Genomic DNA, 115,343 nt, shown 5'->3' with positions numbered 1-115,343 from the left:
ACAGTGGCCGGCCAGCGCTTCGTCGATGGAGTTGTCGACCACCTCGAATACCATGTGGTGCAGACCGGTGCCATCATCGGTATCGCCGATATACATTCCGGGGCGCTTGCGCACCGCATCCAGGCCTTTCAATACCTTGATACTGCTTGAGTCATAGCTTTGCTGCTCTGACATTTATTCGCTCCATTCAACTTATTGTGCGGCCGAAGCTTCGGCGCTGATCTTCCCATGTTCCACGTGGAACACTTGTGGGCAATTCCAAGGGGCATCTAGTTGCCGCCAGGGGCGGCTCGTAGTGCCCTCCTCAATTCCGGTTACAAGCACTTGGCTGGCACAACGCCCCACCCAGTGTGCAAATAGATGCTGATTACTGTCATCCAGTTCTGCCGGCAAGTCATCTACCAGGAATACTGGCATATCCCCCTGCCTACAGACTACCTCCGCCATGGCGGTGCGCATCGCACACACCAACATCTTCTGCTGGCCGCGAGATAGGATATTGTGGGCCGACTCACCGGCTACGGTAAAACGAATATCCGCTCGATGGGGGCCAATACGTGTGTGCCCCTGGGAGACATCTGACTCCCGCGATTCAGACAGAGCACTGCGCAGGTCCGCCTCTTTGCGCCAGCCCCGGCGATAACTCATATCGACACGGCTCAAGAGACTCTGCGGCAACTCTTCAAGGAGTCGCGCCACGGCGGCCTGCAATTGGCTGAACTGGGCCAGGCGCAAGTGGTTAACACGCTCGCCACTGAGCGCCAACTGCTCTTCCCAGATCCCCATACTGGCGTCATCGATTTTACCACGACGCAGGAGTGCATTTCGCTGCCGCAGTGCGATTTGGTAATTTTTCCACTCCTGGGAGAATAAAGGTTCCACGTGGAACACTGTCCAATCCAGTAAGCGGCGCCGTACCCCGGGACCGCCATCCAGCGCCGAAAAGCTTTCGCTGTTGATTAATTGCAGGGGCAGGCAGCTGGCCAGCTGTGAACTGGATTCAGCCGGGGACTGGTTAACCCTAATCCGCCCGGAGCCATCCACAAGCCGTTCAACGCCTAAATTGAATCCCGTATCCAGCTGGGCAAACACCGTCAGTCCACCCGTGTCGTGCTGAATAACTGACTTGTGCTGACGAGAGCGAAACGAGCGCCCGGTTGCCAGCATATGTACCGCTTCCAGCAGGGAGGTCTTGCCGCTGCCGTTGGCACCACAAAAAACATTAACACCCGGTCCCAGCTGGAGGTCGGCGGCGTGGATATTTCGAAAGTTTGATAAGAGAAGGCGGGTCAGCGCCACAGACACTTCCCCCTAATTGAAGGGCGCGATGCAGTGGCATCGCTGAGCTTAACGGCTACCCCGCGCAGCGGCGGGGTAGCCCCAATCCATTCAGAAAAGAGCAATGGGAGGATAGCCTTACAGGCGCATGGGCATAATCACGTATAGCGCGTCGCCATCTTCGGGCTGCTGTAGCAGCGCACTGCTATTGGCATCGGCTAGACTGATACGAATCTGGTCGCTGTGGATAGCGCCAGTCACATCCAGCAGGTAGGAAACGTTAAAGCCAATTTCCATCGGCTCTCCCACGTAATCCACCATCATCTGCTCTTCCGCCTCTTCCTGCTCCGGGTTGTTGGCAACAATCTGCAGCAGCCCCTCAGAAACCTGTAGGCGCACCCCGCGGTACTTCTCGTTGGAGAGAATAGCGGCGCGGGAGAAGGCCTGGCGCAAGCCCTGGCGATCCGCATAGACCACATTGCCCGCACCACGCGGCAGCACGCGTTCGTAGTCCGGGAACTTGCCATCCACCAACTTGGAAGTGAAAGTAAACTGGCCGCTAACCACTCGAATATGGTTGTTGCCCAGTACCACCTGTGCTTGGACATCGCTGTCTTCGAGCAGGCGACCCAGCTCCAGGACACCCTTGCGGGGTACGATAGCCTGAATCGGAGTGGCGACATCCAAACCCGGGGCGTCGCGGTCGCACAGGGCCAGGCGGTGGCCGTCAGTGGCAACCGCTCGCAGTTGTTGCGGACGGCACTCAAGCAGCAGGCCATTTAGGTAATAGCGTACATCCTGTTGCGCCATCGCAAAGCTGGTGGCCTCAATCAGGCGGCGGATTTCGCGCTGGGAGATATCAAAGCGAGTTTGCGCATTGGTCTCCTCCTGATTGGGAAAGTCCGCAGCGGGCAGTGTCGACAGCTGAAAACGGCTGCGGCCACTGCGCAATATCAAGCGCTCGCCATCGCGCTCAAACTTCAGTTCGGCACCATCCGGTAGAGAGCGACAGATATCCAACAGCTTGCGTGCGGGAACGGTCACCTCACCTTCCATCTCTACACCGTCTACACCGAGACGGCCGACAATTTCCACTTCCAGATCAGTACCGGTCAGGGACAGTTCCTGCCCGTGTAACTGCATCAACACGTTGGCCAGGACGGGCAGTGTTTGGCGTTTCTCAACAACACCGGCCACCAGCTGTAACGGCTTCAGTAGGGCGTCCCGGCTCACATTGAATTTCATCGGTAGTTTCGCCTTGTTTTGTCAGTTATTCGATTAAGTGGTCAGCGACCGCGTCAGCAGCTTAACGTCCTCGCGGATATCCGCATCGGACTCCTGCAACTCGCGAATTTTGCGGCAGGCATGTAGCACTGTTGTATGGTCGCGGCCACCGAAGGCATCGCCGATCTCCGGCAAGCTGTGATTGGTCAGCTCCTTGGCCAGGGACATGGCGACTTGGCGGGGGCGGGCCACCGAGCGGCTGCGCCGCTTGGAGAGCAAATCCGCCACCTTAATTTTGTAGTATTCAGCGACAACCCGCTGAATATTATCCACACTGACCAGCCGATCCTGTAGGGCCAGCAGGTCTTTTAGCGCTTCGCGCACCAGGACGTCGTCAATAGCGCGACCGGTAAATTGCGCATTGGCGATTACGCGGCGCAGTGCGCCCTCAAGTTCACGTACATTGGAGCGAATACGCTGGGCGATAAAGAAAGCGGAGTCGTGCGGTAAGTCCACACCGACCTGCTCGGCTTTCTTCATCAAAATGGCTACCCGGGTCTCGAGTTCCGGCGGCTCTACCGCCACCGTCAATCCCCAGCCGAAGCGGGATTTCAAGCGCTCTTCCAAGCCGTCGATCTCTTTCGGGTAGCGGTCACAGGTCAAAATAATCTGTTGACCCCCCTCCAACAGAGCATTAAAGGTGTGGAAAAACTCCTCCTGAGAGCGCTCCTTACCGGCAAAGAACTGGATATCGTCAATCAACAGGGCATCTACAGAGCGGTAATAGCGCTTAAAGTCGCTAATTGCATTGAGCTGCAATGCCTTAACCATATCCGCCACAAAGCGCTCGGAGTGCAAATACACCACCTTGGCGTTGGGGTTGCGCTCCAGTAGCGCATTGCCCACGGCGTGCATCAAGTGAGTTTTCCCCAGTCCCACGCCCCCGTATATAAAGAGGGGGTTATAGGCACCGCCGGGATTGTCAGAAATTTGCTGTGCCGCAGCGAGGCCCAGCTGGTTGGATTTACCCTCGACAAAGGACTTGAAGGTAAAGTTCCGATTGAGGGAGCTGCCGTGCTTGATCGCCCCCTCTACCTCGACTTGCCTGGCCGGTTGCTCCGGTATAGAGCGCGCCATACCATTCATCGCCGGTGGGCGCAGCTCTGTAAGCGCCAGTTCACCCGTGGTCATCTGCTCAGCGGTTACCTCCTCCGCCACAGCGGGGTGCGGCACCGCCCTGGCAGCACCAAATCCGCCCCCCACCGACGCAGTCACTGGAGGCGCTGTACTGGCAACCGGCGGCACAGATACCGGCGGCGGCGTCACTGCTGGCTGCACCGGCGGTGGTGACGGGGGCGGCGCTGCAGCTGCAGTTGGCGCCGAATGCACATGCGACGTTACTGGCGGAGCTTCATTCATTACCCGGCTGCGCTGAAAGCGGGCCGGTCGGCGAGCAGTGATTTCTAGCGCCACTTGCAGCGGTCGCCCCGGTGCAAACTGTTGCACCAACTCGCGAATACGGTGCAGGAATTTATCGCCAACCCAGTCCAACACAAAGCGGTTCGGCGCGATCAGGCGCAGCTCGCCCTCCGCACTGACGGGATTGACGCGCAACGGCCTGATCCAGGTATTAAACTGCTGAGATGGCAGTTCGTCCTGTAAACAGCTCGCGCATTGCTTCCATACGGATTCAGTCAAGAAACCCCCCAAAAACCCCAAAACGGTAAGACCAAGGAGAAACGGCAGAACCGGGTGGGAATCACCCGAGGCCGTCAAATAAGATCGGCGCAGTATACCTTTCCATTATCAGGTTATCCACAAGAAAGGCCGCATCTGTTGAAAAAACTCAGTGAAAAAGTCCATGTAGTCGAGTTTTTGCACAATAATTAGACAGAATCAAGGGGAAGATCGCCATAGATATCCACAGGAGGCTGTGGATATCTTGGGGCCAATAGGTGGGCATCCAGAGATACCCCTGATGGCTCAAAGACTTGTTGAGTTGATCCCATAGATACCAGCTCGTGCATCGACAAAGAGAATTTCACTCCTCTGTCCGTTGCTTTCACTGCTGGCTTTCTATACAATCCGCCGCCTTCGCAGCGCGTAGCTCCGTCTGCACCGGCTCTGTGCCGGACCGGAGTCCAGGCCGCGGCCGGGAAAGGTCCCGAGAAATTTTGAACACAAAGTCTCAGGTAGCAAGACTATGAAACGCACATTTCAACCAAGCAACTTGAAGCGCAAGCGCACTCACGGTTTCCGCGCTCGCATGGCAACTAAAAACGGCCGCAAGATCCTGGCCCGCCGTCGCGCTAAAGGCCGCAAAGTACTGTCTGCATAAGATCTCTTTTCTTTTAGAGATATCTCTTTATGCAGCAGGTGCGCAGCAGCTTCGGATTTGCCAAGACGCTGCGCCTGCTCAATGCGGCGCAGTATCGCTTGGTATTCAATGAAAACCAGGTGCGTGCCGCACACCCTCATCTGTTGATCCTCGCCCGTCCCAACTCCTTGGAACACCCGCGACTCGGTCTCGTTATTGCCAAAAAGCATGTACGCAACGCCTCCGACCGCAATCAAATCAAGCGTATAACCCGGGAAACCTTCCGCCTGCAGCAATACGATTTGCCGCCGCTGGATGCCGTGGTTCTGGCGCGCCCCGGGGTCGCAGATCTGGATAAGGCCGAGCTGGCAAAAATACTGAATAAACTCTGGCGCAAACTGGCCAAGCGGGCGCGACAGCCGCAACCTCGATCATGAAGTGGATACTGATCAAACTGATCCATGTATACCGCTACCTGGCCAGCCCCTGGGTAGGCAACCAATGTCGCTTCTACCCCACCTGTTCCCGCTACTCCGAAGAGGCTATTAAAACCCACGGAGTGGTAAAAGGGGGTTATTTAACTCTGCGCCGCCTTATAAAATGCCACCCCTGGCACCCTGGTGGACTGGACCCTGTCCCCCCCAGCAGACACAAGAACACGCTCTAGGTATTAAGATGGATTGGCAACGCTACACGCTGCTCGGTGGAATTCTCGCAGTTCTCCTGGCACTTATCTTCCAGTGGAATGCATTTCAAGAGCAGCACGCTCCTGTGCTCGACCGCGAAACCGTCGTGCAAACGGGCGGCGCAACAAGCAGCCAAATTCCCACCGAAATCACTGCTAGCAGCGGCGACAGTGATGTTCCCCAGCTTCACTCCCAAGTGCCCGCGTCCAGCGAAGCAAGTGTCCTTGAGAACAAGCTGATCAGTGTTACCACCGATGTCTTTGACCTGTTAATCAATCCTCGCGGCGGTGACATCGTCAAAGTGGCACTGCGCAACTACCAGGAAAAGCTGGATACCCCGGATCAGCCCCTGATTCTGTTGAATCAGACCCGCAACCACACCTATATCGCCCAGAGTGGTCTTATCGGTAAAAACGGTACCGACAGCGCCGCCGGCCGCCCCCTATTCAAGGTGGAAAAAACCGAGTACGCGATGGTTGAGGGCGACGAGACCCTGATAGTGGACCTGACTCTGCACCAGAACGGCGCCAATATCACCAAGCGCTTCACCTTCACGCGCGGAGACTACCTGATCCAGGTGGCCTACCTGGTGGATAACACCAGTGATAAACCCTGGTCTGCCGCCATGTTTGGACAGATTAAGCGCGATACCAGCGAGCCCATCACCGACACGGGTTTCGGCATGTCGCCCTTCCTCGGCGCCGCCATACGCACCAACGAGAAGAATTACTTCAAGCAGGATTTCGACGAGATCGCCGAGAACCCCACCCGCGAAACCCTCCAGGGTGGCTGGGTAGCCATGGTGCAGCACTACTTTATCAGTGCCTGGGTGCCGTCTCAGGATGAGCGCAATACCTTTGAATTAAGAGAGCTGTCCAACGATCTCTTCCGCATGGGCTTTACCGCACCGCCGGTACAAATTCCCGCAGCCACCCAGGGCGAGCTGAGCGCTTCTTTCTACGCCGGCCCCAAGGACGTCTACCGACTGGAAGAGATCTCTCCCGGCCTCGACCTGACCGTGGATTACGGCTGGCTCTGGTGGATCGCCAAGCCCCTGTTCGGTGTCCTGCACTTTATCCAGGAGCATATTGTCAGCAACTGGGGCTGGGCGATTATCCTGCTCACCGTATTTATCAAGACCCTACTGCTGCCCCTGTCCGCTGCCGGCACCAAGTCCATGGCGCGCATGCGCAAATTTGCACCGCAGATGAAGAAACTGCAGGAGCAGTACAAGGGTAACCGGCAGAAGCTGGCGGAAGAGACTATGAAGCTCTACCGCCGCGAGAAGATCAATCCGATGGGCGGCTGCCTGCCGATCCTATTGCAGATGCCGGTGTTTATCGCGCTCTACTGGATGCTTACCGAAACCGTGGAACTGCGCCACGCGCCGTGGATTTTCTGGATTCAAGACCTGTCGGCGAAGGACCCCTTCTTTATCCTGCCGGTACTGATGGGCCTGTCTATGTGGTTTATGCAAAAGCTGAACCCGACTCCCCCCGATCCGACCCAGGCCCGCATCATGCAGTTGATGCCGGTAATGATGACCGTATTCTTCCTGTGGTTCCCGGCGGGTCTGGTTCTGTACTGGATTGCCAACAACCTGATCACCATTGCGCAAACCTGGTATATCAATAAGCAGGTGGACGCCGGTAAGTACTAATCCGTACTGATCAGTTCACAGCAAAATAAACAAGGGCCGCAAATGCGGCCCTTTTCCGTTCTGTCGAGTAAACTCAGCCGATGACACAACAAAGCCTCAATCGCGACACTATTGCCGCTGTTGCCACCGCGCCCGGACGCGGCGGTATCGGCGTTATCCGCCTATCGGGCACAAGCGCCCTGCAAATTGCCCAACAAATCTGTGGGGACAAACCTCTGCAGCCCCGCTCTGCCCACTACCGAAATTTTACCCACCGAGAACAGTTGATCGACCAGGGACTCGCACTCTATTTTCCCGGTCCCAACTCCTTTACCGGAGAGGATGTGGTGGAGCTTCAGGGGCACGGCGGCCCGGTGATCCTCGATCAATTACTGCAAGCCACGATCGAATTAGGCGCTCGCCAAGCCCGGCCCGGTGAATTTTCCGAGCGGGCTTTCCTCAACGATAAAATGGATTTGACCCAGGCCGAAGCAATCGCCGATTTGATCGACGCCGGCAGTGCCCAGGCAGCGCGCAATGCCATGCGTTCACTTCAGGGCGCTTTTTCCGAGAAAATCGAAGACCTGGTGGAGAGCCTCACCCACCTGCGCATCTATGTAGAAGCGGCTATCGACTTCCCCGAGGAAGAGATCGACTTTTTGGCGGACGGTAAAGTGGCGGCCGATATAGAGACCCTACTGGCACAGATGGTCGGTGTGGAAGCACAGGCGCGCCAGGGCGCCATAATGCGCGAGGGAATGCGGGTGGCAATCGCTGGCCGCCCCAATGCGGGCAAGTCCAGCCTGCTAAACACACTGGCTGGTCACGATGCCGCCATTGTCACCGATATTGCCGGTACCACTCGGGATATTTTGCGCGAACATATTCATATCGACGGCATGCCACTTCAATTTGCCGATACCGCCGGGTTGAGAGACGCCCCGGATAAAGTCGAGCAAATCGGTATTGAGCGTGCCTGGGAAGAAATCCACAGCGCTGACCGCGTATTGCTGGTTATGGATGCGGAACAGCTCCACTCCCTGGACCCCACACAAGTTTGGCCAGAATTTACCCGTCAGCTGAGAGATCTCAACAAGCTAACCCTGGTTCTGAACAAGATCGACCTCACCGACTACAGCGCCGGACTTCAGGCACATACCGAAGGCGTACCGGTCATTGCCATCAGTGCAAAAACTGGCGCCGGACTCGATGCTTTAAAAGAGCATTTAAAACAGAGTATGGGCTTCAGTGGTGCCGGCGAGGGAACATTCAGTGCCAGGCGCCGACACCTGGATGCACTCGGCCGCGCGCAAGCCTTTATACAGCAGGGTCAGCAACAACTTCACGCCAGTGGCGCAGGTGAGTTACTCGCCGAAGACTTGCGCCAGGCCCAACAGGCCCTGGGAGAAATTACCGGTACCGTTAGCGCCGATGAGTTACTCGGCAAAATCTTCGGCAGCTTTTGTATCGGCAAATAAATCCCCGCCCAGCCACTAAAGTTATCCCAAGGGGGAGGCCACTTTATCCTCCCTCACCTCTCCATTCCCCCCTTCCCAACATATTTCCCACGCCTTGTGCACAGGCTTAACCCCGATTTTCAGTGTTTGAAAATTTAGTCCCCATCCTTTCCCCTACTTATTAAAAAAAACCGCTAAAAACTTGCTGGAAAACCCGGCGCCATAAAATTTCCCTCCCCTAAAGTTATACATGTCCACGGGGATTTCCCGTGGATATCTTTTCACAGGCTTCTATCACCGATAACCCACATAAATTGAGTGGAGAAATTCACAGACTTATACAATATCCACGTTTACTCACAGCTAGCCCCCAGCTGTTATTACCAACTGCACACAAACGAGGACTTGAAATTACCAAGTGTGGGTAAAAGAGGGGATAAGCACCTGTGTAAACAACGAATGCTATGATGATAACTTTGCCGCCACAGCTAGGCGCGCAAAGTTGTCCCGGCTGTCCACAGCGCTCTACCAGGGTTGCTCCCCCTCGGGCCAAGGGGTTATTGCCCCCTTTTTCATTGCTGTAACTTATTGATTTGTAAAGGTTTTTTGTTTTTATACAGGATTCGGGGCGCCCTAATAGAAATAACTAAAGTAAATACTCTCTATAAGACATAATTTAATTTATCTATATAAACTTAAGACTGATCACAAAATTGCTTTCATCCAAAAGGTCACTTAGCAAGTCATTAACCTGATAAAGATAAAACTGGTCAGTTCAAATCCTTACTACAGGCGAGTGTTCAGGAATATGCAGACTGCTAATTGCTGACAGCTACCCACTGCCTATAAAATGTGCGCCCTCAGTTGTAACCAGTAGCAGCCATTATGGAATTCCCTAAAACCTATGATGTAATCGTGATCGGCGGAGGCCACGCAGGTACCGAAGCCTCATTGGCAGCCGCGCGTATGGGGGCTTCCACACTACTGCTGACTCACAATATCGAGACGCTCGGACAAATGTCCTGTAATCCGGCCATCGGTGGCATCGGTAAGAGTCACCTGGTGAAGGAAGTCGATGCCCTCGGTGGTGCCATGGCCACCGCCACTGATTTGGGCGGCATCCAGTTTCGCGTTCTCAATGCCCGCAAAGGCCCGGCTGTTAGGGCAACTCGCGCCCAGGCCGATAGAGCCCTGTATCGCGCTGCGATCCGCTCCATTCTGGAGGGGCAGGAAAACCTGCAGATCTTCCAGCAAGCGGCAGATGATCTGATTGTTGAAGGCGAACGGGTTGTCGGCGTTGTCACCAATGCCGGAGTGCGCTTTCGCGCCAAGACCGTAGTGCTGACCGCCGGGACTTTCCTCGGTGGCCGCATCCATATTGGCCTGGATAACCATGCCGGCGGCCGCGCGGGAGATCCGCCCTCGATTGCCCTGGCGGATCGTCTGCGCGAACTGCCTTTCCGCGTCGACCGTCTGAAAACCGGCACCCCTCCCCGTATTGATGCCCGCTCAGTAGATTTCAGCGAGCTGGAGGAACAGTGGGGAGATAGCCCCACACCGGTGATGTCCTACCTAGGCAGCCGCGATCAACACCCGCGCCAGGTCTGCTGTTGGATTACCCACACCAATGCCCGCACCCACGAAATTATCCAGGGCGGGCTCGACCGCTCGCCCATGTACTCCGGCGTGATTGAGGGCATAGGCCCGCGCTACTGTCCCTCCATCGAGGACAAGGTGCACCGCTTTGCGGACAAAGACAGCCACCAGGTGTTTATCGAGCCGGAAGGGCTGACCACCAACGAGCTGTACCCCAATGGTATTTCCACCAGTCTGCCCTTCGACGTGCAGATTGAGCTGGTGCACTCCATCAAGGGCTTTGAAAAGGCGCATATCACCCGCCCGGGCTATGCGATTGAGTACGATTTCTTCGACCCGCGCGATCTCCTGCCCTCCCTGCAAACCAAATTTATCCAGGGGCTCTACTTTGCCGGCCAGATCAATGGCACCACCGGCTACGAGGAAGCAGCCGCCCAGGGGCTCCTGGCCGGCGCCAATGCCGCCCTACAGGCCCAGGAGCGCGAAGCCTGGTCCCCACGTCGGGATGAGGCCTACCTGGGTGTGCTTGTGGATGATTTGATCACCAGTGGTACCAAAGAGCCCTACCGCATGTTTACCAGCCGCGCGGAATATCGCCTGCTGCTCCGAGAGGACAATGCTGACCTGCGCCTGACCGAAAAAGGTCGCGAATTGGGCCTGGTCGACGATACCCGCTGGGCCGCGTTCAGTGAAAAGCGCGAGGCGATCGCCCGGGAAACCCAGCGACTGCAAGATACCTGGGTGCACCCAAAGACGCCCCAGGCCGCCTGTGTAGAAAGCAAATTGCCGCAGCCGTTGGCGCGGGAGTACAGCCTGATGGACCTATTGCGCCGCCCGGAACTGGGCTATCGGGATGTGGCGGGCCTCAAAGGGGAAGCGGTAACCGACGAGCAGGTTGCCGAACAAGTGGAAATTTCGGCCAAGTACGCCGGCTATATCGATCGCCAGCGCGAGGAAATCGAGCGCTTGCAGGCCTACGAAGATACCCCGATCCCGGCGGACTTCGACTACAGCGATATTTCTGGTCTGTCCAATGAGGTTAAGCAAAAACTGGGAGAGACCCGCCCGGATACCCTGGCGCGGGCCTCGCGGATACCGGGGGTCACGCCCGCGTCCATATCCCTGCTGTTGATCCAGTTGAAAAAGCGCGGGCTGCTCAAGCGCAAAAAAGCGGTATAAATCGGTTTTCCACAGGGTATCCCGCGAGGCCCTGCGGGGATGTGAATTTCGCGGGACTACCGGGGGATAGACCCATTTCTCACTCAATGGAACAGTTTCGTCCGCGCCTGTTAGAGGCGGCGGCACAGATGTCGGTGGCACAGATGTCGGTGGCACTCAGCGAGCGCCAGCAGGATCAGTTACTGGAATACCTGGCGCTTTTCGCCCGCTGGAACAGTGCTTACAACTTGTCGGCCATCCGCGACCCAGAGCAGATGCTGGAGCGCCATATTATCGACAGCCTCAGTGTGGTAAATCTCTGTGGCGAGGGGTCGTTAATCGATGTGGGCAGCGGTGGTGGCCTGCCGGGGATTCCCCTGGCGATTGTGCACCCGGAGCGCGCCATCACCCTGCTCGACAGCAATGGCAAGAAGACCCGCTTCCTGTTCCAGGTGGCCAGTAGCCTGCCCCTGCCCAATATCACTGTCATCAATAAGCGGGTGGAAGCCTTTGTGCCGGAGCAGCCTTTTGCCGGCGTAGTGTCCCGCGCTTTTGCCTCTATCGAGGATATGGTCAATGGCAGTGAGCATATGTTGGCACCCGGCGGTCGTTTTTATGCCATGAAGGGCAAGTTGCCAGAGGATGAGTTGAGCGCTCTGCCAAAAGGCATTAAGGTCGAGCAGGTGCACCGTTTGTCGGTGCCCGGCTGCGACGGTGAACGCCATATGATTCAGCTCTGTCGCACAGCATAAGATGACAGTTGTGCGGGCCTGCCGCCCGCACAATTCAGCCCCATATCCAGGGGCACAACAGCCGCCGCCCGAAGCCGAGCCGGCGTCGGGGCAACGCACCCGGAAACAACAAAGGACAAGAACCTTGAGCAAGATATTTGCTGTGGCCAACCAGAAAGGCGGGGTGGGCAAGACCACTACCTGCGTCAACCTGGCCGCATCTTTGGTTGCCAACAAGCGGCGCGTATTGCTGATTGACCTGGACCCCCAGGGCAATGCCACCATGGGCAGCGGTGTGGATAAAAGTGACCTGGAGGTGTCCGGTTACGATGTGCTCGCCGCTGAACTGCCGGTGGAGCAGGCCATTGTATCCACAGACAGCGGTTTTGATTTGATTCCCGGCAACGGTGACCTGTCTGCGGCCGAGGTGGAATTGCTAAACCTGGAGGGGCGCGAATCCCGTCTGCACCGCGCCCTGGCGGCGGTGAGCAATCGCTACGACTACGTGATTATCGACTGCCCGCCATCGCTGAATATGCTGACGGTAAACGCCCTCTGCGCGGCGAATGGCGTATTGATTCCCATGCAGTGCGAGTACTACGCCCTGGAGGGGCTGTCGGCTCTGGTGGACACCATCACTCAGATCCAGCAGGCCGCCAATCCGGATCTGAAAATCGAAGGCATACTGCGCACTATGTACGATCCGCGCAACAGCCTCACCAGCGAAGTGTCGGCGCAGTTGCAGGAGTATTTTGGCGAGCGCCTGTACCGCACTTGTATTCCGCGCAATGTGCGCCTGGCGGAGGCCCCCAGTTTCGGCAAGCCGGCACTGGACTACGACCGCCACTCGAAAGGGGCAATTGCCTACCTGGCCCTGGCTTGTGAAATCAATCGCCGCCATCCCGCCAGCCAATCTTCCAACAAGAAAAACCGCCCTCTGGCGGAAGCCGTATAAGGGGGAATTACGATGGCCACAAAACGCAAAGGACTGGGCCGGGGGCTATCCCACCTGATCAGCAATAATGCCAGCACCGCGATCGCCGAGGTCACCGCTGAGGCTGAAACCCGCACAGTCGACGGCGAGCTAAAAGAATTGCCGATCGAGTTTTTACAGCGCGGCCGCTACCAGCCGCGCCGGGATTTTCCACAGGAATCCCTACAGGAGCTGGCGGACTCAATTCGCGCCCAGGGCATTATGCAACCGATCGTGGTGCGCCCTGTTGGCGAACAGAGCTATGAAATTATCGCCGGTGAGCGGCGCTGGCGCGCCGCCCAGCTGGCGGGACTGGATAAAGTGCCGACACTGGTGCGCAGCGTCTCCGATGAAGCCGCCATCGCCATGGCGCTGATCGAAAATATTCAGCGCGAAGACCTGAATCCGGTAGAGGAAGCTGTAGCCCTCAAGCGTTTACAGGATGAATTCAAGCTGACCCAGCAGGAAGTGGCCGACGCGGTGGGCAAATCCCGCACCGCAGTAACCAACCTGCTGCGCCTTTTGAATCTCAGCGAAGAGGTGCGCACCTTTCTCGAGCGCGGTGATCTGGAGCTGGGACACGCCAAGGCCCTGCTGGGTCTCTCCGGTGCCACCCAGCGCTCTGCCGCGCGCCAGGTGGTCGAGCGCAGTCTCACCGTACGCCAGACTGAGGCGCTGGTGCGTCGCCTGCAACAACCGGCGGCTCCCGCCCCGGAAAAACCCAAGCCCGACCCCAATATTCGCCGCCTAACTGAGCGCCTGGCAGAGAAAGTCGGTGTGCCCGTGTCTATCGATCACAACGACAAGGGCAGCGGCCGCCTGGTGCTCAAATACACCACCCTGGAAGAGTTGGATGGAATTCTCGCCCACCTCGGTTACGCCGAAGACTGAGCCCACAGAGAAATGCGCGTCCTAGTGGCGCGCGCAATAACTGTTGGCGAAGACTCACTGCGCGGAGTAATTCCGTGCAAAATCTCCTGAAAATCAAATAGGTTGACGACATTTGCCGGTTGAATCGGCGATGCTGTTGCCGCATAATTCGCACGCCCAAATTTTGGGCGGACAGCGCAAAAAAAGTCGGCTTATCCCGTCTATGACAAAACCCCCGGTATTACGAATCGCCGCGGTACAGCTTCTGCTGGTATCGGTGGCCAGTGCGGTACTGCACTTGAATGGCAAACCGGTGACGGCGCTCTCCGTACTGATCGGCGGCGCCCTGTGTGCGCTGCCCGGAGCATATTTTGGCAGGCGCGCCTTTCGCAACGGCGGTGCGCGCGCGGCCCATCGCGTGGTAGGCAACTTCTACCGCGCGGAAACCGGCAAATTTATATTGACCATGGCAGGTTTTGCGACGGTGTTTGCCACCGTCAAACCACTGAATGCCGCAGCGCTTTTTATCAGCTACGTCCTCTGTGTAATCGTGCAGTGGATTTTGGTAGCGCGTATGGTCCGCTAGCCGGTGGATAAGAAAAAAGAATTCTTACTTTTACGATTGTTGAGGAACTATGGCAGGCGAAGCTCAAACCGCGACGGGGTATATCCAACACCACCTGCAAAACATGACTTACGGCAAGCTGCCGGCCGGGTATACCCGCGCCGATGGCTCTGTGCTGAATGAGTCTACTTGGACTATGGCGCATTCCTCTCAGGAAGCTGCGGACATGGGCTTTTGGGCCCTGCACGTAGATACCCTGGGCTGGTCTATCGGCCTCGGTCTGATTTTCTGTTTTCTGTTTGCCCGCGCAGCCAAAAAGGCCAGTGTCGGTAAACCCACAGGCTTTCAGAGCTTTGTGGAGCTGGTTGTCGACTTTATCGACAAGTTGGTTAAGGAAACCTTCCCCCACCGCAACACCATGGTTGCCCCGATGGCCCTGACCATCTTTGTGTGGGTATTCCTGATGAACCTGATGGATCTGGTACCGGTGGACTGGTTGCCGATGGCGGCCGCGAAGATCTCCGGCAACGATCACCTCTTCTTTAAAGTGGTTCCGACCACCGACCCCAACGCGACCCTGGGTATGGCGTTGGCGGTGTTCGCGCTGATGATTTTCTTCAGTATTCGCGAAAAAGGTGCCATCGGCTTCCTTAAAGAGCTGACTTTGCACCCTTTCCATACCGGCAAACTGTACTTTGACATCCTGCTGATCCCGGTCAACTTCCTGCTGGAAGCGGTATCCCTGATCGCCAAGCCGATCTCCCTGGGCCTGCGTCTGTTCGGAAACCTCTACGCCGGTGAAATGATCTTTATCCTGATCGCGATTGTCTTTGGCGTTGGCGTTCTCGGCTTTATCGGTGCGGGCCTCCTGCACATGGGCTGGGCGATCTTCCACGTACTGGTTATCGTGCTGCAGGCGTTCGTATTTATGGTATTGAGCACTGTGTACATGGCGATGGCGCACCATCGCGACGATGAACACGAGCACGATCAATAAGTTTTTAACCCTTTTTTCAACCTTTACAACAACTCTTTAACTTTGATTTGGAGAACACAATGGAAGCATTAGGTCTGGTTTACATCGCAAGTGCACTGCTGATCGGTCTGGGCGCCCTGGGCACCGCTATCGGTTTCGGTACTCTGGGTGGCAAGCTGCTGGAAGGTTCCGCTCGTCAGCCTGAACAGGCTCCGGCTCTGCAGGGCAAAATGTTCCTGATGGCTGGTCTGCTTGACGCGGTTCCGATGATCGGTGTTGGTATCGCTATGTACCTGATCTTCGCCGTAGCTCCTGGTATGGCTTAATTACGTCGTTCCAATTGCCCTTAACCCTATTTAAAGAGCAAGAGGTGTCGGTGTGAATATCAACCTGACTCTAATCGGCCAGTCGATTACTTTCCTGTTTTTCGTCTGGTTTTGCTGGAAGTTTGTTTGGCCGCCGCTTTTGGGCGTGATGAAAGAGCGTGAGCAGAAGATCGCAGATGGTCTCGCTGACGCCGAACACGCGCAGAAAGATCTGGAACTGGCCAAGCGTAAAGCTGCCGAGCAGTTGAAAGAAGCCAAAGATCAGGCGAGCGAGATTATCGATGGTGCCAACAAGCGCGCCAATCAGATTCTCGACGAAGCCAAGCAAGCGGCACAGTCTGAAGGCGATCGCCTGAAAGCTGCGGCCAAAGCTGAGATCGACCAGGAAGTGAATCGCGCTAAAGAGCAACTGCGCAGCCGTGTGGCAGACCTGTCTGTCCTGGGTGCGGAGAAGATTCTCGCGGTCAATATCGACGCTAAGGCGCACGACGACCTGATCGATAAACTGGCAGCCGAGCTGTAAGCGAGGAACCCCATGGCGGAACTCAGCACACTGGCCCGGCCCTACGCTAAAGCCGCATTCTCCTATGCGCAGGATGCCAACCACTTAAGTGGTTGGAGCACTGCGCTGGATACTGCGGCAGCGGTCAGCCAGAACGAAAAAGTGCGTGAGCTGCTGGATAACCCCCAGCTCACCAGTGAAGAGCGCGCAGATAAATTCCTGTCGATCTGTTCAGACGAGCTCGGCGAGCACGGAAGGAACTTCATCCGGTTGCTGGCGGAAAACAACCGCCTGCAGCTGCTGCCGGAAATTTCCGAATTGTTCGAAGAGCTGAAAGCGCAAGCGGAAGCCACCCTCGAGGTGGAAGTTGTTTCCGCGCACGCCTTGAGCGATGCACAGGCGCAAGCGCTGGGTGAGAAGCTCAGCGCGAAGTTTGAACGCGAAATACATCTGCACAGCTCGGTGGACGAGAGCCTGCTGGGCGGCGCGATCATCCGCGCCGGTGATACAGTCATCGACGGTACCGTACGCGGCCGTCTGGCCAAGCTCGCCGAGGCGATGAACTCCTAAATTACTCTCCCCATCGGCGTTAGTCGGCGGGGACTTGAGGAACAGAGCATGCAGCAACTGAATCCCTCTGAGATCAGTGAAATCATCAAGAGCCGCATCGAAAATCTCGATGTGAGCACTGAAGCCCAAAATGAGGGCACCATTGTTTCCGTATCCGACGGTATCATCCGCATTCACGGCCTGGCCGATGTGATGTACGGCGAGATGATCGAGTTCGAAGGCGGCGTTTACGGTATGGCGCTGAACCTGGAGCGCGACTCCGTTGGTGCTGTAATCCTGGGCGACTACAAGACTCTGGCAGAAGGCCAGAAATGTCGTTGCACCGGCCGTATCCTGGAAACCCCGGTTGGTCCGGAACTGCTCGGCCGCGTTGTAGACGCGCTGGGTAATCCGATCGACGGCAAGGGCCCGCTGAACAACAAACTGACCGACGCGGTAGAAAAGGTAGCGCCCGGCGTTATCGCCCGTCAGTCCGTTGACCAGCCTGTACAAACTGGTTTGAAAGCGGTTGATACCATGATCCCGATCGGCCGTGGCCAGCGTGAGCTGATCATCGGCGACCGTCAGATCGGTAAGACTGCTGTGGCGATCGACGCCATCATCAACCAGAAAGGCACCGGCGTTAAGTGTGTCTACGTTGCCGTGGGCCAGAAGCAGTCCTCTATTGCCAACGTAGTGCGCAAGCTCGAAGAGCACGGCGCTATGGAGCACACCATCGTAGTCGCCGCTGGCGCCGCCGATCCGGCAGCGATGCAGTTCCTGGCTCCCTACGTCGGCTGTACCATGGGTGAGTACTTCCGCGACCGCGGTGAAGACGCCCTGATCGTATACGATGACCTGACCAAGCAGGCTTGGGCCTACCGTCAGATCTCCCTGCTGCTGAAGCGTCCGCCTGGACGTGAAGCCTACCCCGGTGACGTTTTCTACTTGCACTCCCGTCTGCTGGAGCGCGCCGCGCGTGTAAACGCCGACTACGTAGAGAAGTTCACCAACGGTGAAGTGAAAGGCAAGACCGGCTCTCTGACCGCCCTGCCGATCATCGAAACCCAGGCCGGTGACGTATCCGCGTTCGTACCGACCAACGTGATTTCCATTACCGATGGCCAGATCTTCCTCGAGACCGATCTGTTCAACTCCGGTATCCGCCCTGCGATCAACCCGGGTATCTCCGTATCCCGTGTAGGTGGTGCAGCGCAGACCAAGGTGATCAAGAAGCTGTCCGGTGGTATTCGTACCGCACTGGCTCAGTACCGCGAGCTGGCGGCATTCTCCCAGTTTGCCTCTGACCTGGACGAAGCTACCAAGGCCCAGCTGGACCACGGTGAGCGCGTAACCGAGCTGATGAAGCAGAAGCAGTACTCTCCGCTGTCTATCGCGGACATGGCTGTTTCCGTTTACGCCGCCGACAAGGGTTACCTGAAAGAAGTAGAAGTTGCCAAGGTTCTCGATTTCGAAGCCGCCCTGCTCGCTTATATGAACAGCGAACACGCAGAGCTGATGGAGAAAGTGAACGCGACTGGTAACTACAACGACGAAATCGACGCAGCTTTCAAAGCCGCTATCGAGAAGTTCGTCGCTACTAGCAGCTGGTAAGAACTCCCTGGAGAGCGCGAGAGAGCGGCGTGTCCGCTCTTTCGGAATCTAACTTCCAGCGAACAAGGTAAATCACTATGGCAGGCGGAAAAGAAGTACGCACAAAAATTGCCAGCATCAAGAGCACGCAGAAAATTACTGCCGCAATGGAAATGGTTGCAGCCAGTAAGATGCGCAGGGCTCAGGATCGCATGGCACTGGGGCGTCCCTACGCCCAGCGCATACGCGCAGTGATCGGCCACGTCGCCAACGCTTCGGCCGAGTACCAGCATATTTACCTGCAAGAGCGCGAGGCCAAGCGGGTCGGTTTTATCCTGGTATCCACTGACCGCGGACTCTGTGGTGGCCTGAACGTCAATATGTTCAAAGCCGCTATTCGCGAGATGCAGGCGTGGTCCGAGAAAGGGGTCGACGTCGAAGTCTGCGCGGTAGGTAACAAGGCGGCCAGTTTCTTTAATGCCATCGGCAGCAAGGTTGTCGCAGCGGTGCGCGATCTGGGCGATGCGCCCCAGGCCAACCAGCTGATTGGCTCAGTAAAAGTAATGCTGGACCGTTACGCACAAGGCGATATCGATCGCCTGTTCCTGGTATCCAATGAGTTTATCAACACCATGTCCCAGAAGCCGCAGGTTGAGCAACTGCTGCCGCTGCCAAAGGACGAAGATGAAAAACTCATGCACGAGTGGGACTACCTCTACGAGCCGGATCCGGTTGAATTGCTGGATGGATTGCTGGCTCGCTATATCGAGTCCCAGGTATACCAGGCAGTAGTTGAAAACAAAGCCTGTGAACAGGCAGCGCGTATGATCGCGATGAAGAGCGCCACCGATAACGCCGGTGAGCTGATCGATCAGTTGCAGCTTGTCTACAACAAGGCGCGCCAGGCGGCCATTACCCAGGAACTGTCCGAAATTGTCGGCGGTGCGGCGGCGGTTTAATCCGCTGCCCCTACCAGTAATGGTCAGCCTAGAAAGAATTTAAAGCTGAGGATCCGGAAATGAGTAACGGGCAAATTGTGCAAGTGATCGGAGCGGTCATCGACGTGGAATTCCCACGCGATTCTGTTCCGAATGTATACGACGCACTGGTGGTTGAGGACAAGAACCTCACCATGGAAGTGCAGCAGCAGTTGGGTGACGGCGTGGTACGCGCTATTGCCATGGGTTCATCCGAAGGTATCAGCCGCGGTCTGCCCGTGCGCAATACTGGCGCTCCGGTTTCCGTACCGGTTGGCCTGGAAACCCTCGGTCGCATCATGGACGTACTCGGCAACCCGATTGACGAGTGTGGCCCTATCGGTGAGAAAGAGCGCTCCTCTATCCACCGCGCTGCGCCGACCTACGAAGAGCAGTCCAGCTCTACCGAACTGCTGGAAACCGGCATTAAGGTAATCGACCTGGTTTGCCCGTTCGCCAAGGGTGGTAAGGTTGGTCTGTTCGGTGGTGCCGGTGTAGGTAAAACCGTAAACATGATGGAACTGATCAACAACATCGCAACCGAGCACTCCGGTCTGTCCGTGTTCGCAGGTGTTGGTGAGCGTACCCGTGAAGGTAACGACTTCTACTACGAGATGGCTGAATCCAAAGTTGTAGACTTGGAAAACAAAGCCAACTCCAAAGTGGCGATGGTTTACGGTCAGATGAATGAGCCGCCCGGCAACCGTCTGCGTGTAGCCCTGACCGGCCTGACCATGGCGGAGAAATTCCGTGATGAAGGCAAAGACGTACTGCTGTTCGTCGACAACATCTACCGCTACACCCTGGCCGGTACCGAAGTATCCGCACTGTTGGGCCGTATGCCTTCTGCGGTAGGTTACCAGCCGACCCTGGCGGAAGAGATGGGCGTTCTGCAGGAGCGTATTACCTCCACCAAGACCGGTTCTATCACCTCTATCCAGGCGGTATACGTACCGGCGGATGACTTGACTGACCCGTCTCCGGCGACCACCTTCGCGCACTTGGACTCCACCGTAGTACTGAGCCGTGATATCGCCGCTAAAGGTATCTACCCGGCTGTTGACCCGCTGGACTCCACCTCTCGTCAGCTGGACCCGCAGGTAATCGGTCAGGAGCACTACGAAGTGGCTCGCGGCGTACAGTCTGTACTGCAGCGCTACAAAGAGCTGAAGGACATCATCGCGATTCTGGGTATGGACGAACTGTCTGAAGAAGACAAGCAGACCGTAGCCCGCGCGCGTAAGATCGAGCGTTTCCTGTCCCAGCCGTTCCACGTTGCGGAAATCTTCACCGGTGCACCAGGTAAATACGTTTCCCTGAAAGAAACCATCCGTGGCTTCCAGGGCATCCTGGGCGGTGAATATGACCACATGCCGGAACAGGCCTTCTACATGGTGGGAACCATCGACGAAGCTGTGGAAAAAGCCAACAAAGCCAAGGGCTAATCGAGAGAGGCATATACTATGGCCATGACAGTACATTGTGACATTGTCAGCGCCGAGCAGTCTCTCTTCTCCGGACTGGTAGAGATGGTGATTGTGAGTGGTATCGAGGGTGAGCTGGGTCTCTCCTACGGTCACGCTCAGTTGCTCACCGCTCTGAAAGCCGGTCCGGTGCGCATCATCAAGCCCGGTGGTGAAGAGGAAGTACTGTTCGTCAGCGGTGGCTACGCCGAGGTACAGCCTAATATGGTGACTATCCTCGCCGATGTAGCCGAACGTGAGATCGACGAAGAAGCTGCGCAGAAGGCCCGCGAAGAAGCGGAACACGCCCTGCACAAGGCGCCGTCTGACGTCGACTACGCGCGCATCTCAGCCCAGCTGGCCGAAGCCGAAGCGCGTCTGCGTACCATGCAGGCAATCCGCAAGGCGGCCGGTAAGTAAGCAGTTCTTACCTTCTCGTAAGGCCTGTTTCCAGGCGATAAAAAAAGCAGCTTCGGCTGCTTTTTTTATATCTATTTTTCGTGTGCCTCCTTAAAGCCTCCCTGTTTATATATGAGCCGCTACTCCTCTAGGTCAAAGAGCATTGATATTGAAAACCTCTATTAAAAACTACTTATTAATAACTTTCCTGCTGTGTTTAATGGTTGGATGCGGAGGCGGTTCCTCTTCAGGGAACAGCGTGGGAGAGGAAACCGATAGTGAATACCCCAGCGCAAGTATTGCCTTCCCCGCTAGCGACGGTCTGTGGAGTGATAAAGAGCAGCTTGTTGTGCGTGGTAGTGCAAATGATAATGTTGGTGTTGCCAAGGTATCAGTAAATGGCGTTGACGCAACATCAGATGATGATTTTGCAACCTGGCAGGCTGAGATAACACTTGAGGAAGGCACTACGACTAGCATTAACATTGAGGTAACAGATGTTAATGGGAATACCTCCCCAGCTGCTGCCTCAGTGAGTGTTAATAGCTATGATGGATTTAATAGCTACAGATTTTGCGGTCCGTTGGCGTTCGATAGCGATAGAAACCTCGCATATACCTTTAACCCCACTAGGGTATTAAATCTGGAAAGTATGCGGGAAGATTATATTTCCTCAGAGTTCTCCGATGTGGTCGGAGCTGAATTTGACCAGGCTACGGGTAATTTCTTAATCATCCAAAATGACCAGTTAATTTCTGTCGATCGTGAGTTTAATAGCTTAAATATCATTTCCGAGTCAGGGGATGATTCCCTGTCATTCGGGAGTAGACCACAAATTTCTATTGATGTTAGTTCTGGGGATATCTATGTACAAAATTATTTTCCGAGCTATCTAATAAAAGTAGATCCCACCACCGGGGAGCGTGAAAAAATATCTTCTTTTAATTATGAAGATGGAAGCTCTGTAGGTTATTTCAATCAGGGATTCGAAATTGTCGATGGGCGATTTTTTGTCGTGAGCGAGGATGGATTACTGGAGTTAAATCCTGTCACCTGGCAGGCAACCGAATTATCAGGAACGAGTGTAGGCTCGGGTGAGTCTCTACAAAGCTTGACAGGTTTAACTATCGATTTGGAAGCTAATTTAGCTTATGCCACCGATTTTCACGGTAAAGTACTTGAAATCGACCTAGTTAGTGGTAATCGAAAGTTATTATCATCAGTATTTGATACAGGTAGTGACAACCTGGATTTTGACTACGCGAGAAACGGAATCATTGATACAGGAAAATCAATCTTAGTTAACTCGTGCTCAACAGGGCATACTTTTTTGGTTAGCAAGGAAGATGGAAGTCGAATATTAGTATCAGAAAAAATAAGAGGAGAAGGTCCTCTTCTCTCGACTAACACTGACTTGGTGTATGATGAGTACAATGAAAGACTTCTTCTGCTTAATGACAACTATGCAGAATCTCGCTACTCTAATTTTGAATATAAAAAAATTGATCAAATAATTGCGATATATCCACAGAGTGGTAATAGGGAGATTATATCCGGCCCTAATAAAGGAGAGGGGCTGATAGAGGAATACTTCCACGATTTGGCAGTTGATAAACGCAACGGAGATATCTATGTAATAGAGCCAGATTCCCAAAGTATAGTTAAAGTAGACCCTATAACCGGAAATAGATCGATCGCTTCTGGGGGGGATATCGGCTCTGGTGATGCATTTAATGGCGTTAGTGGTATAGCTATAGATACCCTCAAGGATAGAATACTGACAGTTTCTGGGAATTATTTAACTTCTGTAGATTTACAGTCTGGTAATCGTACCCCTATTATATCGTTCTCCACATTGGATATTTGGTATCCAAATCATCTGTCAATAAATGAATCATCTACAAAAATTTATATTTCAGATACTCTTGGAAGTGTTGTTGAATATGATTTGGAAAATGAAGTCTATGGAATCATATCGAGTAATGAAATTGGTACTGGAGAGAGTATTCACGAATTAAGCTATATAGCCTATAGCAGTGAAGATGATCTAATATTTGTAGAAGATTACAATCACACAGAAAGCGATGATGAAACAATTAACATGGAACTTTTGGCTATAGATAGAGAAACCGGAAATAGGACCCTACTTTTAAATGCCGTACAACAAGAGTGGGAGGATATGTTACTTACTCCAGCAGTAGATCAAGCTAATAATATTCTGTATATATCTATGCCAAATCGAGGTGTTGCTGTTTTTGATGTAGAAACAAAACAATATTTAATGATATCGCAGTGATATATCTAGTCAGTATCGGCTTTATAGTCGCTACCGGACTATAAAAAAGGAGCCTTTGAATCGCTATTCAGAGGCTCCCTAGATCAAGTATAGGAAGACTATAAAAAATAGACTATTTTTTATCGCCCATAATATAAGTGCTGTGTATGGCGCGATCATCACCAAGTACCTGAAGGGCAAATAGTTTTTCTTCAATGGTTTTCACAGATTTCATTCTAAATTTCATTAAATCCGTAGCTTCTAAATCAATTACGATAAAATCTGCTTCTTTACCCTCTTCAAAATTGCCGACCTTATCATCGATATCCAGTGCCTTGGCTGATCCTAAAGTGGCTAGATAGAATGCTTTAAACGGAGAGAGGGTTTTCACTCCAGTGTTATTGCCGATAGATTTTTGCAATTGAATGACTTTATAGGCCTCATCCATAGTGTCTAGCATGGAAAAGCTGGTGCCAGCTCCAACATCCGTCCCCAGGCCCACATCAACTTTGATTTCTTCCGCTCTATTTAGAGGGAATAAACCACTGCCTAAAAACAGATTAGAAGTTGGACAAAAAGCGATGGCACTGCCAACTGCTGCCATACTCTTCATTTCCTGATTATCGAGATAGATACCGTGGGCGAATACTGAATGATCGCGATTCAATCCATACAAGTTATAAACGTCCAGATAGCTTTTGGCTTCTGGGAATAGCGATTTTACCCAGTTGATTTCGTCTTTATTCTCGGAAACATGAGTGTGCATATACACATCAGGATATTCATCCAGAAGTTTAGCGGCTTGCCTGAGTTGATCTGGCGTACTGGTCGGAGCAAATCTAGGGGTGATGGCATAGCTCAGGCGGCCCTTGCTATGCCATTTCTCGATAAGTGCCTTGCTGTCCCTATAAGCGCTTTCTGGTGTGTCCTGTAAGTATTCCGGTGCATTGCGATCCATCAGGACCTTGCCGGCGATTAGGCGCATATTCTCCCGCTGAGCGACTTCAAATAGTGCGTCTACAGATTCCGGATGAACCGTACCAAATACCAAAGCGGAAGTTGTGCCATTTTTTTGTAACTGATCAACAAAGAACTCGGCAACTTCTTTTGCATGGCGCTTTTTAGAAAACCGTCTTTCAGTTGGAAATGTGTATTCTTTGAGCCACTCCAGTAACTGTTCGCCGTGGGCGGCAATCATACCGGTTTGCGGATAGTGAATATGAGAGTCGATAAAGCCGGGCAGTATTAATTTTCCACGATAATCTATAACTTTAGCGTGTTTACTCGCAATGTCTTCCGCAGAAATAATTCCAGCGAATTTTCCATCTCTAACTATTAGCCCACCATTTTCAGTGTATTCATACGCTTGATTCGTTTCCTCCGGATCGGCTGTAAAATGCAGTATGTCGCCTTGATAGATCGTAGTCTCTGCATAGACTGAGACACTAGAGCTAAAAATTAATAAAAATAATTTGGTTATACTTGATTTTATGTTGATATTTGAGAGAAAAAATCTGACCACCTGTTTACTCCATTAGAATAATAAGCAAACCTACATATTTAGCATTTGATAACTAACGTGACAAATTTATTTCAAGTGGTTACAAAAATCTCCGGAATACAAAAAAACAAATTGATTTATTAATTTAGTAAGAATCTTTTTAAAAATAGTATTATTTGATTCTTCTATCTTTCTTTTAGATAAAATTTAATATATCTCTGCTAAACTTATACCTATGCGTAGGTGGAAGGATCTCAATCCATGTTCAGATATCCAGATCATGTAACAGTTGTTGTTACTAACCTAGAGGAGGCTGTCAGTTTTTTTGAGCTTTTGATCAAAAGTTTTCTCAGCGGGGAAAAAGCGTCACGATATCTACAAGTTGATAATGTAGAAGCAGATCATTTTACCATGATACTAAAGCAGTCTTCTCCAAAGTTCGAGATACAGCTACTTCGCTATCGAAATCCAATACTCAAAACTAATCCGCTAATAATTTATTTGGCGAGACCGGGTTATAATCATTGTGTTTAAAAGTGGATAACTTGAATGAAACTTTGGAGCATTTATCAGAGCATGGAATTAGTACGAGAAGCGGGATACTGGAATATCAAAATAAAAAATTAGCCTTTCTCTTGGGGCCAGAAAATATAACGGTTGAACTGGCCGAATGAATACTCTTGCTGAATAGCCTATACTGATGGGAATACTTCTATTGCTTAAATTGCAGTTAGTATACATAGCTTAGAGTTATCATCAGGGCAAATGCACTATAGCTCAAACTGTTTAAATACAGTTACCTCTTATACAAACTGTGCCTTTGGAGATTATTAACTGCATAGCTCGTTAACTATGATCTGTGTAGCGAAAGAGCCTACTAACGTTGATCATGCGGTACATTTGCAATGAACGAGTATAACTTTGCCAGGAACCGGATTCATTTTTAGTTATCGATTTTTCCATTAATATACCTCGCTATAATTTTTTTTGCCTGTTATTTGGCATAAGCTACACAAAAAACCACATTTGTTTTTAACTCATCTAAGGTAATGTCAGGAATTGTTTTTCTTACCCGGGATTCGATTTCTGGAGTTAAACGCATTAAGGTTTTTTTGTCAGAAGAGAGGTTTTCCCAGGTGTCAATATTGAAGTACTTACTAGTTAGCGAACACAAGTCATTCAGACGAATACAATTTAGATTTGTTTTTATATAGTGATCTTGTGGTAGCTGATCGACAATACCAATATGATTCCAATCGTAAAACTTAAGGTGTGCAGGATTATTTTCATTCAATACGGAAGGGTTGTGCGGGGGCATGTGGTGCCCACTCCAACCATAAAAATTGTGGTGCAGATAGACTATTTTTCCACCTTTGTTCAGTAGTTCGGCGATATCCTTAAACACCTCCTCTATTTCCAGTAAATGCTCAGTAACATTATGTAGGCATACGGTATCAAAGGTCTTTTTCCCTACAAGGTCCCGGGTTGTCCCCTGATACAGCTCAATACTCGGGACTAAATCCATAATTTCCCGCCCGGACATTGGCGCATTTACCCATTTTCTAATGCGCTTGTTGCGAACTCTCCTGGAGTCTAAATTCATAGTGGGATCTATACCGGTATAACTATTGGCGCCTGCACATAGGTACCCCATGGCATAGCCGCCAAAGCCACAGCCTATATCCAATACATTGCAGCCCTTTACATATTTATGAAGTTTTCTTGGCCATGCACAGTAGCCAAACTCAACAGCACTGGAGACAAGATCTGAATTAAAATTCTTGAGGGCATGACGTATATTGGTGCAGTTATAGAAAAATGCTATTTTGGCTTGCAGTTCATCTTTGTCCCATTCTTCTACGGGTTCAATCTTATTAAGTTGCTTTGCCGCTCTTGATCTGGAAAACCTTGAGAAGGCTGGATGCAATCGGGAGGTCCCTAGCGTGTCAATCGCCTTCTTGGCATTATTTTCTATTCGCAATATTTTTAGTTGCTCAATAACTCCCAAGGCGCGTTTATGTTCAGGATTACATTTCAATACAATCTTTATATATTTCTCAGCCTGATTTAAATCCCCCTTGGCAATATTAAGCATGGCAATGACTATTCCCATGCCTATATGGTGAGGGTGTCTGGAAATAAATGTCATGGCGTATTTGTCACAATTTAGAATTGATCCACTCTTGGATTCCGCATAACACAGAAAATAGGTTGCCGGGTGGTATGGATTGAGGTCAGCAATGGGGCGCAATAACTCTCTTGCCAAGTCTATGTCCCCAGTTAATGCAGCTTTTTTTCCTTGTTCGAAATTGTCCAGATGATCGATTTCTAGAGTAGACATTTAATTTCCTAAGTAATAAAAAGCAGATGTATTTGACGTAGATATTAACTGGTATAACGCAATTAGCTACAGTTGCATCTATTTTAATTCAGAAACACAAATTTTCTTATTCTGGAAAAGCTACCTTCCGCCAGTATTAATAAAATAATGCGCGAAAAATTATTCATGATATGAAAATTGAAAGTATAAAAAATAAATATATTTACTAATTTGGATCTCTTCAAGTTTTATTCAAAAAAAATGGCACAGATGTTAACTGGCATAACCGGTAAAAACTGTTCGGCTGTGTTATACATTTTACTTTGTAGAGTTAACGTTTTCACTATTTGAAATGGCTGTTAATGCAACTCTTAAAAAAGGATTTAAATGTTATTTAGGTAGCTATAAGAATACTATGGAGGTGCTCTTTGAAACTATTAATAGTCGGCGGGGACGGGTTTTGTGGGTGGCCAACATCATTGCATTTGAGCAATTTAGGCCATGAAATTATTATTATAGATGACTTGTCTAGGAGAAAAATTGACACTGAATTAAAGGTGGAATCACTAACACCAATTTGTGAATTAAAAGAACGTATTGATGCCTGGTTTGAAATAACCGGAAAAAACATCGATTTTGTTGAAATGGATGTTTCTAACAGTTTTGGCGACCTCTTAAATCTTATAAGAAATGAAAAGCCAGACAGTGTGATTCATTTTGGTGAGCAGCGTGCGGCACCTTATTCAATGAAAAACTTTGCCACGAAAAACTACACAATCGTTAATAATATTTGTGGCACCCACAACATTCTCAATGCGATTGTAGAATCTCAGCTTGATATTCATCTTATACACCTGGGCACAATGGGGGTTTATGGCTACGGCCACGAAGAGCCTATCCCCATACCCGAAGGCTATCTGGATGTAAAAATAGATACGACTGATGATCGGCAGATTTTAGACTCGATTGTCTATCCGCCTAACCCAGGCTCTATTTATCATATGACCAAAACAATGGACGCCCAGATGTTTCAGTATTATGCGAAGAATGACAAGCTTCGTATAACTGATTTGCATCAGGGGATTGTATGGGGAACACAGACCGAACTCTCAAGTATGGATGAGAGGTTGATCAATCGTTTTGACTACGATGGAGATTACGGCACGGTTTTGAATCGATTCCTTATGCAGGCTGCCGTAGGATTTCCCCTTACCGTACACGGGACTGGCGGACAGACGCGAGCTTTTATCCATATCTCCGATACTTGTAAATGTATTGAGCAGGCGCTTTCGCATCCACCTTCCTCAGGTGAGAGACCGATGATTCTCAACCAGATGGCGGAGACACAAACCGTCTACGATCTGGCGGAATTAGTTCAGTCACTCACAGGTTGCGAAATAAGTTATCAGCCAAACCCAAGAAAAGAAGCGGAAAGCAATGAATTAAATGTAAAAAATGATCTGCTGCGATCTTTTGGTTGGGAGCCAGTTCTTATTAAAGATAGTCTGCTGCAAGAAATAACCGACATAACAATGCACTATCGGGATAGAGCCGACTATTCAAAAATACCCTGTGTCTCTTACTGGACGAGAAACCATGAATTCGCCGATGCTTCTTATCGAACAAATAATGGTGAAATTATTGAAACGACTTCTTAGCGGGTGATTCACCTATGTCTAATCGCATCCTTATTACAGGTGGCTGTGGATTCATTGGTTCGAACTTGATTAGAATCCTCAGCGGCCTGAATTATTATAATGAAATATATGTCTTGGATAATGAGGCAACCGGGAGCACAGCAATGCTATCTGGTATTCCTCATCAATTTATTCGGGGGGACGTCAGAAATAAGAGCGATGTGGAAAGGGCAGTAAGAGAGGTTGATAGTGTAATTCATTTGGCCGCAGATACACGTGTTATTAATTCCATTGAAAAACCTGTTTATAACTTTGAAGTCAATGTACTTGGTACTGTTAATATTCTAGAGGCAATGCGTAAGTACAAGGTGGGGCATCTTGTTAACGCCTCTACTGGCGGGGCAATAATTGGAGAGGTCGATCCTCCTGTACATGAACTGATGCCTGTAAATCCGGCATCAGCCTACGGTGCTTCTAAAGCTGCCGCTGAGGCATACTGTTCTGCATATGCTCAAAGTTATGGATTATGCATAGCCTCGTTGCGCTTCTCCAATGTGTATGGACCCCTTTCTGTACATAAAGGGAGTGTTATAGCTGCTTTTATAAAGAAAATATTAAAAGGAGAAACCTGCGATATCTATGGGGACGGTTGGCAAACAAGAGATTTTATCTTTGTGAGTGACCTTTGTCTGGGGATAATTAAAGCTCTGGAAAAGAAAGCAACAGGTGTTTTTCAACTCGGTAGTGGCCGACCGACCTCTGTTAATGAAGTAGTGAATCTGCTTAAAGATGTTTCCGGTTTTGATAGTAATCTTGCAGTAGCTTATCACGATTTTCGGGCTGGTGAGGTTCGCCATAATCATACCGATATTTCTAAAGCAAAAAATTATTTGGAGTTTAACCCAGAAACTTCTTTGCGAGACGGAATTAAAGCTACTTGGGATTACTTTATCGATAGGGAAAACATTCTGATGGACAGTTCCAATCAGAGGGCCCTACAGGATGCAGATTGACAATTTTCAAGTAGAATCATTTCCTAATCTTAATAAGTATGTCGGTATTGAGTCTACACAGAAACTCCGGGTTTGTATTGCTACGGAAGAAATTCTGGGTCCGGTTAGGAATGGTGGAATTGCCTCAACTTACTATCATCTCGCCAAGGGATTGGCAGCACATGGCCATGAGGTCCATGTGCTCTACCTGAAAGGTGAGATGGTAGAAAATGAAACGCCAGAATACTGGGTAGAAAAATTTTCAAATTTTGGTGTATCCCTTCATTACTTACAACATGCAACTGAGTTAATTATTGGGCCTTCAAAAATCTGGCAGTGCCGATATAGTGCAGCCTATTGCTGGTTGAGGGAGAAGGGCCCGTTTGATGTTATCCATGCCTCTGAGTGGCGGGGAGGAGTAATCTATGCGCTGATGGCCAAGAAACTGGGTTTGGCATTTCAGAATAGCCTATTTATTATAAAAACTTCTTCTCCGCATCTCTGGAATCGACACTATCAGATGCAGCCCTTTGTAAAGAGGGAGCTTTTGCCCGCGAGCTTTGCCGAGCAGAAGTGTGTAGAGTTTGCAGATATAGTGATAGGCGGTAGTGCGCATTTATTGTGCTTTATGCGCTATGTTGGTTATCGCCTACCCGCTACCACCTATGTACAGCCAAATATACTCGACTTTTCTGATGTTCCGGTTGAAGACCGACGCGCCAAGCGCAAACCGGGCGATACTATTCATACAAAAGAGCTAACTTTTTTTGGTCGTCTAGAAATGCGTAAAGGCATTGAGATTTTTTGTGCTGCTCTCGATCTTTTACAGCGTACGGGAAATTCTCCGAGTCGAGTAAATTTTTTGGGTAAGTACGGTGAGGGACTTCCAAATCAGAATAATGAAAAGGTTTCTGAGTATATTAAACGTAAATCTTCCACTTGGAATTTTGATGTTGAGTGTATAACAGACTACAACCAGTCAGAGGCGCTATCCTTCTTATGCTCTCGAGATATGATTGCAGTGATGCCATCTCTGATTGAAAACTCCACTATGGCGGTTTATGAAGCACTGGAAAATAATATTCCTTTTATCGCAACCCGGGTTGGGGGCACACCAGAGCTGATCGCAGAAGAGGATCACGATAGCTGCCTGATTAGTCCCTATGCTTATGAACTTGCAGAGCGTTTACAAGATGTGCTTAGTAATGGTCATAGAATTGCTCACCCTAGCTTTGATAATAATCAAAATCTGAAAGTTTGGTATGGCTTTCATGCATATTTGGCTGATTTATTGCCGCAAATTAATACAACTGAGATTCTCGGTAAGCTGCATGGGACAGATTCGACTCAGAAAGATACAGAGGAAGAGATAGCAATAGCGCAGCTTGAGGTTATTGTATTACTGCGTGAGAGTAATAGTGCAATGAAATTTGCAGAAGCGTTAGTTCACGATAAACCTGACGCTGTAAAAATTTTACTTATAGATCCGGATTTGGAAAAAGTCGCGCAAGAAGCTAATCAATACCTGGTTGAATCTGGAGTGATATCTAGCGTTGTTGATTTTATTGGCTTTCCAGCGGGAATTGCACTAGCTCGCAGCCTATCCGAAAGTGTGATGGATGCCTGTATTTTATGTGATGGCACTACAGTCAGATTTGGTGGGGAATTTTGTAGCAAATTGCGTATAGCCTTACAAAAAACCAGTGAATATATTATTACCAGTTTTCTTTCATTGCCCGATGATAAAATTTTAATGCCAATGGGGAGTGATATTGTTTCAGAAGTTGCCTGCGGAAACTCCATAGGAACAAATGTTTTTTGTATTCCAAGTAAAATATCTAAACAAGTAGGCCCCTTACTCCCCTATGATATTCGTTATGGTTTACTCCAAGAGTATGTGCTTAGGGCATATAAAGAGTTTTCCTGTGAATTAATGGTGATTCCTGAAACGTATTTGAAAAGTGATTGTTATTTAGATGAGCTGGAGGAGGCTAAGAGTAACGCGAATTCACTATATTTACGCTCAATGTCCCTGGTAGAAAACAGTGATATTGCATATCGGAAGCTTGCACTGCTTCCAGCGGTAGACAATAAACTTAATCCGGCTCTTTATCGCGATAAAAACCGTCATGAGGAGGAGCCGGTATGGTTGGCACACTCCGATAGACCAAGAAAAATGAGAAATCGCAATGCGAGAGTTGTTATTGGTTTGGATGAAAAAAAATCGCATATTCTATGTGTGGCCAAGGGTAAAGGGACACGAAAATTAATCGCCAATGGTGAGCCCCAGCCTATTTCTTTGGTGATTCAAGATAATGAGATCACTTTACATCGATTTTCTATCCCAGATAGATGGGATGAGGGTGATAAATTTAATATAAAATTTTTATTAGAAGACGAGGAAAATATTTATACCCGTTTTATACGTGTTATTAAGTTATCGAAGAATGTGTTTGCGGCTATTTCTGGTAGTCCAATTTTAAATCAAATGGCGATTGAAGAGATATTTAAACAGAAAGATGGGCGTAGTTTATTTCCGGCAGCAGTTAGAGGTTTTAAATCCACTACTCTTACTGAGGATAAAGTTGCAGGGGAGGCGGCAAAAAATAAATTAAAATCTACACAGGAGCAAACTGAGGCTGCTGAATCAGAGGTGCAATATGAGTATGATATTGCCCAGGTTATTTATGAGCAAAATCATAAAAATAATCAGGAAATTAAACCCCGCTTTAATTTTCCAGAAGCAGTGAAAAGATCAGGTAGCACTTTCAAAAGAATATTTAAAGGGTATACAGGATCCCCAATTAAGGGATCTATTCCTCCACGGGAACTTTTTGCAATAGATCCTCACTTTTTAGAAGGATGGGCTTGGGATCGAAGTAATATTTCTCGCAATCTTGTTGTGGTTTTGGAGCTGAATGGATATATGGTAGCTGAAACTACAGCGAACCAATATATCGAACGTTTTGGCAGTAGAAATCCAAAGCTTGCCTGGTATGGATTTCGATTTGCATTAACAGAGGAAATTAAACAAGAATATTCAGAAATTACGATTCGAATAAAAGAAAATGGGTTAATTTTACGAAATGGACGTTTGCGCTATCTTAAGCAAATGTTAGTAGCGATGTAGGATAACTAAAACAATGAAAGAGCTTTATCAGGATAGTACGCTTGGACCCTCTTCGCGAAAAAAACATATTTGTATTCTTACCGAAGATATTTTTGGCCCGATTAAAAATGGAGGTATAGGTACAGCTTACTTTCATTTGGCTGTATTTTTACAGAGGTCTGGTCATAAAGTAACTATTTGCTTTATAAATGGGTTGGCCAAAAATCCGGTAAAGATGAAAATAACAAAACAATTTTTTTTAAGACTTGGAATTAATTTTTTTAGTGTGGCACCTCAGGCGCTGGCAAAAACTACCATGGCTCGCACCATGGCCATACCTTATGCGGCCTATGAATGGCTTAGGCAGCATGAGAAAAAATTTGACATTGTGCATGTTTCAGAGTGGCGTGGCACCGGATATATAGCGCTGCTAGCCAAAAGTCTGGGTATTGCCTTTGGAAATATACACTTTGTTGTAAAGGGCTCCTCCCCAACGCTTTGGTCGGCAGAGGGGAACCAGCAGTTTCTAAAGGAAGACCGTCAGTTGGGCTGGGTGTTTATGGAGCGGAAAAGTGCCGAAATGGCGGATACGCTTATTTGCGGCAGTAAATACCTTATTGAGTGGATGGATAAAAATAAATATAAACTTCCCGAACGCAGTTTTTTTTGGCCAAATGTTTTTTTAGATGACTTGTTGCCAGATAAAAGAATAAGGATAAATGGCTCTGGCCTCGCAACCAGGGAGTGGGTTTTTTTTGGGAGACTTGAACCGCGTAAAGGCGTTATTCTTTTTGTTAATGCATTAAATAGTCTGGCTAAAAAAGGTGTGCAACTTCCTGCAATTACTTTTTTAGGTGGTGATTCCTATCGATTTGATGCGCAAAAATTTATTGAAGAGAATCAGGAAAATTGGCAAGCTGAAATTACCTTTAAAAATAACTTTGATGCTATGGAGGCCATAGAGTATTTACGGGGTGAGGGGCGTCTGGCAGTTATTCCGGCATTATTAGAGAACTCTCCAATATCGGTATATGAATGTCTCGCAACGAAAATACCATTTATTGCCGCAGATACGGGTGGAACGCGAGAGCTACTTGATCCTGATACTTGTGAGCAGGTGCTTTTTGAACCCAACCATATCGCTCTGGGGAAAAAACTGGAACTCCATATCAAAGAACTGCCTGCACCGGGGGTTAAGCATCCACGGGTAAAGAAATCCTTGGAGGTATGGAAGTGTTGGCATGAACAGGAACATAACACTCCTCAATGCAAATCTCCAGTGGACATGCAGTCTCCTTTGATTACTATTTGCATAACCCACTTTGAGCGCCCGGGTCTTTTGTATCAAGCACTTAAAAGTATTGAGCAGCAAACTTATCAAAATATTGAAGTGATTGTGGTTGATGATGGAAGTCATTCGAAAGAAGTCCATCACGCGCTAAAAATTTTGGAAAATCACTATGCCAACAAAGGTTGGCAATTTATTTACCAGGAAAATTGTTATGTAGGCGCTGCGCGAAATACTGCGGCAAAAAGAGCCGGTGGAGAGTATTTACTCTTTTTTGATGACGATAATGTCATGATGCCTGAAATGGTGGAAAAAATGCTTCGTGCGGCTATGTTTGCCGGTGTTGACTGTTTGACATGCAGTTCTATACGCTTTAGCGGCGAAGGAGAACCAAATACACCAGAGAGTAAATTGGGGACTCAAATTCGTTTTATGGGGCCAGCAAGGGCCTGGGCGACGAAAGTGAATATTGTCGGTGATGCAACCTGTTTGATAAAAACCACTACCTTTAGAAATCATGGAGGTTATACCGAGAGATATAGAACAGGTAAAGACGATATAGAGTTTTATAGTAAGCTTATTTCAGCAAATGAAAAAATATCCTACTACCCCGACGCACTTTACTATTATCGTATTGGTAATAATTCAATGAAGGCGAGAAATCTTCTTCAGGAAGAGGAGGATTTTCGCCAAATAAGTCCCTATTTGCATACATTGGATGCAGAAGAAAAAAGTCTTCTGCTGCTTAGAACGCAACAGAAAGGGAGAGGCAAGCAGCAGGGCAACAAATATAAACCGGGAGTGGTGCGGAGAACAATGCGCAGGTTGCGCAAGTTTATCCGTCTTGATTATGGACAGTAGATATTATTGCTTGGGGAAAAGCTACTGATATAGCACCGAAATCTCTCGCAGAGAAATAAATCTTAATACTAGGGATGATAGTAGACTTGCAATAGGAAAAAGCCGGAATTTAACTATGATTATTTACCGGGTAGCGACGCTTACAATGTAATAGATATGTAACTTTAATTTGTTATGGATAAGCTTTAGGAGAAAGACAAGAAAAGACAAGACAGAGGTGGGAGGTGGCCAGATTAATGATTGAGTGGGTGGTAAGTTTATCTGGTTACTATAGCAGTAAATATCAGCAGTTGCTTAAAACCAAGAGGGTGAAAGTTTGAAGGTGCTCAGATATATCGATGGAGCAAATGACAAGACTTTTCCTTTAATTTGTGTATTTCGCGACGAGATAGATATTTTCCCTGCTTTTTTACACCATTATCGCTCTATCGGGGTAACTTGCTTCCACTTAATTGATACTGGCAGTCGCGATGGTTCTGTCACCTATCTTTTAAACCAGGCTGATGTACAGCTTTACGCTGTTAAGGGTGGTTATCCACAGGCAAATGCTGGAATTGATTGGGTTAATCGTATCGCTCACGAGTATTGCCGGGGTAAATGGACTATTGTTGTCGATGCGGATGAATTTCTTCAGTTACCCGAGGTGGGTGGTCGCGTATGCCTGTCCCGGGTAACCAAGCTGATGAAAAATGAGTTGGCTTTTGCTCTATATACTCCACTGATCGATTTTTTTTGTGATAACTTAAAAGAAAGGCCTTACTCAGCAAAAAATCTTACTGAATTAATGGCTAAAACCCCCAATTACGTGCCCTATAAGAACTTTAAGAAAAAACGTATACAGGCCTTTCCATTTTTTGAGATTCGCTCAAAAGTGCGGGCACAGATTTCGGGTGTGCCCAACTACTTTGTCAAATCCTATAAAATACCACTGGTATACTGGCGTCAGGATTTTCAATATATACGCTCTACTCATGTCTGTACGCCAATACCCTTAAGTGAAAACTGTGGATGTCTTTTACACTTTAAGTTTCGTGCTGGTTTTCAGCAGCGACTGATGCGGGAATTAGAAAACCCGGATCGAATGAATTCCGATGTTTACCGAATTTCAAAAGCCATCATTAAAAATCAGAGCGCTATTCCCCGCTACACCGATGATCTGCGGGAGAGCGGTGGTTTTTCCGGGAGTGAATGGCTGAAGCAGGGAAAGTTTGTCGAGGACTGGAAAAGTGAAAACTGCTCAAAAGCCCAGTATTTTGAACTGCTGACTCAGCAGAAGGGCGCCTCGGAAAGCTATCTTGCCGAAAATCTCACACGTTTAACAAAATCATTTAGCTGGCGTTTCAGTAGGCCATTGCGGCAATTTCTATTTTATCGGGGCATGTTGCGACACGATCACTACCCCGAGCGGCTGGAGAAGGATCACCCTTTGGCCGATCAGACTATTGCTATCTATGAGTCATTCTGGTGGCTGGTCACTGGAATTTTTAGGCTGCCGGTGGCGATTTACCGGGCCATTCTATGGCATAAACTGGCTGGGCGCCGGCGGGCGAAACAGCAATAAAAAAGGCCGGGGAATCGCTTCCCCGGCCTTTTACCTATCGCCTTTCAGCTTAGCGCTGAGGTCGTCAGTGTACCCAGTGGTGGCGCTCCATCTTCTCCTGTACCGCTTCTGCCGTAGGTGCGGGCATAGCGCTGATGGGCAGGCGCTCGTGGAAGAATGCCAGGCGCTCACCTGCGCCCATCTCGTTCATGGTTTCCGCCTCAAACATGCGTCCGTTGATGACCGTATAGGTAATATTTTCGGACTGGCGCAGGTTGTCCAGAGGGTTGCCGTCGATCACGATCAGGTCAGCCAGTTTACCCGCCTCGATACTGCCGATATCGCCGTCCATACCCAGGTAGCGGGCACCGTCGATGGTGCCGGCGCGGAAGGCTTCCCAGGGGGTAAAGCCGCCCTGCTCCATCATCCACATCTCCCAGTGCGCACCCAGCCCCTCACGCTGGCCGTGGGCGCCAATATGTACGGTGACACCTTCGTCGCGCAGCTGCTTGGCCTGACGGGCCACGTTAAAGTGGTTGTAGTGGGCATCCGGCGCAGTGGGGCGACGGATAGAACGGGGATTGACGATAAAGTCGGGGGTAAAGCGGGTCAGGCGCGTGTTCTTCCACACCTCGGTGCGGTCATACCAGTACTCCTCACCCCAGAGGCCGCCGTAGGCCACGACGAAGGTCGGTGTATAACCCACCTGGGTTTGGCTCCACAGTTGCTCCACATCGCCGTAGACATTGGCGATCGGCAGTGAGTGCTCGATACCGGTGTGCCCATCCACAATCATATTCATATTGTGCTGGTACTTACCGCCGCCCTCGGGCACCACCATAATGCCGGCTTCGCGGGCTGCCTGTAGCACTTGCTGGCGCTGGTCGCGGCGGGGCTGGTTGTAGCTCTTCACCGAGATGGCACCCATTTCCTTGAGGCGGTTGACGTGGAACTGGGCGTCCTCCAGGGAGTTGATCTTGGCTTTGTAGCCCGGACCTTTGGCGCCATAAAGGATGGTACCGGTGGAGAAAATACGCGGTCCGGTAATCAGGCCGGCCTTTTGCATTTCAGCGGCGGAGAAGATCTCGCTGCTGTCATTGGAGGGGTCGTGAATAGTAGTCACGCCAAATGCCAGGCTGGAGAACAGGTTCCAGTTCTGCTGCGGGATAATCTCCTCGCGACCCTGGGCACCGTGGGCATGGGCGTCAATCAGCCCGGGCAATACGGTTTTGCCGGTGATATCGATACGCTTCGCGTCGGCGGGAATGTCCACTTCCGCAGCGGGACCCACGGCGACAATGCGGTTGCCCCGGAACAGCACTACACCATTGTTGATAATTTCACGGGTATTTTCCGCATCGCGCATAGTGACAACCTTGCCGCCGGTGAGGGCAACGAGACCGGCGCGATTGTCAAAGGACTGTTCAAAGCTCAGGTCGATGCCTTCGGAGACCGGCTCTGGCAGCTCCTCCGGAGCGCCGGCGACAAATTCGAAGGCGTCTTTCAGTTCGCGCTCGAACAGTTTGGGGCCGTGGGCCCAGCCCAAGGTGTCGCTATCGGCAGACCAGTGCAGGTTTTCACCGGCGCGCTTGGATACCTGGGTAACTTTAACCGCTTTGCTATCGGGGCCGATTACCTCGGATTTGCCGGTGTGCATAAATGGCGCGACAAAGGCTTTGAAGTCCTGGGTAAAGGCAACCCAGTTGCCGTCCGGAGATAGGCGGAAGGAGGTAATCTCAGCGCCGTGCAGGTGCTCGCGCTCATCTTTGCCTTGCAGGTTGGTGCTCTTCAGCACGCGCTTGCCGCCGTCAGCGTGTTGGTACTCGGAGAAGTAGATACGCTCTTCGCTGGCACCGAAATGCGGCTCATAGCCGGACTTTACGACCCGGCGCTGCCAGTCGCCGTCGGCGTCAGCCAGGTAGATACCCGGCTCTAAAGAGTACTCGGGGCTCAGTAGGTAGCCGCCGGTAAAGCGGCGGTAGGCCACGGTGTCACCGCTGGGGGAGAAGCTGGGTTCAACGTACAGGCCCGGCTGCTTGGTGATGTTTTTGCCGCGACCGCTGCGGGCGGAAACCACCCGTACATGGCCCAGGTTTTGATCGTCCCAAGTGACATAGGTGATCTCGCGACCATCGCGGGACCAGCTGGGGTAGAACTCAAAGTGGTCGTCCTGGCGGGTCAGGCGACGGCGCTCACCGCTGTCGATATCCTGGATATAAATCTTGCCCAGAGCCTGGAACGCGACCTGTTTGCCGTTGGGGGATTTCTGCGCCCAGCGGATCATCTTCACATCGAAGGTTTCCGGCGCCACGTCCACCGGGAAGCGCACCGCATCGGCTACCTGTTTTTCGACTTTCACATGGGCTTCAATCGGGGCGACGCTGTCGCCGTTGGTGGAAATACGCAGGAATTTACCGCCGGTCCACACGATCAGCGACTCGCCATCGGGCATCCAGTCGTACTGTACATAGTTGCCGTGCGGGCCGAAGATTTCCTGCAGGTCGCGCTCAAGGCCGGCGTAAACCGGTGTTTCCAGCCCTGTATCCAGATCTTTCAGGAACAGGGAGGTCTGATTGTCCTGGCGACGAATAAAGGCCAGTTTGCGACCATCTGGAGAGGGCACCGGTGCCACTGCACCGCCGGGACCGGAGACAAAGGTCTCCTCTTCACCGTCCTGGAGGTCGTAGCGGTTGATGGCAAAAATCTCCTGGGTGGAGTTTTTGTTGTATTTCCATACAGTGCCGGGGGTGGTGTCGATAGAGTAATAGACATAGCGACCATCCGGGGAGAAAGCCGGATCGGCAATGTTTTTCTGGGCGATATCGCCGCCGATGCGCTCTTTCAGCTGGCGACCTTCACCCCCACCGTAGTGGTACATCCAGATTTCACCGGCGGGGATACTGCGCCCAGACATAAAGCCTTTGCGCGCCACCAGGTACTGGCCATCGGGGCTCCAGTTGGGCGAGTGCAGCAGGTTTTCCTTCTCTGTGGTGAGCTGGCGAAGGTTGTCGCCATTGCGGTCCATCAACCAGATGTTGTCGGCGCCATCGCGGTCGCTGATAAATACGATGTTCTCGCCATCCGGGCTGAAGCGCGGCTGCATATTCCAGGCGATTTCATTGGTCAGGGCTACTGCCTCGCCACCGGCTACCGGCACTGTGTAGATATCGCCGAGCATATCGAACAGGATGGTTTTACCATCCGGGCTGATGTCCAGGTTGCTCCAGGTGGTTTCGCGGGTATCCAGCTGGATCGGTTTGAATTCGTAGGGCGGCTGGTTGATATCCCAGGCCTCCGCCTTCTCCTCTTCTTTGGCATCGGCTTCTGCCACTGCCACTGCCCCCAGGGGCAGGGTCAACGCCAGAGCCGCCAGGGCCAGAAAGTGGCGGCGCGGCTTGTTTTGCTTAGTGGTGTTCATTGAAGTATTCCTCCGCCTGATTCTGTTCTCGGCGGTTATCTTTGTTTTGTTGGATGGGCAACTGGTTGATTTTTCAGGGGCTAAATTACCGGGATTAAAGAGGCGCGGCAATCTCAATGGGGCGAGGCGCAGGCCCCTGGGACGAGTGGTTGCCCGCTTGAGTAAAGCGGGGCGAATGGCCACAATGCACTCAGGTTTTACAAACGCTTGGAATATCGACCCTTTATGACTATCGATGTTGTGATTTTAGCTGCCGGAAAAGGCACCCGTATGCACTCTGACCTGCCCAAAGTGCTGCATCCCATTGGCGGTATCCCCATGCTCGAGCGGGTTATTGATACCGCTATGTCGCTGGGTGAAGTGCAGATTACTGTAGTAATCGGGCACGGTGCCGAGCTGGTTCGCGAGCGCTTCGCCGATCGCGGCGTCAGGTTTGTAGAGCAGGCGCAGCAGTTGGGTACCGGGCACGCAGTGGCCCAGGCCGCACCCTATTTCCGCGCGGGAGCCAACGTTCTGGTGCTCTACGGAGATGTTCCCCTGGTCAAGGCCGGCAGTTTGCAATCGCTGCTGTCGGCGGCGGACTGCGGTCCCGCCCTGATGTCAGTGGAGATGGCCAACCCTGCGGGCTATGGGCGTATTGTGAGAGATAGCAGTGGCCGCGTGCAGTCGATTGTTGAAGAGAAGGACGCCGATGCCGATACCCTGGCTATCAGTGAGGTCAATACCGGTATTTTAGCGGCGTCTGGGGACCTGCTGGCCCGCTGGCTGCCGGAGCTGTCCTGCGACAACGCCCAGGGCGAATACTACCTGACCGATATTGTCGGGCGCTCCGTGAGTGAGGGTATCGCTGTCGCCGGTGTGCTGGCCAGCGACCCGCTGGAAGTGGCCGGTGTGAACAGTCGTGCACAGCAGGCGCAGATGGAGCGCGCCCTACAGCACCAGCAGGCGATAAGCCTGATGAATGCGGGCGTGACTTTATTGGACCCGGCGCGTATCGATATTCGCGGCAGCCTGACCTGTGATACCGATGTCTCTATCGATATCAACTGTATCTTTGAGGGCTCGGTATCACTGGGTAAAGGAGTCAAAATCGGCCCCAATTGCCTGCTGAAGAACTGTCACCTGGCGGATGGCACCAGGGTGGAGGCCAACTCTATTATCGAGGGGGCCGAAGTCGGTGAGGCCTGCACTATCGGTCCATTCGCGCGCCTGCGCCCGGGCACAGAGCTGTCTACCGGCGCCAAGGTGGGTAACTTTGTCGAGACCAAAAAAGCCAAAATCGGAGCCGGCAGTAAGATCAACCACCTCTCCTATGTGGGCGATGCCCTGGTGGGGGAAGCGGTCAATATCGGTGCCGGCACCATCACCTGTAACTACGATGGGGTGAACAAATCTCTGACCGAGATTGGCGATCAAGCGTTTATTGGTTCCAACACTGCCTTGGTAGCCCCGGTAACCGTGGGAGCTGGCGCAACAATTGCTGCCGGCTCCACCATTACCCGGGCAGTGGACCCGGAGGCGCTGGCGGTAGCGCGGGGTAAGCAGCGCAATATCAGCGGCTGGCAGCGCCCGGCCAAGAAACAGAAGTAACCTCGCTATCACTGGGGGAGTCCCTGCGGGAGCGATAATTCCGGCGGGCCTTCCCACCCAGCCCCTGTTGCTAGCCGCCCTTTCGATTAAACTTGCGCTTCGGGAATAAAAGGAATGGCCCGATGCACAAGCCCAGATTAAAACTGCTTGCCAGTTTTGATATTGCCTCACTGCAATATCTGGACGAGCGCGGACAGACGACCCAAGCCCTACCGGACTTCGCCACTGCCGATACCCTGATCGACTTCTACCGCCAGATGACCCTGACTCGTATGGTGGATGATCGCGCGGTCAAAATGCAGCGCACCGGCCAGCTTGGCACCTACCCTTCCAGTCTCGGCCAGGAGGCGATAGGCGTTGGCCTCGCCGCAGCGATGGCCGCAGAGGATGTCTATTGCCCCAATTACCGGGAGAGCGGCGCCCTGCTGGGGCGCGGTGTTGCGATTGAGGAAATCTACGCGATCTGGGGGGGCGATGAGCGCGGGCAGAACTTTCGCCACGCCCGCCAAGATTTGCCTCTGAGCGTACCTATTGCCACCCAGATGCTACACGGTGCCGGTATTGCCTTCGCCCTGAAATACAAGCACGAACATCTCGGCGAACCCCTGCGTGTCGCTGTGTCGACCGGGGGCGACGGCTCCACTTCGCGGGGCGACTTCTACGAGGCGATCAATTTGGCCGGCGATTGGAAGCTGCCCCTGGTAATCGTGATCAACAATAACCAGTGGGCCATCTCCCTGCCGCGCGAAGAGCAAACTGCCTGCAAAACCCTGGCGCAGAAGGCTATCGCCGCCGGTATACCCGGCTTGCAGGTGGACGGCAACGATGTCATTGCCGTGCGCGAAGCGGTGGGAGATGCGCTGGCGCAGGCGCGCAGCGGGGCCGGCCCGGCACTGATCGAAGCGATCAGCTATCGCCTGTGCGACCACACCACCGCCGATGATGCCAGCCGCTATCAACCGAAAAACAACCTCAATGAAGCCTGGGCAAAGGAGCCCTTGCGGCGCCTGCGCGCCTATCTAGAAAACGGCGGGGCCTGGGATGATACGCGGGAGCAAGAGTTGCAGCGGGCGTTAACCCGGCAAGTGGACAGGGCGGTGCAAACCTACCGGGAAACCCCCAGGGATTCCGCCACGGCAATATTCGACCACCTCTACGCAAAGCTGCCGGAGGCATTTCTGGAGCAGTATCAACAGTTGCAGGGGGATAGCTGATGGCGGAGATCACTCTGGTAGAGGCGATTGCCCAGGCCTTGGCTTACGAGATGCAAGCGGACCCCAGGGTGGTCGTTTTTGGTGAAGATGTGGGCCTCAATGGTGGCGTATTTCGCGCGACCGAGGGGCTGCAAGCCAAGTTCGGCCGCGACCGGGTACTGGATACCCCCCTGGCCGAGACCATGATTGCCGGTATGGCGGTGGGCATGGCGGTACAGGGATTGCGACCGGTGGCTGAATTTCAATTTATGGGGTTTATCTATCCCGGTCTCGATCAGATTCTCAGCCACGCCTCGCGCTTTCGCAATCGCACCCGCGGCCGCCTCTCCTGCCCGGCGGTCTACCGCGCCCCCTACGGTGGTGGTATTCATGCACCGGAGCATCACTCCGAGAGCACCGAGGCCCTGTTCGCGCATATTCCGGGCCTGCGCCTGGTAGTGCCCTCCTCCCCGGCCCGCGCCTACGGTTTACTGCTGGCGGCAATTCGCGACCCGGACCCGGTGATCTTTCTAGAGCCCAAGCGCATCTACCGGGCGGTGCGCCAGGAGGTGCCGGACACCGGCGCAGCGCTGCCGCTGGATCGCGCCTTTGTATTGCGCGAGGGCCGCGATATCACACTGATCGCCTGGGGCGCCTGTCTCAAAGAGACCCTGCAAGCCGCAGAGCAGCTGGCAGAGGAAGGCATAGAGGCCGAGGTCATAGACCCGGCCACCCTGAAACCCCTGGATATCCACACGGTGATCGACTCCCTGGAGAAAACCGGGCGCTGTGTTGTGATACACGAGGCGGCCAGATTCTGTGGTGTGGGCGCTGAGCTGGTCGCGCAGATCAATGAATATGCCTTCGACCTGTTGCAGGCACCGGTACAGCGGGTGACCGGCTTCGATACGGTGATGCCCTACTACCAATTGGAGCACGAGTATCTGCCGGGAGTGGCGCAGATTTTGGCCGCCGTGCGGGAGGTATTGGATTATGCCAACGGAGGGGCACAATGAAGATTTTTACCCTGCCGGACCTCGGCGAAGGTCTGCCCGATGCGGTGGTGCGGGAGTGGCATATCAGTGAGGGAGAGACGATCGCCATCCACGATACCCTGGTGACGGTTGAAACTGCCAAGGCCCTGGTGGATGTACCGGCTCCCTGGGGCGGCACGATTGAAAAACTGTTTGCAGTGGTGGATGAAACCGTGAATGTCGGCGAGCCCCTGGTGGGATTTGTCGCCGAGGGGGAAGTGGCGCTTGAAAGCCCCTCCACAGCCACTGTTAAAACGGAAGAAGCAGATCAAGGGGATGCGCGGGCCGACAGCGGCACGGTGGTGGGAAAATTGGAACAGGGGCAGGCTGTATTGGGGGTTGAGCGGGGGCCCGAGGCGGGCCCGAAGCGCCCGGCAACCCCGAGGGTGCGGGCCCTGGCCCGGCGTTTGGGCGTCGATTTGCACTCACTATCCGCTGCTGCCCCGGTGACAGCAGCCCAGGTGCGTGCTGCGGCGGGATCGGGGGCCAAAGCACAAGCCCCGGCAAAGAGCCGCCGCCCATCGCCCCCTCCTACCCCGACTGTGCAAACGACTGCCGTCGAATCCGACCCCGAGATTATGTCGCCGGCGCGGCGGGCCATGGGGCTGTCCATGAGTCGCGCGCGGGATGAAGTGCAACAGATAACCCTGTGTGACGACGCGGATATTTCCAACTGGTGGGGCAGTGCCCCGGCGCTGCTGCGCTTGATCCGCGCGGTACAGGAGGCCTGTACCGCAGAGCCCACACTCAATGCCTGGTATCGGGATAATCAGCTGCTGCCGCAGGGCAGTATCAATATTGGCCTGGCCGTGGACTCGCCCAGAGGGCTGTTTGTACCGGTACTTCGAGAGGTGGCCGAGCGCTCCGACGGGGAGCTGCTCCAGCAGGTAGCGGACTTCAAAAACCAGGCCCACGAGACCGGCATTGCCCAGCGGGATTTACAGGGGGCGAGCATACTCCTGTCCAACTTTGGCTCTATTGCCGGTCGCTACGCCACCCCAGTGGTTATGCCACCCACTGTCGCCATTGTCGGTGCCGGGCGGGTGGGCCAGGGGGTGGTGGTGGTCAATCGCTGGCCGGCGATGCGCCCCCTGTTGCCCCTCTCCATCAGTGCCGATCACCGCGCCGTTACCGGTGGCGAGCTGGCGCGCTTTCTCCAGGTGATGTTGAAAACCCTATCGCTATAGCTATTTCTGCCCACACTCTGCCACTAGCCGACCCGCTGGCGATAAAACTGTGGGAATTATAGTTTCGTTTTGCTATCTTTAAGTTTCGAAACGAAACTTTTATGCTTATGTCCAAGCGCAACACCCAGCAGCGTCGCCACGGCATCCTCCACTTGTTGAATGAAGTGGGTGAGGCCAGTGTCGAGCAATTAGCGCGGCAGTTCGGTACCTCGGAGGTCACGATTCGAAAGGATCTGACTGCGATGGAAAACCACGGCTTGCTGCTGCGCCGTCACGGCGGGGCTATCCCAGTGCCGAGGGAGCTGGTCAGCGAGGAGGGCCCCTCCGAAATCAAGCGGGCCATCGGCCGCGCCGCCGCAGCCCTGATACCGGATCACCACCGGATTGTGATCGACTATGGGCGCACCACTGCGGCGATGATTCCGCAGCTTGAAAGCAAGCGCGGGCTGGTTGTGATGACTAACTCACTGCATGTGGCTAATGCACTGCGGGAGCTGGAAAACGAACCGACCTTGCTGATGACTGGCGGTACCTGGGACCCGCATTTCGAGGCCTTCCAGGGGCAGGTGGCGGAACAGGTACTGAGGGGCTACGACTTCGATCGCGCTTTTATCGGTGCCGATGGCATCGACTTGCAGCGCGGCACCTGTACTTTTAATGAGCAGATAGGCCTGTCCCGTGTTATGGCGGAAGTGGCGCGAGAGGTCGTTGTGCTGGCGGAGTCCAGTAAAGTGGGGAAGCGGATTCCCAATTTGGAATTGTCCTGGGAGCAGGTCGATACCCTGGTCACAGACGATGGTCTGGAGGACTCTGTAGGTCAAAAATTGGAGCAGCTGGGCATTCAGCTGCTCTGTGCCCCGGTAGATAGGGGCAGAAACTCCCCGCCCGAACGGGTAATGGGTGGCGAGTTTTCCGGGTTAATGAGGAAATAATTATGTGCGGAATTGTGGGCGCGCTGGCACAGCGCAATGTGATGGGTATTCTTCTGGAGGGGCTGCGCCGTTTGGAGTATCGCGGTTATGACTCCGCCGGTGTCTGCCTGAGTGATGGCAGTGGCCAGCTACAACTGCGCAAGAGCCTGGGCAAGGTCGCGGACCTCGAAGCTAAATTAAGAGAGGAGAGTGCCGAGGGCCATATAGGGATAGCCCATACCCGCTGGGCAACCCACGGTGTGCCATCGAATGAAAACGCCCATCCCCACCTATCCGGCCATATTGCCCTGGTGCACAACGGCATTATCGAGAATCACCAGGAACTGCGCGCAGAGCTACAGGACAAGGGTTACGAGTTCCAGTCAGAGACCGATACCGAAGTGGTGGTACACCTGATTCACTCTCTGAGTATCGAGGGCCGCAACCTGATCGATTCGGTGACCGAAGCTACCCAGATACTGGAGGGCGCCTACGCCCTGGCGGTTGTCAGCCGCGATGAGCCGGATGTTCTGGCCTGCGCCCGTTCCGGCAGTCCCCTGGTACTGGGGGTGGGGATCGAAGAAAACTTTATCGCCTCAGACCCAATGGCCCTGCGCCAGGTGACCGACCGCTTTATTTTCCTTGAAGAGGGCGACGTGGCGGAAGTGCGCCGCAGCGGTATCGCAGTGCGGGACAAACTGGGCAAAGAGGTCAGCCGCCCGGTGCACAAATTGACCGGTGGCCACGAAGCCAGTAATAAAGGGCACTATCGCCACTATATGCAGAAAGAGATTTTCGAGCAGCCCCAGGTAGTTGCGGCCACCCTGGCGGGTCGTATCGACGAGCACTCGGTGTTGACCCAGGCACTCGGTGCCCGCGCTCAGGAAATTCTGCCCAAGGTGCAGCAGGTGCAGATAGTGGCCTGCGGTACCAGCTATCACGCGGGGATGGTGGCGCGCTACTGGTTGGAGGACTGGGCCGGTATTCCCTGTTCGGTAGAAGTGGCCAGCGAACTGCGCTATCGCAAGACGGTGGTGCGGCCGGGAACTCTGTTTGTGAGTATTTCCCAGTCTGGGGAAACGGCGGATACCCTCGCCGCCTTGCGCCAGGGTAAAGGCCTGGGCTACCTGGCCTCTATGGCCATCTGCAATGTACCCAACAGCTCACTGGTACGGGAATCCGAATTATCGCTGATGACCGAGGCGGGCCCGGAGATTGGGGTGGCCTCGACCAAGGCCTTTACGACTCAACTGGTGGCTTTACAGCTGTTCTGTATCGCGCTGGCCAAGGCCAACGGCCTGCCGGCGGAGCGCGAGGCCGAGTTAGTCAGCGCTCTGCACCAGCTGCCCCAGTTGATGGAGAGCTTCACCGGCCTGGATAAAATTGTTAAATATACCGGTGAGGCCTTTGCCGAGAAAAAACACGCGCTCTTTCTCGGTCGCGGTGTCGAGTTTCCCATTGCCCTCGAAGGCGCCTTAAAGCTGAAGGAAATCTCCTATATCCACGCCGAGGCCTACCCCGCCGGGGAGTTAAAACACGGGCCCCTGGCCCTGGTCGACGGCGATATGCCGGTGGTGGTGGTGGCCCCCAATGATGAGCTGCTGGAAAAACTCAAATCCAATTTACAGGAAGTGCGCGCGCGCGGCGGTCAGCTGTTTGTTTTTGCCAGCCCCAAAGCCGGGTTTACCAGTGAAGAGGGCGTGACCGTGGTGGAAGTACCGGACTCCCCCGAGAGCCTGGCGCCGATTCTCTACACCGTGCCGCTACAGCTGCTGAGCTACCATGTGGCAGTGCTCAAGGGCACGGATGTGGACCAGCCGAGAAATCTGGCCAAATCGGTAACGGTTGAGTAATGGTGCCACCCTGTCGGGGTTAGGCTGACAATAAAGTCCCCCACTTTCACAGTTATCTGAGCTATGCCGAATAAAATAGGTGTAGCTTGGATGCTTTGGATGTATAGAGGGTTTTATTTCTGCAGACATTACACCGAGGGTGTCAGTGGACTCCCTGAGTCTCCCCCTTTTTAGTAGCCCTTGAATAAGCTCGCCTCCTAAATAAAGTAAACTTAATCACATGGCTAACTCTTTCAGCCTATCCGCTATGACGACGAATGCGTTGGAGGCCGTATACCGGCAGCTCTGCAAGTTAACCAAGGGCGGTTTCAGCCAGTGAGAATAACTTGCTGGAGCTTTTTACTGCGGTATACGGAAGGCCTCCGAGAGTTGGCTGTGTCCGCTTAAATCATTGGAATCTAATCCTGTCACAGTCGGTAATTTGAGGTAGGTTAAATAGAGAAGTCCCTTACTAAGATTTTTTCTCTGCCCAGGATTTATTATCGCCATTTCCCTTAGTGGGATGCAGTGCACCTTGTGTATTACGAATGTAGGCGCTAAGTTTTTTAACACAGGCAAATGCTGTTATGCAGAATGCAGTAACACCCGCTACTGAACGTGGTGATAAATGAGAAGCATCCCCAGTATATGCCGCTGTAGCAAAGTCCTGAGTCATTTCAAAAGCACTTTTAACCTTGGTAAAACCTGCTTCGCTCGTTATGCCTGTAGCAGCAGTTCCTGCTGCTATAGTTGCCGCTGTAGTGAGCCCTTCCATTCGGGCATCGCGGTTATGAAAAACATCGAGTGGATTAATATTTGTACCTGACATATGCATACCAGCTTGCTCACAGAGATTCCGCAGTTTTTTTTCAGTGATTCCACGTCCCCCATTAGGTCCCCGTGGGTTGGAGAAAAAGACCTGCTGATTTCCCATTGTATTCTGGTTTGCGATTTTACCATTCTCATTACCATTATCACCCTTAAATGGATGAATACCTGGCTGCTTGATTAGAAGCTTCAACGCCTGTGCAAAAGTATCCGTTCCCTCGCCGTGTACTAGCCAATTAATTGGCATACAATGGCCTTGTCCATGTGCAATCCATGCCGCAAGTGATTGCGCATTTTTCGAATCATAATATTGATCGTTTTGCCAGAATAAGGCGTAGTGACTTTCGTCAGAGAGCTGGTTTCTTAGGTACCTATATACTGAGCTATCATAGGCTTTACGAATATGTTTTATCAATTCCCAGCCGGCCTCTTCTTTATCAGTAAACTTACCGCTGACCGCGACGTAATGGATTCCATCCCAATGGTGATTGTAAGGCAATTGGTCTTGTGATGAGTTTGAGGTTTTAAATGAATCACTTATCTGGTCATAGTATACATAATACAAACCAGTATCTTGATTTTCCTCTGGAGTGGAAATTGAGTCGTCACTTATAACTTTGTCTACTACGACATCTCCGCATTCCAGAATAGAATAGTGGATCTGGGCACCATTGAGTGTTAGGGTTTTTTTGTTCGAAAAACTACGGGGTCCAGGTTTTATTGCTATATCATAGATCGCTCTCGTTAACTTACACATGTAGTAATTTGATTGGTGTCCTCTTTTTATTGATTTCCACCAATCAAAATCCGAACTGGGTACCCAAACATTGCGATTAATATTTGGAGTTTCTCCATTTTCAACAATTTTTAAATAATCTGACATTGTTAGTCCTTTACGTTTTTTAGAATTTAATAGTTTTTTAGTGTAATTATTTGTTTGATTCTTTTAAGCCTGTCAGGCCATTGATGAATTATCCAATTTTTTCCGGTAAAAATATCGCGTTTTACCTAGCTTAGGGTGGCCAGATCAGAGTAGAATTGGTATTGTCGCAGTACTGCGACAATAAAAAGTATTGATACTCTGCGGTGCCCCCAGTCCGGGCCCTACCAAACTGTTACTGTATACGCTGGATAGCAGCCTGAAGGTTGGCCTCCTTTTGGAGCTATCCATAGTGATAGTTTTACTCTCGTGGCTCTGATTTGATAAGAGCGGAGGAAATAACATATGCAGATCAGTCCTTTGATCATTGGTGAGCCAGTGTTATAAGTTTTTCTGTAAATATATTTATTTTGTCTGTGCCTGACCTCTATAAGTTTGATCTTGCATAAATCTGAACTCTTTTAAAGAATTAGATTAAATTCTATAAAAAATATTAACTTGCCATTTTTAGCGAAGTTAATTTCTGTTTGGCCTGTTTATATGCGGCCGGATTCAAGGTGTATATATTTTCATGCTCCTCAGGATAATTTTTATAACAATATTTATCACAGTCTCAAAGTCTTGGAAAGATTTGCTCGGTTAATATTTTATCTTTTCATTGAGGGTATCAGTTTATTTGCTTCTTATTTTCGAAATTTATTTACTTTCAAAAAGCTTTAAAGAAATAAATATTGAAAAGAAAATGTGTATAAGCCCGGAGAGGAAAGGTTTGTTTGTCATATGTATGAAATATGCTTCAGTAAAACCAATCAGTTATACGATTTTACTCTCGGCTTACACTGGCTATATGCAGCTGCGTTTAACGCGCTGTAAATTAAGCAGGTATCGATAGTGGATTTCTTTTATTGATATTGCACGGTCGGATTCAGTGACTGGTGCTAGGAGAATACCAGTGCGGCACAGCAGCTGATTATACATAGCCAGTCCCAGTTACTTATTTGCGATAGAGCCAGTGGTTGGGCGAGACGTCAAGCCGCTGGAGAACAGGGTGGGTTTTTCGGCAATACAGTCGCGTTTTTTCTGGCTAAATGTTGACCACTCTAGTCCAATAGCTCCAAATAGTGATCCAGCTGAAAGGGCTGCCCTTTAGGTATATTCAGGCGCCCGCCGTCTTACTGCCGGGCTTACCCCGCCAGTTGAGTACTAGGGAGCTTCCCGAAGTTATTTGGCTGAGAGCGGATTGCTGTCCTCTTGCTTATAATGAACTTTCCCCGCCCATTGCTCGATCCCGCTTGGTACGAAACAGAGAAGTTGACCACCGGGGGTATATAGACCCCAGCGCACTCCTACAGATTGTGGATAACTTAGTGGAGAGAAAAAGGCGGGGCCACAGGGAAAATATTGATCTCTATCGCTAGACGGTTGGAAGGGGGGCGGCAGTGGATTGGATAAGTGGGCTGCGCTCGACCCCTTGCGCCCGCGACGCCGGGCAACAAGGCTTTATGTGGATAAGGTGAATAGGGATTGCGGGATTTATCCCCAGGACCGAAAAACTGAGACTCAAGGTTTTGGTCTCGTCTGCCTGCGGCCTGAGCTGTGCCAGCAGTGGGCTGATTACTAGGAAATCTTGTCTGTGTATAAGATTTTGCCTTCAGGCTGCTGGAGCAAGATCAAGGCGCTTGTCAGTGAATAATCTCCTGAGTTTTCCACAGAGGACGACTCACCGGTGCCACCACCTCGATTTGTGGATAACTGTGTATAGAGTTATCGACAGCAATTGGAATTTAAAAAAATAATTGAAACAGCTTCTGTGAGAAGGCGGTTTTTCTTGTGGATAATCCTGCTTAGGATACCCCGAATCCCTGTTATCCCAATGAAAAAGGATCAAGCTGATGATGAAAGCGGTCGGTTATCAACAGTCCCTGCCAAGCACCGATCAAGCGGCGCTACAGGATATAACGCTACCAGTGCCCCAAGCCTCCGCCCGGGACCTGTTGGTGGAGGTGCAGGCCGTTTCCGTGAACCCTGTGGACACCAAAGTCAGAAAGCGGGCCAGCCCCGATGCGGGTCAGTGGAAGGTATTGGGCTGGGATGCGGTTGGCATCGTGAAGGCCGTGGGCTCGGAGGTGACTTACTTCGAAGTCGGTGACCGGGTCTGGTATGCGGGAGATATCTCCCGCCCCGGCAGTAATGCCCAGTATCAGCTGGTGGATGAGCGCATTGTCGGCCGGGCCCCGAAGACGATCGACAATGCCGAGGCGGCAGCCCTGCCCCTCACCGCGATTACCGCCTGGGAAATGCTGTTCGATCGCCTGCAAGTGGAGGTGGGTAAAGGCGCAAACAACAAGTCACTGCTGATTATTGGTGCCGCCGGTGGTGTGGGCTCCATTATGGTCCAGTTGGCTCGGCGCCTGACCAATCTGACCGTAATCGGCACTGCCTCGCGACCCGAGACGCAAAGTTGGCTTGAGGCGCTTGGGAGTCACTATGTGATCAATCATCAACAGTCGCTCAGTGAGCAGTTGAGCCGTGCGGGCATCGATAGCGTCGACTATGTGGTTAGCCTCACCAATACCGAAGAGCACTTGGCGGAAATCATTAAAAGTATTAAACCCCAGGGGAAATTTGGCTTGATTGATGACCCCGATTCCCTCGATGTGATGGCACTGAAACACAAGAGTATATCCCTGCACTGGGAATTTATGTTTACCCGCTCCCTGTTTACTACCGAGGATATGATTGCCCAACATGTCCTGTTAAATGAGCTGGCAGAATTAATCGATCAGGGATTAATTAAAACCACAATGGGGCAGCATTTTGGCAAGATTAATGCGGATAACCTGCGTAAAGCCCATCAGCTTATCGAATCCCAGTCCGCTAAAGGAAAAGTTGTTTTGGAAGGTTATTGAAAAAGCAATTTTTATCTATCCAGCCACCGCTCAGTGTGGTTGGATAGAAGATAAATTTTCTATATTTTTATTTGACTTCTGCCCTGTACAAATAAATATAAAAAATAGACATAGAAGTCATTTTTATATTTCTCTAGGAATTAAAAATTAAATTTTTATTACTTTTTTTCCTGTCGCACAGCAAATAAAACTCGTGCTATAACCATACCCTGACATTTCTTAGGGATTAATAGGGGTGCTCGATGGTTGCGATAGCAAAAAATAGAAAAAAAACCGGTATCGATGCTGCTGTTATGAATGGCGACATCCATATGTTATTGGATGAGCCCATCCAGCCGCCGGAACAGGTGCGTGAAGAGCGCAAGAAAAAACTCACAGCGGCTTTGCGTCTGTTTGGCAAATATGGCTTCGATGAGGGCGTTGCCGGCCATATTAGCGTTCGCGATCCGGAGTACGACGACTATTTTTGGGTTAACCCCATGGGGGTCTCGTTTAAGCAAATAACCCTGTCGCAGCTATTGCTGGTTAACCATCAAGGTGAGGTGGTTGAGGGCAGCGGTTACCTGAATGGGGCCGCGTTCACGATTCACTCCCATATCCATAAAACCCGCCCGGATATTGTCGCCGCTGCCCACGCCCATTCGATCTATGGAAAAAGCTGGTCTAGCCTCGGACGCCTTTTAGACCCTATTACTCAGGATGCCTGTGCTTTTTACCGGGACCACGGTTTACTGGATACTTTTTCCGGGGTGGTATTGGAAATGGGAGAAGGCGAGGCCCTGGCCAGGGCGTTGGGATCGCACAAGGCCCTTATTCTTCAGAACCACGGTTTACTTACCGTCGGCAAATCTGTGGATGAGGCCGCCTGGTGGTATATCACTATGGAAAAGTGCTGCCGGGCGCAATTACTGGCGGAGGCGGCGGGACAACCTATACTGATTGATCCCGAGGTGGCGATACGCACCCGCGCAGTTGTGGGCACCGAGCTGGCAGGATTGTTTAGCTTTCAGTCTCTCTATCAGGTTATCTGTGCGGAGCAGCCGGATATGTTTGCGTAAGGGGCCTGAAAATTTACGCCCCGTAAAAAGCCGCCTCTCTACCCTGTTTCTGTACTCGCTTAAACGGCCGGATATTGACTGAACAGCAGTTGCTACTGCACAGGGGTCTGTGCCGATAAGAGGTGAGTGGGAATATTAGTGACTAATGCACTACCTGGTTCTAGCGCTGGTGCTGTTATTAGCGGTGGCCATTACCCTGATGATTGCCCGCCTGTCGCCCCTGCCTATTCCTCTGCCCCTACTGCAAATTGCTGCGGGCACCCTGCTGGGAAGTTGCTTCGGGGTAGAAATCTCCCTGGAGCCGGAAGTGTTTTTCCTGCTGTTTGTCCCGCCGCTGTTATTTATTGCCGGTTGGCGAATACCCAAGGGCGCCCTATTTCGGGATATCGGCGTTATTGCCACCCTGGCTATTGGCCTGGTGCTTTTTACCGTTGTGGGTATGGGTTACTTTATCGCCTGGTTAGTGCCGATAATGCCACTGGCGGTAGCTTTTGCCGTGGCTGCGATTTTGGCGCCGACCGACCCCGTGGCGGTATCCGTAGTACACGGCGGTAGCGCTATGCCTGCGCGCCTGGAGCATATTCTTGCCGGCGAATCCCTGTTTAATGATGCCTCGGGCCTGGATATTTTCCGCTTTGCGGTGGTTGCCGCCCTCACCGGGACCTTTTCGCTCCCCCATGCACTGAGCGGTTTTTTCTGGGTTGCCGCCGGCGGTGTGGGGATTGGTGCGGGAGTGGCATTTGCCTGTGGATATACCTTGCGCTGGCTTGTCAGGATGGGGGGCGAGGATGCGACGGTACAGGTTCTGGTGAGCCTGCTGGTGCCCTTTGCCGCCTATATTGCTGCGGATAATTTGCAGGTGTCGGGTATTTTGGCCGCTGCCAGTGCCGGGATTGCCACTCACTATACCACTTTGCGCGGAATGGAAATGTCCACCACCCGAATGGATCGCCGCGCGGTGTGGAAAACGGTGCAAGCTGTATTGGACGGTATTATTTTCGTTTTATTGGGAGAGCAGCTGGTTCGAATTACCACGGCCGACGTTTCCGGTGTGCGCCACACGGGTGAGTGGACCATTATTTTTTATGTGTTAGCAATATTTATTGTCCTGCTTTTTCTGCGTTTTGTCTGGGTGTGGGTCTCGCTGTATCTCGCCGACTTTGGCCGAAAAATAGAATCTTTTGCTGCACACTTTTTACTGGTCAGTATCGTGACCATTGCCGGCGTCAGGGGTGCGATCACCCTGGCGGGTGCTTTTTCCCTACCGCTGCTTTTAGCCGATGGCAATCCCCTACCCGGTCGCGATTTGGCCCTGATTATTGCCATCGGGGTTATTTTGTTATCACTGCTGCTGGCCAGTTTTGCTCTGCCTATGCTTTTGCGTCGCTTACCGCAGACGCCACATTTCGCTGCTATTGGCGATGAAAAAGTGGCGCGTATATCCGCTGCCAAGGCGGCAGTGAATCAGCTGGTCAATATGCGCGAGGAGATAGAGCGGGGTGAAAAAGATCGCGATCTCGCCTTTGAGGCGGTGGATCATCTCTTGGCGATATATCGGCGGCGAACGGCGTTAGGGGAAGATGACAGCGAGGATATTATCTGGATGCGCTCAAGGGTTGAGCGCCACTACCACCTCGCCGCCCTCTCCGCCGAACGCGAGCAGCTGTTCGAGTTGCGCATCAGCAGAAAAATTGATGATGAGCTGCACCGCAAACTGGTGCTTGAGGTCGACCTGATTGAGGCGAGTTTAATTACCCGGGAATAGCGCTTTAGATGGAATTTGTAGAACTGTATTCAGAGCGGGGGCAGTCTGCTTTTCGCTGCAGAAACTTTATCAGCTCACAGGCGCAGCCACTGGGCTATTACTCCCTGCCCTACCCGGCCAAGCAATTACTGTTCCGTGAGTTCTCCCGGGGCCAGCGTTTCGATTGGCACTGCGCCCCGCAGGCGCAGTTTATTCTCTATCTGGAGGGCGAGGTGGCAGTGACGAGTGGCTCTGGAGAACAGCGAATTTTTACTGCCGGCGATATTCTATTGGCCAGGGATTTACAGGGGCGGGGACATATCAGTGAGTGCTTGAGCGCGGGCAGGGCTGCCATCGTTGTGTTGAATGACAGCGCCCGCAGCCGCTAGCGGCTCACTGTTTTTCCGTCTCCGCTTTGCGCTCTTCCCAGTAGTGATCCAGATGCAGATCCTTGTCGCGGCGGTCTTGCTGTAGAGCTTGCAGCAGCTGTTCGCGATAGATCCGGGTTTGCGCAATATGCTGGGATTCATCGCGCCAGTAGGGGAACAGCGCTTCCAGCATACGCTGGTCGTGCCGCTTGAACTTCAGCGCGGCGCGGCGCGCCTGTAGTGGGCTGAGTCCCAGTAGTTCCAGTGCTTTTTCCCCAATTGTCAGGGCCGAATCCACCGTCTCGCGGAAGATATGGCGCACTCCGGCTTCCATCAAAGCATACTGGTGCATGCGGTTGCGGGCGCGGGCGAGGATGATCACATCGGGGAAGTGCTTTTGCAGCTGGGCCACGATTTCCAGGCAGGCGGCCTGGTCGCTCAGGGTGAGGATAACCAGCTTCGCATTTTGGGCGCCGGCGGCGCGCAGCAGGTCCTCTCGCGAGGCATCGCCGTAGTAGGCCTTGATGCCATAGCGGCGCACCAGGTCCAGCTGTTCGGCATTGCGTTCCAGCAGGGTGGTATTGAAGCCGCAGGCATTCAGCAGCCGCCCGGCGATCTGCCCAAAGCGCCCATAGCCAATAATAATTACCGGTGAGTCTGAGTCCACCGGTGGCGATGTGTCCAGGTCGGTGGGAGTTTCCGGGCCGCTAACAAAGCGCGGTTGGATAAACTGTTCGTATACCAGCAACAGCACCGGGGTGAGGGCCATGGTCAGGGCAATTTGAGCCACCAGCAGATTGCCGATATCGGCATTCAGCACCTGCAGTTGGGTAGAGAAGGCCACCAGTACAAAGCCGAATTCACCGGCTTGCGCCAGTGACAGGGCGAACAGCCAGTCCTCCCCCTTCGACATGCGTAAACTGCGCGCCAGGGCAAAGAGTACGGCAAATTTCACCAGCACTAACGCCAGGGCCAAACCGATCAGCAATAGCGGATTGTCCCCGATCAGGGAGAAGTTCAAGCTGGCGCCCACGGCGATAAAGAAGAGCCCCAGCAACAGGCCTTTAAAGGGTTGTATATCCGCCTCCAGCTCGTGGCGGAACTCGCTTTCGGCCAGCAGTACCCCGGCGAGGAAAGTGCCCAGTGCCGGCGACAGGTCCAGCCAGGTCATCACCGCCGCTGCCGCAAATACGATCAATAGCGCACTGACGGTAAACAGCTCGCGCACCTGGCTACCCGCCATCAACCGCAACAGGGGGCCGAGCAGGTAGCGCCCGGCGATCACGAAAGCGAGCATGGTGCCGATAACCGCCGCTGCGTAATACCAGCCACTCAAGCCGCCTTCGTGGGGGCTGACAGCGGTGCCCGCAAGCAGCGGCAGCAGTGCGAGAATGGGAATAACGGCGATATCCTGAAACAGTAAAACCGCAAATGCCGCGCGCCCGCCCTGGCTTTTGAGCAGGCCCTTTTCACTGAGGGACTGCAGCACAATCGCCGTTGAGGACAGTGCCAGAATCAGGCCGATGGCGACCGAAGAATGCCAGTCCATCTCGGCAAAGGCGAGTACCAATCCGGCGATCGCCGCAGCGGAAAACAGTAGCTGGGCGCTGCCGGTGCCGAGGATGGCGCCGCGCATTTTCCACAGTTTTTTCGGCTGTAGCTCCAGGCCGATCAAAAACAACATCAGCGCAACGCCAAATTCGGCGATGTGCATTTCTTCGCTGGCATCGCCGACCAGGCCCAGGGCACTGGGGCCTATCGCCACCCCGGCGAGCAGGTAACCGAGAACTGAGCCGAGGCCCAGGCGGGTGGCAATGGGTACCGCAATCACTGCGGCAGCCATAAAAATTACTGCCTCAATAAGGAAGCCGGAGTGTTCCATTAAATTGTTATCGCTATTTGACTATCGGTTGTTGGGGGTTGTCGCGCTCCGGTTCAGAGAAGGCGCGGCTGCGGCGAATCAAAGGCGCTATGGTAGAGCCCTGTACGACGATAGAAAAGAGCACCACGCCATAGGTCATGACCACCCACAGGTAGCGCAGGTCCTGCCCCTGAACGAAAGCGCTGCCGGGAGGAATAGATAGCGCCAGGGCCAGCGCCAGGCCCCCCTTCAGCCCGCCCCAGATTAAAATCCGGTTGGTATAGGGGTGGTATTTGCGGCGCCTCTTTAAATACAGGAAGGGAATGCCGACGGCGAAAACCCGGGCGGTGAGGACAATCACAATACCCACTGCCATCAGCAGATAGTCGGAGGGGCCCAGGTCGATAGTGATCAGGAACAGTCCCACCAACAGGAACAGCAAACCGTTGAGGAAGTCCTCGGTGATGTTCCAGAAATTATCCAGCTCGTGTTGGCTCACGCGGGAAAAGCCGCGCTCGCGGGTAAAGTTGCCGATAATAATACCGCTCACCACCATCGCCAGGGCACCGGAAACGCCGAGTACATTGGCCAGAGAAAAACCGGCGGTGGGGATCACCATGGTCAACATTAATTCCAGGCTGTGATCGTTGGTGCAGCAAATGGCCCAGTGGAAAACGCCACCAATAATCAGCCCCAGCAGAATGCCTCCCAGGGCTTCTACCGCGAACAGCTCTGCCACTGCCGGCACTGTGGGCTGGCCGCCCTCGAACGCGAGTGCGTAGATCACTGCGAAGACCACAATACCGAAGCCATCGTTAAACAGGGACTCCCCCTCCACCTGAATAGAAACCTGCTCTGGCGCCTTCAGGTTTTTCATAATGGCCAGCACGGCGATGGGGTCGGTGGGCGAGATCAGCGCACCAAATAACAGGCAGTAAACAAAAGCGACCGGCATATTGATCAGCAGTAGGAACCAGTACAGCAGGGCTCCGACCACAAAGGTGGAGATAAGGGTGCCGACGATAGCGAGCAGGCCGATCTCCAGCTTCTGATTGCGCAATTCCAATAGGTCGATATGCAAGCTGCCGGCAAAGAGCAGGAAGCCGAGCATTCCCTTGAGCAGGATATCTTCGAGATTGAGCAGCGGCAGCAGCTGATCTGCCCAGATGCGCAGCTCCACCACCCCCAATTTCCCCAGGGCGGTGACCAGTAGCGACAGGGCCAGGGCGCCGGCGGTAATGGCAATTGTGGTTTGAGCGCGCAGGACGTATTGATTCAGGAAGCCCAGAAAAACGGATACGGCGGCAAGAAAACAAAAGGTGTAATAAACTTCCATGCCGTGTGTGGACTCCAGCGCTAAAGTATTTTCGGATGGTGTTATGCCGTACTGGGGAGCGCCCCGGCGGCAATTTATCTGATGGTAAGTGTGCCGTTATTGTAGTCGTGCAGAGGCTGCTCGATTTCCCTTGAGTGGATATGGGGCAACAGGATTACACCGGGGCGGGTCGCGCGGGCACAAGCGGCCAACTCCCTTGTATATGGGCGCGCAATTGTAGCGGCTCTCGGGCGCCGCACAACCGCCTTTTTCATTTTTGCGCCCGAGGGGATCTCCTCTGCCCCCCGATAAAAAGTGCACGATTGCCTTAGCTTTTTTAATGGTATTTCGTTACTTTTTGCCGGTCGGTTAGTGGATGTATATCGATAACTGATCCCTAATAGGATGTTTATCGCGCCACCTGGGCGCTTTTGCCTTTTCTCGAGTCGGGCTAGCCCCTGCCTAGCACAGAGGTTAGCGCGACAGCGTCTACACTGGTTGTTAGTCCATACCTGCGCATAGATCGAGGAAGTGGTAGTGAGACATTCGACGTTATGCGACGCTGCAAAGTTGGTTGGTCGGGTGCTGATGTCGCTGCTATTTATTTCTGCCGGCTGGAATAAAATTGGCGGCTACGAAATGACAGAGGCCTTTATGGTATCTCTGGGGATACCCGCTCTGCTTCTGCCACTGGTGATTGTTATAGAACTGGTGGGCGGCATTGGAGTGCTACTGGGGATATTTACCCGAATCTCCGCCTTTCTCCTGTTTCTATTCTGTCTGGCTGCGGCTTTTTTGGTACACCTGTCCCCGGGGGATGCGGCAGAAATGACCAGCTTTATGAAAAATATCACTATCGCCGGCGGCTTCCTGATTCTCACCTGCGCCGGTGCCGGCCGCTTTAGTTTGGACCACTGGATGCGTGGTAAGTAGATTTCCGCAGAGAAATTCAAGCCAGTTTCAATTGAGATGCAGTGGGGAAAAACAGGCCGGGCCTATACTGCGGGGAAACAGGTACTGACCTCATGGGATTACCATGAAGCTTTTTATGCTCCGGGTGTTTGCTCTCTTTCGCCTCATATTGTCGCTTGTGAAGCGGGGATCAATCTGGGCCTCATAGGGTTAATCTGAAAACCCATGAGCTGGAAAACGGCGACGATTTTACAAGGATTAACCCAAAGGGGTATGTGCTGGCACTGCAACTTGAAGGTGGGGAAGTGCTGACAGAAGGCCCCAATCGTCCAGTTTTTAGCGGAGCAAAAGCCCGACGCATAACTGGCGCCACCTGTGACTACTCTGGCCCATTACCGGCTTCTCGAGCTGCAGGCCTGCCAGCAGCGAATGGAAGAAAGGCCCGCAGTACAGCGGGCCCTGCAAGAAGAAAATCTGCATGCCGCCTAGTGTAGGGAAACTACCGCGTTAGAATTGAAATTTACGCTTTATTTGCGGACCTCTTCGGGTCAGCAAACTGCTTTTGGTATTGCCCGGGAGATATGCCAAAAGCTTTGCGGAAATGATGGCGGAGGGTTGCGCTGCTCTCAAAGCCTGAGGTTTGTGCCACAAGATCAATCGTTTCCCTTCCGGATTCCAGCGCTTTCTGAGCCACCCGCAGCCGCTGCTGAATCAACCACTCTTTAGGGGCGACGCCCATGGACTGACGGAATTTTCTGTCAAAACTGCGGCGGGAGAGATGAGCCTGATGGGCTAAGTCGGCCACCATGATCGGTTTGTCCAGGTTGGCAAGGGCCCAATCCAGCGCGACCGCGAAATGATCGGGCCTTTTTGTAACCGGGGTCTCTACAAATTGGGATTGTCCTCCCTGTCGATGGGGCGCCATCACCAAGCGCTTGGCCACAGAGTTGGCAAATTCATACCCGTGATTGCGCCGAAAATACTCTATTCCCAGGTCTATCGCTGCAGAGCTACCCGCCGAGCAGGCGAGCTCACCCTGCCATGTGTACAGCACATCCCCAACATACTCCACTTTGGGGAAGCGTTGTTGGAAGCTGTGGGCATAGCGCCAATGGGTCGTGGCTTGTCTGCCATTGAGTAAACCAATTTCTGCAGGCAAGAAGGAGCCAGAGCAGAAAGTCAGAATCTGCCGCCCCTCTGACGCAAAGGCTTTCACGGCGTTGTATATCGATTGCAGCGCAGGGGTGTTGGGCTGCTGTTCGGTGGACCAACAGGGCACTACCAACAGGTCGTAATCTCGTAGGTTATTAATCTGTTTGCACCGCAGGGACACGCCGCCTACGCCCAGCGGCGCTTCTTCAGCAAAGGAGACCACCTCACCCTGATAGCGTACATCCGTACCGGGGCGGAGCAGACAGAACAATTCCGTTGCGCAACCAAGTTCAAATAAAGCGATATGTCGATGAACCAGAATCGCTACACGCTTTGCTTTTTGCGTCCTCACCTCACTCCCCTTCACTCGGAAACCCCAACTGGGTATGGCTTAAACTTAACGAAATGTGGCTTTTAAGCCAATAGTTCCATGGTGGGACAAAGAACAAAATTTACGTACTCAGAAAGTGATTGTTAACCGAGGAGATAACTATGAGTTCTGCCGTAAGTCGCGTTGCCCCAGCTAATAGCCAACAAGCTCTGCAGTATTTTCAGGAATTGATGACCTATGAGACTGACTGCTGGGATGTTCATCATGCTCTTACCAATGGACGTCAGGACTTTGTACTGCTGGACGTTCGCAGTGAAGAAGCTTTCCGTAAGGGACATATCGAGGGAGCCGAGTCATTGCCCTATGCGCAGATTAATAAAGCGCTAGCATCCCGCTATCTGGATACCCCCTTGTTTGTTGTCTACTGCGCGGGGCCACACTGTAACGCAACGGAAAAGGCCGCTATCAAGCTGGCGAAATTAGGGCTCTCGGTAAAAAAGATGATTGGTGGCATCACCGGTTGGATAGACGAGGGATTCAAACTGGTGGAAGGGAGGGGAGACGGTAATTTACAGGGTAAAAATTAGCCCCCTCGCGCAATGCCGTTACTGACAAGGGCATGTTTGCTGCCTTTAATCTATTCATAAGAAGACTGGTGATAAATTGCATATACGCAACGCAAAACCGACAGATACTCGTCAATTGCTAACGATGATGCGCGGCCTGGCTCGATTTGAAGGCTATTTAGCTGAGCTTAAGCTGACAGAACAGGAGCTGACCGAGCGTTTATTTAAGCGGGTGGACTTTCAGTGCTTCGTTGCCGAACAGAATGGGGTAGCTATCGGATATCTGGTTTATTACGTCCTTCCATTCTCTTACGACCTAACCCCCTGGCTGTGGGTTAAGGAACTCTATGTGGCCGATAGTACAGAGCACCGCCGTAAAGGAGTGGGCAAGGCACTGATGGGTTACTTAATCCAAGAAGCCCACAAAAGAGGGAGTGCAAAAATTAAGTGGGAGGTGCTGTCCTCCAACATAAATGCGAAAGCGTTCTATCGACAATTGGGGGCATCCCAAGAAAAGAAATGGGAAGTATGGTCCCTTAACCTACAAACGGAAGCTGGTTGATTAAGGAGCCTCTGAGCAACTCCGCAGCGGCATCACGGAGTTATTCAGAGGTGCTGCCTAAGTATAATTGGCAAAATTACCTTGGAGTAAAGCGCCGGGTCGCTGGGATCTCGGACTCGATCGGTTGGCGAACCTTGGCGACAAATAGTGCAGACAGCAGCGCTACAACAGCACAGCCCGCCATAGATCCGGCAATGGGGGTCAGGGTTCCCGTGTGCAGACTGCTCGCCAGTCCACCCAATATCCCGCCGGTAATAAACAGCGCCGCGCCGTACAGCGCGTTGGCACTGCCGCTAATTTTGGGGAAGAACTCCAAGTAACAGGCGGCGGCATTGGGGCCGGTAATTCCGATACAACTGATTACCAATACCAGGGGGATCATCCACAGGGTCAGTTCTTTAACCCCAGTCATGGTAACCAGCAGCAGAAGGCCGCAGCCCAGCAGTTGCAACACAATACCCGCCAGCAGAATATTGCGCGGCTGAAAAACGTTCAGCAGGCGGATATTCACCTGAACCATGCAAATTAGCCCCAGTACGCAGATACCAAAGAACAGCGGAAACTGACTGGCACTCACTGCGAAATAATCCATAAACACAAAGGGGGCGGTGGTGATGTAGATAAACATCGAGCCGCTGACACAGGACTGGGTAAGCAGAAATCCAATCGCGCGGGGGTTGCGCAAAACCTGACTGTAGCTGGCCACAAGAGAGGTCAGCGGCATCAATTGGCGGCGCGCGCGGGTAAAGCGGGGGACGGTCTCCGGTAGCAGCAGCCGCACCAGCACGAGCATGGCCAGAGCGTATAGCAGCAAGAATACAAAAATGCTCTGCCAACCGCCGGCGGCCAACAGCGCAGAGCCGATCACCGGGGCGATCAGCGGTGCAATCAGCATAATGGTACTGATCAGGGAGATAATTTTTGCCGCCTCGCGGCCGCTGTGTAGATCGCGCACTATGGCGGCGCAGATTACTGTGGCAAAGCCGCCGCCAACCGCCTGGCAGAAGCGCAGGATAATCAGCTGGTCTACATGATCGGCAAACAGGACCAGCAGGGAGCTGGCGATATAAATACCGAGACCGATAGCGCCCACAAGACGCCGCCCCCAGCGGTCCGATAAGGGCCCGCCAAATAGCTGCCCGAGGGCAAAGCCCAACAGGAAGCTGGATACCGAGTACTGCACCCGCTCCACTTCCGTGTCCAGGGCCGCTGCCATCGCTGGAATTGCCGGCAGGTAGCTGTCGATGGAAAAAGGGGTCAGGGAAACGAGGGCGGCCAGCCACACCACCAGCCAGCGCGGTGCTTTCTCGTCCGGAGTCGAAGGGATGGGTTTCATTTTGTTGCTCTGGTACAGCCTGGAGGGATCTTCCCTGGCGGGAAATGGCTATGGTAGAGACGGGCGGGCACATTATCCAGTGCCCGCTGTGGATAAGGGGGAGTTTAGTGCTTGTCTTCGCGCAGTGTGTACAGTCCCTGTTTCAGCTTCAACAGGTGCTCCTGCAACTGGGGGCCTTTGCGCTGGGCTACACCGATGGCGAGAACATCGATCACCACCAGGTGGGCAATGCGCGAGGATAGCGGTGTGTAGATCTCAATATCCTCCTCCACATCCACTTCCAGGGGAATGCTGGCCTGCTGGGCCACCGGCGAGCCGCTGGGGGCCAGGCCAACAACCAGAGCGCCCTGTGCCTTTGCCATGCTCATAGAGCGCAGCAGCGCCTTGGTGCGACCACTCTGGGAGATCGCCACGACCACATCGCCGGCTTGCATGGACATGGCCGACATATTCTGGATGTGGTGGTCGGAGTGGGCGGCGGTGGCCAATTGCAGGCGGAAGAATTTGTGCTGGGCATCGGCGGCGACGGCACCGGAGGCGCCAAAACCGAAGAACTCCACTCGCTTGGAAGCGGCCATCGCCGTGACGGCGGCCTCCAGGGCGCGGTCGTCGATCTTATCGCGGACTTTCAGCAGGGTATCTACGGTGGAGTCAAAGACCTTGCGCTTGTACTCGGCAATGGTGTCTGTTTCGGTAACCGCAATCTGCCCGAAGCTGGGGCTGGAAGCCAGCTGCTGCGCCAGGTTCAGCTTGAACTCCTGGAATCCGGAGCAGCCCACGGCGCGGCAAAAACGCACCACGGTCGGTTCGCTCACCTGGGCCTCGGTGGCCAGGTCGACGATGCGCATATGAATAATTTCATCGGGGTTGGCGAGAATATACTCCGCCACCTTGCGCTCTGATTTGCGCATGGATGACAGTTGTTCACTGATTCGTTGCGTTACTTCCGCCGGTTTCACAGGACTTCCTTCTCTATGCCAATTGGCGCAGTTTAGCCGCTGTGCCCGCCGCTGGCGAGCGACATTACATTGTCAGGCGGGGCAAAATCCTGTTTATTTACACAGGTCTCCCACAGTAGCTCTGGTACAATCTTCGCCCATGGACGTATCTCAGATTTTAGACCCCCTTAACGACGCCCAGCGCGAAGCAGTAGCTGCCGCGCCCGGCAATCAATTGGTTCTGGCCGGTGCCGGCTCGGGCAAGACCCGGGTGCTGGTACACCGCATCGCCTGGCTGATGCAGGTGGAGGGCGCCTCGCCCTACTCCATTATGGCGGTAACCTTTACCAACAAGGCGGCCCGCGAGATGCGCGCCCGTATCGAAGAGCTGCTGGGGGTGAATACCTTTGGTATGTGGGTGGGCACCTTTCACGGCCTGGCCCACCGCCTGCTCAAGGCCCACTGGCAAGAGGCCAAGTTGCCGCAGAACTTCCAGATTCTGGATGCCGATGACCAGCTGCGCCTGATCAAGCGGGTGCAGGCTGATCTGGGGCTGGACGATAAAAAGTGGCCGCCGCGTGAAACCCAGTGGTGGATCGGCGCGCAGAAAGATGAGGGCCTGCGCCCGCAGTATATCAATGCCGGCGCCGACCCCTGGTTGCAGACCATGGTGCGAATCTACTTCGCCTATGAAGAGGCCTGTCAGCGCGGTGGCTTGGTGGATTTCGGCGAGCTGTTGCTGCGCGCCCACGAACTGTGGCTGAATAACGACGCTATTCTGGCCCACTACCGCCGGCGCTTTCCCCATATCCTGGTGGATGAGTTCCAGGATACCAACACGATCCAATACGCCTGGTTGCGCCTGCTCGCCGGTGAGCAGTGCCATATCACCGCCGTGGGTGATGATGACCAGTCCATTTACGGTTGGCGCGGCGCCAAGATTGAGAATATCCAGCACTTTTCCACTGACTTACGGGAAGTGCAGACGGTGCGCTTGGAGCAGAACTATAGGTCCACCTCCACTATTCTGAACGCCGCCAACGCGGTTATTGCCAATAACAGTGATCGCTTAGGCAAGGAGTTGTGGACCAAGGGGGAAGAGGGCGAGCCCATCGCCGTCTACGCCGCCTACAACGAGCAGGATGAGTCGCGCTTTATCGTCGAGCGTATCAATGACTGGGTACGCGCCGGCAACCGCCGCGACAGCATCGCCATTCTCTACCGCTCCAACGCCCAGTCCCGGGTGCTCGAAGAGGGGCTTTTGCGCGAGCAGGTGCCCTACCGCATTTACGGCGGTCAACGCTTCTACGATCGCCTGGAAATCAAGAATGCCCTGTCCTATCTGCGCCTGATCAGTAACCGCGACGATGACACCGCGTTTGAGCGGGTGGTGAATACCCCCACACGCGGTATCGGTGCGCGCACCGTGGAGATGGTGCGCTCCTATGCCCGGGAGCAGGGCTGCTCCCTGTGGCAGGCGGCCAAGTTGATGTTGCAGCAGCGGGTATTGGCCGCTCGCGCCGGCAATGCCCTGCAGGCCTTCCTGGACCTGATTAACCAGCTGTCAGCGAATGCGGAAGACAAGGAGTTGGATGCGGTTGCCGAGGATGTAATTGAAACCAGTGGCCTGCTGGAATTCCACGGCAAGGAAAAAGGTGAGAAGGGGCAGACGCGGGTGGAGAACTTGCGGGAGCTAGTCACTGCCTGTGGCGCCTTTACCGGTGCGAGCCTGCCCGAAGGCGAAGAGGACGAAGAGGAGATTCCGCTGCTCAACCAGTTCCTCGATAGCGCCGCCCTCGATGCTGGCGACGGTCAGGCGGATGAGTTTGAGGATGCGGTGCAGCTGATGACCCTGCACTCCGCCAAGGGCCTGGAGTTTCCCCTGGTATTTATGGCGGGGGTGGAGGAAAACCTGTTCCCGCACAAGATGTCTGCGCAAGAGCCCGGCCGCATGCAGGAGGAGAGGCGCCTCTGCTACGTGGGTATCACCCGCGCCATGCGCAAGCTGTACATTACCTACGCGGAAAACCGGCGCCTGTTTGGCAGTGAAACCTATAACAGTCCCTCCCGCTTTATCGGCGAAATTCCCCCCAACTTGGTGCATGAAGTGCGCCTGAAGACCGAAATTTCCCGCCCCCTCTACCAGGCGGATTACGGCAAGGTGGGGCAGTTTTCCGACCCGGCGCCAGACTTCGATGATTTGCCCGCGCTGGCTCTGGGTGGGCGAGTGGAGCACGCCAGATTTGGTGAGGGAACGGTTATAGAGTTCGAGGGCACCGGCCCTCGAATGCGGGTACTGGTTAATTTTGACGATGTCGGCGACAAGCGGCTGGTACTGTCAATGGCCAACTTGCAGCCGCTTTGAGGCGCAGGCCCTGAGCGAGCTGAAGTGCCACCGAGGGACTAATATCGGCCACCGGCGTACGCCGGTGGCGAAAAGCAGCGGTGAGTTATTCCGGCACAGGCGGAATTCAGCCGCAACATCCAGGTCTGATCAAAAGGGGGGGCCCCCTTGAAGACCTAAATCGGCGGCCAAAGAGCCTGCCGATAATTTGTACAACAAAAAACAATAACGATAAATTATTCGCCATGAAAAAACTCAATTGGTACCCGGCCATTATCCTCGGGCTCCTGGCCCTGCTCGCCATCACCTTTGCCGCGCTGGTGACCTCCCGCGCGGCAATGGGTCCCGCGCAGCACTTTTCCGCAGAGGGCGATAAAGAGCTGTTCGAGTGGAAATTAGTCACCACCTGGCCCAAGAACTTCCCGGGTCTCGGCAGTGCGCCGGAGCGTTTTGCCGGCAAAGTCGAGGCTATGTCGGCGGGGCGTCTTAAGATCAAGGTGTACGGCGCCGGTGAACTGGTCCCCGCTCTGGGCGTATTTGGCGCTGTCTCGGAAGGCGCCGCGCAGATGGGGCACGGCGCCGCCTATTACTGGAAAGGCAAGGTGCCGGCGGCCCAGTTCTTTACCGCAGTGCCTTTCGGTCTGAATGCCCAGGAAATGAATGGCTGGCTGCATCACGGCGGTGGCCTCGAACTCTGGGAGGAGATCTACGCGCCCTTTAATCTGCTTCCATTGGCCGGAGGCTCCACCGGTGTGCAGATGGCGGGCTGGTTTAACAAGCCCATTGAGTCGGTGGAGGATTTACAGGGGCTCAAGATGCGTATTCCCGGCCTGGGCGGTGAGGTTTTAAACCGCGCCGGCGGCACGGCGGTGACCATCCCCGGTGGAGAACTCTATACCGCGCTGCAGACTGGAGTGATCGATGCCACCGAGTGGGTGGGGCCCTACAACGATCTCGCTTTTGGTTTCCACCAGGTCGCCGAGTACTACTACTACCCCGGCTGGCATGAGCCCGGCTCTATCCTGGAATTTATCGTCAACAAAAAGGCGTTCGAAAAACTGCCCGCCGATTTGCAGGAAATTGTGCGAGTCGCCGCCCGTGAAGCCAACCAGGATATGCTGGATGAATACACGGCGCGCAATAATCGAGCCCTTAAGGAACTGGTGGAGGAGCACGAGGTAAAAGTGCAGCGTTTGCCGGAGGATGTCCTGTTGCACCTAAAGAAGATCAATAGCGAAATCATGCGCGAGACCGCCGAGCAGGATGCGGAGTTTGCCCGTGTCTATAAAGCTTTTAAGGCGTTTGAACGGGATGTGAAGCCCTATCACGAGATCAGTGAAGAGGCTTACTACCAAGCTAGGGATTTGGCCGTCAAGAACAAATAAATAGCTTTGGGATTTTTAAGAATCCCCAGTTTTTCTGATAAAGCAAAAAAGATAAAAAAAGCTTTAAATTTTTTCGTTTATAAGAATAATGTCGCACTCATTTCGGGGCTGAAAACTACAGCGCTGCATAGCTACTTTTATAAAGTAGCTATGAGTATTCGCAATGACTTTTGTCTGTAAGGCCTAGAGAGATATTGTGAAAGTTTTCAGGATAGCTTCAGAAGAGACTATTACTATTATTACTATTGGGGAACGTATGAAATCATTATTGCAATTTGCATTTATTTCACTACTTATACTTTTGACGGGCTGTGTTTCTCCGCAGGTACCAGTTCCATTAGAACAATCGTTTTATAACTCTGATAAGAAAGCAGTTGGTTTGGTACTTGAAGTGCCAGAGGCTCCTTCTCTTGCCCTTGAGGGCAATATAGGCTTGCTGGACTATGCAATTATCTCAGCAGCGACTGCTCCAATTTCAAAGCACTTGGAAACACTGGACACTAAAGAATTTATTGCAATTTCTGGGGATTTGAGTCAGAGCTTAGAGGGGGAAGGCTTTAGTCTAATTCAACTGGATACACTGGATAAAGATTTAAAGCTGGCAAAATTTAAAGATCCTGATACAAAAGATACAGTATATTTTGCAAGAAGTGACTATCGTGACTTTTCTAAAGAGCATAAAGTTGATTACCTTTTAAAACTTTCAGCTAAGCGGGTAGGTTTAGCGCGTCCATATTATGGCTTTATTCCTACGGATTCCCCGCGAGTTGTTTTCGAGATTACTGGTGAAATGATTGATTTGTCTTCGAATCAATTACTTTGGTACTCGGATGTTGCCCAGACTGCTTATGCTGCTGGCGAGTGGGATGAAGGTCCTTCCTATCCTGGATTAACTAATACTTACTATATAGTTATGAATAATGCTAAGCAGCAAATTCTAGCTGCATTAGCTAAGCACGAAGCTGAGAATAATATTCTTCCCTCAGTTGAGGGTACAGTTCCTTCTGTATCTGAATAAAATTAAGTTGCAAATAATCTAAAGGCGGCACGCAAGTGCCGTCGTTTTTTTATGAAAAATATAATACTTTTATTATTTGTTGCTCTGCTTAGTTCAGGGTGCGTAAAAACTGCTAATTATCATATAGCTACTATTGATATCGATAAACTTGATCGGCTGCAAGGTATTTCCTTAAAAGTTAGCTCCCTAGAGAATGGCCCACTAACTGTAGACATACATCCGGAGCCATGGCGTTATACCTCGATTTCAGCAAATATGGCAGCAGCACAATATTCAGCCCCCCCTCCACCTCCTGGAACCAGTCCAGGGCAAGCGGCAGCCGCTGGTGTCGCCGGTTCCCTAATAGGAACCCTTATCGCGAGTGAAATGGCTAAAAGCCAAGCCCAGAGAGAGGCGCAACTACCGGCTCAATCACTAATAGACGAACTGTCAACCTTGAAGATTGAACAAGTGGGTCAAGATAAGATCTATAGCCGTTTTTTATTGTCGGATTTTGCTCTGGATAAAGGCGTTGTTACAGAGGGGGAGGGAGATAAAAAAAATACCCGTTTGATGATATCCCCTTCTATCAAGTTGACCAATTCTTTGGATGTTCTAAAGTTTAACCTGAACACAGAATTGAAAGGTAAGAAGAATAAATTGATTTACAAAAATTCAATTGAATATTGGTCAGGAGGAACTACAAATATATCAAAATCTGAGAATTTAGATTACTGGCAAAGAGAAGGATTGGAAGCCTTTTTAAGTGAACTTGATATTGCGATTGATTTTACGGTTGGATACTTAGCGGGTTCTCTCAATAACTCTTTGCCTATCGAGGAAGAGCAACAGAGGACTCACAAAGTTGCAAGTGGTAATAGCTGGGTATTGGTACGCGGTAATCTTTTAGAAGATAGTGATCGTGGTTGTGTAGTAATCAAAGACTTGCGTGGGAATATTAAGATTATTCGCGGCACATTGATGTGATGTGTAGTTTGCTTATCAGGTAAACTTTACACTGTAGAGTTTGGATAAGCCGACCAAAATACTGTTGATCGGCTTTTATAGAGGTGGCTGCTACTGGCGGGTTATGGCAGCGGCCTGGTGCGCCCGGCATCGTCGATAGCGACAAAGACAAACTCGCCCTCGGTAACCTTGACCTGCTCACCGGAATCTACCCGCGTCAGCCACACCTCGACCATAGTGCGAATCGAAGAGCGTCCCTCTTCAATAGCCTCGGCATAGCAGCTGACTGTCGAGCCAACCGGAACCGGGCGCAGGAAGACCATGCTGCCCACTGCGACTGTGGTAACACGGCCGCGCGCCATGGTTTGCGCGAGAATAGCGCCGGCGAGGTCCATCTGCGACATCAGCCACCCGGCAAAAACATCCCCCTGCGGATTGGTATCGCGGGGCATAGCCAGGGTTTGCAGGGTTAGCGTGCCTGTGGGTTGTGGATCTTCATCGAGAGCTGACAGTGCGGACATCGGGTACTCACAGATTGTTAGAGTTATTGGTTTCCACTACTGGAATGGTGGCGCATTCTAGCACAATTTGGCCAGTAATTAACCAGAATAAATTCCGCCCTGCGGTCTCCTCCGCTGCGGGCAAGCTGCGGAGGAGGCGCCTGTCGTGGTCCTATAGAGTCTCTATACGCTGCAAGTTATCGTCCGGGTTTTTATCGATCATCTTGATATAGGGATCAAAGCCGGCGATGCTCGGTTTGCCCTTCACCTCAAATTCCAGCACGGTGGTCGCTTCACTGATCTCCTGTTTGGCGAAGTAGAGCACATTGTCTGCACTGGTATTTTTGTCTGGATCTTCTGCGAAAATAGCAACATCTACCCAGTTATTGATAGGAATTTCTTTTTCCTGGCCATCTCCATCGGCTTCGAACTTGTGTGCCTCCAGTTCCAGTAAGACGCGATAATTGCCATTTTCCAACAGCTCGGAAGTGGCATTTGCGACCTTGAGGTCAAAGAGGACCACTCGCTCCAGCATATCGGTGATCAGCTCTTGCTGAGAGGCTTCGGCCCGGGCCCTGAGTCTCGCTACTAAGTCCATGCTGGTGGGATAGGGATCGCTGGAGAAGCCCTTTTCTTTTAGTAGGGAAGCCAGGACCTCATTGACGGTGTCTTCACCCATCGCATCCTTAAGGGCGTACATCGCCAGGGAACCCTTGCGGTAGTGGATATAGGATTGGTTCTCGTTGTGGGTTAAGGGCAGCTCTTCGAGCAACTCGGTACCCCGCGCACTCAGGTAGCTATCCAGCTCATACTTGAGGAAGCGACGCATCTTTTCCGGGCCGTATTCCCGCTCCATCACCATCAGTGCAGAGTACTGCGCCAGGGTTTCTGATAATAGGGTTGCGCCCTGCACATTGGCGCCAATCAATTGATGTGCCCACCACTGGTGCGCCACCTCGTGAGCGGTCACATAGAAGACGTAATCAATCTCATCCGGGTCCCGCAGGTCGGCGACAAAGCCGATAGATTCAGAGAAGGGCACGGTGTTGGGGAATGCCTGGGCAAAGGTTTCATAGCCCGGGAACTCGACGATACGCAGCTGGCGATACTGGTAGGGGCTGAATGCCTCGCTGAAGTATTCCAGGGACTTTTTCACCCCTTCGACCATGCGATCCACGTTGTAGTCGTGGGGCTTGTGGTGGTAGACCTCGATCGCGACATCCTGCCAGCGGTCTTTGACCACGGTGTAGTCTGCGGAAAGGTAGGAGAAAAAGTTGTGAATGGGCGCGTCCATCTTGTAATGGAAATAGTGGCGCTGTCCCTCCTGCCAGTCTTTTTGCAGGTAGCCGGGCGCCAGAGCTATTTGCCCCAGGGAAGTACTGACGGTGGTTTCAAAATTGATCCAGTCGGAGTCGCTGCGCAGATAGGACTCCCGGTAGTGGCCTTTGTCCTCCAGTTTGGGCATACGCTGCGGCGGCGGTAGGTCGTGCTTCCTGCGCAGGTGGCGGTCGGTCAGCTCAGCATTGCCGTTGTAACCGATAAACGGCAGCGCTTCATTGTTATTAAAGAAGGTACCGTTTTGCACCAAGGTGGTGGAGGAGCCGGAGTTCATAAAGCCGCGATTGATCCTGCTTAAATCAAACTCCAAGGTGAGAGACTCACCGGGTTGCAGAGGCCGATCCAAGTCAAAGAAATAGTGGCCGAACTGCTCGTCCTTGTCGCGCAATGTGGCCTGATCCAGGGATAGCTGGTTCACCTTAAGGCCGCGATCCAGCCCGATAACCACCTCTTCGATCGATTCGTTGCGTTTATTAACCAGAACGTAACGGCCGCGCACTTCATAGCGGCGCTCATCGGGGAAGATATCTACATCGACTTTGACATCGGTGATATGTGGTGCGGGTTTGTCCACCAGGGCTTTGTATTTCTTCTCGTAGTCTGCGGCCAGCTGCTCCCGATCCTTGCTGGTTTCGTAGTGATTGAGAATATTGGTATTGTAGAAAATAAAGGCGCCACTGCTGATAAACAGCACTAGGGCGGTGGCGGCAGTTAAGCGGCTGGATAGCCCCAGTTGGCAGCGCAGGGCCTTGATCCGGCTCACCAGTGGAGCCAGAGTACCGCGCTGCCAGAGTCCGTAGCTCAAGATTGCCAGTATCAGGCTGAAGTTGATCCAGTAAAATGCAAACCAAGCCCGCCCCTGCTCAAAGTGACCATAGCCATTCATGTCTGAATAAGGTGCCGCGTTCCAACTGGCGAACTGATAGAGGTTGTGCTCGAATCCGAGACCGTCGAGAACACTGGAGCTAATCAGGTAGCCCACCATCAGTAACATACCGAGGAATTTGTTGCGGGTTATTACCTGGGCAAAGATTGATAGGATTGCCATCAGGTAGAAAGGCATCGCGAACTGGTACCAGACACCGTAAAAGTACAGGCCCGGCTCAAGCGTTGTGTACCCCTTGCTCAGCTGTACAGCGACAGTGGTGAGCATGCAGGCAATCAGGATGCCAGCCAGAACCACCAACATCGCAATAAACTTGCTCGCGACAAAAATCCAACTGGGTGTGGGCACGGCATCCATAATTTCATGGCAGCCGGCCTGGCGCTCCCGCCATACCAATTCAGCTCCGTAGTAGATCAGGATAATCAGCATAATCAGGCTGAAGGCGCCCTGGATCAGACTGACCATAGAGCGGGTTACCGGGTATACCGCAGTGCCAAATATCGCTTCCAAATTTAGGGATGCGCTCAATACATTGAGAATACCCAGTGCCAGGATTACCCAAAAGGCCAGGCTTTTTACCACCGCTGTGACTTCAAAGCCGCAGCGAGCGCGAAATTGCTGCCAAACCGCAGCCGCGCCAAACCTGGGAGTGACTCGCGGTAGGGGCTTGTTATAGCGAGGTGCCTCATCCTCTTCTGCTTCCGCAGTGCGTCGGCGCGACCAGAGCGGTTTGCGCTCGGTAAAGGAAAAACATTTATAGCCCAAGCCTATAAATAATAAGCTGGCCCCCAGCCATATTAAGCGGTTGATAAGATAGTTTCCCTCCAGCGCGATCATGGACGTATTGCGATCGAAAGCGGTCCAGTAGCGAGTTGTTTCCTGGAAGGCCGCGAGACCAAAGGGATCGGCCAGTGCTGCGGCACTGCGATAGGCGGGCTCATCCATCATTCCCTGACTGGTGAAATAGAGCACCAGGAAGGCGATCAAGCCCACGTAAGTGGCCATCATGCTGCGAGTTATGGCTGCCAGGCTAAAAAACATGGCGCTGCAAAACAGCATGCTGGGAAGGACAAGTATGAATAAGGTGTGCAGATAGTGGGAGATTTGTGTGGGCCCCAGGCGCTCTGGGTCCAGCCAGGGCATCCAGGAGCCGAGCAGCATACCCAGTGCCGCAGTTGAGAAAGCCAGGAAGGCCACGATAAATGATCCAGTGAAGCGGCCCAATAAATAGTCGCGCTTGCTGATCGGGGTACTGAAGACAATACCTTCCATTTTCATATCGCGATCGCGCAGCACCGGGTTGGCTGCGAAGGCGGCAGTAATAAAAATGCTGAAAACGCACATTATTAACAGGGTCAGCATAATCGCGTAGGGGGAGTTGATCAGGGTGTTACCCCCACCGCCGCCGATCTGTATGTTGTCGACGGTCATAGCACCAAAAGTCAGCAGAAAAAATACCAGGCTGGTCACATAAAACAGCGGCTGGCGCAGCTGGTACTGGAGTTCAAACTTGGCAACCGATAAAAACATGTTGATATCCTCCCCTGTCTCAGGCGGCGCTAGCCATACGAGAGGCTTGATTGCTGAACAGGGTGGAGAAGTAGACATCTTCGAGGTCGGGTTGCAGAGCCTCAAAGCCCTCGGCCGGTTGGCTATCTGCCAGTGCGTGTACAACATGGCGCCCAGCTAATAGGCGAGTGGAAATCACATCCAAACTATTGCGGTATTCTTCCAGTGCAGATTTGTCGACGGTACGCCGCCATACACGCCCTGCCAGTTTGGAGGTCAGCTCTTCAGGTTTGCCCTGGGCCACAATTTGGCCTGCGGCGAGGATAGCCATATTGGGGCATAAATCGGCAACATCCTCGACGATATGAGTGGAGAGAATGACCACTACGTTCTCGCCAATTTCACTGAGCAGGTTGTGAAAGCGGTTGCGCTCCTGTGGATCGAGACCGGCGGTGGGTTCGTCGACAATAATCAGGCGTGGATCGCCGATCAGGGCTTGGGCGATACCAAAGCGCTGGCGCATACCGCCGGAGTAACCGCTGAGGCTTTTCTTGCGATCCTTAAATAAATTGGTTTGGTGCAGTAATTCCGCCACCATCTCGCGGCGCTCTTTGCGATTGCCAATGCCTTTTAGTACCGCCATATGATCGAGCATATCCTCGGCATTGATTCTCGGGTAAACCCCAAAATCCTGTGGCAGATACCCCAGGGTACTGCGGATTTTCTGTGGATTGCTGGCCACATCGATGCCATCGAAAGTAATGGTGCCGCTGTCGGCAAATTGCAGCGTGGCGATAGTGCGCATGAGTGAGGACTTACCGGCGCCATTGGGGCCGAGCAACCCAAACATCCCCTTGGGAATCTCCAAGTTGACGTTATTGAGCGCGTGTACACCGTTATCGTAGGTCTTGGAAAGGTTGGCAATCTTTAGCATTTCTTAATTCCCTTTTATTTTTTATGCGTCCTTGAATATCGCCAGCAGTAGTTAATAGCCTTTGATATTTAAGAATAGATATCCACAGAAAATTTTTGCTGGATTGGCGAGAGAGTTAAATGTCGAGCGCCAATGTAACAGGAGGTGGTGGCTTTCCGGGGGGAATCAAGGTGCGTTGATAAATTTAAGGGGTGAAGGGTTTATAGAGTGTCAGTGCTGGTACTGTCGTCTGAGGCTGGCTGCAAGTGGTGGTGATTCAAAATGCTATCGTACCAATTGCAGCCTCAGGAGTTACTGCTGAACCACTCCCGGCAACCAAGTGGCCAGGGCCGGCCAGACTGCCAGCAGGCACAGTAGTAAAAGTTGGATCGCAATAAAAGGCGCGACCCCGCGATAGATGGCCGATGTGGCCACGGAGCTGGGGGCCACCCCGCGCAGGTAAAAGAGGGCAAATCCAAACGGTGGTGTGAGGAAAGAGGTTTGCAAATTGATGGCGATCATAATGCCGAGCCACACCGGATCAACACCCATTGCCAGCAGCACCGGGCCCACGATTGGCACTACCACAAAGGTGATCTCGATAAAGTCGAGGATAAAACCCAATAGAAATATAACCAGCATCACCAGCAGGGTCGCGCCGATAACCCCTCCGGGCAGGCTGTGGAAAAACCCTGTCACCAGCTCTTCTCCGTTGTAACCGCGAAAAACCAGAGAAAATAATGAAGCGCCAATTAATATGGCGAAAACCATTGCGGAGACCTGTAGTGTGCTGCGGCCGATTTCCCCGGCGCGCTTAAAACTGAGTGCTCTGCGACTGGCGGCCAGTAAGGCGGCCCCTAAAGCACCGACGGCGGCCGCCTCTGTGGGGGTGGCGGCGCCGACCATAATGGATCCGAGCACAATTAGCATCAAGGCTATCGGGGGCAACAGGCTGCGCAGCAGCTGGGCCCTATCCACTTCGGGGGACTGGCTGGCCTCCATAGGCCTGGGGCGGCGCGCGATAAACAACAGATAGATAATATAGGCGGCCACCAGCAATAAGCCGGGAATAATTGCCCCCACAAACAGGTCTCCCACGCTGACCGGCTTGGGATTGAAAATGCCCGCAGATAGTTGCGCCTGTTGGTAGGCGTTGGAGAGGGTGTCTCCGAGCAGAACCAAGGCTATAGAGGGGGGAATAATTTGCCCGAGGGTACCAGTGGCACAGATGGTGCCGGTGGCCAACTTGGGAGAGTAGCCGTTTTTCAACATGGTGGGCAGTGACATCAGCCCCATGGTTACCACTGTTGCACCGACAATACCGGTGCTGGCGGCGAGCAGTGCGCCCACCACCACCACGGCAATGGCGAGCCCCGAGGGGGCGCCCATAAAAGCCTTGCTCAGATTCACCAACAGGTCTTCGGCAATCTTGGCTCGCTCCAGTATCACCCCCATCAGCACAAATAATGGAACGGCAACCAGGGTGCCGTTTTGCATAATGCCGTAGAGGCGATCGGGGAAAGCGCGCAGCAACTCGGCATCAAACACGCCATACACGATACCCAGGCCGGCTGAAAGCAAGGCGGTACCGGCGAGGGTAAAGGCCACCGGGTAGCCGAACATCAACAGGGCACAGACAGCCGCAAACATCACTAGGGGGATCAGTTCTATCACGCCTCTGCTCCTTCAGCCTGTTTCCGGACGGCTTTTGACGCTGATATAGGTGGGGGCTGTTGCTGGGGCAGCATCAGCTGCACCAGTGCGCGAATAAACTGGGCCAAGCCCGCCAGGGCCAGGGTGAGCGCAGATAGGGGAATCAGGCTTTTCAGTAAAAAGACCCCCGGCAGGCCGCCGGCGTTTGCACTGCCTTCAAAGACTGACCAGCTATTCAGTACAAAGTGCCAGCTGCCTATAAATAGAAAGACGCACAGTGGTAAGAGGAATGTCAGATAGCCAATAGCATTGATCCAGGCTTTGGCCCGGGCGCCCATTTTGCGGTAGAAGACATCCACCCGCACATGGGCATCGGTCTGCAAGGCATAGGCCAGCCCCAGCATAAAGGCGGCACCGTGCAGATAAATGACGGATTCCTGTAAGGCGATAGAGCCGCTGTTGAAGCCGTGGCGCATGATCACCACACCGCTTTGTAACAGGACCATGGCCCAGGTAAACCAGGACAGCAGCTGCCCTGTGTGACTGGTCAGGCGCTCGATTGCCTGCGCACTGCTCAGCAGAAAACGCATGGGGGCTTCTCTCTTTACATCTTATTGTTATTTGTGTTGCCTGAAGGTTACCCCTTTGCCCGCTCTCATGCCAGCAGGGGCAAAAATGCCACTGTAATTTTTTTGTCATCTTTTATTCATAGAATCGTCACCCGTTGTTTCTAGCATCGCCGCGTGAAATATAAACACTCATCGGAGTTACACAATGAATAAGCAAATTCTGGCGACTTCTTTGGCAGCCTTGACCCTGGCAACCTCACAGGTGGCGATGGCTGCGCGCGACTACATTAGTATTGTCGGTTCCTCTACGGTTTACCCCTTTACCACAACGGTGGCAGAGCGCTTTAGCCGCGCAACTCAGTTCAAGACACCGGTAGTTGAATCTACTGGTACTGGCGGTGGTATGAAGTTGTTCTGCCAGGGCGTTGGTGAAAGCACCGCAGATATCACCGGTGCTTCCCGCCGCATCAAGTCTTCAGAGCTGAAGATGTGTAACAACAACGGCGTCGATGTTGTTGAAGTACAGGTCGGTTACGACGGTATCGTGCTCGCCAATGCCAAGCAGGCTGCGCCGTTCAAGCTGACCCGCAAAGATATCTTCCTGGCACTGGCCAAGGAAGTACCGAATCCGGATGGCTCTGAAACTCTGATCGCCAACCCTTACAAGACCTGGAAAGATGTAAATCCAGCGCTGCCCAACAGCAAAATTGAAGTTCTGGGCCCGCCCCCCACTTCCGGTACCCGCGATGCTTTCGCCGAACTGGCAATGGAAGGCGGCTGTAAGAAGTTTGGCTGGATTGCGGCCATGAAGAAAACTGACAAGAGCGCCTACAAAGCGATCTGTCACAACGTTCGCGAAGATGGCGCTTATGTCGAAGCCGGTGAGAACGACAACCTGATTGTGAACAAGCTGGTTGCCAATCCCAACGCTCTGGGCATCTTTGGTTTTAGCTTCCTCGACCAGAATGCTGACAAGGTACAGGGTTCTCTGATCGAGGGGCAGGCCCCGACTTTCGACTCCATTGCCGACCAGAGTTACCCGGTTTCCCGCCCGCTGTTTATCTACGTTAAGAAGCAGCACGTCGATGTGGTTCCCGGTGTTAAACAGTTCCTGGCTGAATTCACCAATGAGCGCGCCTGGGGCGAAGAAGGTTACCTGGCGGACAAAGGTATGATTCCGCTGCCCGCCGAGAAACGTAAGCAGATTGCGACCGATGTGCGCAAACTGAATGCGCTGAGTAATCTCGCCGCCAAATAAACAAGTTTCTGGAGTGGTACTGTCAAAGGGAATTGACGGCCAAGCTCGAAAGGGCTTGGCCGTTCTTTATAAGAAGACTCACAAATTGTCGCACCCCCTGCGATGGAACGCGGGGAGAAAGTCTGGATAATGCCAGCGACGATATTTTTAGTACGGTAATTCAATGCAAACCCCCACACTGTTCGCACTTTTGCTGCTTTTGATATTAGTGGCCTACGGCACTGGCTTTCGCCGTGCAGTGAACGCTGCTCGCAGTCTTGGCGGCGTGCGCAATCTGGCCGCCCTGCCCAGCTACTATGGATTGTTCACCGCCCTTTGGTGTGGTTTGCCTGCGCTGTTATTGCTCGGCGCCTGGCTGGTGTTTGACGATGCGATCATCCGCGCGATGGTCATGAATAGTATTGTCGATAAGCCGGAGACTATCTCCGGGCAGAATCTGCTCTATGCGCAGATTCAAAATCTCGCTGGGGGGCTCCTGATCGGTGAAAAATCTGCGCAATTGCAGAGTGCCGCAGATTACCTCAGCCAGTTGCGCAGTTACTCCAATAATTTGCAGGCCTTTCTGAGCTTAGTCTTGGCCAGCGGCCTTACGGCTTTTGCACTGCTGCGCTTTTCTCCCAAGCTGCGCGCTCGCGAAAAAGTGGAAAAAGTACTGCGCACGGTGCTGATCGCCTGTGCCAGCGCCGCGATTTTGACCACTGTCGGTATTTTGCTATCGGTATTGTTTGAATCCCTGCGCTTCTTCCAGTCGGTGCCGGTGAGTGAATTCCTGTTTGGTTTGCACTGGAGCCCACAGATGGCTCTGCGCGCGGACCAGGTGGGATCGAGCGGTGCCTTTGGTGCTGTGCCCCTGTTTACCGGAACCCTGATGGTGTCCGCGATCGCCATGTTTGTGGCGGTACCGGTGGGATTGATGGCGGCTATTTATCTGGCCGAGTACGCCAGTAAGCGCGTGCGCTCCCTGGCCAAGCCAGTACTCGAAATTCTCGCCGGTGTACCCACCGTGGTATACGGCTTTTTTGCTGCCTTAACCGTTGCGCCCTTTATTCGTGAGTTGGCCACCTCTATGGGCCTACAGGCCTCTAGTGAAAGTGCACTGGCCGCTGGCTTGGTGATGGGCATTATGATTATTCCCTTCGTCTCCTCTCTGTCCGACGACGTGATCAACGCGGTGCCCCAGTCCCTGCGCGATGGCGCCCTGGGCTTGGGTTCCACCCAGTCCGAGACAGTGCGCAAAGTTGTGATTCCTGCGGCACTGCCCGGTATCGTCGGCGGTGTATTGCTGGCAGTTTCCCGCGCAATTGGTGAAACCATGATTGTGGTGATGGCCGCCGGGCTCGCGGCGAACCTCACCGCCAATCCGCTCGAATCGGTCACGACTGTAACGGTGCAGATTGTGACTCTGTTGGTTGGCGACCAGGAATTTGACAGTCCCAAGACCCTCGCCGCTTTTGCTTTGGGCCTGATGTTGTTTATCTCCACTTTGGTGCTGAACTTTATTGCCTTGCACGTAGTGAAAAAATACCGGGAGCAGTATGACTGATCTTACTCAGGCGCAGGTGCGCGAGCGCATAGAAAAAAGCCTCGCCAGCCGTCACCGCAAAGAAAAGCTGTTTCGTGGGCTGGGTATCGGCAGTATTGCCTTTGGTATACTCGCTGTACTGATCCTGTTCACTGACATTATCAGCAAGGGCAGTGGTGCCTTTGTGCAGACGGCAATCCAACTGGAAGTGCACTACGACGAACAGGTTCTGGGCATCGACAAGATCGATGATGAAAGTCTGACCTGGGCAAACTTCACCGGTGTTATTCGCCAGTCCCTGCGCGAACGATTTCCCTCGGTGACTGGTCGCAGTGACAAGCGCGAGCTCTACAGCCTGGTGTCCTCCGGAGCACCGTTTACCCTGCGTGATCGCCTGGCGGCGAACCCGGAACTGTTGGGTAAATCAGAGCAAGTCTGGCTGTCAGTCGATGATGATGTGGATACTTTCGTCAAAAGCCTGAAGGATTCCAAAGAGGGTTTCCGCGGTCGCACCTCGGAGCAGAAGGCCGGCTGGATTGAGCAGCTGCTGGACAGCGGTGAGCTGAAAAAGCGCTTTAACACCATCTTCTTTACCAATGGCGATTCCCGCGAGCCGGAGCAGGCGGGTATCCGCGCAGCCTTGATGGGTTCCCTGTTTACCCTGCTGGTCACTTTGGCACTGTCGTTCCCCATCGGGGTGGCGGCGGCGATTTACCTGGAAGAGTATGCGCCCAAGAACCGCTGGACCGACTTGATCGAGGTGAATATCAATAACCTCGCGGCGGTACCCTCTATTGTTTTCGGCCTTTTGGGCCTGGCGATATTTATTAACTTCTTTGAATTGCCGCGCTCGGCACCGCTGGTGGGGGGCTTGGTACTGACACTGATGACCCTGCCCACGATTATTATTTCCAGCCGCGCGGCTTTGAAGGCGGTACCGCCCTCCATTCGCGAGGCGGCACTGGGTATGGGAGCCTCGCGTATGCAGGTGGTTTTCCACCATGTGCTGCCCCTGGCCATGCCGGGTATGTTGACCGGCGCGATTATCGGTATGGCCCAGGCCCTCGGAGAGACGGCGCCTCTATTGATGATCGGTATGGTCGCCTTTATTGTCGACGTACCTGCTGGAGTAACCGATCCGGCCACCGTACTGCCGGTACAGATTTTCCTGTGGGCAGACAGCCCGGAGCGCGCCTTTGTTGAGCGCACCTCCGCAGCCATTATGGTGCTGCTGAGTGTGCTGATTGTGATGAATACCAGCGCGGTATTGCTGCGCAAGAAACTTGAGCGCCGCTGGTAACAGAGCGCGGATTATCAGAAAGCGGGATATTATATGAGTACCATGACCCTGGATGCCGCCAGTCAAGCCGATACGGCGCAATCCGATGTTGCGGGTGGGCAAATGATGAATAATCGGGCTGATGTTAGAGAAACTGTTGGCCAACCGTTCTGTGACACCGCCAAGTTGCGTATGCGCAATGTGAATGTTTTCTATGGCGAGACCCAGGCGATTCACTCCGTTGGCCTCGATATCGGAAAAAATGAAGTGGTTGCCATGATCGGCCCCTCCGGCTGTGGTAAGTCGACATTTTTGCGCTGTCTCAACCGTATGAATGACACCATTGAAGGTTGTCGCGTCGAGGGCGAGTTGAGCCTGGATGGCGACCCTATCTACGGCCCCAAAGTGGATGTGGTTCCCCTGCGCGCCCGCGTCGGTATGGTATTCCAGAAGCCAAACCCCTTTCCCAAGTCTATCTACGAGAATGTGGCCTACGGCCCCAAAATCCACGGTATTGCCAGCCGCCGCGCCGATCTGGATGAGATCGTAGAGAACAGCCTGCGCCGCGCCGGCCTGTGGAACGAAGTTAAAGACCGCTTGGACAAGCCCGGTACCGGGCTGTCCGGTGGTCAGCAGCAGCGCTTGTGTATTGCCCGCGCAATTGCCGTGAGTCCGGAGGTTATCTTGATGGATGAACCCTGTTCTGCCCTGGACCCGATTGCGACGGCGCGTATTGAAGAGCTGATCGATGAGTTGCGCCAGAACTACACTATCGCTATCGTCACTCACTCGATGCAGCAGGCGGCGCGGGTTAGCCAGCGCACGGCCTACTTCCACCTGGGGCACTTGGTGGAAGTTAACGATACTGAAACGGTGTTCACCAACCCCGAGCACGAACTCACTGAAGCCTATATTACCGGCCGCTTCGGCTAAGGTTCCTGCCCGGAGGGAAAACTATGGAAATGCATTTCGATCAACATATCTCACGCCAATTTAATGAAGACCTGGAAAGCTTAAAGACCGAGATGTTGGAGATGGGCGGTATGGTCGCCCGCCAGGTGGCCGATGCGGTCGACGCCCTGGCCAATGCCGACAGTGAGCTGGCCGAGGAAGTGCTGCGTATCGAAGAGATTATCGACAAGAGTGAGATGGCACTGGATGAGCACGCCACGCTGATTATCGCCAAGCGCCAGCCGGCCGCATCGGACCTGCGTATGGTGATGTCTGTGATTCGAATTGCCCGCGATCTGGAGCGCATTGGAGATGAGGCGAGCAAGATTGCCAAGATGGCCATAGCGCTGACGGATGAGGGCACTGCGCCGCGCGGCTATACCGAGATCCGCCATATTGCCAATGCGGTACGCAAAATGCTCAATGATGCGCTGGATGCCTACACCCGTTTCGATGTGCAATCGGCCCTGCAAACCCTGGCCGAGGACCAGCAGGTGGATATGGACTACCGCACGGCGGTCCGCGAGCTGGTGACCTATATGATGGAGGATCCGCGCAGCATCTCCCGGGTGATCAATGTGTTGTGGACCCTGCGCTCGCTGGAGCGTATCGGCGATCACGCCAAGAATATTTGTGAACAGGTTGTTTATTTAGTGGAAGGTGCAGATATCCGGCACGGACACGAAGATAACCTGCGCAAGTCCTAAAGGACTTGTTAGTCGAAAAAGGTCGCCTAGTGCGGCCTTTTTTTTCGCCTGAAATCCGCAGTTTAATCGTCAGAGAATATACGCAATGAAATTTATCTTCGAAGTTCATTTACAGGAAGGGTTTAAGGCTGAGGACTACGCCGATGCCTGGGTGCGCGCTTCCAAAATTATTCAGCGCTCCCCTGGGGCACTGGGCACTGAGCTTCACCGAAAAGTTGATGACCCCAAGGTATTGATTGCTATTGCCAGCTGGCGCAGTAAAAAAGACCGGGATGCAATGCAGGCGGCGCACAGTGAGAAAATTGATGAAATCATTGCCAGTGTAGCCCCTTTTATAAAAATTAAGCGAATAGGGGAATTTTATGACCCGCAATGGGTCGTAAATAATGTGAGCGATTGATCTTAATCAAATGAACCTGAACGAATGCTGAATAAATTGGTGTTGCTCAAATAAAATAAAAATTTTTATTTTATTGTTTTTTTATACATTTTTTCTGCCGGAGTTATTACAGCCAATTACAGCTGAATTTTTTAAGTGTTTCATCGAAAAAATATATTCGTTTCGCCGCAAATTTTCCCTTAATTGCGCGCCGTGTAATTTGCTGTCGTTGCACAGCAAAAAACTTTTGCTACAATCCGCAGCCCAATTTGGATCGCCACGTTAACGAAGGATTTATCAAATGAGATTCAAGCTTGCTGCTCTTCCCCTGATGCTTGTTGCCGCAACTGCCGGTGCCGAGGAATACAACTCTTTCACTAATGCTACATACTCTGATTTTGAGGCTGGTAGCGTTGATGCTGATCAAATTGATCTCGATACTACTTATTACTTTGGTCCCAAGGAAACTCTTGGACCGCTGAAAGAATTTGAATATATCAATAAAGTCAGCAATGTATTTGCTGGATATTCTTACGTAGACATCGACGGTTCTGATGACGATGTTTTTGGCGTAGGCGGTGAATACTTTGCCTCCAACGGAGTTGTTCTGGGCGCAGCTGTATACGATCTTGGCGGTGAGAACCTTGATGCCCTGTCTATAGGCTATCTGTTCACCCCTAACTTCCTGGTGACTCTGGAGCACGTTGATAATGACAGCGACAACGAGTTCTCCCTGGAAGCTAACTATAACCATCAGCTGAATGCAACGGATTATCTTGGTTTCACTTTTAATGTGGACGAAGAGTTCGATACGCGCTCCCTGTCCTCCAAGTACTTCACTCACCTGGGTGGCGAGCAGTACCTGACCGCAGAGCTGGCTTATGTCAACTATGATGAAGGTGATGATTACTGGAAACTGGGAACTGAGTACTTCTTCACCAAGCGTACCTCTGTTGGTTTTAGCTTCGATGAAGTAGAGCAGTATGAACTGGGTATGACTCACTTCTTCAACACCAATGTTGCTGCTAAAGCCGCTTACGTGTCCAATACTGATAATGATATGGACTACGATATCTTCCAGTTTGGCTTAACTGTTCAGCTGTAAGTTGATATAAAAAGGGCTATCTCAGATAGCCCTTTCTTTATCAGGGTGTAGCGATAACATCCTGGTAACTATTACTCGTTCTTTTCTATTTTGCGCTAAAGTACCAACTCCCCTCCTGCCCTTGTCATTGTCTGATAGTTCTTGATAATACCCGGTTTATTTTCCTGGACTTTAAAATGAGATTTAAGCTTGCTGCTCTTCCCCTGATACTTCTCGCTGCATCTGCTAATGCCGAGGAGTACCACTCAATAACTACAGTAGGCTATTCCAGTTTGGATTACGATATTGAACTTTTGGGCGCTGAGCTCGATCGTGAAGGCAACCAATGGGTGGCTGAGACCACTTATTACTTTTCCGGCAAGGAGACTTTGGGCCCCTTAAAAGAGTTTGCCTATATTAATAAAGTTAGCAATGTGTCGGCTGCCTTTTTCCACAATGAAATAGAAGACAATAACGCCGATAGCTACGCTGTGGCTGGAGAGTACTTTGCCCAAAATGGCCTTACTCTCGGTATAAGTTTGACGGAAGTTAATGAGCGCAATATCGATACCGTGTCTCTTGGCTATTTGTTTACCCCGAACTTCTTGCTAGAGCTCTCGCATACTGAGTTTGAGTCTGATGAAAAGACTTACGCTGAGCTTCGCTACAACCATCCGTTGAGCGGTGCCGATTATCTCGGTTTTGACTTTGTCAGCGACAATGATTTCGATACGGCTGTTTTCTCCTCCAAGTATTTTACTAGTCTGGGAGGGGGGCGGTATTTGACTGCTGAACTTTCCTATGCAGATTATGAGGGCGGTAACGATTACTGGCAGATCGGTTCAGACTACTTTTTCACTCAAAGTACTTCGCTCGGTATAAAGCTGGACGAGTGGGACGATATCAAGTTGGCTTTCACTCACTTCTTTAGTCGCAATATTGCCTTAGAGGCGGCTTATAGCACTATGGCGGCAGATGATAATATTAATATCCGCAGCTTTGGTAGCGACACCTATCGCGCCGGATCGACCTCTACTCTGGATATGATGCCAGACCTTGAAAGTGATTCTGTGATGAGTTATCTGGCTCCCTTGATGGAGCTTGAGGTCGAGAAATTTGAACTTGGTATAACCGTTCAGCTGTAAACCAGTTTTAAAAAGGGCTATCTCAGATAGCCCTTTTTAGTTGTAGCTCAGGTATTTTACCCTTTATTAACGATAGCCTTTATCCGAGTTTGCGCCATAGTGCCAATTTCACCTCCCGCCTCAGCGGCGGTTTGATAGTGCTCGTAGGCATTTTGTCGATCCCCCTGTTTCTCGTAAACCTCACCCAAATAGAAGTGCGCATAGGCACTGTCCAGATAGCGCAGCGATCTGCTTAAGTCGCCTTTCGCAGAGCTGTAGTTTTTTAATTTTATTTGGGTCATTCCCCGTTTTAGCCAGTAGGAGAACAAATTTGGATTTTTTTGAATGGCACGATCGTATGCCTGGCGGGCATTTTTGTAGTGTTTCTGCTGACTGAGTAAATCCCCCTCCAAGGCAAAAAAAGCCGCTTCCTTGGCTTGTTGTTTCTGCGCTTTTCTCACCAGTGTAAGTGCAGCGTCGAAATTTTTATTATTGGCGGCGGCAACCGCATCATCGTAGTTTTGGTAGGCGTCGGTATCACGCTTTAATTGCGCTATGGCTTTTTGATAGGCCGCCCGATTGCTGATCCCGCCTTTGGGCAGAGATTGGCTGTGCTTGATATTGGCACTGACCCGGGATTGGGAGGGCGGGTGGCTGGCGAAGAGCGCTTCCAGCCCGCCGCTTTGCTGCCCCTTCGACAATTCAACAAACTTTCTCTGCAAGCGCACAGCCCCCTGGGGGTCGTATCCAGCAGCGGCCATATACTTCATACCATACTGGTCTGACTCTAACTCGTTGTCGCGACTGTAGCGGGCAATATAGGCCGCGCCCCCCAGTTGAGTCCCGCTGGCAATCAAGTCAGCGTAACCGGAGTTTTGTGTGGCGGCGCCGACAATTGCCAGGCCGGCGCCGAGCAATTGCTGTTGTGACATGGCCGTCGCGGAGTGGCGCGCAGCGGCGTGTACGATCTCGTGGCTCAGCACAGCGGCGAGTTCGGCTTCATCGTCGAGTAGAACCAGCAGGCCGCGATTGATGGCAATTTTGCCACCGGGCAGAGCCCAGGCATTGGGTACCGAGTTATTCAGAACCACAAACTCGTAAGGTAGCTGGGGGCGATCGGAGACCCGCGCCAGCTTTTGCCCAACTTGGCTGACGTAGTTTTGCAGGGCGGGATCAATAGTGTATTGGCCGCCCTGCTGCTGTTGATTGGCTGCGTAGTGCTGCTGCCCCAGCTGTACTTCCTGCTGCGCAGATATCAGCGATATCTGTTTTTTACCGGTAACTGGATTGACAGCGCATCCTCCCAGAATGGACGTCGTCAAAAATGCAACACAGGCCGCAAGCGCTTGGGTACGCGAGATCATTGCCTTCCTCCCTGTATAATGTTGGGTCATTAGAATGGTTACTCATTGTACACAGTACGGGAATTGAGGTTTATGACGGCACTTCAGGTCATTGAGTTATTTGCGGGCAACAATCCCGATGGTGAGCCGGTGGTGGAGCGGTTGCAGGTTCGTGTGAGCGAGGATGATAGCTGCCAGCTGGTGCGATCCCCGGTCTTTATTAAGGGTATTGCCAGCGGCGATTACATCAAGGTCGACAAAGACACCCAGCAGTTTGAGCTGGTAAAGCGCTCGGGCAATTTGGCGGTGCGTATTTTTTGTCGCGGCGACAGCACCGAGCTGTCCGATAGATTGACCCCGCGCCTGGAAAAACTCGGGGGTGAGCTGGATCTTGAAGCGGCGCGGGTACTGGTCTACAGCATTCATGTCAGCTGCGGCTTCGATAAGATTGAGGAAATCCTCAACAGCGTCTGCGATGGGGCCAATAGCGTCTGGTATTACGGTAATGTCTACGATCCCAAGGATGGACAGACACCGCTCAATTGGTGGCAGGACCTTCTAAAGCCGGAGTAAGCGCCTGGCGATAAACTTGGGTCAGCCACAATAGCTTGGTACTGTGTGGTTGAGGCGATAGCGAAGTGAGAAAGGCACCCGATGTTAATAGTTATTTCACCGGCGAAAACCCTGGACTATGACAGTGATATTCCCTCACTGGAAACCACCCAGCCGGACTTTTTGCAAGAGTCAGCAGCCCTGATCAAAGAGCTGCGCGAACTGAGCCCGCAGCAGGTTTCCAGCCTGATGAAGATTTCAGACAAGCTGGGAGTCTTGAACTACGATCGTTTCCACGGGTGGAAGCGCCCGTTTACCGATAGCAATGCCCGCCCGGCGCTGCTCGCCTTTAAAGGTGATGTCTATACCGGACTGGCGGCGGAGACTATGGGGAAGCGGGACTTTGCCTATGCGCAAAAACACTTGCGCATGCTCTCGGGCCTCTACGGTTTGCTGCGTCCACTGGATTTGATGCAGCCCTATCGCCTGGAGATGGGCACTAAATTTGAAAATGCCAGGGGTAAGAATCTCTACGAATTCTGGGGGGATAAGATTACCCAAGCGCTCAATGCGCAGTTGCAGACGGTGAAGAGCCGCGAGTTGGTCAATCTGGCATCCAATGAATATTTCAAATCCGTCAAAGCCAAGCAGCTCGATGCCCAGGTCATTACTCCGCACTTTAAAGACCTGAAAAATGGCCAGTATAAGATGATCAGCTTCTTCGCCAAGAAAGCCAGAGGCATGATGAGCCGCTGGGCTATTGATCAGAGGGTAAAGAAGGCGGAAGAACTGAAGGGGTTCGATGTGGCCGGTTATGTCTATAACCCGGCTATGTCCACTGAGTGGGATTGGGTATTCACCCGGGATGAGCCACAGTGAGTTGTACCGAATTGCCCGATGCGCCCTCCTGTGGGCGCAATCGCGAGCCGATTCTCCAGCATTTAACCCGCCTGCTGGCGTGCAGCCGCAAAGTGCTCGAGGTGGGCAGTGGCACTGGCCAGCACGCCGTATATTTTGCCCCGCAGCTGCCCCATCTAGAGTGGCAAACCTCGGAGCGGCCACAACAGCTGGAGGCGGTAAAGTCCTGGCTGGCGGAGCGCCCCAGTAGCAATCTGCCACAGCCGCTGGTGCTCGAGGTTGGCGATGCTTGGCCCGAGATTTGCGCGGATGCTATTTTCACCGCAAACACCCTGCATATTATGTCTGCCGCATTGGTGCCGCAGTTCTTTGTGCACTGCGCCGATGTTTTGCAGCCGGGGGGGCTATTGATCGTATATGGCCCGGTAAAAATTGCCGGCGAGTTTATCGGTCCCAGCAATGCGGATTTTGATCTCCAGTTAAAGGCGCGAGACCCGAATAGGGGAATTCGTGATCTGGAGTGGCTCGATCGGCTGGCACAGCGCGCGGGGTTCAGTCGAACAGAATTAAATTACCTGCCGGCCAATAACCAGTTAATGGTCTGGCGCAAAAGCGATAATCAGGAGTAACTATGCCCGAGTGGTTGGAAATAACGGTGATCTTGGCCTTTGCCATTGGAGCGGTATTCTTTTTTGCCAAGTATCGTGAGACTGCGGCGGCGCTACACGAGAGTGAGCGCATGAAAGTCCGCTTGTCGAATGACCTGAATCGCTATCGCGATATGCCCAAGCTGCGCGCGCTGCGAGATGCACTGATCGGCGATCAGTCCCTGCCTACCGACGACGAGGGCAATGAGCACCTGCTGTTGCGCGATGGCGATTTACAGCTGCACCATTTGGTTCTGCGTCGTGAGAGCAACGCTCTGGGTAAAGAGGGCACCGCCAGTTATATCAAGGACGGTAAAGAGGTCGAATTGCAGGAACTGGGGTAATAGTGAAAGCCGCGTTTAAAGCGCGGCTTCTATGCTCAACTTGGGTTGCGGCTTTTGCGCCAGCTTTGCCGCCGGGAAGCGAAGGGTGAAGAGGCTGCCCTGTCCGGGGGTGCTCTCTACACTCATCTCGCCGCTGTGCCGCAGCAGCACATGCTTGACGATAGCGAGCCCGAGACCGGTACCGCCGCTGTCCCGCGAGCGGCCGGGATCGACTCGATAGAAGCGCTCGGTCAGGCGGGGGATATGGATCGGGTCGATACCGATACCGTTGTCCTCCACGGAAAAGTGTCCGCCCCGCTCATCCCGCCACCAGCGCAATTGGATCTCGCCCTCTGCGGGAGTGTATTTCACCGCATTTAAAACCAGGTTGGCGAAAGCGCTGTGTAACTCGCCGGGGTCTCCATTGAGGTAGTCGTCCCCGTCGCACCGGACTTCGATATGGTGTCGGCCGCCGCTGAAGCTGCGCGCCTCCTGAGCCACCCGTTCAATCAGTTCCGGCACGGCCACGGCCATATCGCCGCCCTTGCGCTCTGAGGTCTCCAGGCGGGCCAGCAGCAGCAGGTCGTTGACCAGCGTGCCCATGCGCGCGGCCTGCTCTTCCATTTGCGCCAGGGGTTTTCGCCAGGGAGGGGGCGCCATATCGCTGCTTTGCAGCGTTTCCAGGTAGCCGGCAATCACCGTGAGGGGAGTGCGCAGCTCATGGGAAACATTGGCGACAAAATCCTGGCGCATCTGTTCGAGATTGTGCAGTCGGGTGATATCCCGAACAATAACCAGGGCTTCATCTTTACCGTAGCGGGTGACTTCCAGCTGTAATATGCGCGCCTCATTGCCGGGGGCGGGCAGGGTGAGGGGCTCCCCGTTGTTGTCGCTGTGCATATAGCTGACAAAGCCGGGATCGCGGACAAAATTGACCAGGGACTGGCCGGAATCGCTGGCCTGCAAGCCGAGCAGCTCCCCCGCAGCGGGGTTCCACCAGGCCAGGTTGTCGCCGTCCTCCAGGGCCACAATGCCCTCGCGCAGGGCGCTGGTGCTGTCTTGCACCCGGCGCAGCATCGCGTGTAGCTTTTGCTTTTCACGGCGGTGGCGCCGCTGCATACGGTAAAAATCGTCGTAGATTTCGCCCCAAATACCAAAGGTGGTGGGGGCTGGGCCGCGCCGGCCGTTGGCCAGCCAGCGGTTGAAGCGCTGCTGTTGCCACAGCACTGAGACTAGGTAGCTGGCCAGTCCCGCGATCAGGGCGAGAGACCAGCTGCCGGAGGTGACGCCGAGAATCGTGCACCCCAGAGTTATAATTACGAAACGCGAGAACTCGCCAATACTGCGATCCAACATAGAATTGCCGTGTTGCCTGATAGATGGCGGCAGGGGTCAGCCTCTTCCGCCCGCAAATACCTCGTGGAACCAGGCCCGCACCGGTTAAGTGCGGAGGTTTGATTCTGCAGGGATCAGTAGCGATCCAGGGAGGATTGTCACACTTTTTCTGCGGTTTGCACAGAAAACCGATAGCCGGTGCCTCGCACCGTCTGGATATAGCGGTCGTGGCTGTCAATGGCCAGGGCCTTGCGCAGGCGGCGGATATGAACATCCACAGTGCGCTCCTCTACATAGACATTTCCACCCCAGACGTGATCGAGGAGCTGGGTGCGCGTGTAGGCGCGCTCCTGGTGTGAGAGAAAGAAGGTGAGCAGGCGGAATTCCGTCGGCCCCATATCCACCGGCTGCCCCTTGATAGTGACCCGGTGACTCAGTGGGTCCAGTATCAGTGCACCGGCGCTGAGGGGTTCCTCGGGAGTTGCCGGGCCCGCGCGGCGCAGTACCGCCTTTAAGCGCGCCACCAGCTCCCGGGGGGAGAAGGGCTTGGTGATGTAATCGTCGGCTCCGGTCTCTAAGCCTTTGATTTTATTATCTTCTTCACCCTTGGCCGTGAGCATGATGATAGGCAGGGACGCTGTGAGTTCATCGCGCTTGAGGCGCCGTGCCAGCTCTACCCCGGAAACATCCGGCAGCATCCAGTCGAGTAGTACCAAGTCTGGCCTCTCGTCGATGATCAGGGCGTGAGCCTCCTGGGCATTCTCCGCCTCAAGGCAGCGATAATCGGCCATCTCCAGTGCGACTCGCAGCATATCGCGCACTGGGGCCTCGTCATCGACAATCAGGATCGTTTTACTATGCATTTGCCTGCCATACCCGCTCTGTTGTCAGGGTTTCCCTGGTTATTCCGGGGATTAAACGGGATTTTTATGACAAATATATGACGCTTTGCCGCGAGCGCCCACCCGGAGATTAATTCAGCAGAAAATGCAGCGATATGCCGGCAAAAAGCGCAAATCCTACCCAATTATTGTTGATAAAAGCCTGAAAACAGCCCTCGCGTGCCCTCTCCCGAATCAGCCACTGCTGATAAATAAACAAACCGCTAATGGGCAATAGCGCCAGGTAGTAAAAAGCTCCCAGGGAGAACCTGGCTCCCATTAGCAGCAGGGCGATTAAAACCATAACTTGCAGGGCGCCAGTGATGACTCTGTCCATCTCCCCAAACAAAATAGCGGTGGATTTAACCCCGATGCGCAGATCGTCGTCCCGGTCCACCATGCCGTAGAAGGTGTCGTAGCACAGGGTCCAGATCAGGTTGGCGGTGTAGAGCAACCAGGCCTCGGCGGGGACTTCTCTGCTCACTGCGGCGAAAGCCATGGGAATCCCCATGCTGAACGCGGCGCCTAACACCATCTGGGGCAGGTGTGTGTGGCGCTTTGCGAAGGGGTAGCCGAATGCCAGGGCCAGGGCCAAAAATGACAGGAGAACCGTGAGTGTGTTGGTAGTCAGTACCAGCAGAAAGGCGCTGAGACTGAGCCCGGCGAAAAGTACCAGCGCTGACTTTGGTGCCAGGGCGCCGGTGGCCAGGGGGCGCTCGGCAGTGCGCTTTACGTGGGCATCGATTTTGCGGTCGGCGAAGTCATTGACGGCACAGCCAGCCGCCCGCATCAGGATCACGCCGAGTGTAAATACGATAAATAAGTGAAATCCCGGCCACCCTTCAGCGGCCAGCCACAGCGCGCACCAGGTGGGCCACAGCAGCAGCAGTGAACCTATGGGTTTGTCCATCCGCGCCAGTTGCCAGTAGGGCAGTGCGCTGGGCCAGCGTTGGGCGATCTGTTGGCTGATCACAGTGAATCCTCAGTAGTCGTGGATTTGGCCGCCTGTTGCGGCGCGGGGGCCGCAGTCGGCTTAAAGTGGGGGAGAAAAGCTTCCGCCACTAACAGGGGTTTATCCCGCAGCCAGAAAATCGAGCGACGTCCCCAGACTTCAGAGCCCCTGTCCCCGAGTTCGCGATCGGGGCAGTTGGCGGATTTTTGCAGCAGGTTGAGCGTGATCTCCCCCCTGCGAATGCCCGGCTCGCTAAACAGCAGCTCTCCCAGTGGGCGGCTATCCAGGCTGCGCAGGTTGCGAGATTTCCCCTGTAGACTGCGCTCGGGCAAAACACTGCGGGCGTACACCCAGGGTTGTCCGCAGCCGTAGAGCAGCACCTCGCGAATCAGGGCCCGGCTGCCCGGGTGCAGCCCCAGTGCGCGGCCCTCTTCAGGGCGGGGCGGTTGCCAGCCCTGGTAGAGCACGCGCACATAAAAGTCCCCACCGCTCTGCTGCTTGAGAGCGGCGGTGAGCGAGTCGGAATAGGTCAGCCAGGGCAGCAGGGTATCGGGGGGTTGCTGCTGGGTCTCTAGAGGCAAACTCTGCCAATCGCCAGAGGGCACAAATGGTGATTGGTGCAACGCTAACTCCGCAGTCCGAATAAAGGCGCTATTGTATCCCGGCCGGTGGCGGCAGGTCTCTCCCTGTTGGATTTTTGCTCCACGGCGCAGCAATGGATATAGTGTTCACGGCAAAGAAAACAACTATTCATACAGAGAAGCTTGTTATGGGGCTTACGACCAAAATCTTATTAGGGATGATTGCGGGCATTGTCGTGGGGTGCATATTCAATTTTTTGAATATGAGCCAGCTGTTTGGTGCCGGTGTAAACAACGCTATTAATCTCTACCTAACCGAAGGCCTGTTCGACGTAATCGGCCGTATCTTTATCGCATCACTGAAGTTGATGGTGGTCCCTTTAGTGTTGGTATCGCTGATCAGCGGTGCCTGCGCCCTGTCGGAAGGCAGCCGAATTGGACCGCTGGCGGGTAAAACTGTCCTTCTTTATATGGTGACGACGGCCATCGCCATTACCTTGGCACTGTGTATGGCATTGATCTTCCAGCCCGGTGTTGGTGTGAGTGCAGCCGCCGCTGAGGCCGCTTCGAATTTTGTACGGAAGGAATCTCCACCGCTTTCCGAGGTGCTGATCAATATATTCCCCACTAACCCTGTGGCCGCTATGGCTGAGGGAAATATGCTGCAAATTATCGTATTTGCCCTGTTGATGGGCTATGCGATTTCCCGCTGCGGGGAGCCGGGCCAGCGTGTTGCCGCCTTCTTTAATGATCTCAATACCGTTGTATTGCGCATGGTTGGGGTGTTGATGGTATTCGCTCCCTATGGGGTTTTTGCCCTGCTCGCGAAGACTTTCGCCGGTCTCGGGGTCGATGGACTAAGACAGCTGGCTAAGTATTTCTTTGTAGTCCTGGCGGCCTTGTTAGTGCACGCACTAGTTGTTTATTCGGCCTTGCTCAAACTTTTAAGCGGCCTGAATCCGTTGGAATTGCTGAAGAAAATGCGTCCAACCATGATTTTTGCCTTCAGTACGGCCTCTTCCGCAGCCACTATTCCCGTCACCCTGGCAACGGTGGAAAAGCGTCTTGGTGTGGATAACAAAATTGCCGCATTTACCATTCCCTTAGGCGCCACTATCAATATGGATGGCACCGCGATTATGCAGGGGGTGGCGACGGTCTTTATCGCCCAGTTCTTCGGTATTGAGATCGGCCTGACCGGCTTCCTGACGGTAATTCTGACTGCGACCCTGGCTTCTATCGGTACTGCCGGCGTGCCCGGTGTCGGCCTGATTATGCTGGGCATGGTATTGCAGCAGGTGGGTCTGCCGCTCGAGGGTATCGCCATTGTGATCGGTGTCGATCGCCTGTTGGATATGGTGCGTACAGCGGTCAATATCACCGGTGATGCGGTTGTAAGTAGTGTGGTGGCGAGGAGTGAAGGTGCCCTGGACGAGGAGACTTACTACGACGCCAATTACAAGAGTGTCAGTATCAACGACAACAATACGCTGGGCGCCCACTAGAGCGCCCTCCTCAGGCCTCGGCGAAGCGGGGCTTGTTCTGTAACCAGCGTTTGATCAACTGCTGTCGCATTCCCTCCGTCAGTTGCGGGGAGATGGCAATTTTTTGCACTTGTGGCAGCAGTTCAGCATCTCTCTGCAGATCGGCGATCCGGTGCTGTATCTCACCAGTCTGGCGGGTGCCGAGGATTTCACCGGGACCCCGCAGGCGCAGATCCTCCTCCGCAATCGCAAAACCGTCACTGTGCTGGCGCAGCGCCTGCAAGCGGGCGCGGCCATTGTGCGACAGCGGTGTGCCGTACAGCAGCACGCAGTGACTGGCGATAGAGCCGCGTCCCACCCGGCCGCGCAACTGGTGCAACTGGGCCAGGCCCAGGCGTTCGGGGTTTTCGATAATCATCAGGCTGGCATTGGGCACGTCTACGCCCACCTCAATCACCGTGGTTGCCACCAGCAAATCCACTTCGCCAGCTTTGAAGGCGCTCATGACCTGCTCTTTTTGCTCGGGCTTTAAGCGACCGTGCACCAGGGCTACGCGAACCCCCTCCAGCATTTCGGCGAGCTCTTCGGCGGTAGATTCTGCGGCCTGGGCCTGCAGGCTTTCCGACTCCTCGATCAGGGTGCAAACCCAGTAGGCCTGGCGCCCCTCGGCGATGGCGCTTTGCACCCGCTCCATAACCTGGTCGCGCCGATCATTGGCAATGGCGACGGTATTGATAGGCTGGCGCCCCGGCGGCAGCTCATCGATGATCGAACAATCGAGGTCGGCGAAGGCGGACATCGCCAGGGTGCGGGGAATCGGTGTGGCGGTCATGATTAGCTGGTGCGGTTGCAGTCTGCCGGTCGCCCCGCTGGCGGCCCCTTTCTCGCGCAGCTCCAGGCGCTGCTGCACACCAAAGCGGTGTTGTTCGTCGATAATCACCAGCACCAGATTGTGGAAAGCCACCTCCTCCTGGAAAAGCGCATGGGTTCCCACCACTAACTGGGCCTCGCCACTGGCAATCTTGCCCAGCTGTACGCGCCGCTCGGCGGCTTTGAGGCTGCCGGTCAGTTGCGCGACGCCAATGCCGAGGGGATCGAGCCAGTTGCAAAAATTGATGCGGTGCTGCTCTGCCAGAATCTCAGTGGGTGCCATGACCGCTACTTGGGCGCCGGCACCAATACCCTTCAGGGCCGCCATAGCGGCGACCAGGGTCTTGCCGGCGCCGACATCGCCTTGCAGCAGGCGCATCATCGGTGTCTGCTGCGCAAGGTCTTCGGCGATTTCCTCGCACACCCGCTGCTGTGCACCGGTGAGAGAAAAGGGCAGGCGCGACAAAAAGTCCCGCTCTAAAGATGGGTTAACGGGCAGGGGCGGGGCCGCGACCCTGGCGCTATTGCGCCTCAACTCCAGCAGGCTGAGGTGGTGGGCCAGCAGCTCTTCCAGCGCCAGGCGCTGCTGGGCGGGGTGAACGCCTGCCGCCAGTTGATCTAACTGGGTACCGGCGGGGGGCGAGTGCAAATACAGCAGGGCATCCCTGAGCGGATAGCGCAGTGCCTTAGGTAACAGCTCTGCCGGCAATAGCTCGCTAACCGCGCCGTTTTTGAGTAGCGCCAGTGCCTGCTCCACCAATCCGCGCATACGCGCCTGGCTCACGCCCTCGGTCAATGGGTAAACCGGCGTGAGGGTATCTGCGGTCTCCGCGTTGTCGAGACCGACAACTTCCGTTTCCGGGTGGTAGAGCTCCAGGCCGTTGGCGCCGCGACGGGCCTCTCCAAAGCAGCGTATTCGAGTCCCCCGGGCAAAGCGGTTTTTCTGTGCGGCGGAAAAATGGAAAAAGCGCAGGGTCAAGGTGCCACTGCCGTCGTGCAGTCTCACCACCAGGCTGCGGCGGCGGCCGAAGACAATATCTGCGGCGCTGACCTCCCCCTCGATAACCACATCCATGCCGGCGTTGAGGCCGGCAATGGGCACTACCCGGGTGCGATCCTGGTAGCGCAGGGGCAGGTGGAAAACCAGATCCTGCAGGGAGCTGATATGGAGCTTGGCCAATACCTGGGCAAATTTATCCCCCACGCCTTTGAGGGTGGTAATGGGCAGCTCGGCCAGATTGTTGTTTATCCCTCGGTCAGATGACACTGGCTGATCGCCTCTCGCAGTATGTCGATTGCGCGGTGCCGGGGGAAACTCGCCCGCCAGGCCAGCGCAACAGTGCGGCGCGGCCCCGATGCGGTGAAGGGGCGGGTCTCCAGCAGGCCGCTGGCATACTGTGATGCGGTGGCGGCCGAGAGTGGCAATACGGTAATTCCCAATCCTGAAGCCACCATATGGCGGAGAGTCTCCAGTGAGCTGCCATCGGCCGCTGTGCGAATACTGCCACCGCCGGCTTCTTTTTCCATGCTCAACTGTAGGTGCGGACAGGCTTCCAGTACCTGATCGCGGAAGCAGTGGCCCTCTCCCAGCAGAAGCACATTGTCTTCGGTGAGTTGATCCGGGGAGATCGCCTCCTGTTGCGCAAGCGGGTGCCCGGCGGGCATCAGCACGACAAAAGGCTCGTCGTACAGAGGCTGGGTGACAACGTCGGGCTCGGTAAAGGGCAGCGCAATAATGATGGCATCCAGTTCGCCCTTGCGCAGCCGCTGTCGCAGTGTGGCGGTATAGCCCTCCTCAACATAGAGCGGCATCTGTGGTGCCAGGTGCTGTAGCTGGGGAATAAAGTGGGGGAACAGGTAGGGGCCAATAGTAAAGATGGCGCCAACGGATAGGGGGCTGGCCAGCTGATCTTTGCCGGCGCTGGCAATGTCTTTGATAGCCGCTGACTGCTCCAGCACCAATTGGGCCTGGGCGACAATTCTCTCACCCAGTGGCGTTGCCTGCACCCGGGTTTTTGAGCGCTCAAATAGGGCGACGCCCAGTTCTTTCTCCAGCTTCTTTACCGCAATGGAAAGCGTCGGCTGGCTGACGTAGCAGCGCTCGGCGGCACGGCCAAAATGCTGTTCCTGGGCGAGAGTGACGATATAGCGCAATTCATTCAGGGTCATGGTAAAGGCAATTAGATGGCCATCAGTAATAGTTATTATTCATAAATAATTGCCGCTGGCCAATACTCGCTCTCAATATGTAATCTGAGGCCAAATATTGGGAAATATTACTAATTTTGATGATTCATATGGGATTAAGGCGCAAAATTTTGCTATATCTGTAAGGGGCACACCGAACGGAGACACGTCATGGGGGTTCTATCCTGGGTCATTCTCGGGTTGATCGCCGGCGCTTTAGCCAAGTGGATTATGCCGGGCAGAGATCCCGGTGGCTGGATCGTCACTATGGTGATCGGCATCGTCGGTGCTTTTATCGGAGGCTGGCTCGGCGCTCTAGTTGGGTTTGGTGGCCCAGTGACGGGTTTCGGAATTGGCGACATAATAACGGCAACGGTTGGCGCGATCATTTTTCTTGCCATTTACCGTATGTTTAAAAGGCGTGGTAATTAGCCCGGTGTAGACGCTCCTGGCGACTAAATACAGGCGTCTGATTATGATATTTGCCCGTATGATCACAGCACCTTCACTGGGGCTGAACAGCACTGAATCAAGGGAATAAGGTGGGTGGTACAAGCCGTTCACCGGGAACTTTATGACACAACAAGAAAAGCTTTGGATCCTTGGGTGTGGTGACCTCGGAGCGAGACTGGCGCTGCATATAGACCGCAAGCAGTACGCGGTTTATGGGATGCGGCGCAACCCCCTGGTCGCCCTGGCGAGCAAGCGCCGGGCAGATGTGGTGAACTGGCGCCGGGGGGATGCCACCAAGAAAGAAGACCTTGAGCGCTTGTTGTCGACGGGGGCGGATGTCATCCTCGCGACATTTACCCCCACTGAACACACGCCCACTGGCTACCACCGCGCCTATGTGGAAACCGCCAGGGCAATCGCGGAGGTGGTTCCGCAGCTGCCGACCCCACCGCGCCTGGTTATCTGGGTCTCTTCCACTCGGGTTTACGGTCAGAGTGGAGACGACTTTATCGATGAGCAGACGCCGCCTCTGCCCAGTGGTTTTCAGGGGGACAGTTTGCTCGCGGCTGAGGAAATTATGCGCAGCGCTATTCCCAGCAGCTGCATTGTGCGCTTTGCGGGCATTTATGGCCCCGGTCGCGATCGCCTGCTGTCGCAAGTCCGCGCCGGTCGCTGCGCTCCACCTCAGCCGCCGCAGTACAGCAACCGCATCCATGTGGATGATTGCATCGGCTTCCTACTGCACCTGATCGATCGGCACAGACAGGGGCGCGGTCTGGAGCCACTCTATATTGGTGCCGATAGCCAACCGGTGCCGATGTACGAGTTGCAGCAGTGGCTGGTCAAGGCGATGGGCTATACCAGTGCCCACCTGCGCGAGATAGTGCAGACGAGCGAACGCCGCTCGAAGAAACTCAGCAACCAGCTGATGCTGGCCAGTGGCTACGAGCTGAAGTACCCGGACTACAAGGTGGGCTACAGCGCACTGCTGGAGTCGGAGGGCTGAATAAGCCCTCCGCTACTGCGGGCGCCTTGGCGAGACGTTTCAGGTCACCATAATCGCTTCGGCCTCAAACAAGGCTCCCCGCGGCAACTCCTTAACGACGACGGTTGCCCTGGCGGGGTAGGGCTCTTCGAAAAACTCTGCCATTATCTCATTTACAGCTGCAAAGTTGCTGCTGTCGGTAATGTAGAGATTGAGTTTCACAATATGCTGGAGCGATCCGTCAGAGGCCTCACAGACTGCGCTGAGGTTGCGAAAGACCTGGTGGACTTCATCGCTAAAACCTCCGCCAATCATCTGTTGTGTCTCTGGGTCCAGAGCGATTTGTCCCGACAGGTAAACAGTATTATCCACTTTTACTGCCTGGGAATAGGTACCAGCTGCGGCGGGTGCCCGGTCGGTTTTAATAACGGCTCGATTGGGCATGGGGTACTCCATTACTTATCAATATTGTTGAAAAGGAAGACCTATACGGAACTTCCGAATAATCCCTTACTTATTTGCGGGGCTTTCAGAAGCCAGTTAAATATATCGCGCTTTGCCGCTGAATGGCAGCTCCGCTTGAGGCGCCCCTGGGTTCGTCAGGGGCGGGCGATACGGATGACTGAGGGGAGGTTGCGCAGGCGCTTCATAACCCGGGCCAAATGCACGCGGCCGCTGACTTCCAGGGTCAGGGAGATCACGCTGTTGTGCGCATCTTTCTCATCCACGTTGATCTGTTCAATGCTGGCACCCTCTTCTGTGATACGGGTGGCCAGGCGGGCAATAATACCTCTCTCCGATTCGACCTCTACGCGCACATCGCCGAGGAACTCTCCGGTGACGTCCGGCGACCAGTTCACCAGCATAATATTTTCCGGGTGCTCGCGAAAATCACCGGTATTGCGGCAGGTATCCCGGTGTACCACCACGCCTTTGCCGGAGCTGATATGGCCGATAATGGTATCCCCGGGAATGGGGCGGCAACAGCGGGCGAAGCTGATCATCATGCCCTCTTGGGCATCGATGGTCAGCGGGGAAGAGATATTGCTGGTTTCGCTCTCTTCACTGGTGATCGGCGCGAGCAACTTGGCCGCAGAGAAGGCCACTTTGCTGCCCATGCCAATCTCTTCCAGCAGCTTGTCCAAAGTGGCGCACTTGGCCTCTTTGAGGCCCGCTGCCAACTGCTCTGGGGTCAGGGCATCTAGGCTGGCGTCGAACTTGCTGAGCGCTTTTTCCAGCAGGCGCCGTCCCAGGGCAATAGAGTCGTGGTGACGCTGGTGCTTGAGGAAGTGGCGGATGGCACTGCGCGCTTTGGCGGTCACCACAAAATTGAGCCAGCTGGGATTCGGCTGGGCAGTTTTGCGGGTGAGAATCTCGACTTTTTGCCCGCTCTCCAGAGACTGGGACAAGGGGGCCAGGCGTTGGTTGATGCGCACGGCCACACAGGAATTGCCGATATCCGTGTGTACGGAGTAGGCGAAATCCACGGCGGTGGCACCGGCGGGGAGGTCGACGATCTGCCCCTTGGGAGTGAAGACGTAAACTTCATCTGGGAACAGATCGATTTTTACGTTTTCAATAAACTCCAGCGAGTCGCCGGCGCGCTGTTGCATTTCCAGTAGGCCCTGGACCCAGCGCCGCGCGCGCACCTGGCTGGTGCCGCCGGTGTTGATCACCTCATCGCCGGAAGCCTTGTACAGCCAGTGCGCGGCAATGCCGCTGTTGGCCATCTCATCCATTTCCTTGGTGCGGATCTGAACTTCAATGGGCACCCCGTGCATACCCAGCAGTACCGTGTGCAGTGACTGGTAGCCATTGGACTTGGGGATAGCGACGTAATCTTTAAACTCGGAGATGACCGGTTTGTACAGGCTGTGCATAACGCCGAGCACCCGGTAACAGGTATCCACACTGTCCACAATAATGCGGAAAGCGTAGACATCCATGATCTCCTTAAAGGATTTTTTCTTGGCGCGCATCTTCTGGTAGATGCTAAATAGGTGCTTCTCCCGGCCAATCACCAGGGAGCTGATGCCCTCCCGTTGCAGGCGCAGTTCTATGGCATTCTGGATTTGTTCCAGCAGCTCTTTGCGGTTGCCGCGCGCGGCGACCAGAGCGGCGCGCAGGCGACTGGCACGCAGCGGATAGATGGCGAAAAAAGCGCGATCTTCAAATTCGATACGGACATCGTTCATGCCCAGGCGATGGGCGATCGGCGCGTAGATCTCCAGGGTTTCGCGGGCGATACGGGCGCGCTTTTGCGGCTTCAGTGCGCCGAGGGTGCGCATGTTGTGCAGGCGGTCGGCCAGCTTGACCAGGATCACGCGGATATCGCGGGCCATGGCCAGCGCCATCTTCTGGAAGTTTTCCGCCTGCTTTTCCGCCGGGCTGTCGGTCTCGAACTGGGTGAGTTTGGAAACGCCATCGACCAGGTCGGCAACCTCTCCACCAAACTGCTCGGCCAGGGCCGCCTTGGGGATACCGGTGTCCTCGATCACATCGTGCAGCATGGCTGCCGCCAGGCTCTCGTGATCCATATGCATACCCGCGAGAATAGTGGCAACGGCCAGCGGGTGGGTGACATAGGGCTCGCCGGAACGGCGCTGCTGACCCTCGTGAGCCTGCTCCGCGTAGAAATAGGCGCGGCGGACTACTTGGATCTGGTCGGGGGGAAGGTATGAAGAGAGGCGGTGGGCCAGACTATCTATGGTGTGCAATGCCGCGCGCGCCTCTCGTAAAACTCACAAAATACTCAGTTAGAAACTCGGATCAGATTTCCTGATCTGACAGGTAGTTGGGGGCCGCCATGGCTGCAGGGGCCTCTTCGCGCTCCGGCTCGTCGAGGATCGCGGCATCCACCAGGCCCTCTTCGATTTCACGCAGGGCGATTACCGTAGGTTTGTCGTTCTCTTCGGGAACCAGCGGGTCCCTGCCGCCTGTAGCGATCTGACGGGCGCGCTTGCTGCCGACGATAACGAGCTCGAAGCGGTTGTCCACATGCTCAAGGCAATCTTCAACGGTAATACGTGCCATAAACTTTCGTTTCCATTTGCTGTGCCCGAAGGCAAATTCTGTACAGGGGACCGGCTATTTTACCGGACCGGGAAATGTATGCAATTCGATCAATTGGTTCAGTGGCGCAACAGTGCCTGAAGCAGCTCGCCGTGGCGCAGTTGTTGCACTGCCAGGCGCTGCCGCTGGGCTACGATAATGGCGCGCAGCTCCACCAGCGCTTGGTCGAAGTTGTCGTTGATCACCAGGTAATCCGCCTCGACATAGTGGGTCATTTCGTCGATAGCCTGATCCATACGGCGGTCAATTACCGCCTGGTCGTCCTGGCCGCGCCCGGTCAGGCGCTCGCGCAGCGCTTCCTGGGAGGGGGGCAAAATAAAGATACCCACCGCATCGGGGCGCAGGCGGCGGACTTGCTCGGCCCCCTGCCAGTCGATTTCCAGGATCACATCGCGGCCGCTGGCCAGGGTTTCCTCGATGTTGGCCTTGGCGGTGCCGTAGTAATTGTCGCCATAGACCTGGGCGTGCTCAAAAAATGCATCGCGCTCCAGCATGGCCAAAAACTCTTCTCGCTCGACAAAGTGGTAGTCGGTACCGTGAGTCTCACCCGGGCGCTTGGCGCGAGTGGTGTGGGAAACCGATACGGTCACTTGATCGTCGCTGTCTACCAGCGCTTTGACCAAGCTGGTTTTTCCTGCACCTGAGGGGGCGGAGACGGTGTAGAGGGTTCCTGTTTGCACAACTAATCCTGTTCGCGAGCAAAGGGCCTAGTATAACCGAAGCTTGTGTCACAAGATGGAATTGTGTCGTGAAGGGACAAGGCTAGCCCCCGGCCGGGTTGGGGGTATCTGTTGGGAGATTCAGGGCACCTTACCCACTGCGCACCTGAGCCCGGCCGGGATAGCCTCGCGGGAGTTTCTCAATCACCACCAGCTCGCTGTGATCGAGGGTTTCCCCCTGTTGCTAACTACTAACGAAGGTGACTCTATCCTCTTTGTGACGGATTGCCAACCACCACCAGATCAAAGCACTTCCAAGCAGATAGCAGATAAAAATCGGCACATAAGTACTATTTAGTAGGGGTATGGCGCCAATTAATGCCAGTAGTCGCAGACTCTCCATATATCTCAAGCTAGGATGACCATCCAGTATTCTTCCGTTGATGGCGAGGCAAATGATCAGTGTTACCACGGTGCCTATCAGTTGCCCGAAGCTCAATACGCTAGTGAACCACAGCAGTGATAGGGTTGCAGCGGTGTAACACAGGTGTTGCGCGAGGGCGTAGTAGCGCAGCCCCGGGCTAATCTCCGGGTCATAGGGCTTAAAGTTTGCGAGATTGGTGGAGGCTACCGGCATGGACTTTTCTACATCGGCGGGTCGGTAACCGGTGGCACGGAACCACAGGGTGAACTTGTCCCACCAGCTTTTGGTGTGCCAGGCATCGATAGCCAGGCGCTTTAAGTGCTGCAAATTGGCCGCTACGGGGTCAAAGGTATTCAGCGCTTTGCGCACACCGTAAATACAGGGCTCTTGCGCCAATTCTGGCTGGTAAGTACCGAATAAACGATCCCAAATAATGAGTATTCCGCCGTAGTTTTTGTTGATATAGCGGGGGTTCTGAGCGTGATGTACCCGGTGGTTGGAGGGGGTAATTACCCACCATTCCAGCCAGCGTATCTTGGGTATTTTTTGCGTGTGAACCCAGAATTGGTAAATCAAATCGATAGCTCCGGCGAGAATAACAATCTCCGCCGGCAAACCAATCAGGAGCAGTGGCAGATAAAAGATCCAGTCCAGCTGTAGCCCGCCGGAAGACTGGCGCAAAGCGGTACTCAGGTTGAAGTCTTCACTCTGGTGGTGGACCAGGTGTTCCGCCCAAAAGATATTCACTTCGTGGCAGATACGGTGCTTCCAGTAGTAGCAGAAGTCGTAGGCGAGCACCGCCAGGGCCAGGTGCCAGCCGTTGTCGATAGACCAATTGAAACCGACCAATTGATAGTAGGGTTGTAGCAGTGCAAATAGCGGGATATAGATAACGAGGAACAGGCTCTTATAGCTCAGGCCAATAATCCGGTTGAGAATCCCCGTGCTGAGGTTGCCGACAGCGTCATTTAGCCGGTAGAGGCCCCAGCCTTTCCAGCGGTCCAGGGCGAGTTCCATGAGTATGGCGATAAGAAAAAATGGAATGCAGAAAGTTAGCAGGTTCACAGAAGCCCCATATTTTTATTATTAAATAGCGTATCTGGTGGACTCTGCCACAGGGCTGCGGGGGCGAAAATGCCGGTGGAGCTTGGATTCTGAAATCAGTCAGTATTCGTGCAAGGCGCCTTGCAGGCACAGAGCTGCGGGCTCGAAAATGCCCGGCGCTAATTGCCGAGTTGGCAGGGGGGTAGCCGCTAGAGCGGTTGTCTCAGTGCGGTGTGGCGCATGCCGCTTTCTCGGGGGATAGTCTATCGACAAAAAGGCCGGCATATGCCGGCCTTTTTGCGCTCTCAGTTGCCCGATATTTACTCGGTAACTTCCGCTTCCAGAGTCACACCGGTGTAGGACTCGTAGGCGTGGATACCGATATACCAAGTACCGGAATCCGGGTTGCTAATGGTGCAGCTCTCGTCGTTGCCCGAGATATAGGGGCGACAGTCGTAGCGGCGCAGGTTGGGGTTGCTGCCGTGGCGCAGGTAGAGGTCTGCATCGCCGGAGCCGCCGGAGATTTCTACGGTCAGGCTGGAGGTGCCCGCCTCAATATCAATCGAGTATCTATCCCAGTTACCCTCGCTGCCGGACAGGTTGGTCGCCGTCCAGCTGCTATCACTGCCGCTATCGCTGTCATCACCGCTGTCATCGCTACTATCGTCACCGCTCGCCATGGCGACAGCCGCTGCCGCATCGACAATACCGGCGCCACAGTTGTTGCACGAGGAGGGGAAGCTGCGCGCGGTGCTGGTGAGGATCGACTCCACTTCATCCGGAGTTACGTCGGGGTCAACCGCATAAATCAGTGCGGCGGCGCCGGCGACATGGGGGGCGGCCATACTGGTGCCCTGGCTGTAGTAGTAGCTATCGCTGCCGGCGTCGGTAGAACCGTTGTTATAGGTGGAGAGGATGCCGTCGGGATCGTTGGCGTAGCTCTGTGCGCCACCCGGTGCGGCAACATCTACCACACTGCCGTAGTTGGAGTAGTAAGAGCGACCACCAGTGCGATCAGTGGCAGCAACGGTGATAACACCCTCACAGCTGGCCGGTGAGTATTGGCCCGCATTGGCACCACTGTTACCAGCGGCGACCACGACGGTGGCGCCGAGGCCGCGCGCAGTGTCGATAGCGCTCTGTGTGGTGGTGTCACAGCTACCGCTGCCGCCGAGGCTCAGGTTCAAGACCTGGGCAGGGTTTTCGTTGGTGGGCAGGCCGCTGACAGAACCACCGGCGCCCCAGATGATGCCGTCGGCAATATCCGAGGTGTAGCCACCGCAGCGTCCGAGTACGCGCACGGGCACGATCTTGGCCTCGTAGGCAACACCGGCAATCCCCATATTGTTGTTGGTAACCCCGGCGATGGTGCCGGCTACATGGGTGCCGTGCCAGCTGCTGTCGCTTTCGGAGGATTCGTCACAGGTACCGGCCTCATACCAATCACCTGGGTCGGTGGGATCGTCATCGCGTTCGTCTCCGTCCACAGAAACGAAAGTGTCAGAAATCATGTCGTAGCCGGGCAGGATATTGTCGATCAGATCGGCGTGGGGCAGGTATCCGGTATCGAGTACTGCGACGACGACGCCATCGCCCTGGGTGACGTCCCAGGCCTCAGGCAGGTTCAAGCCACCGGTGGACTCGTAGTAGTGCCACTGGTTGAGATAGCTGGGGTCGTTGGGCTCGGCCATCGCCTGCATGATCAGATCCGGTTCTGCGTATTCCACATCCGGGTCCTGCTTCAGGCGCTCGATAATCGCGTTGACTTCGCTTCTGTTTTTGCGACCCTCCAGGCGCATTACCTGGGCACCGGTGGCCATACGGCGCAGGTGGCGCATCTTGTGGCCGGCGCGGCGGGAAGCTTTTTCCACGGTTTCTGTGGCCATAGTGGCCGCTTTGCCAACCTTGGCGCTGTCTTTGTATTTTACGATGATGCGGTCAGTCAGCAGTGTGTTGTCGGCCTCTGCTGCGTGGGCAGCGAAGGGGGTTGCACACAGTAGCGACAATGCGCTCGCCAGAGTCGTCTTTTGCAAAAGACTTTTTAATGATGATTTCATTATTGTTATATCTCCGAGATATTTCTATATCCGGCTGCCAGTACTCTGGTCGGCCGGAGACTCCTGAATAACGTCGCTATGCCAAAATAAGTTTGATTTAGCGGATGGACCAAAAACGGGCTTGCCTGAAATTGACAAGCCAATTCAGTCAAAATTAGTACCGATATTTCTAATTGGTACGCATTTATGACGATCTTGAGATTGGTATCCTCAACTAAGACGCATAAAATTGTGTGGCTTTAGGCGCCAAATTGATTAATTTTGAGAAAAAATTTTATTAATGAGGGGCTATCCACAGCTGGGGTGTGTAGGGAGTCACAGGGAGAGAGTGCAAAATTTATACAAATATTTTTAAGTAAAGCTGTTTCCGAGTTGGGAGCGCTTGTAGGCCGAGAAGTAGCCCTGGGGTTTCCCCAGTCCGGCTTGCAAAGTTGTCGCGCAAACGGGAGTGGATACTGGCTTGGGGGTATCCCAGTGTGAGTGGGCACTACTGGGATTTGAGGTTCAATGCGAGTTAATAACAGCGGGGTTAGTGGGACTCGCTATAGCCGGGGCTCTTGGCCCAGAGTTTCGCTGCCAACAGGCCGAAGATAAAACCAAACAGGTGGGACTCCCAGGAAATATACCTGCCCTGGGGCAATACACCGAAGATAAGGCCTCCATAAAATATGGCCACCACAATGGATATGAGTAAACGGCTAAATTTTCTGCTGATAAACCCTGCGAGCAGTAAAAAGCCGAAGTAGCCATAAATGATTGAACTGGCCCCCAGGTGGTTGCCCCTGCCCCCCAAAAGCCAAACCGCCAGTCCGGTGGTGATTGCGATAGCCAGGGTCACCTTCAGGTAGGTATTTACCCCGTATTGCAGCACGAGAAAGCTGAAGATACACAGGGTGAATATGTTCGAAAAGAAGTGCCAGCTGCTGCCGTGAAGTAGTGGTGCGGAAAAAATATGCGGGAGGTGATTGAGTGAGCGGGGAACAATACCAAAATAATTGAGCGAGCGGCCGCTCAATAGATTGATAGTCTCAATCGCAGCCAGCACTAAAAAAATAGCACCGACCCACTTTAGATTTTGTCGCATAGATCTTCCTTACCGGGAAAGCGGTGGCCCCCTTTAAGCGGGGATCACTCGATATTTTGAACCTGCTCGCGCATCTGCTCGATCAACACTTTGAGTTCTACCGCAGCCTGGGTGGTATCGGTCACTACCGACTTGGAGGAGAGCGTGTTGGCTTCGCGGTTAAATTCCTGCATCAGGAAATCCAGCCGCCGGCCGATGGAGCCACCGCCGGCCAGGACTCGGCGGGTTTCAGCGGTGTGCGCACTGAGGCGGTCGAGCTCTTCATCCACGTCCGCTTTCTGGGCCAGCAGGACAATCTCCTGTTCGAGGCGGTCCTTATCCAGCTCTACTTGCAGCTCTTCCAGGCGGCTGCGCAGCTTGTCTCGCTGTGCATCGAGGATTTGTGGAAGCAGCGCGCGAACATTGGCCACTTGCTCTTCAATACCCTTGAGGCGGGCCTCGATAAACTTGGCCAGCTCAGCGCCCTCGCGTTCGCGGTTTGCACGCAGTTGCGCCAGCGCTTCGCGAAAAGCTGCCAATATCGTCGCTGACTGTTGATCGGTATCCGCTTCCGGTTCACTGATAACACCGGGCCACTGGAGGATTTGCAGGGGGTTGAGCGGCTGTAATTCTTCGCCGCTGGCCACTTGCTTGGCCGCTTGAATCAGGGCCTGGGCAAGGGGTTGGTTGATTTCCAGCCCGCTCTCCTCAGCGCTATTGGCTTTTAGGGTCAGGGTCAGTTCAATCTTGCCGCGCGACAGCGTTTTGCGCAGGGTATCGCGCAGCTGTGTTTCCAGAGGGCGAGCGGCTTCGGGCAGGCGGAAATGCGGTTCCAGGTAGCGGTGGTTGACCGAGCGCAGTTCCCAGATAGCCGTACCACTTGCGTAATTGGCCTCGGCGCGTCCAAAGGCTGTCATGCTGCGCACTTTGTTCGGTTCCCTTTGACTGGCCATAGCTGATCCCCTACAGGCGTATTAATCGGCCCGGCATAATAACACAGCGTTTGGATCGCCATACTGGGGTATATAATGCGGGCCTTTCATTCAATATTTGAGGTGGACTATGCAGCGTCCCAGTGGCCGCGCGCCGGCGCAATTGCGCCCGGTAAAAATTACCCGCAACTATACCCGTCATGCGGAGGGGTCTGTGCTGGTGGAGTTTGGCGATACCAAGGTTTTGTGTAATGCCTCGCTGTCCAGTGAAGTCCCACGTTTTTTGCGCGGCCAGGGCAGCGGCTGGATTACGGCGGAATACGGTATGCTGCCGCGCTCCACGGGTTCGCGTATGCCCCGGGAAGCGGCCAAGGGCAAGCAGGGCGGGCGCACTGTGGAAATTCAGCGTTTGATCGGGCGCTCTCTGCGCGCGGCGGTAGATTTGGAAAAACTGGGTGAGAACCAGATCACTATCGACTGCGATGTTATTCAGGCCGATGGCGGCACCCGGACTGCGGCGATTACGGGGGCCTGTGTGGCGCTGGTTGACGCCCTGCGCCATATGCAGCGGGAGAAAATTATTGCCGATGATCCGCTGAAAAATATGGTGGCGGCAGTGTCTGTGGGGATTTATCAAGGGGAGCCGCTACTGGACCTGGACTACCCGGAAGACAGCGCAGCGGATACCGATATGAATCTGGTGATGGCTGAAGATGGCGGCATGATCGAGGTGCAGGGCACTGCTGAGGGTGAGCCATTTACCGAGAAGCAGTTTGCGCAGATGTTGGGGCTGGGCAAGGCGGGTATCGACGAGTTGATCGCGCTGCAAAAGCGGGCACTGGCCGAGTAACGCAATCCGTATCCGGCCCTCTCCGCTGAGGAGTGGGCCGGAAGTGGGGGTGATTCAGACCTCGATCTCGTAGTCCATGATCACCGGCAGGTGGCTGGAGAATTTCACATTCTTGTTGATGGCGCCGTACTCGATACGATTTTTCAGGCCGTGTGAAACGATCTGCATATCGGTGCGCCAGCCGTCGCCCTCTCCGACAGTGCCGCTGGGCCACCAGCTAAATTCGTCGGTATCTTTCACGACGCGGCGAAAGGAGTCGACATAGCCAACATCGTTGAAGAGCTGCTCCAGCCAGCGCTGTTCGTGGCGCATAAAGCCGGGGGAGTCCTGGTGGTCCTGCCAGTTTTGTACGTCGGCGCGGCGGTGAGCCATGCCCCAGTTGCCACAGAAAATAAAGTCGCGGCGCTTGCGGCTGATTTTTAATAAGTGCGCCTGCATATCCTCAAAGAACTGGACTTTTTTCTCTAGCGATGCCTCGTCGGTGGCGACCGGCGCAAGCAGGGAGCCGATACTCAGGCGCTCGAAGTCCGCCTGTAAATAGCGGCCGTACATATCTTCACCATTGGCGAAACCCATTCCGAATATAATGGCTTTGGGCTGGCTGCGGGTGTAGATCGCCACACCGTTTTCATGGGGGGTTCCCGAGTCGAAGAAGTAACTGTAATAACCGTCGGGGTGGAAGATCGGGTGGTCCAGCTCTGGCTCGAGAGAGCGCAGGTCCTGAAGACAGATGATGTCTGCATCCTGCTCCGCCAACCAATCGTAGAGACCGCGTTGAGCGGCCTGATGAACGCCGTCTACCGACAAGCTCACTATTCGCATTATTAGCCCCTTACCAGCGGACTGTGTATCATTAGAAACATTATATGCATGCCTATCCCCGGGAATGCTACGGGGAGGTCTCCCTTCACCTTAGCCAATAGTTAACAATTTTCCATGCAGCAATATCAACGCGATTTTATCCAACTTGCCCTGGATCATCAGGTTTTGTGTTTCGGCGACTTCACCTTGAAGTCGGGCCGTCAAAGCCCTTATTTTTTCAATGCGGGTCGCTTTCACACCGGTGCCGCACTGGCAGCGCTGGGGCAGGCTTATGCCGAGGCGATCATCGCTTCGGGAGTGGAGTTCGATGTCATTTTTGGACCGGCCTACAAAGGTATCCCGCTGGGTGCGGTGACTGCTGTGGCTCTGGCCCAAAAGGGGATCGATAAGCCTTTCTGTTACAACCGAAAAGAAGCCAAGGATCACGGTGAAGGCGGAACCTTAGTGGGTGCGCCGCTTAATGGCAAGGTTTTGATTATCGATGATGTCATTACTGCAGGTACGGCCGTGCGCGAAGTGATGCAAATTATTGAATCTCACGGTGCAGAGGCAGCGGGAGTTGTGATCGGCCTCAACCGCCAGGAAAAGGCTAGCGAAGATTGTGAATTTTCCGCTATTCAACAGGTTGAGAGGCAGTACAATATCCCCGTGGTCGGCATCGTACAGTTAGACGATGTGATCAGCTTTCTCGAGCAGGAGTCGAAGGATAGCGAAACTCTGCAGAAAATTGTGGACTACCGACAGCGCTACGGTGTGGCAGGTCAATAAGTTTTGACCCCACTGGCCGTGGGCTGACTTATTCAGAGAGGAGAGCGATGCGAATCGCCCCTATAGCGCCGCTATTAATCAGTGCCCTTTTATTGCTGTCTGTTCAGGCATTCGGTAACACTGGCCGGGTTATGTATCGATATACCGATCACCAGGGTGTCCCGGTGATCAACGATACGATTCCGCCGGAATTTGTTCCGCAAGGCTACGAGATACTCACGCTTAGCGGCCGTGTAATCGAGGTGGTTGCACCACAGCTCAGCCCCGAAGAGTATCGGATTCAGCGCCAATTGGAGGCCCAGCGCGAAGCGGATCGCAAGCTGCTCAAACGCTATAACAGTATTGCGGATATTGAGAGTGCGCGCTCGCGCAAGCTGGCGATCGTCGAGCAGGATATGGCGATCATGCGCTCAAATATTGGCAGTCTGCGCCGTCAGATTTCTCAAGAGGAGGCCTCTGCGGCACGCACACAGCGGGGTGGTCGTGAGGTGTCCCCGGAATTGTTGCAACGGATTGCAGACTTGCAAAAAGAAATGGAAGTGTTGGAGGAGCGCCTCAGCCGGCGGGCGACTGAGGCGGGCACCATTAGCGATGATTTCGATAAGGCAGTAGCCCGTTATAGCGAGCTTACCTCTAAGACTTAGTCAGTCTCCCTGGCGGGCAGCGGCTAAGCTGTCCACCGGGAGATCACTTCTATCTGGCCGCAGCCACTGTCTCGCGGAAAAAACCAGCCGTTAATACCGGCCACTGTTCCGCCCAATATTCCGTAGGTTTACGCTTAAAACCGCTGCGTACGTACTGCACGATGCGACCCTCTGCACTGGCCAACAGTAGGTTGGCGGCACCGCCGAGGGGCAGGGTCGGGCGCAGGTGCTCGCGCAATTCGGCTTCGCGCAAGATCTGCCGGATTTGGGTTTCCAGGCGATCAAACAGCTGTAGGATACGCCCGTGCAGCCTTTCCGTCTCACCAGTGAGGGCATCGCCTGTGAGCAGGCGGGTGATGCCGGGGTTGCGCTCACAGAAGGCCAGCAGGAGCTGCAGAATTTTCTGGCAGCGATTGAGCGCCGAGGGCTCTTCCTGCAGGATCATGGCGATACGGCTGAAGATAGTCTCCTCAATGAATTCGATCAGCCCTTCAAACATCTTGGATTTACTGGGGAAGTGACGGTATAGCGCGGCTTCTGAGAAGCCGACTTCCTTGGCCAGTGCTGCTGTTGTAATTCGTGCGCCGGGACTGACTTCCAGCATATGTGCCAGGGCTTCCAGAATTTGTTGACGCCGATTGATTTTTTCGCTGCTCATTGACTGCCTTTGGTCCGCTTGGGGGGCGGAATTTAGTTTTGCTCTTGTCGCCTTATTTTGACGGCGGCGGAATCCTACCGATTCGCCGGGCTGTCTTCAATTGCCAAGGGCCTAGTGGTCCACAGTTTGCGCTTCGTGGTTGGTAATCAAAGTACCTACGCCTCGATCGGTAAATATTTCGAGCAATATGGCGTGGGGCACACGGCCATCAATAATATGAGCAGAATTTACCCCGCCCTGTACGGCCTCCAGGGCACAGGCAATTTTTGGCAGCATGCCACCGTAGATGGTGCCATCTTGAATTAAACTCTCCACTTCATGAGTGCTAAGGCCGGTGAGGACTTCGCCGCTCTTATCCTGTAGCCCCGCGACATTGGTGAGCAACATCAGTTTTTCCGCTTTCAGCTCTTCGGCAATTTTTCCGGCGACGAGATCGGCGTTAATATTGTAAGAGAGGCCGTTGCCGTCGACCCCAATAGGCGCAATCACCGGGATAAAGTCGCTGTGCACCAGCATATTGATCACATCAATATTGACCTTTTCTACCTCGCCAACCTGGCCAATATCAATAATTTCAGAGGCGTGTAAGCCGGCGCTGTCATTTTTGCGGGCCAATTTGCGCGCTTTAATCAGCAGCCCATCCTTGCCGGTTACACCAACGGCGCGACCGCCATTTTTGTTAATCAGATTGACGATTTGTTTGTTGACGGTGCCCCCTAAGACCATCTCTACAACATCCATAGTTTCGCTATCGGTGACTCTCATCCCATCGACAAAGCGGGATTCAATACTGAGTTTTTCCAGCAATTGGCCGATTTGAGGGCCGCCACCGTGCACCACCACCGGATTCATACCCACCAGCTTCATCAGGATAATGTCCCGGGCGAAACTGTTTTGTAGCTGCTCATCCACCATGGCGTTGCCACCGAACTTGACCACAATGGTTTTGCCCGTAAAGCGCTGAATATAGGGCAGCGCCTCATTGAGAACCTGGGCACTTTTCAGTGCGGCGTTTAGATCTAGGGACATGGGCAATTCCTTACACTGGGGACGAACAAGCGGGCTTGGGGTGCGGGCTTGAGTCGCCAAAGGTTTAAAACAAATGTGGTGGATGGTGCTCTTGGCAATACGGCCGCAGCCTGATGGCGACACCGGCTGTGCCGCCTTTTTATCTTAATCGAGCAGCTGCCAGTCGGGTACTGCAATTGCCGGCGCAATTTTTCTGAGCTGCCCCATCACCTCTGTGTGGATGCGCTCCAGGGCCTGCTCGTTTTCGGCCTCAAAGCGCAGGGTCAGCGCGCTAGTGGTATTGGAGGCGCGTATCAGCCCCCAGCCATCGGGGAACTCTATGCGCAGACCGTCGATAGTATTGATGTCGGCGTTGGCAAAATTTCCCTTTTCGCGCAGCTGTTGTACCAGTGAGAATTTTTCCGCCTCCTCTACCGGGAGCAGGATCTCGGGGGTGCTGTGCATTTTCGGCAGGGTGTCGAGGAGCTCATCCAGGCTCTGTTCGCGCAGCGCCATGATTTCCAGCACCCGCGCAGCTGCGTAGATGCCATCGTCGAAGCCAAACCAGCGGTCTTTAATAAATATATGCCCCGACAGTTCGCCACCCAGGATCGCGTTAGTCTCCAGCATCTTGGCTTTCATCGGGGAGTGGCCGGTTTTCCACATAATGGGGCGACCCCCATATTGGCTGATGAGTTGGGATAGACTGCGGCTGCTTTTAACATCGAAGACAATATTTTCCCCGGGATTGCGCGCGAGGATATCCCGTGCCAGCAGCATAACCAGTTGATCGGCCCAGGCGATACGACCGCTGCTTGAAATCAGAGTGATACGGTCGCCGTCGCCATCCAAGGCCACGCCCAGGTCGGCGCCGCTCGCCTGCACCTTCTCGATCAGCGCCTGGAGATTTTCCGGCCTGGAAGGGTCCGGTGCGTGGTTGGGGAAGTTGCCATCCACCTCACAAAAGATAGGCGTTACCGCACAGCCCAGCTGTTCAAACAGGCGGGGTGCCAGGTTGGAGGTGGCGCCATTGCCGGCGTCGACAACCAGGTGTGGCTGACCGGCGAGGGCGATGTTGTTGAACACTTCATCGATATATTTATCGGTGATTTCCTGCTCGCGGTTAACACCTTTACCACTTTTAAACGGCCCCTTCTTCATTAACTGGTAGAGGCCCTGTAGCTTGTCCTCCGCCAGAGCGCGACCTTTCAGTACGATTTTGAAGCCGTTGTAGTCCGCTGGATTATGGCTTGCGGTAACAATGACACCGCTGCTGGTATTTTTTCCCTTCGCACAGGCGTAATAGAGCAGCGGCGATGGAATCAGGCCGAGGTTGATCGAGTTGCAGCCACTGTCGAGGATACCTTCAAGCAGGCATTGGCTGAGCGCTTCGCTGCTATTGCGCCCATCCCGGCCAACGAGTAGCAGGTGTTCACCGGCATGCTGTGCCAGGGTGCCGAGTGCCCGACCCAGTTGGTAGGCGAAAGGTTCGTTGATTTCCCGTTCGGCGATTCCGCGAATATCGTAAGCGCGGAAAACGTGCTGGGGGTACTCCGCCTTGAGCGACAGATCGGACTTGTCGACTTTGCTTTCCGGCAAGTCTTCAGGGGGATTTTCCTTTGTTTCGCCTTCTGAACCTTCCGAATCAGAGCCTGAAATGCTCGGTGCCGAGGCCAAACTCTGTGGTAGAAAATTAGTGTCGGAAATCTGTGCGGCCCCCTCGTCCGAAGATTGCCGGTGTGGCCTGTTCAGCGCAGTACCGCTAGTTCTTTTGCCCCTCTCCCACGGCGCTCTGGCGTC

The 115,343-nt window shown here is 53.4% G+C and carries 97 protein-coding genes (2 of these 97 running past the window's edge); 59 read left to right on the top strand and 38 right to left on the bottom strand.

Annotated elements, in window-relative coordinates; translation table 11 throughout:
* The 4 genes from gyrB to dnaA form a co-directional block, all read right to left on the bottom strand.
* A protein-coding gene (gene gyrB / locus ACJJIF_RS14975; protein ID WP_444929131.1) for a DNA topoisomerase (ATP-hydrolyzing) subunit B crosses the window boundary here: on the bottom strand, window positions 1-174 show its beginning. It extends 2,247 nt beyond the left edge of the window; only the first 174 of its 2,421 coding nucleotides appear in the window; its start codon is at window positions 172-174; its stop codon lies beyond the left edge, outside the window.
* 18 nt (window positions 175-192) lie between these two features.
* Entirely contained in the window at window positions 193-1,299 is a 1,107-nt protein-coding gene (gene recF / locus ACJJIF_RS14970; RefSeq protein ID WP_444929130.1) for a DNA replication/repair protein RecF, read from the bottom strand.
* 117 nt (window positions 1,300-1,416) lie between these two features.
* The gene (dnaN, locus tag ACJJIF_RS14965; RefSeq protein WP_444929129.1) at window positions 1,417-2,523 is read right to left on the bottom strand and encodes a DNA polymerase III subunit beta; all 1,107 of its coding nucleotides are present in this window, start codon (window positions 2,521-2,523) and stop codon (window positions 1,417-1,419) included.
* A gap of 33 nt (window positions 2,524-2,556) precedes the next feature.
* On the bottom strand, window positions 2,557-4,200 hold the full coding sequence (gene dnaA / locus ACJJIF_RS14960) for a chromosomal replication initiator protein DnaA (protein WP_444929128.1): 1,644 nt from the start codon (window positions 4,198-4,200) through the stop codon (window positions 2,557-2,559).
* A gap of 505 nt (window positions 4,201-4,705) precedes the next feature.
* Between dnaA and rpmH the strand changes: the two genes are divergently transcribed.
* From rpmH to ACJJIF_RS14865, 19 genes are all read left to right on the top strand, one after another.
* Window positions 4,706-4,840 carry a 50S ribosomal protein L34 gene (gene rpmH / locus ACJJIF_RS14955; RefSeq protein WP_020413885.1) on the top strand — a complete coding sequence of 45 codons (135 nt, stop codon included), beginning with the start codon at window positions 4,706-4,708 and terminating at the stop codon, window positions 4,838-4,840.
* Between the two features lie 29 nt (window positions 4,841-4,869).
* The gene (gene rnpA, locus ACJJIF_RS14950) at window positions 4,870-5,256 is read left to right on the top strand and encodes a ribonuclease P protein component (RefSeq protein WP_444929127.1); all 387 of its coding nucleotides are present in this window, start codon (window positions 4,870-4,872) and stop codon (window positions 5,254-5,256) included.
* Window positions 5,253-5,486 (top strand): membrane protein insertion efficiency factor YidD, encoded by a 234-nt coding sequence (gene yidD / locus ACJJIF_RS14945; RefSeq protein ID WP_444929126.1) that lies wholly within the window; start codon window positions 5,253-5,255, stop codon window positions 5,484-5,486. Before rnpA ends, yidD begins: the two co-directional genes overlap by 4 nt.
* Window positions 5,487-5,494: 8 nt before the next feature.
* Window positions 5,495-7,165 (top strand): membrane protein insertase YidC, encoded by a 1,671-nt coding sequence (yidC, locus tag ACJJIF_RS14940; RefSeq protein WP_444929125.1) that lies wholly within the window; start codon window positions 5,495-5,497, stop codon window positions 7,163-7,165.
* Between the two features lie 80 nt (window positions 7,166-7,245).
* Window positions 7,246-8,622 carry a tRNA uridine-5-carboxymethylaminomethyl(34) synthesis GTPase MnmE gene (gene mnmE, locus ACJJIF_RS14935; RefSeq protein ID WP_444929124.1) on the top strand — a complete coding sequence of 459 codons (1,377 nt, stop codon included), beginning with the start codon at window positions 7,246-7,248 and terminating at the stop codon, window positions 8,620-8,622.
* A gap of 864 nt (window positions 8,623-9,486) precedes the next feature.
* The gene (mnmG, locus tag ACJJIF_RS14930; protein WP_444929123.1) at window positions 9,487-11,376 is read left to right on the top strand and encodes a tRNA uridine-5-carboxymethylaminomethyl(34) synthesis enzyme MnmG; all 1,890 of its coding nucleotides are present in this window, start codon (window positions 9,487-9,489) and stop codon (window positions 11,374-11,376) included.
* Window positions 11,377-11,462: 86 nt separating this feature from the next.
* Entirely contained in the window at window positions 11,463-12,107 is a 645-nt protein-coding gene (gene rsmG, locus ACJJIF_RS14925; RefSeq protein WP_444929122.1) for a 16S rRNA (guanine(527)-N(7))-methyltransferase RsmG, read from the top strand.
* A 124-nt stretch (window positions 12,108-12,231) separates the two neighbouring features.
* Window positions 12,232-13,041, top strand: a complete 810-nt coding sequence (locus tag ACJJIF_RS14920; protein ID WP_444929121.1) for a ParA family protein — start codon at window positions 12,232-12,234, stop codon at window positions 13,039-13,041.
* Between the two features lie 12 nt (window positions 13,042-13,053).
* Window positions 13,054-13,950, top strand: coding sequence for a ParB/RepB/Spo0J family partition protein (locus tag ACJJIF_RS14915; RefSeq protein WP_444929120.1), 897 nt, complete (start codon window positions 13,054-13,056; stop codon window positions 13,948-13,950).
* 202 nt (window positions 13,951-14,152) lie between these two features.
* On the top strand, window positions 14,153-14,515 hold the full coding sequence (locus ACJJIF_RS14910) for an ATP synthase subunit I (RefSeq protein WP_444929119.1): 363 nt from the start codon (window positions 14,153-14,155) through the stop codon (window positions 14,513-14,515).
* A gap of 49 nt (window positions 14,516-14,564) precedes the next feature.
* Entirely contained in the window at window positions 14,565-15,491 is a 927-nt protein-coding gene (gene atpB / locus ACJJIF_RS14905; protein WP_444929118.1) for a F0F1 ATP synthase subunit A, read from the top strand.
* A gap of 59 nt (window positions 15,492-15,550) precedes the next feature.
* Window positions 15,551-15,796 (top strand): F0F1 ATP synthase subunit C, encoded by a 246-nt coding sequence (gene atpE, locus ACJJIF_RS14900; RefSeq protein WP_444929117.1) that lies wholly within the window; start codon window positions 15,551-15,553, stop codon window positions 15,794-15,796.
* Window positions 15,797-15,848: 52 nt separating this feature from the next.
* On the top strand, window positions 15,849-16,319 hold the full coding sequence (locus ACJJIF_RS14895; RefSeq protein WP_444929116.1) for a F0F1 ATP synthase subunit B: 471 nt from the start codon (window positions 15,849-15,851) through the stop codon (window positions 16,317-16,319).
* A 12-nt stretch (window positions 16,320-16,331) separates the two neighbouring features.
* Window positions 16,332-16,868, top strand: coding sequence for a F0F1 ATP synthase subunit delta (locus ACJJIF_RS14890; RefSeq protein WP_444929115.1), 537 nt, complete (start codon window positions 16,332-16,334; stop codon window positions 16,866-16,868).
* 48 nt (window positions 16,869-16,916) lie between these two features.
* Window positions 16,917-18,461 (top strand): F0F1 ATP synthase subunit alpha, encoded by a 1,545-nt coding sequence (gene atpA / locus ACJJIF_RS14885; protein WP_444929114.1) that lies wholly within the window; start codon window positions 16,917-16,919, stop codon window positions 18,459-18,461.
* A 77-nt stretch (window positions 18,462-18,538) separates the two neighbouring features.
* Complete coding sequence (gene atpG / locus ACJJIF_RS14880) at window positions 18,539-19,399, top strand: F0F1 ATP synthase subunit gamma (protein WP_108735089.1); 861 nt, start codon at window positions 18,539-18,541, stop codon at window positions 19,397-19,399.
* A 59-nt stretch (window positions 19,400-19,458) separates the two neighbouring features.
* Entirely contained in the window at window positions 19,459-20,862 is a 1,404-nt protein-coding gene (gene atpD / locus ACJJIF_RS14875) for a F0F1 ATP synthase subunit beta (protein ID WP_444929113.1), read from the top strand.
* Window positions 20,863-20,880: 18 nt separating this feature from the next.
* A complete protein-coding gene (locus ACJJIF_RS14870) occupies window positions 20,881-21,300 on the top strand; it encodes a F0F1 ATP synthase subunit epsilon (RefSeq protein WP_444929112.1) in 420 nt (139 codons plus the stop codon).
* A 148-nt stretch (window positions 21,301-21,448) separates the two neighbouring features.
* Entirely contained in the window at window positions 21,449-23,575 is a 2,127-nt protein-coding gene (locus tag ACJJIF_RS14865; protein ID WP_444929111.1) for an NHL repeat-containing protein, read from the top strand.
* A gap of 112 nt (window positions 23,576-23,687) precedes the next feature.
* Here ACJJIF_RS14865 and guaD read toward each other — a convergent pair whose 3' ends face one another.
* A complete protein-coding gene (gene guaD / locus ACJJIF_RS14860; RefSeq protein ID WP_444929110.1) occupies window positions 23,688-25,076 on the bottom strand; it encodes a guanine deaminase in 1,389 nt (462 codons plus the stop codon).
* Between the two features lie 973 nt (window positions 25,077-26,049).
* A complete protein-coding gene (locus ACJJIF_RS14855; RefSeq protein ID WP_444929109.1) occupies window positions 26,050-27,396 on the bottom strand; it encodes a methyltransferase domain-containing protein in 1,347 nt (448 codons plus the stop codon).
* 407 nt (window positions 27,397-27,803) lie between these two features.
* Here ACJJIF_RS14855 and ACJJIF_RS14850 point away from each other — a divergent pair, with 407 nt between their 5' ends.
* The 5 genes from ACJJIF_RS14850 (at window position 27,804) to ACJJIF_RS14830 (ending at window position 36,823) form a co-directional block, all read left to right on the top strand.
* Complete coding sequence (locus tag ACJJIF_RS14850; RefSeq protein WP_444929108.1) at window positions 27,804-29,033, top strand: NAD-dependent epimerase/dehydratase family protein; 1,230 nt, start codon at window positions 27,804-27,806, stop codon at window positions 29,031-29,033.
* A gap of 14 nt (window positions 29,034-29,047) precedes the next feature.
* The gene (locus tag ACJJIF_RS14845; protein WP_444929107.1) at window positions 29,048-30,025 is read left to right on the top strand and encodes an NAD-dependent epimerase/dehydratase family protein; all 978 of its coding nucleotides are present in this window, start codon (window positions 29,048-29,050) and stop codon (window positions 30,023-30,025) included.
* The gene (locus ACJJIF_RS14840) at window positions 30,015-33,134 is read left to right on the top strand and encodes a glycosyltransferase family 4 protein (RefSeq protein ID WP_444929106.1); all 3,120 of its coding nucleotides are present in this window, start codon (window positions 30,015-30,017) and stop codon (window positions 33,132-33,134) included. Before ACJJIF_RS14845 ends, ACJJIF_RS14840 begins: the two co-directional genes overlap by 11 nt.
* A 13-nt stretch (window positions 33,135-33,147) precedes the next feature.
* Window positions 33,148-35,262: a glycosyltransferase gene (locus ACJJIF_RS14835; protein ID WP_444929105.1), complete on the top strand. Its 2,115-nt coding sequence runs from the start codon at window positions 33,148-33,150 to the stop codon at window positions 35,260-35,262.
* Between the two features lie 322 nt (window positions 35,263-35,584).
* Window positions 35,585-36,823: a glycosyltransferase family 2 protein gene (locus ACJJIF_RS14830; RefSeq protein WP_444932362.1), complete on the top strand. Its 1,239-nt coding sequence runs from the start codon at window positions 35,585-35,587 to the stop codon at window positions 36,821-36,823.
* 64 nt (window positions 36,824-36,887) lie between these two features.
* Here ACJJIF_RS14830 and ACJJIF_RS14825 read toward each other — a convergent pair whose 3' ends face one another.
* Window positions 36,888-40,220: an amidohydrolase family protein gene (locus ACJJIF_RS14825; protein WP_444929104.1), complete on the bottom strand. Its 3,333-nt coding sequence runs from the start codon at window positions 40,218-40,220 to the stop codon at window positions 36,888-36,890.
* A 225-nt stretch (window positions 40,221-40,445) separates the two neighbouring features.
* On the opposite strand from ACJJIF_RS14825, the gene glmU reads away from it, so the two are divergent.
* The 6 genes from glmU (at window position 40,446) to glmS (ending at window position 47,988) form a co-directional block, all read left to right on the top strand.
* Window positions 40,446-41,810: a bifunctional UDP-N-acetylglucosamine diphosphorylase/glucosamine-1-phosphate N-acetyltransferase GlmU gene (glmU, locus tag ACJJIF_RS14820; RefSeq protein ID WP_444929103.1), complete on the top strand. Its 1,365-nt coding sequence runs from the start codon at window positions 40,446-40,448 to the stop codon at window positions 41,808-41,810.
* Between the two features lie 122 nt (window positions 41,811-41,932).
* A complete protein-coding gene (pdhA, locus tag ACJJIF_RS14815) occupies window positions 41,933-43,024 on the top strand; it encodes a pyruvate dehydrogenase (acetyl-transferring) E1 component subunit alpha (protein WP_444929102.1) in 1,092 nt (363 codons plus the stop codon).
* Window positions 43,024-44,019 carry an alpha-ketoacid dehydrogenase subunit beta gene (locus ACJJIF_RS14810; RefSeq protein ID WP_444929101.1) on the top strand — a complete coding sequence of 332 codons (996 nt, stop codon included), beginning with the start codon at window positions 43,024-43,026 and terminating at the stop codon, window positions 44,017-44,019. Before pdhA ends, ACJJIF_RS14810 begins: the two co-directional genes overlap by 1 nt.
* Window positions 44,016-45,224 carry a dihydrolipoamide acetyltransferase family protein gene (locus tag ACJJIF_RS14805; protein WP_444929100.1) on the top strand — a complete coding sequence of 403 codons (1,209 nt, stop codon included), beginning with the start codon at window positions 44,016-44,018 and terminating at the stop codon, window positions 45,222-45,224. Before ACJJIF_RS14810 ends, ACJJIF_RS14805 begins: the two co-directional genes overlap by 4 nt.
* A gap of 107 nt (window positions 45,225-45,331) precedes the next feature.
* The gene (locus ACJJIF_RS14800) at window positions 45,332-46,156 is read left to right on the top strand and encodes a DeoR/GlpR family DNA-binding transcription regulator (protein ID WP_444932361.1); all 825 of its coding nucleotides are present in this window, start codon (window positions 45,332-45,334) and stop codon (window positions 46,154-46,156) included.
* Window positions 46,157-46,158: 2 nt separating this feature from the next.
* Window positions 46,159-47,988 (top strand): glutamine--fructose-6-phosphate transaminase (isomerizing), encoded by a 1,830-nt coding sequence (gene glmS, locus ACJJIF_RS14795; RefSeq protein ID WP_444929099.1) that lies wholly within the window; start codon window positions 46,159-46,161, stop codon window positions 47,986-47,988.
* 451 nt (window positions 47,989-48,439) lie between these two features.
* On the opposite strand, the gene ACJJIF_RS14790 is transcribed toward glmS, so the two are convergent.
* A complete protein-coding gene (locus tag ACJJIF_RS14790) occupies window positions 48,440-49,678 on the bottom strand; it encodes a hypothetical protein (RefSeq protein ID WP_444929098.1) in 1,239 nt (412 codons plus the stop codon).
* 1,889 nt (window positions 49,679-51,567) lie between these two features.
* Here ACJJIF_RS14790 and ACJJIF_RS14785 point away from each other — a divergent pair.
* The 4 genes from ACJJIF_RS14785 (at window position 51,568) to ACJJIF_RS14770 (ending at window position 55,775) form a co-directional block, all read left to right on the top strand.
* Window positions 51,568-52,584, top strand: a complete 1,017-nt coding sequence (locus tag ACJJIF_RS14785) for a zinc-binding alcohol dehydrogenase family protein (protein ID WP_444929097.1) — start codon at window positions 51,568-51,570, stop codon at window positions 52,582-52,584.
* Between the two features lie 242 nt (window positions 52,585-52,826).
* On the top strand, window positions 52,827-53,642 hold the full coding sequence (locus ACJJIF_RS14780) for a class II aldolase/adducin family protein (RefSeq protein ID WP_444929096.1): 816 nt from the start codon (window positions 52,827-52,829) through the stop codon (window positions 53,640-53,642).
* Between the two features lie 145 nt (window positions 53,643-53,787).
* Window positions 53,788-55,407, top strand: coding sequence for a Na+/H+ antiporter (locus ACJJIF_RS14775; RefSeq protein WP_444929095.1), 1,620 nt, complete (start codon window positions 53,788-53,790; stop codon window positions 55,405-55,407).
* Window positions 55,408-55,415: 8 nt separating this feature from the next.
* Entirely contained in the window at window positions 55,416-55,775 is a 360-nt protein-coding gene (locus ACJJIF_RS14770; RefSeq protein ID WP_444929094.1) for a cupin domain-containing protein, read from the top strand.
* 4 nt (window positions 55,776-55,779) lie between these two features.
* On the opposite strand, the gene ACJJIF_RS14765 is transcribed toward ACJJIF_RS14770, so the two are convergent.
* From ACJJIF_RS14765 to ACJJIF_RS14755, 3 genes are all read right to left on the bottom strand, one after another.
* Window positions 55,780-57,636 carry a monovalent cation:proton antiporter-2 (CPA2) family protein gene (locus ACJJIF_RS14765; RefSeq protein WP_444929093.1) on the bottom strand — a complete coding sequence of 619 codons (1,857 nt, stop codon included), beginning with the start codon at window positions 57,634-57,636 and terminating at the stop codon, window positions 55,780-55,782.
* Window positions 57,637-57,649: 13 nt separating this feature from the next.
* Entirely contained in the window at window positions 57,650-58,951 is a 1,302-nt protein-coding gene (locus ACJJIF_RS14760; RefSeq protein ID WP_444929092.1) for a cation:proton antiporter, read from the bottom strand.
* A gap of 74 nt (window positions 58,952-59,025) precedes the next feature.
* Window positions 59,026-59,205: a hypothetical protein gene (locus ACJJIF_RS14755; protein ID WP_444929091.1), complete on the bottom strand. Its 180-nt coding sequence runs from the start codon at window positions 59,203-59,205 to the stop codon at window positions 59,026-59,028.
* Between the two features lie 262 nt (window positions 59,206-59,467).
* Between ACJJIF_RS14755 and ACJJIF_RS14750 the strand changes: the two genes are divergently transcribed.
* Entirely contained in the window at window positions 59,468-59,863 is a 396-nt protein-coding gene (locus tag ACJJIF_RS14750) for a DoxX family protein (RefSeq protein ID WP_444929090.1), read from the top strand.
* Window positions 59,864-60,362: 499 nt separating this feature from the next.
* On the opposite strand, the gene ACJJIF_RS14745 is transcribed toward ACJJIF_RS14750, so the two are convergent.
* Window positions 60,363-61,346, bottom strand: a complete 984-nt coding sequence (locus tag ACJJIF_RS14745; protein WP_444929089.1) for a helix-turn-helix domain-containing protein — start codon at window positions 61,344-61,346, stop codon at window positions 60,363-60,365.
* Window positions 61,347-61,486: 140 nt separating this feature from the next.
* Here ACJJIF_RS14745 and ACJJIF_RS14740 point away from each other — a divergent pair, with 140 nt between their 5' ends.
* Together ACJJIF_RS14740 and ACJJIF_RS14735 are read left to right on the top strand one after the other, a co-directional pair.
* On the top strand, window positions 61,487-61,912 hold the full coding sequence (locus ACJJIF_RS14740) for a rhodanese-like domain-containing protein (protein ID WP_444929088.1): 426 nt from the start codon (window positions 61,487-61,489) through the stop codon (window positions 61,910-61,912).
* A 76-nt stretch (window positions 61,913-61,988) separates the two neighbouring features.
* The gene (locus ACJJIF_RS14735) at window positions 61,989-62,453 is read left to right on the top strand and encodes a GNAT family N-acetyltransferase (protein WP_444929087.1); all 465 of its coding nucleotides are present in this window, start codon (window positions 61,989-61,991) and stop codon (window positions 62,451-62,453) included.
* Window positions 62,454-62,529: 76 nt separating this feature from the next.
* On the opposite strand, the gene ACJJIF_RS14730 is transcribed toward ACJJIF_RS14735, so the two are convergent.
* The gene (locus ACJJIF_RS14730) at window positions 62,530-63,789 is read right to left on the bottom strand and encodes a multidrug effflux MFS transporter (protein ID WP_444929086.1); all 1,260 of its coding nucleotides are present in this window, start codon (window positions 63,787-63,789) and stop codon (window positions 62,530-62,532) included.
* Window positions 63,790-63,893: 104 nt separating this feature from the next.
* Window positions 63,894-64,748 carry a transcriptional regulator HexR gene (gene hexR / locus ACJJIF_RS14725; protein WP_444929085.1) on the bottom strand — a complete coding sequence of 285 codons (855 nt, stop codon included), beginning with the start codon at window positions 64,746-64,748 and terminating at the stop codon, window positions 63,894-63,896.
* A gap of 139 nt (window positions 64,749-64,887) precedes the next feature.
* Between hexR and uvrD the strand changes: the two genes are divergently transcribed.
* From uvrD to ACJJIF_RS14705, 4 genes are all read left to right on the top strand, one after another.
* Window positions 64,888-67,092: a DNA helicase II gene (gene uvrD / locus ACJJIF_RS14720; protein WP_444929084.1), complete on the top strand. Its 2,205-nt coding sequence runs from the start codon at window positions 64,888-64,890 to the stop codon at window positions 67,090-67,092.
* Window positions 67,093-67,316: 224 nt separating this feature from the next.
* Window positions 67,317-68,456 carry a TRAP transporter substrate-binding protein gene (locus ACJJIF_RS14715; RefSeq protein ID WP_444929083.1) on the top strand — a complete coding sequence of 380 codons (1,140 nt, stop codon included), beginning with the start codon at window positions 67,317-67,319 and terminating at the stop codon, window positions 68,454-68,456.
* Between the two features lie 256 nt (window positions 68,457-68,712).
* Window positions 68,713-69,474, top strand: a complete 762-nt coding sequence (locus ACJJIF_RS14710) for a hypothetical protein (RefSeq protein WP_444929082.1) — start codon at window positions 68,713-68,715, stop codon at window positions 69,472-69,474.
* Window positions 69,475-69,525: 51 nt separating this feature from the next.
* Window positions 69,526-70,440, top strand: coding sequence for a hypothetical protein (locus ACJJIF_RS14705; protein WP_444929081.1), 915 nt, complete (start codon window positions 69,526-69,528; stop codon window positions 70,438-70,440).
* 101 nt (window positions 70,441-70,541) lie between these two features.
* Here ACJJIF_RS14705 and ACJJIF_RS14700 read toward each other — a convergent pair whose 3' ends face one another.
* The 5 genes from ACJJIF_RS14700 to ACJJIF_RS14680 all read right to left on the bottom strand — a co-directional run bounded on the left by ACJJIF_RS14700 (window position 70,542) and on the right by ACJJIF_RS14680 (window position 77,808).
* Window positions 70,542-70,931, bottom strand: coding sequence for an acyl-CoA thioesterase (locus ACJJIF_RS14700; protein WP_108735392.1), 390 nt, complete (start codon window positions 70,929-70,931; stop codon window positions 70,542-70,544).
* 160 nt (window positions 70,932-71,091) lie between these two features.
* Window positions 71,092-74,673 carry an ABC transporter permease/M1 family aminopeptidase gene (locus tag ACJJIF_RS14695; RefSeq protein WP_444929080.1) on the bottom strand — a complete coding sequence of 1,194 codons (3,582 nt, stop codon included), beginning with the start codon at window positions 74,671-74,673 and terminating at the stop codon, window positions 71,092-71,094.
* 19 nt (window positions 74,674-74,692) lie between these two features.
* The gene (locus tag ACJJIF_RS14690; RefSeq protein WP_444929079.1) at window positions 74,693-75,586 is read right to left on the bottom strand and encodes an ABC transporter ATP-binding protein; all 894 of its coding nucleotides are present in this window, start codon (window positions 75,584-75,586) and stop codon (window positions 74,693-74,695) included.
* A 291-nt stretch (window positions 75,587-75,877) separates the two neighbouring features.
* Window positions 75,878-77,239: a TRAP transporter large permease gene (locus ACJJIF_RS14685; RefSeq protein ID WP_444929078.1), complete on the bottom strand. Its 1,362-nt coding sequence runs from the start codon at window positions 77,237-77,239 to the stop codon at window positions 75,878-75,880.
* A complete protein-coding gene (locus tag ACJJIF_RS14680; protein ID WP_444929077.1) occupies window positions 77,236-77,808 on the bottom strand; it encodes a TRAP transporter small permease subunit in 573 nt (190 codons plus the stop codon). The genes ACJJIF_RS14685 and ACJJIF_RS14680 overlap by 4 nt, the downstream gene beginning before the upstream one ends.
* Before the next feature lie 184 nt (window positions 77,809-77,992).
* Here ACJJIF_RS14680 and ACJJIF_RS14675 point away from each other — a divergent pair, with 184 nt between their 5' ends.
* The 8 genes from ACJJIF_RS14675 (at window position 77,993) to ACJJIF_RS14640 (ending at window position 86,112) form a co-directional block, all read left to right on the top strand.
* Window positions 77,993-79,045 carry a PstS family phosphate ABC transporter substrate-binding protein gene (locus ACJJIF_RS14675; protein ID WP_444929076.1) on the top strand — a complete coding sequence of 351 codons (1,053 nt, stop codon included), beginning with the start codon at window positions 77,993-77,995 and terminating at the stop codon, window positions 79,043-79,045.
* Between the two features lie 163 nt (window positions 79,046-79,208).
* On the top strand, window positions 79,209-80,588 hold the full coding sequence (pstC, locus tag ACJJIF_RS14670; RefSeq protein WP_444929075.1) for a phosphate ABC transporter permease subunit PstC: 1,380 nt from the start codon (window positions 79,209-79,211) through the stop codon (window positions 80,586-80,588).
* The gene (pstA, locus tag ACJJIF_RS14665) at window positions 80,581-81,867 is read left to right on the top strand and encodes a phosphate ABC transporter permease PstA (RefSeq protein ID WP_444929074.1); all 1,287 of its coding nucleotides are present in this window, start codon (window positions 80,581-80,583) and stop codon (window positions 81,865-81,867) included. The genes pstC and pstA overlap by 8 nt, the downstream gene beginning before the upstream one ends.
* Before the next feature lie 102 nt (window positions 81,868-81,969).
* Window positions 81,970-82,779 carry a phosphate ABC transporter ATP-binding protein PstB gene (gene pstB, locus ACJJIF_RS14660; RefSeq protein WP_444932360.1) on the top strand — a complete coding sequence of 270 codons (810 nt, stop codon included), beginning with the start codon at window positions 81,970-81,972 and terminating at the stop codon, window positions 82,777-82,779.
* Window positions 82,780-82,802: 23 nt separating this feature from the next.
* Window positions 82,803-83,504 (top strand): phosphate signaling complex protein PhoU, encoded by a 702-nt coding sequence (gene phoU, locus ACJJIF_RS14655; RefSeq protein ID WP_444929073.1) that lies wholly within the window; start codon window positions 82,803-82,805, stop codon window positions 83,502-83,504.
* A gap of 85 nt (window positions 83,505-83,589) precedes the next feature.
* Window positions 83,590-83,904, top strand: coding sequence for an antibiotic biosynthesis monooxygenase family protein (locus tag ACJJIF_RS14650; RefSeq protein ID WP_444929072.1), 315 nt, complete (start codon window positions 83,590-83,592; stop codon window positions 83,902-83,904).
* Window positions 83,905-84,184: 280 nt separating this feature from the next.
* Complete coding sequence (locus ACJJIF_RS14645; protein ID WP_444929071.1) at window positions 84,185-84,988, top strand: putative porin; 804 nt, start codon at window positions 84,185-84,187, stop codon at window positions 84,986-84,988.
* A 176-nt stretch (window positions 84,989-85,164) separates the two neighbouring features.
* Window positions 85,165-86,112, top strand: coding sequence for a putative porin (locus ACJJIF_RS14640; protein ID WP_444929070.1), 948 nt, complete (start codon window positions 85,165-85,167; stop codon window positions 86,110-86,112).
* Between the two features lie 56 nt (window positions 86,113-86,168).
* Here the strand turns inward: ACJJIF_RS14640 and ACJJIF_RS14635 are convergent, their stop codons facing one another.
* Window positions 86,169-87,455, bottom strand: a complete 1,287-nt coding sequence (locus ACJJIF_RS14635; RefSeq protein WP_444929069.1) for a M48 family metalloprotease — start codon at window positions 87,453-87,455, stop codon at window positions 86,169-86,171.
* A 72-nt stretch (window positions 87,456-87,527) separates the two neighbouring features.
* Here ACJJIF_RS14635 and ACJJIF_RS14630 point away from each other — a divergent pair, with 72 nt between their 5' ends.
* From ACJJIF_RS14630 to ACJJIF_RS14615, 4 genes are all read left to right on the top strand, one after another.
* Window positions 87,528-88,007, top strand: coding sequence for a DUF4265 domain-containing protein (locus ACJJIF_RS14630; RefSeq protein WP_444929068.1), 480 nt, complete (start codon window positions 87,528-87,530; stop codon window positions 88,005-88,007).
* 81 nt (window positions 88,008-88,088) lie between these two features.
* Window positions 88,089-88,865 (top strand): peroxide stress protein YaaA, encoded by a 777-nt coding sequence (gene yaaA, locus ACJJIF_RS14625; RefSeq protein WP_444929067.1) that lies wholly within the window; start codon window positions 88,089-88,091, stop codon window positions 88,863-88,865.
* Window positions 88,862-89,473, top strand: a complete 612-nt coding sequence (locus ACJJIF_RS14620; RefSeq protein WP_444929066.1) for a DUF938 domain-containing protein — start codon at window positions 88,862-88,864, stop codon at window positions 89,471-89,473. Before yaaA ends, ACJJIF_RS14620 begins: the two co-directional genes overlap by 4 nt.
* Window positions 89,474-89,475: 2 nt before the next feature.
* Window positions 89,476-89,835: a hypothetical protein gene (locus ACJJIF_RS14615; RefSeq protein WP_444929065.1), complete on the top strand. Its 360-nt coding sequence runs from the start codon at window positions 89,476-89,478 to the stop codon at window positions 89,833-89,835.
* 15 nt (window positions 89,836-89,850) lie between these two features.
* On the opposite strand, the gene phoR is transcribed toward ACJJIF_RS14615, so the two are convergent.
* From phoR to ACJJIF_RS14595, 4 genes are all read right to left on the bottom strand, one after another.
* On the bottom strand, window positions 89,851-91,170 hold the full coding sequence (phoR, locus tag ACJJIF_RS14610; RefSeq protein ID WP_444929064.1) for a phosphate regulon sensor histidine kinase PhoR: 1,320 nt from the start codon (window positions 91,168-91,170) through the stop codon (window positions 89,851-89,853).
* A gap of 137 nt (window positions 91,171-91,307) precedes the next feature.
* Window positions 91,308-92,012 (bottom strand): phosphate regulon transcriptional regulator PhoB, encoded by a 705-nt coding sequence (gene phoB / locus ACJJIF_RS14605; RefSeq protein ID WP_444929063.1) that lies wholly within the window; start codon window positions 92,010-92,012, stop codon window positions 91,308-91,310.
* Between the two features lie 109 nt (window positions 92,013-92,121).
* Window positions 92,122-93,003 carry a 4-hydroxybenzoate octaprenyltransferase gene (gene ubiA / locus ACJJIF_RS14600; RefSeq protein WP_444929062.1) on the bottom strand — a complete coding sequence of 294 codons (882 nt, stop codon included), beginning with the start codon at window positions 93,001-93,003 and terminating at the stop codon, window positions 92,122-92,124.
* Window positions 93,000-93,605: a chorismate--pyruvate lyase family protein gene (locus ACJJIF_RS14595; RefSeq protein ID WP_444929061.1), complete on the bottom strand. Its 606-nt coding sequence runs from the start codon at window positions 93,603-93,605 to the stop codon at window positions 93,000-93,002. Before ACJJIF_RS14595 ends, ubiA begins: the two co-directional genes overlap by 4 nt.
* Before the next feature lie 146 nt (window positions 93,606-93,751).
* On the opposite strand from ACJJIF_RS14595, the gene ACJJIF_RS14590 reads away from it, so the two are divergent.
* Window positions 93,752-95,068 (top strand): dicarboxylate/amino acid:cation symporter, encoded by a 1,317-nt coding sequence (locus ACJJIF_RS14590; protein ID WP_444932359.1) that lies wholly within the window; start codon window positions 93,752-93,754, stop codon window positions 95,066-95,068.
* Window positions 95,069-95,078: 10 nt separating this feature from the next.
* Here ACJJIF_RS14590 and recG read toward each other — a convergent pair whose 3' ends face one another.
* Window positions 95,079-97,184 (bottom strand): ATP-dependent DNA helicase RecG, encoded by a 2,106-nt coding sequence (gene recG, locus ACJJIF_RS14585; protein WP_444929060.1) that lies wholly within the window; start codon window positions 97,182-97,184, stop codon window positions 95,079-95,081.
* A complete protein-coding gene (locus ACJJIF_RS14580) occupies window positions 97,163-98,086 on the bottom strand; it encodes a hydrogen peroxide-inducible genes activator (RefSeq protein WP_444929059.1) in 924 nt (307 codons plus the stop codon). Before ACJJIF_RS14580 ends, recG begins: the two co-directional genes overlap by 22 nt.
* A gap of 189 nt (window positions 98,087-98,275) precedes the next feature.
* On the opposite strand from ACJJIF_RS14580, the gene ACJJIF_RS14575 reads away from it, so the two are divergent.
* Together ACJJIF_RS14575 and ACJJIF_RS14570 are read left to right on the top strand one after the other, a co-directional pair.
* Window positions 98,276-98,536, top strand: a complete 261-nt coding sequence (locus tag ACJJIF_RS14575) for a GlsB/YeaQ/YmgE family stress response membrane protein (RefSeq protein WP_444929058.1) — start codon at window positions 98,276-98,278, stop codon at window positions 98,534-98,536.
* A gap of 142 nt (window positions 98,537-98,678) precedes the next feature.
* Window positions 98,679-99,563 carry an NAD-dependent epimerase/dehydratase family protein gene (locus ACJJIF_RS14570; protein WP_444929057.1) on the top strand — a complete coding sequence of 295 codons (885 nt, stop codon included), beginning with the start codon at window positions 98,679-98,681 and terminating at the stop codon, window positions 99,561-99,563.
* A gap of 39 nt (window positions 99,564-99,602) precedes the next feature.
* Here ACJJIF_RS14570 and ACJJIF_RS14565 read toward each other — a convergent pair whose 3' ends face one another.
* The 8 genes from ACJJIF_RS14565 to ACJJIF_RS14530 all read right to left on the bottom strand — a co-directional run bounded on the left by ACJJIF_RS14565 (window position 99,603) and on the right by ACJJIF_RS14530 (window position 108,814).
* Window positions 99,603-99,986: a Rid family detoxifying hydrolase gene (locus ACJJIF_RS14565; protein WP_413663831.1), complete on the bottom strand. Its 384-nt coding sequence runs from the start codon at window positions 99,984-99,986 to the stop codon at window positions 99,603-99,605.
* Between the two features lie 155 nt (window positions 99,987-100,141).
* Window positions 100,142-102,259: a bifunctional GTP diphosphokinase/guanosine-3',5'-bis pyrophosphate 3'-pyrophosphohydrolase gene (spoT, locus tag ACJJIF_RS14560; protein ID WP_444929056.1), complete on the bottom strand. Its 2,118-nt coding sequence runs from the start codon at window positions 102,257-102,259 to the stop codon at window positions 100,142-100,144.
* 52 nt (window positions 102,260-102,311) lie between these two features.
* Window positions 102,312-102,575 (bottom strand): DNA-directed RNA polymerase subunit omega, encoded by a 264-nt coding sequence (rpoZ, locus tag ACJJIF_RS14555; protein ID WP_444918601.1) that lies wholly within the window; start codon window positions 102,573-102,575, stop codon window positions 102,312-102,314.
* 98 nt (window positions 102,576-102,673) lie between these two features.
* Window positions 102,674-103,294 carry a guanylate kinase gene (gmk, locus tag ACJJIF_RS14550; protein ID WP_444929055.1) on the bottom strand — a complete coding sequence of 207 codons (621 nt, stop codon included), beginning with the start codon at window positions 103,292-103,294 and terminating at the stop codon, window positions 102,674-102,676.
* A gap of 223 nt (window positions 103,295-103,517) precedes the next feature.
* Window positions 103,518-104,762, bottom strand: a complete 1,245-nt coding sequence (locus ACJJIF_RS14545; RefSeq protein WP_444929054.1) for a sterol desaturase family protein — start codon at window positions 104,760-104,762, stop codon at window positions 103,518-103,520.
* Between the two features lie 299 nt (window positions 104,763-105,061).
* A complete protein-coding gene (locus tag ACJJIF_RS14540; protein WP_444929053.1) occupies window positions 105,062-106,798 on the bottom strand; it encodes a S8 family peptidase in 1,737 nt (578 codons plus the stop codon).
* A gap of 529 nt (window positions 106,799-107,327) precedes the next feature.
* Window positions 107,328-107,882 (bottom strand): rhomboid family intramembrane serine protease, encoded by a 555-nt coding sequence (locus tag ACJJIF_RS14535; RefSeq protein WP_444929052.1) that lies wholly within the window; start codon window positions 107,880-107,882, stop codon window positions 107,328-107,330.
* Window positions 107,883-107,926: 44 nt separating this feature from the next.
* A complete protein-coding gene (locus ACJJIF_RS14530) occupies window positions 107,927-108,814 on the bottom strand; it encodes a YicC/YloC family endoribonuclease (RefSeq protein WP_444929051.1) in 888 nt (295 codons plus the stop codon).
* Between the two features lie 109 nt (window positions 108,815-108,923).
* Between ACJJIF_RS14530 and rph the strand changes: the two genes are divergently transcribed.
* Window positions 108,924-109,643 carry a ribonuclease PH gene (gene rph, locus ACJJIF_RS14525; protein WP_444929050.1) on the top strand — a complete coding sequence of 240 codons (720 nt, stop codon included), beginning with the start codon at window positions 108,924-108,926 and terminating at the stop codon, window positions 109,641-109,643.
* A gap of 54 nt (window positions 109,644-109,697) precedes the next feature.
* On the opposite strand, the gene ACJJIF_RS14520 is transcribed toward rph, so the two are convergent.
* Entirely contained in the window at window positions 109,698-110,465 is a 768-nt protein-coding gene (locus ACJJIF_RS14520; RefSeq protein ID WP_444929049.1) for an exodeoxyribonuclease III, read from the bottom strand.
* Between the two features lie 114 nt (window positions 110,466-110,579).
* Between ACJJIF_RS14520 and pyrE the strand changes: the two genes are divergently transcribed.
* Window positions 110,580-111,233 carry an orotate phosphoribosyltransferase gene (gene pyrE / locus ACJJIF_RS14515; RefSeq protein WP_444929048.1) on the top strand — a complete coding sequence of 218 codons (654 nt, stop codon included), beginning with the start codon at window positions 110,580-110,582 and terminating at the stop codon, window positions 111,231-111,233.
* A gap of 47 nt (window positions 111,234-111,280) precedes the next feature.
* Window positions 111,281-111,877 carry a hypothetical protein gene (locus ACJJIF_RS14510; RefSeq protein ID WP_444929047.1) on the top strand — a complete coding sequence of 199 codons (597 nt, stop codon included), beginning with the start codon at window positions 111,281-111,283 and terminating at the stop codon, window positions 111,875-111,877.
* Window positions 111,878-111,926: 49 nt separating this feature from the next.
* Here the strand turns inward: ACJJIF_RS14510 and slmA are convergent, their stop codons facing one another.
* The 3 genes from slmA to ACJJIF_RS14495 form a co-directional block, all read right to left on the bottom strand.
* Complete coding sequence (gene slmA / locus ACJJIF_RS14505; RefSeq protein WP_108735025.1) at window positions 111,927-112,535, bottom strand: nucleoid occlusion factor SlmA; 609 nt, start codon at window positions 112,533-112,535, stop codon at window positions 111,927-111,929.
* 111 nt (window positions 112,536-112,646) lie between these two features.
* Window positions 112,647-113,564 (bottom strand): acetylglutamate kinase, encoded by a 918-nt coding sequence (gene argB, locus ACJJIF_RS14500; RefSeq protein WP_444929046.1) that lies wholly within the window; start codon window positions 113,562-113,564, stop codon window positions 112,647-112,649.
* Window positions 113,565-113,708: 144 nt separating this feature from the next.
* On the bottom strand, window positions 113,709-115,343 hold the 3' portion of the coding sequence (locus ACJJIF_RS14495; protein ID WP_444929045.1) for a phosphomannomutase/phosphoglucomutase. The gene runs 741 nt beyond the window's last position; the window shows 1,635 of its 2,376 coding nt (coding positions 742-2,376); its start codon lies off the right edge, out of view; its stop codon occupies window positions 113,709-113,711.

The sequence above is a fragment of the Microbulbifer regidiadema (SeqCode) genome, assembly GCF_052467605.1.
This window is presented reverse-complemented; position numbering and strand designations above follow the sequence as displayed.

Bases quoted from the DNA above. Each gene is read 5' to 3' on its own strand.
- argB (WP_444929046.1), bottom strand. From the start codon at position 113,564: ATGTCCCTAGATCTAAACGCCGCACTGAAAAGTGCCCAGGTTCTCAAT.
- pstB (WP_444932360.1), top strand. From the start codon at position 81,970: ATGATGAATAATCGGGCTGATGTTAGAGAAACTGTTGGCCAACCGTTC.
- rph (WP_444929050.1), top strand. From the start codon at position 108,924: ATGCAGCGTCCCAGTGGCCGCGCGCCGGCGCAATTGCGCCCGGTAAAA.
- ACJJIF_RS14770 (WP_444929094.1), top strand. From the start codon at position 55,416: ATGGAATTTGTAGAACTGTATTCAGAGCGGGGGCAGTCTGCTTTTCGC.
- ACJJIF_RS14800 (WP_444932361.1), top strand. From the start codon at position 45,332: ATGTCCAAGCGCAACACCCAGCAGCGTCGCCACGGCATCCTCCACTTG.
- ACJJIF_RS14810 (WP_444929101.1), top strand. From the start codon at position 43,024: ATGGCGGAGATCACTCTGGTAGAGGCGATTGCCCAGGCCTTGGCTTAC.
- ACJJIF_RS14845 (WP_444929107.1), top strand. From the start codon at position 29,048: ATGTCTAATCGCATCCTTATTACAGGTGGCTGTGGATTCATTGGTTCG.
- ACJJIF_RS14615 (WP_444929065.1), top strand. From the start codon at position 89,476: ATGCCCGAGTGGTTGGAAATAACGGTGATCTTGGCCTTTGCCATTGGA.
- ACJJIF_RS14710 (WP_444929082.1), top strand. From the start codon at position 68,713: ATGAAATCATTATTGCAATTTGCATTTATTTCACTACTTATACTTTTG.
- ACJJIF_RS14915 (WP_444929120.1), top strand. From the start codon at position 13,054: ATGGCCACAAAACGCAAAGGACTGGGCCGGGGGCTATCCCACCTGATC.
- ACJJIF_RS14910 (WP_444929119.1), top strand. From the start codon at position 14,153: ATGACAAAACCCCCGGTATTACGAATCGCCGCGGTACAGCTTCTGCTG.
- atpA (WP_444929114.1), top strand. From the start codon at position 16,917: ATGCAGCAACTGAATCCCTCTGAGATCAGTGAAATCATCAAGAGCCGC.
- glmS (WP_444929099.1), top strand. From the start codon at position 46,159: ATGTGCGGAATTGTGGGCGCGCTGGCACAGCGCAATGTGATGGGTATT.
- ACJJIF_RS14855 (WP_444929109.1), bottom strand. From the start codon at position 27,396: ATGTCTACTCTAGAAATCGATCATCTGGACAATTTCGAACAAGGAAAA.
- phoB (WP_444929063.1), bottom strand. From the start codon at position 92,012: ATGCATAGTAAAACGATCCTGATTGTCGATGACGAGGCCCCAGTGCGC.
- ACJJIF_RS14580 (WP_444929059.1), bottom strand. From the start codon at position 98,086: ATGACCCTGAATGAATTGCGCTATATCGTCACTCTCGCCCAGGAACAG.
- dnaN (WP_444929129.1), bottom strand. From the start codon at position 2,523: ATGAAATTCAATGTGAGCCGGGACGCCCTACTGAAGCCGTTACAGCTG.
- ACJJIF_RS14835 (WP_444929105.1), top strand. From the start codon at position 33,148: ATGAAAGAGCTTTATCAGGATAGTACGCTTGGACCCTCTTCGCGAAAA.
- ACJJIF_RS14630 (WP_444929068.1), top strand. From the start codon at position 87,528: ATGACGGCACTTCAGGTCATTGAGTTATTTGCGGGCAACAATCCCGAT.
- ACJJIF_RS14705 (WP_444929081.1), top strand. From the start codon at position 69,526: ATGAAAAATATAATACTTTTATTATTTGTTGCTCTGCTTAGTTCAGGG.
- ACJJIF_RS14640 (WP_444929070.1), top strand. From the start codon at position 85,165: ATGAGATTTAAGCTTGCTGCTCTTCCCCTGATACTTCTCGCTGCATCT.
- ACJJIF_RS14890 (WP_444929115.1), top strand. From the start codon at position 16,332: ATGGCGGAACTCAGCACACTGGCCCGGCCCTACGCTAAAGCCGCATTC.
- ACJJIF_RS14715 (WP_444929083.1), top strand. From the start codon at position 67,317: ATGAAAAAACTCAATTGGTACCCGGCCATTATCCTCGGGCTCCTGGCC.
- ACJJIF_RS14650 (WP_444929072.1), top strand. From the start codon at position 83,590: ATGAAATTTATCTTCGAAGTTCATTTACAGGAAGGGTTTAAGGCTGAG.
- slmA (WP_108735025.1), bottom strand. From the start codon at position 112,535: ATGAGCAGCGAAAAAATCAATCGGCGTCAACAAATTCTGGAAGCCCTG.
- uvrD (WP_444929084.1), top strand. From the start codon at position 64,888: ATGGACGTATCTCAGATTTTAGACCCCCTTAACGACGCCCAGCGCGAA.
- ACJJIF_RS14805 (WP_444929100.1), top strand. From the start codon at position 44,016: ATGAAGATTTTTACCCTGCCGGACCTCGGCGAAGGTCTGCCCGATGCG.
- yidD (WP_444929126.1), top strand. From the start codon at position 5,253: ATGAAGTGGATACTGATCAAACTGATCCATGTATACCGCTACCTGGCC.
- atpE (WP_444929117.1), top strand. From the start codon at position 15,551: ATGGAAGCATTAGGTCTGGTTTACATCGCAAGTGCACTGCTGATCGGT.
- ACJJIF_RS14695 (WP_444929080.1), bottom strand. From the start codon at position 74,673: ATGTTTTTATCGGTTGCCAAGTTTGAACTCCAGTACCAGCTGCGCCAG.
- ACJJIF_RS14680 (WP_444929077.1), bottom strand. From the start codon at position 77,808: ATGCGTTTTCTGCTGAGCAGTGCGCAGGCAATCGAGCGCCTGACCAGT.
- yaaA (WP_444929067.1), top strand. From the start codon at position 88,089: ATGTTAATAGTTATTTCACCGGCGAAAACCCTGGACTATGACAGTGAT.
- ACJJIF_RS14765 (WP_444929093.1), bottom strand. From the start codon at position 57,636: ATGGAACACTCCGGCTTCCTTATTGAGGCAGTAATTTTTATGGCTGCC.
- pstC (WP_444929075.1), top strand. From the start codon at position 79,209: ATGCAAACCCCCACACTGTTCGCACTTTTGCTGCTTTTGATATTAGTG.
- ACJJIF_RS14760 (WP_444929092.1), bottom strand. From the start codon at position 58,951: ATGGAAGTTTATTACACCTTTTGTTTTCTTGCCGCCGTATCCGTTTTT.
- ACJJIF_RS14570 (WP_444929057.1), top strand. From the start codon at position 98,679: ATGACACAACAAGAAAAGCTTTGGATCCTTGGGTGTGGTGACCTCGGA.
- ACJJIF_RS14635 (WP_444929069.1), bottom strand. From the start codon at position 87,455: ATGATCTCGCGTACCCAAGCGCTTGCGGCCTGTGTTGCATTTTTGACG.
- rpmH (WP_020413885.1), top strand. From the start codon at position 4,706: ATGAAACGCACATTTCAACCAAGCAACTTGAAGCGCAAGCGCACTCAC.
- atpB (WP_444929118.1), top strand. From the start codon at position 14,565: ATGGCAGGCGAAGCTCAAACCGCGACGGGGTATATCCAACACCACCTG.
- ACJJIF_RS14575 (WP_444929058.1), top strand. From the start codon at position 98,276: ATGGGGGTTCTATCCTGGGTCATTCTCGGGTTGATCGCCGGCGCTTTA.
- pdhA (WP_444929102.1), top strand. From the start codon at position 41,933: ATGCACAAGCCCAGATTAAAACTGCTTGCCAGTTTTGATATTGCCTCA.
- ACJJIF_RS14535 (WP_444929052.1), bottom strand. From the start codon at position 107,882: ATGCGACAAAATCTAAAGTGGGTCGGTGCTATTTTTTTAGTGCTGGCT.
- atpD (WP_444929113.1), top strand. From the start codon at position 19,459: ATGAGTAACGGGCAAATTGTGCAAGTGATCGGAGCGGTCATCGACGTG.
- ACJJIF_RS14825 (WP_444929104.1), bottom strand. From the start codon at position 40,220: ATGAACACCACTAAGCAAAACAAGCCGCGCCGCCACTTTCTGGCCCTG.
- atpG (WP_108735089.1), top strand. From the start codon at position 18,539: ATGGCAGGCGGAAAAGAAGTACGCACAAAAATTGCCAGCATCAAGAGC.
- yidC (WP_444929125.1), top strand. From the start codon at position 5,495: ATGGATTGGCAACGCTACACGCTGCTCGGTGGAATTCTCGCAGTTCTC.
- rsmG (WP_444929122.1), top strand. From the start codon at position 11,463: ATGGAACAGTTTCGTCCGCGCCTGTTAGAGGCGGCGGCACAGATGTCG.
- pyrE (WP_444929048.1), top strand. From the start codon at position 110,580: ATGCAGCAATATCAACGCGATTTTATCCAACTTGCCCTGGATCATCAG.
- ACJJIF_RS14785 (WP_444929097.1), top strand. From the start codon at position 51,568: ATGATGAAAGCGGTCGGTTATCAACAGTCCCTGCCAAGCACCGATCAA.
- ACJJIF_RS14675 (WP_444929076.1), top strand. From the start codon at position 77,993: ATGAATAAGCAAATTCTGGCGACTTCTTTGGCAGCCTTGACCCTGGCA.
- ACJJIF_RS14870 (WP_444929112.1), top strand. From the start codon at position 20,881: ATGGCCATGACAGTACATTGTGACATTGTCAGCGCCGAGCAGTCTCTC.
- ACJJIF_RS14840 (WP_444929106.1), top strand. From the start codon at position 30,015: ATGCAGATTGACAATTTTCAAGTAGAATCATTTCCTAATCTTAATAAG.
- ACJJIF_RS14540 (WP_444929053.1), bottom strand. From the start codon at position 106,798: ATGAAATCATCATTAAAAAGTCTTTTGCAAAAGACGACTCTGGCGAGC.
- mnmG (WP_444929123.1), top strand. From the start codon at position 9,487: ATGGAATTCCCTAAAACCTATGATGTAATCGTGATCGGCGGAGGCCAC.
- ACJJIF_RS14755 (WP_444929091.1), bottom strand. From the start codon at position 59,205: ATGAAAAAGGCGGTTGTGCGGCGCCCGAGAGCCGCTACAATTGCGCGC.
- rpoZ (WP_444918601.1), bottom strand. From the start codon at position 102,575: ATGGCACGTATTACCGTTGAAGATTGCCTTGAGCATGTGGACAACCGC.
- glmU (WP_444929103.1), top strand. From the start codon at position 40,446: ATGACTATCGATGTTGTGATTTTAGCTGCCGGAAAAGGCACCCGTATG.
- ACJJIF_RS14520 (WP_444929049.1), bottom strand. From the start codon at position 110,465: ATGCGAATAGTGAGCTTGTCGGTAGACGGCGTTCATCAGGCCGCTCAA.
- ACJJIF_RS14775 (WP_444929095.1), top strand. From the start codon at position 53,788: ATGCACTACCTGGTTCTAGCGCTGGTGCTGTTATTAGCGGTGGCCATT.
- ACJJIF_RS14510 (WP_444929047.1), top strand. From the start codon at position 111,281: ATGCGAATCGCCCCTATAGCGCCGCTATTAATCAGTGCCCTTTTATTG.
- ACJJIF_RS14565 (WP_413663831.1), bottom strand. From the start codon at position 99,986: ATGCCCAATCGAGCCGTTATTAAAACCGACCGGGCACCCGCCGCAGCT.
- rnpA (WP_444929127.1), top strand. From the start codon at position 4,870: ATGCAGCAGGTGCGCAGCAGCTTCGGATTTGCCAAGACGCTGCGCCTG.
- ACJJIF_RS14790 (WP_444929098.1), bottom strand. From the start codon at position 49,678: ATGTCAGATTATTTAAAAATTGTTGAAAATGGAGAAACTCCAAATATT.
- ACJJIF_RS14590 (WP_444932359.1), top strand. From the start codon at position 93,752: ATGGGGCTTACGACCAAAATCTTATTAGGGATGATTGCGGGCATTGTC.
- phoU (WP_444929073.1), top strand. From the start codon at position 82,803: ATGGAAATGCATTTCGATCAACATATCTCACGCCAATTTAATGAAGAC.
- ACJJIF_RS14530 (WP_444929051.1), bottom strand. From the start codon at position 108,814: ATGGCCAGTCAAAGGGAACCGAACAAAGTGCGCAGCATGACAGCCTTT.
- ACJJIF_RS14645 (WP_444929071.1), top strand. From the start codon at position 84,185: ATGAGATTCAAGCTTGCTGCTCTTCCCCTGATGCTTGTTGCCGCAACT.
- mnmE (WP_444929124.1), top strand. From the start codon at position 7,246: ATGACACAACAAAGCCTCAATCGCGACACTATTGCCGCTGTTGCCACC.
- phoR (WP_444929064.1), bottom strand. From the start codon at position 91,170: ATGTTGGATCGCAGTATTGGCGAGTTCTCGCGTTTCGTAATTATAACT.
- ACJJIF_RS14740 (WP_444929088.1), top strand. From the start codon at position 61,487: ATGAGTTCTGCCGTAAGTCGCGTTGCCCCAGCTAATAGCCAACAAGCT.
- ACJJIF_RS14780 (WP_444929096.1), top strand. From the start codon at position 52,827: ATGGTTGCGATAGCAAAAAATAGAAAAAAAACCGGTATCGATGCTGCT.
- ACJJIF_RS14730 (WP_444929086.1), bottom strand. From the start codon at position 63,789: ATGAAACCCATCCCTTCGACTCCGGACGAGAAAGCACCGCGCTGGCTG.
- ACJJIF_RS14690 (WP_444929079.1), bottom strand. From the start codon at position 75,586: ATGCTAAAGATTGCCAACCTTTCCAAGACCTACGATAACGGTGTACAC.
- pstA (WP_444929074.1), top strand. From the start codon at position 80,581: ATGACTGATCTTACTCAGGCGCAGGTGCGCGAGCGCATAGAAAAAAGC.